Raw genomic sequence first — 115343 nt, forward strand, 5'->3', positions numbered from 1 at the left:
AAGGCGCCGAAGCGGTCGGCGTCGGCGGTCGGAATGTCGATAAAGTAGAACGAGGGCGCGCGCTCCGGCAGCGCGGCCAGGAACTGCCGGCGCAGATTGCCGTCGATCTGGGTAATGGTGACGAGGACCGCGAGCCCAAGCCCGAGCGACATCACGACCGACGGCGTCAGCGCGCCGGGCCGGTAGATATTGGCAATCGCCAGCCGCAGCATGGTGATGCTGGACCGCGGCAGGCGCCGCGCCAGCGCCATCAGGCCGGCGGCGACGCCGCGCAACAGCGCAAACACCGCAATCGAAGCGACGACGAACACGGCGGCGACCCGCTTGTCATAGGCCAGCCCGATCGCAACCGCGACAAGGAGCACGATCACCACGGCCATCAGCGCGAGATAGCTCCAGCGCGGGCGGTGCCATTCGCGGGCGACCTCTTCGCGGAACAATGCCGCGACCGGGACATCATGGACCCGGCCGAGCGGCCCCAGCCCGAAGGCGAGCGCGGTGAGCAGGCCGTAGAGGAACGACAGCGCCAGTTCGTCGGCGTGCAGGGCAGGGATCACCGGCAGTGGCAGAAGCTTGCCGAACAGGCCGACGATGACAAACGGCAAGGCCGCGCCGGCGGCAAGCCCCGATTATCGAGCCGATCCCGGCGAGCACGATCACCTGTGTCAGGTAGATGGTGAAGACGTCGCGCCCGGTGGCGCCAAGCGCCTTGAACGAGGCAATGACGTCGCGTCGGCGATCGATATGGCTCTTGACGGCATTGGCGACGCCGACGCCGCCGACCAGAAGGGCCGCGAGGCCAACCAGCGTCAGGAACTGGGTGAAGCGGTTGATGGTGCGTTCAAGCTGCGGCGAGGCATTGTCGCGGCTGCGGATCCACCAGCCGGCTTCCGGCAAGGCACTCCGGGCGCTGTTGACCAATTGGGCGGCGGCGCGTTCGTCAGCCGCATTGTCCGGCAGCTTTACCCGGTACATCCAGCGCACCAGGCTGCCCGGCTGCAGCAATCCGCTGGCGCGCAGGCTCTGCTCGCTGACCAGTACGCGCGGGCCCAGGCCGACATTGCCGGCGAGCTTGTCCGGCTCGGCGCCAACCACGCTGCGAATCTGGACCGTGGCATTGCCGATGCCGATGCGGTCGCCGAGCTTGAGATCGAGCCGCGCCAGCAGGGTGGAATCGACCGCCGCGCCGAACGCGCCATCGCGTTCAGCCAGCAGATCCGACATCGGCATTTGGGGATCAAGCGTCAACCGTCCGAGCATCGGATAGTTGCCGTCGACCGCTTTGAGCTCGACCAGCGCCAGCTTGCCGTCGCTGGCGCGGGCCATCACCCGCAGCGCGGCCGCAACCGACACCTGGCCCCGCGCGCGCAGGAAGGCGAGTTCCTCCGGCTTGGCTTCGCGCTGGATCAGCGAGAATGCGACATCGCCGCCGAGCAATGTTCGGCCCTCGCGGGTCAGACCTTCGCTAAGGCTTGCCGCCACCGAGCCGACGCCGGCAATTGCCATGACGCCAAGCGCGATGCAGGCGATGAAGACGTAAAAGCCACGCAGGCCGCCGCGCAATTCGCGAAGCGCGTAACGCAGCGCCAGCGAGGATGCGCGGCTCTTGTAGACCGGCTCGGGAAATCGCGGTCATGAGTGCCCGTCGATCCGGCCGGAGCGCAGCCGCACCACGCGGTCGCAGCGCTGCGCCAGCGAACTGTCGTGCGTCACCAGCACCAGCGTCATGCCGCGCTCGGCATGTTTGGTGAAGAGCATGTCGATGATCTGCTTGCCGGTGGTTTCATCGAGATTGCCGGTCGGCTCGTCCGCGACGAGAATGGCGGGATCGGGTGCCAGCGCGCGAGCCAGCGCCACGCGCTGCTGTTCGCCCCCGGACAATTGGGTCGGGTAATGATGCAGGCGCTCGCCGAGGCCGACCGACGCCAGTTCCTTCGCCGCGCGCTCCGCCGCGTCGGGACTGCCGGCAAGCTCCAGCGGCACGGCTACGTTTTCCAGCGCCGTCATGGTCGGGATCAGGTGAAACGACTGGAACACGATGCCGACCTGGCGGCCGCGGAAGCGGGCGAGGGCGTCCTCGTCGAGGGCATTGAACGGCGTGCCGTTGACCACCACCTCTCCGCTGTCAGGACGTTCCAACCCCGCCATCACCATCAGCAAGGTCGATTTGCCCGAACCTGACGGCCCGATCAGGCCAATCGCCTCGCCGGATGCCACACGAAGGCTGATATCTTTCAGGATATGAACGCGGGCGGCGCCTGTGCCGAGCGAGAGGTTGACGTTGGAGATGGAAATGGTGTCCGGCCCGACGCCGGTCAGTGAAGAGGGTTCGATGAGACTGTCCATGGCTCGGTCATATGGCACTTCCACCGCTCGGGTCGAGGGCTTGAAACGGATGTTTGCGCACATACGCGTGTTGATTGTGGCTTTGATGACGGCCGGGCCGGTTTTGGCCCAGACTCAGGCCCCGGCCACTGCACCCGCCAAACCGGTCAAGATGGTCGTCCTCGGTGATTCCTTGAGCGCGGGCCTCGGCCTGTCTGCGCCGGCAGCGTTCCCCGCCCGCCTGCAAAAAGCGTTAAGCGACAAGGGGATAAAGGTCGACATGATCAACGCCGGAGTGTCCGGCGATACCACGTCCGGCGGTCGCGACCGGCTGGACTGGTCGATCCCGGAGGAACCGAGGCGGTGATTCTCGAGCTCGGCGCCAACGATGCGCTGCGCGGGATCGACCCCGCCGTCACCCGCGCGGCGCTGAGCGATATCCTGACCCGGCTGAAGGCGCGCAAGATCGCGGTTCTCTTGTGCGGGATGCTGGCGCCGCCCAATTACGGCAGCGAATATGCGGCACGCTTCAACGCCATCTATCCGGAGCTGTCCAAATCGTTCGGCGTGCCGCTCTACCCATTTTTCCTGGAGGGGGTTGCGAGTGAGGCCAAGCTCAACCAGGCCGACGGAATCCATCCGACCGCCGAGGGTGTCGATATCATCGTGAAGAATATTCTGCCCATGGTGGAGGCATTTATCGGCACGATCTCCGGGCAGCGGAGTTGAAAAAGCAGCAACGAATGAGGTTACCCCAAGGTTTTTCCGTAGCATTGCGGAGTGCTCGCCCCGCGTGCTTCGCAGAGTCACATAAGTCGGATAGAAAATAACTATCGGTGATTCGTCACCGGGCGCTGTTACAGGACATGGTCCTTTTCAAGGTCATGCCCAAGCATCGGGAGTCATGCGATGCCGCGTTTGTTTGCTGGACTGGAAATTCCGGCCGAGATCGGCCAGAGCCTTTCCAATTTGCGTGGCGGCCTTCCCGGCGCACGCTGGATCGATCCCGAAAATTATCACGTCACCTTGCGCTTCATCGGCGATATCGACGGCATGTCGGCGAATGAAATCGCCTCGATGCTGTTTCGGGTCAACCGCAAGCCGTTCGAGGTCAAGGTGCAGGGCCTGCAGAGCTTTGGCGGCAAGAAACCGCGCGCAGTGGTCGCTTCCGTCGAGCCGAGCCGGCCGCTGATCGAGCTGCAGGCCGAGCTCGAACGGCTGATGCAGCGGCTCGGGCTCGATCCCGAAGGGCGCAAATTCATTCCCCATGTGACGCTGGCGCGGCTGCATGACGCCTCCAGCCAGGACGTTGCCGATTATCTCTCGGTGCGCGGCTATTTCCCGAGCCGCACGTTCTGGGCTTCGCGCTTTGTGCTGTTCTCGTCCCGCGCGTCCACCGGCGGCGGGCCTTATGTGGTCGAGGATTCCTATGCGCTGAGCGCGTGAGGGCGGACGCTGGCCGCCTCTCCGCTGTCGTCGGGCGCGCATTCGCGCGACCCGTTGGCCGGGTATGACGATCCGGGAATGGCCGTGTTTGCATACCCCCAGCACCAATTCACGGCTTGCAATTTCCGCTCGCTTGAGGCCGAAAGGGGCCATGCTGTCGACTGACCCCACCTCGTTCCGTGCACACTATCAGGCTCTGGTTTCCTCTGGCGCGATCGAGGCCGATCCCGCGCAGGCGGAAGCTGCCGAGGCGTTCGCCGCACTCGAGGAGCGGCTGTCGAGCTACAAGCCGGCGCGCAAATTGAGCCTGCTCGGCCGATTGTTCGGCGACAAAAGTGAGCCGCCGCCGCGCGGGCTCTACATTCACGGCGAGGTCGGTCGCGGCAAGACCATGCTGATGGACCTGTTCTTTCAGCAGAGCCCGGTCCAGCGCAAGCGCCGCGCCCATTTCCACGAGTTCATGGCGGAGGCGCATGAGAAGATCTACGCCTATCGCCAGAATATCGCGCGCGGTGAAATCGCGGATAGCGACGTGATCGAGCTGACGGCCAACGCGATCTTCGACGAGGCGTGGCTATTGTGCTTCGACGAATTCCACGTCACCGACATCGCCGATGCCATGATCCTGGGCCGGCTGTTCTCAAAGCTGTTCGAGCTCGGCACCGTCGTGGTCGCGACTTCGAACGTCGCGCCCGAAGACCTCTACAAGGGTGGGCTCAACCGCGCGCTTTTCCTGCCGTTCATTTCGCAGATCGAAGACCGCATGGATGTGCTGCGGCTCGATGCCCGCACCGATTTCCGGCTGGAAAAACTGGCCGGCGTGAAGATGTGGCTGGTGCCGCCGGATGATGAAGCCGGCGTCGCGCTCGACCGCGCCTGGCGCAAGATGACCGGCAACGCGCCGTGCAAGCCGCGCGACATTGCGATCAAGGGCCGCGTCCTGCGCGTGCCCTGCTCGGCGCATGGCGTGGCGCGATTTTCCTTTGCCGATATCTGCGAAAAGCCGCTGGCCGCGTCGGACTATCTGCGGCTGGCGCACGACTATCACACCATCCTGATCGATCGCATTCCAGTGATGGATTACGCCGAGCGCAACGCCGCCAAGCGCTTCATCTCGCTGATCGACACGCTCTACGACAACGCGGTGAAGCTCATGGCCTCGGCCGAGGCCGATCCGGTGTCGCTGTATGTCGCTGCCGAGGGCGTTGAAGCCAACGAGTTCAAGCGGACCGCGTCGCGTCTGATCGAAATGAGTTCTGAGTCCTATTTGGCGCTGCCGCACGGAAGGAAGGATTCCGCGGCCAGCGGCTCCACTACGGGGCTGGTCGAGACGTAGCCGTCGTCATTCCGTGTTCGATGCTGCGCATCGCCCCGGAATGACAGTACGCTCTGGCATACCTGACTGAAATCCAGGCGCGGCCTTAGAATCGGGCATGCCCCGGCTTGAACCGGCCATTCGAAAGGGATAACCAGCCATCCGACTGATTATCCACCCTCACTCTTCGTCTCAGAAGGACAAATTTCCCATGGCGCGCGACAAGATTGCTTTGATTGGCTCCGGTCAGATCGGCGGAACGCTGGCTCACCTCGTCGGCCTGAAGGAGCTTGGCGACGTCGTGATGTTCGACATCGCCGAGGGCGTCCCCCAGGGTAAAGCGCTCGACATCGCGCAATCTTCGCCGGTCGACGGTTTCGACGCCCATCTGACAGGCGCCAATTCCTATGAGGCGCTCGATGGCGCCAAGGTCTGCATCGTCACCGCCGGCGTGCCGCGCAAGCCCGGCATGAGCCGCGACGACCTCCTGAGCATCAATCTCAAGGTCATGGAGCAGGTCGGCGCCGGCATCAAGAAGTATGCGCCCGATGCGTTCGTCATCTGCATCACCAACCCGCTGGATGCGATGGTGTGGGCGCTGCAGAAGGCTTCCGGTCTGCCGCACAAGAAGGTAGTCGGCATGGCTGGCGTGCTCGACTCGGCGCGGTTCCGCTATTTTCTGGCCGACGAATTCCACGTCTCGGTCGAGGACGTCACCGCTTTCGTGCTCGGCGGCCATGGCGACACCATGGTGCCGCTGACGCGCTACTCCACGGTCGCCGGCATTCCGCTGCCCGACCTCGTCAAGATGGGCTGGACCTCGCAGACCCGCATCGACGAAATCGTCGACCGCACCCGCAACGGCGGCGCCGAGATCGTCAACCTCCTGAAGACCGGTTCGGCGTTCTACGCGCCGGCCGCTTCGGCGATCGCGATGGCCGAGAGCTATCTGAAGGACAAGAAGCGCGTGCTGCCGTGCGCGGCCTACCTCAACGGCGAGTACAGCGTGAAGGACATGTATGTCGGCGTCCCCGTGGTGATCGGCTCGAAGGGCGTTGAGCGCATCGTCGAGATCGAGCTGGCCGGCAAGGATCGCGAAGCATTCGACAAGTCGGTCGGCGCGGTTCAGGGCCTGGTCGACGCCTGCAAGAAGATCGCGCCCGATCTGCTCGGTCGTTGATTTTACTCAGCTTTCGCCCCTCGCCGGGGCGAAAGCGGTTTTAGGGTTGCAGTTATCTTGGTATATGGTATGCCAACTACCAATGCCGGTGAACTGTAGAACTCGCCGCTAAGGGTTTTGGGGAGCGTCCAAATGAATATCCACGAATACCAGGCCAAGGCTCTGCTGCATGAATTCGGCGTGCCGATTTCGCGTGGCGTGCCTGTCTTGAAGGCCTCGGATTCGGAAGCCGCCGCCAAACAGCTTCCCGGCCCGATCTGGGTGGTGAAGAGCCAGATCCATGCCGGCGGCCGCGGCAAGGGCAAATTCAAGGAAGCTTCCGCCGGCGACAAGGGCGGCGTCCGCATCGCGAAATCAGTCGCTGAGGTCAACGAATTCGCCAAGCAGATGCTGGGGGCGACGTTGGTCACGGTCCAGACCGGCCCGCAGGGTAAGCAGGTCAATCGCCTCTACATCGAGGAAGGCTCCGACATCGACAAGGAGTTTTATCTCTCAATCCTGGTCGATCGTGAAACTTCCCAAGTCGCGTTCGTCGTCTCGACCGAAGGCGGCGTCAATATCGAGGACGTTGCCCACAATACGCCTGGAGAAGATTGTGACCTTCTCCGTCGATCCGGCAACCGGCATCATGGCTCATCACGGCCGCACGGTCGCGAAAGCCCTGAAGCTCACCGGCGATCTCGCCAAGCAGGCGGAGAAGCTGGTGACGCAGCTCTACACGGCGTTCGTTGCCAAGGACATGGCGATGCTGGAGATCAATCCGCTCGTCGTCACCAAGCAGGGCGAACTGCGCGTGCTCGATGCCAAGGTGTCGTTCGATGACAACGCGCTGTTCCGCCATCCCGAAGTGGCGGTGGCGTTGCGCGATCTGACCGAGGAAGATGCCAAGGAGGTCGAGGCGTCAAAGTACGATCTCAACTACGTCACGCTCGACGGCACCATCGGCTGCATGGTCAACGGCGCCGGCCTTGCGATGGCGACCATGGACATCATCAAGCTTTACGGCATGGAGCCCGCCAACTTCCTCGACGTCGGCGGCGGCGCCAGCAAGGAGAAGGTGGCGGCGGCGTTCAAGATCATCACCGCCGACCCGAACGTGAAGGGCATCCTGGTCAACATCTTCGGCGGCATCATGAAGTGCGACATCATCGCCGAAGGCGTGGTCGCCGCAGTGAAGGAAGTTGGCCTGAAAGTGCCGCTGGTGGTGCGGCTCGAAGGCACCAATGTCGACGCCGGCAAGCAGATCATCCGCGAATCCGGCCTCAACGTGGTACCTGCCGACAATCTCGACGATGCCGCACAGAAAATCGTGAAAGCCGTCAAGGGAGGCTAGCGATGGCTGACCATCTCGCCGCACCGACACCGCTGGATGAACACCGCCGGCTCGCGGTTTTTGCGGGCGAGTGGGCGGGCGAGGAAATGGTCTATCCGTCGCGCTGGACTGCGGGCGGTCCAGCGACCTCGCATGTGGTCGCGCGCGTCGATCTCAACGGCTTCTACCTGATTCAGGACACCCGTCAGATGCGCGACGGCAAGGAGGCTTTCGCCACCCACGGCGTGTTCACCTATGACCGCGAAGACCGGACCTACAAATTATTCTGGCACGATTCGCTCGGCTACTATTCGCCGGCACCGGCCTCCGGCGCCTGGGTCGGTAACAAGTTGACCCTGGTGCGCGGCTCGCTGCGCGGCAATGCGCGCCACGTGTACGAAGTCGTCGACGACAACAACTACACCATGAAGATCCAGTTCTCGCCTGATGCCGAAGGATGGGCCGACGTGCTCACCGGCACGTACCGTCGCATTCATTAACCCCTCGTTCACGGTCACCGAAGAAAGCGTTCGCAATCATGTCCGTTCTGATCGACAGCAACACCAAAGTCATCTGCCAGGGTTTTACGGGCAAGAACGGCACGTTCCATTCGGAAGCCGCGATCGCGTATGGCACCAGGATGGTCGGCGGCACCTCGCCGGGCAAAGGCGGCTCGACGCATCTCGGCTTGCCCGTCTTCGACACCGTGCGTGAGGCGCGCGAGAAGACCGGCGCTGACGCCAGCGTGATCTATGTCCCGCCGCCGGGTGCGGCCGACGCGATCTGCGAAGCGATCGATGCGGAGGTTCCGCTGATCGTCTGCATCACCGAGGGCATTCCGGTGCTGGACATGGTGCGCGTGAAGCGTTCGTTGTCGGGATCGAAATCCCGCCTGATCGGGCCGAACTGCCCGGGCGTCATGACGGCGGGCGAATGCAAGATCGGCATCATGCCGGCCAACATCTTCAAGCCGGGCAGCGTCGGGATCGTTTCCCGCTCGGGGACGTTGACCTATGAGGCCGTGTTCCAGACCACCCAGGAGGGCCTCGGTCAGACCACCGCGGTCGGCATCGGCGGCGACCCGGTCAAGGGCACCGAATTCATTGACGTGCTGGAGATGTTCCTCAGGGACGAGAAGACCACTTCGATCATCATGATCGGTGAAATCGGCGGCTCGGCCGAGGAAGACGCCGCCCAGTTCATCAAGGACGAGGCCAAGCGCGGCCGGAAAAAGCCGATGGTTGGCTTCATCGCCGGCGTCACCGCCCCTCCCGGCCGTCGCATGGGGCATGCCGGCGCCATCATTTCCGGCGGCAAGGGTGACGCCGGATCCAAGACGGCGGCCATGGAAGCGGCGGGAATTACGGTGTCTCCGTCGCCGGCACGGCTCGGACATACGCTTGCCGAAAAATTGAAGTCTTAATTCAGTTCTTGGTCCTTTTAGGCGGGAATATCCGTCTTAAATAGGGTAAAGCTTCTTACCGAGCTGGTTCGGGCCTCCCGGACCGGCTACAGCGCCGTTTTCCACGCGCAAAGCGAAACTCACCAGGACGCCATCATGTCTCGCCAGGACGCGAACGCAGCATTTGCCCTTTCCTCATTTTTGCAAGGCACCAACGCCACCTATATCGACGAGCTCTACGCCCGCTACGAGCAGAACCCCGGGTCGGTCGACGGCGACTGGCAGGAATTCTTCAAGAGCCTGAAAGACACCCCGGCCGACGTCCAGAAGAACGCCGAGGGCCCGTCCTGGGGCCGCGACAACTGGCCGCTCACGCCGCAGGACGAACTGACCTCGGCGCTGGACGGTAACTGGGTCACCGTCGAGAAGGCCGTCGGCGCCAAGCTGGCCGCCAAGGCGCAGGCCAAGGGCGCCGAACTATCCGCTGCCGACGTCAACCAGGCGACGCGCGATTCGGTTCGCGCCCTGATGCTGATCCGCGCCTACCGCATGCGCGGTCATTTCCACGCCAAGCTCGATCCGCTCGGCATCGAGGCGCCGCGCGATCGCGAGGAGCTTGATCCGCGGACCTATGGCTTCACCGAGGCCGATTTCGACCGCAAGATCTTCCTCGACCATGTGCTCGGCCTCGAATACGGCACGCTGCGCGAGATCGTCGCGATCTGCGAGCGCACCTACTGCCAGACGCTCGGCGTCGAGTTCATGCATATCTCGAACGCCGCGCAGAAGGCCTGGATCCAGGAGCGCATCGAGGGGCCGGACAAGGAGATCAGTTTTACGCCGGAAGGGCGCCGCGCCATCCTCAACAAGCTGATCGAAGCCGAAGGTTTCGAAAAATTCTGCGATCTCAAATTCACCGGTACCAAGCGTTTCGGCCTCGACGGTGCCGAGTCGTTGATCCCCGCGCTGGAGCAGATCATCAAGCGTGGCGGCAATCTCGGCGTGAAGGAAATCGTGCTCGGCATGCCGCATCGCGGCCGCCTCAACGTGCTGACCCAGGTGATGGGCAAATCGCACCGTGCGCTGTTCCATGAATTCAAGGGCGGCTCCGCCAATCCCGAGGACGTCGAAGGCTCGGGCGACGTGAAGTATCACCTCGGCGCGTCGTCCGACCGCGAGTTCGACGGCAACAAGATCCATCTGTCGCTGACCGCCAACCCGTCGCATCTGGAAATCGTCGACCCCGTCGTGCTCGGCAAGGTGCGCGCCAAGCAGGACCAGCACGGCGATCCGCCCGACATGCGCATCTCGGTGCTGCCGCTGCTGCTGCACGGCGACGCCGCGTTCGCCGGCCAGGGCGTGGTGGCGGAATGCTTCAGCCTCTCCGACCTGAAGGGCTACCGCACCGGCGGCTCGCTGCATTTCATCGTCAACAACCAGATCGGCTTCACCACCTATCCGCGCTATTCGCGCTCCTCGCCCTATCCGTCCGACGTGGCGAAGATGATCGATGCGCCGATCTTCCACGTGAACGGCGACGATCCGGAAGCTGTGGTGTTCGCGGCGAAGGTCGCGATCGAGTTCCGGCAGAAATTCCACAAGCCGGTCGTGATCGACATGTTCTGCTATCGCAGGCACGGCCATAACGAGGGCGATGAGCCGGCGTTTACCCAGCCGGTGATGTACAAGCACATCGCCTCGCATCCGTCGACGCTCGAACTCTACGCAAAGCGCCTGGTCACCGACGGCGTGCTGACCGAAGGCGAGGTCGGGAAGGCGAAGGCCGACTGGCGTGCGCGGCTCGATGCCGAGCTCGAGGCGGGCTCCGGCTACAAGCCCAACAAGGCTGACTGGCTCGACGGCAAATGGGCCGGCTTCAAATCCGCCGACCAGGAAGAAGACGCCCGCCGCGGCGTCACCGGCGTCGATGTCGGTATCCTCAAGGATATTGGCCGCAAGATCACCAAGGTGCCGGACGGTTTCCGGGTTCACCGCACGATCCAGCGTTTCCTGGAAAACCGCGCCAAGGCCATCGACAACGGTGTCGGCATCGACTGGGCGACCGGCGAAGCGCTGGCGTTCTGCACGCTGATGCAGGAAGGCCACCACGTCCGGCTATCCGGCCAGGATTCCGAACGCGGCACCTTCTCGCAGCGCCATTCGGTGCTGATCGACCAGGAAGACGAGAGCCGCTACACGCCGTTCAACCACCTTGGCCACGATCAGGGCCACTACGAGGTCATCAACTCGCTGCTGTCCGAAGAGGCGGTGCTCGGCTTCGAGTATGGTTATTCGCTGGCCGAGCCGAAGGCGCTGGCGATGTGGGAAGCCCAGTTCGGCGACTTCGCCAACGGTGCGCAGGTGCTGTTCGACCAGTTCATCTCATCCGGCGAACGCAAATGGCTGCGCATGTCCGGTCTCGTCTGCTTGCTGCCACATGGCTATGAAGGGCAGGGACCGGAGCACTCCTCGGCGCGGCTCGAGCGTTTCCTGCAGATGTGCGCCGAAGACAACATGCAGGTGGTGTATCCGACCACGCCGGCGAATTACTTCCACGTGCTACGGCGGCAGTTACATCGCGAGATCCGCAAGCCCCTGATCGTGATGACGCCGAAGTCGCTGTTGCGGCACAAGCGCGCGGTCTCGCGACTCGATGAGCTCGGCAAGGACACGACGTTCCACCGCATTCTGTACGATGACGCGCAGATGCTGCCCGACGAGAAGATCAAGCTGGCGCCGGACGACAAGATCCGCCGCGTCCTGCTGTGCTCGGGCAAGGTCTATTACGATCTCTACGAGGAGCGCGAGAAGCGCGGCATCGACGACATTTACATCCTGCGCGTCGAGCAGCTCTATCCGGTGCCGCTGAAGGCGCTGGTGCAGGAGCTCGTCCGCTTCAAGAATGCCGAAGTGGTGTGGTGCCAGGAAGAGCCGCGCAACATGGGCTCATGGCACTTCATCGAGCCCTATCTGGAATGGGTGCTGAACCAGATCCACGCGCCGAACCGGCGCCCACGTTACGCCGGCCGTGCCGCCTCGGCGGCAACTGCCACCGGTTTGATGTCGAAGCATCTGGCACAGCTCAAGGCGATGCTGGATGAGGCGCTGAACTAGCAATTGCCCCAAGTCGTCATGCCCGGGCTTGTCCCGGGCATCCACGTCTTGCTTTGTGAAAATTGTCTTAGGGCGTAGATGGCCGGGACGAGCCCGGCCATAACGCAAAGAGGAAAATACCATGACTGAAATTCGTGTTCCGACGCTCGGCGAGTCCGTGACGGAAGCCACCATCGGCCGCTGGTTCAAGAAGGCCGGCGAAGCGGTAGCGGTGGATGAGCCGTTGGTCGAGCTCGAGACCGACAAGGTCACCATCGAAGTGCCGGCGCCATCCGCCGGCGTGCTTGGCGAGATCGCGGCCAAGGACGGCGAGACCGTCGCCGTCGGCGCGCTGCTCGGGCAGATCAATGAAGGCGCGGCCGGCGCCGCGAAGCCGGCCGCCGCCGCGCCCGCCAAGGCCGCCGCCCCGGCTGCAGCGCCCGCCGCTGCCCCTGCTGCGGCTCCGAAGGCTGCGGCAGCAGATGCGCCGCTGGCACCGTCGGTGCGCAAACTTTCCGCCGAGAGCGGCATCGATGCCGCGACCGTGCCCGGCTCGGGAAAGGATGGCCGCGTCACCAAGGGCGACATGCTGGCCGCGATCGAGAAGGCGGCGTCGGCGCCGACCCCGGTCCATCAGCCGGCCGCTTCCGTGCAGGTCCGCGCGCCGTCGCCGGCCGATGACGCCGCGCGCGAGGAGCGCGTGAAGATGACGCGGCTGCGCCAGACCATCGCGCGGCGGCTGAAGGACGTGCAGAACACGGCCGCGATGCTCACGACCTTCAACGAGGTCGACATGAGCCACATCATGGCGATGCGCGCGCAGTACAAGGACGTGTTCGAGAAGAAGCATGGCTCGAAGCTCGGCTTCATGGGCTTCTTCACCAAGGCGGTGGTGCAGGCGCTGAAGGACATCCCGGCCGTCAATGCCGAGATTGACGGCACCGATTTGATCTACAAGAACTACTACCACATCGGCGTCGCCGTCGGCACCGACAAGGGCCTGGTCGTGCCCGTGGTGCGCGACTGCGACCACAGGTCGATCTCCGACATCGAAAAATCGATCGCCGATTTCGGCCGCCGCGCGCGCGACGGCCAGCTCAAGATCGACGAGATGCAGGGCGGCACCTTCACCATCACCAATGGCGGCATCTACGGTTCGCTGATGTCGACGCCGATCCTCAACGCCCCGCAATCCGGCATCTTGGGCATGCACAAGATCCAGGAGCGGCCGATGGTGGTCGGCGGCAAGATCGAGGTGCGCCCGATGATGTATCTGGCGCTGTCCTATGATCACCGCGTGATCGACGGCAAGGAGGCGGTGACGTTCCTGGTGCGCGTCAAGGAGAGCCTGGAGGATCCGGCTCGCCTGGTGCTGGATCTCTGACACAATACGCTTGCCGGCGTCGGCACTCACGCCAGCGCCGCAAGCCGTGGATCATGCACGTCGATTTGTGGGACCTGATGTGACGGACAAGGTTGTTGTGATCACCGGCGGCAGCCGCGGCATCGGCCGTGCGGCCGCCATCGCCGCCGCCGCGCGCGGTTTTCGCGTCGTGGTCGGCTACGCCAGCAATGAAGCCGCGGCGAACGAAGTCGTTTCGCAGATCGAACGCAAGAACAGCAAGGCGATCGCCGTGAAATGCGATGTCGGCAGCGAGGCGGACATTCTCGCGCTGTTCAAGGCCGCCGACGACTTCGGAACGCTTGGCGCGCTCGTCAACAATGCCGGCATTGTCGGCCCGTCGATACGGGTCGAAGACATGTCGGCCGAGCGCATCCAGCGCATGATGGCAGTCAACGTCACCGGCAGCATTTTATGCGCGCGCGAAGCGGTGAAGCGGATGTCGACCCGCAACGGCGGCGCGGGCGGCGTCATCGTCAATCTTTCCTCGGTCGCGGCGAAACTCGGCTCCCCCAATACGTATGTGGATTATGCGGCGTCCAAGGGCGCGGTTGATTCCTTCACCATCGGCCTTGGCTATGAGGTTGCCGGAGAGGGCATTCGGGTCGCCGCGATCCGGCCTGGACTGATCGATACGGATATTCATGCTTCCGGCGGCGAGCCCGATCGCGCGCATCGGCTCGCGCACATGGTGCCGATGAAGCGCGTCGGCACTGCGGAAGAAATCGCCAATGCCATCGTCTGGTTGATTTCGGACGAGGCTTCCTACGTCACCAGCGCCATCCTTGATGTATCGGGCGGCCGGTAACACCTGACACCTTATCTCAGCTACAGGACTTCATCATGGCTTCCTACGATCTCGTCGTCATCGGCACCGGTCCGGGCGGATATGTCTGCGCGGTGCGCGCGGCGCAACTCGGCATGAAGGTGGCCGTGGTCGAGAAAAACGCGACGCTGGGCGGCACCTGCCTCAATGTCGGCTGCATGCCGTCGAAGGCGCTGCTGCACGCCTCCGAAATGTTCGAGGAGGCCGCGCATTCCTTTGCCAAGATGGGCGTCAGCATTTCCGCGCCAAGGCTCGATCTGCCGGCGATGATGAATTTCAAGCAACAGGGCATCGACGGCAACGTCAAGGGTGTCGAGTTCCTGATGAAGAAGAACAAGATCGATGTCCTCTACGGCGCCGGCAAGATTCTCGGCGCCGGCAAGGTCGAAGTCAGCGGTAACGGCAAGTCGCAGACGGTCGAGACCAAGAACATCGTCATCGCCACCGGCTCCGACATCGCGCGGCTGAAGGGCATCGAGATCGATGAGAAGCGCGTGGTGTCGTCGACGGGCGCGCTGTCGCTTGAGAAGGTGCCGGAGAGGCTTCTCATCATTGGTGCTGGCGTGATTGGGCTGGAGCTCGGCTCGGTCTGGAAACGGCTTGGCGCTGAGGTCATGGTCGTCGAGTTTCTCGATCGCATCCTGCCCGGCATGGATGGGGAAGTCGCCAAGCAGTTCCAGCGCATCCTCGAAAAGCAGGGCTTTGCATTCAAGCTCGGCGCCAAGGTGACGGCGGTCGACGCTTCCGGCAAGACGTTGAAGGCAACGGTGGAGCCGGCGGCGGGCGGCGCAGCGGAAACGATTGAGACCGACGTGGTACTGGTCTGCATCGGCCGCGTGCCCTACACCGAAGGGCTCGGGTGCAAGGAAGCCGGCATCGCACTCGACAATCGCGGCCGCGTGCAGATCGACGGGCATTTTTCGACCAGCGTGAAGGGCGTCTATGCGATCGGCGACGTCGTGGCGGGACCGATGCTCGCGCACAAGGCCGAGGATGAAGGCGTTGCCTGCGCCGAGATCATTGCAGGGCAGGCGGGTCACGTGAACTACGATGTTATCCCGGGCGTCGTGTATACGACGCCGGAAGTGTCGTCGGTCGGCAAGACCGAGGAAGAGCTGAAGCAGGCCGGCGTTGCCTACACCTCAGGCAAATTCCCGTTCACCGCCAACGGCCGCTCCAAGGTCAACCAGACCACTGACGGGTTTGTGAAGGTTCTCGCGGATGCGAAGACCGATCGCGTGCTCGGCGTGCACATTGTCGGCCGCGAGGCCGGCGAAATGATTCAGGAAGCCGCTGTTCTCATGGAGTTTGGCGGTTCTGCCGAGGATCTGGCGCGGACGTGTCATGCGCATCCGACCCGCTCGGAAGCGATCAAGGAAGCCGCGCTTGCGGTCGGCAAACGCGCCATCCATATGTGATCGGAACCCGGTACACGCCGAATTGAAGAAGTGGCTGTCCAAAGACCCATGCTTTGAACAAGGAGATCGAGCGGAGCGACCAATCAAGGATGTCATTCCGCTTTAGAGATCACGATCGATGATGCGCCGCCTGTTTCAGCCGTTCTGGGTCCTGCTTGCGGTCATCTTCCTGATCGAAGCTTGGCTGTGGGATCATCTCGAGCCGATCGTCGAGCGCATCGTTGCGCTGATTCCGCTTCGTGCCTTCAAGCGATGGCTGTCCGATCGGGTCGATGCGCTGTCGCCGGCGATGTCGCTGATCGTATTTGCCGTGCCGGTGATTCTGCTGTTTCCGCTGAAGCTGGTCGGGCTCTGGCTATTGGCGCACCAATACTGGTTCAGCGCGGCGGTTGTGATCGTATCAGGCAAATTGCTCGGGGTCGGCGTCACCGCGTTCATCTTCGACGTGACGCGGCCGAAGCTGCTGCAAATGGCGTGGTTCAAGAACCTCTATGAGTTCATCATGGCGATGCGCGCCAAGGCGGCGGCGCTCGTCTATCCGATCAAGCAGCGCATCCGGGAGATTTTGCGCGGCGACGGCGATAGCTGGTCATCGCGCATGCTGCGCACGATCGCGCGCTTCCGCAAGAGCGTGCACGAGGCGCGGTAGGGCCTTTCACCTCTCCCGCTTGCGGGGAGGTCGTATCGCATCGAAAGATGCGATACGGGTGGGGGAAGCTCTCTCGACACGAACAGTATGATTCGATTCGCGGCGACACCCCCACCCCAGCCCTCCCCGCAAGCGGGAGAGGGAGTTCAGTCCCTTCGCGGGTGATGACAACCTCAATGCAAATGCAGCAGATGCGGCGCGTAGAGGCCGAGCGCGGTGATGCCGATGCCGGCGATCGCCAAGATGCCGGAGACCCAGGCCAGCACGATCATGCCGGTGATGATGGTGGCGGACGCCAGCACGATGCCGATCTGGAAGGCGGCTGAAGCGATTTCGTAGTGGTGATATTTTGCGGTCGCCTCGTCGCGCTCGTGCTCGGCGTGCTTGGCGCGTTTTGCCAACTCTTCCGAACCTTCGCCGGTCTCCGGCTCCGAGCGATAGCGCTGCGCAGTCTTGTTCCAGTCGTCTATCTGCTTCTGCAGCGCCGCCTTTGCGCCATCGTCGCCGACGGTGCCGAGGCTGAGCTTGGCGTGTTCGGCGGTGGCCTGCACCACGGTGCGGCGGATGCTCTTGGCCTGGAAGAATGCCCAGAGATTCGAAGCCTCGACATTCTTGCTGATGGCTTCGGTCTGTGCGCCCTTGCCCAGCGTTTCCGAGAACGCAAGGAACAATGCGATCACCGCGATCAGCAGCGCGATCTTCTTGTTCGACCCCGAAGCGTGCTCGGCGTGCTCCGCATGCTCCATGCTTTCATGTGCGCCCATTTAGTCCCCTCCTGTCGGTTGGCGCGCGCACGATTGCCGAACCGCAACGCGAGCGCAAGAGGTCAGCTAAGGAAGCCACCGATGTGACGGGAGTATGTCGGCGCCGAGCGCTGAGATTCATCCGCGCGGATGCGCGCTCTTGTACACTTCCAAGAGCCGCTCGCTGTCGATCCCGGTATAGATCTGCGTGGTCGAGAGCGAGGCGTGGCCGAGCAGTTCCTGGATCGCGCGCAGATCGCCGCCGCGGCTGAGCAGATGGGTCGCGAAAGAATGCCGCAGCGCGTGCGGGGTGGCGCTGTCGGGTAGCCCCAGCGCACCGCGCAGTCGCTCCATGGTGAGCTGGATGATGCGTGGGGAAAGCGGTCCGCCGCGCGCGCCGACGAAGATCGGGCCGGCCGGCGGCAATGAATGCGGGCACATCGCAACGTAATCGGCGATCAGCGCCATCACGTTTTGCAGCACCGGCACCATGCGGGTCTTGTTGCCCTTGCCGGTGACGATAATGACGTCGCCTTCGCCGGGTCTTGGCACGTCCTGGCGCTTCAGTCCCAGCGCTTCGGAGATACGCAAGCCCGATCCATAAAGCAGCGCCATCACCGCGGCGTCGCGCGCGAGAATCCAGGGATCACGCTCCTCGCCGGCGCGCTCGTCGGCATCGGCAAAGCGCTTGGCGGCGGCGATCTGGATCGGCTTCGGCAGGCTTTTTGCAATTTTCGGCGCGCGGATCGCGGACAGGGCGCCGACCTTGCCTTTGCCCTCCCGTTCGAGGTAGCGGCCGAACGAACGCAACCCCGCCAGCGCCCGCATCAGCGAGCGCCCGGCGATGTCGTCGGCACGGCGCATCGCCATGAAAGCCCTGACGTCGGTGGCTTCCAGCGCCGCAAATCGTTTCAGTGTGACTCTGCCGCCCCAATGTTCAGCGAGGAAGGTGAGGCATTGGCGGAGGTCGCGGGCATAGGCTTCAAGCGTCTTTGGCGACAGCCGCCGTTCGGCGCGCAGATGCGTCAGCCAGCGCGTCATCTCCCGCGCGAGCCCCTCGTCGGCGCATTCGAGCTCGACCGCTTGCAGTGCCGGAACTTCCCTGGCCATCATTCTTGCCTTCGAGAGCTTGTCTTGAGACCTTGTCTTGGAGACAGTGATTCAGCGCATTATATCGCACCTCTTTCGTTTACCGTTCGCTAACCGGCCGGAGCGGCGCTAGCTCCCCTCCGGATACCTCAAGCCTGATTCCCCCTGATGGACCACACCACTCGCCAAACCAGCTCATCGGCCTCGTCGACCCGCGTCGTCGACGTGCTGGTGCCGGTCGCGCTCAATCAAAACTATTCCTACCGCGTGCCGCGCGGCATGGAGCTGAAGGCGGGCGATGTCGTCTGCGTGCCGCTCGGGCCGCGCGAGGTGGTGGCGGTGGTGTGGGCGGAGAACGCCAATCCCGATCCGCGCCTGCACAACCGCCTGAAGGACGTCCGCGAAAAGCTCGACGTGCCGCCGCTGAAGGAGGAATTGCGCAGCCTGGTCGATTGGGTTGCCAATTACACGCTGTCCGCGCGCGGCATGGTGCTGCGTATGGCTTTGCGGATGGGTGAAAACCTTGGGCCCGAGCGGATGCGCCTCGGCGTGCGGCTGGTAGGCCCGGCGCCGCAGCGCCTGACGCCAGCGCGGCGGCGGCTGATCGAGGTGCTGTCGGACGGCCTGCTGCACGGCAAGTCGGATGCGGCGCGGGAGGCGGGCGTCAGCTCAGGCGTGGTCGACGGCCTTGTCGATGAGGGGACCCTCGCCATCGAGGCGATGCCGCCGCCGCTGGCGCCGCCGGCGCCCGATCCGTCTTTGCGCAGCCGGAATTTTCGCACCAGCAGCGCGCGGCGGTCGACATGATGCGCGCGCTTGCCGCCAACGGCACGTTTCACGTCGCGCTGCTCGACGGCGTCACCGGATCGGGCAAAACGGAAGTCTATTTCGAGGCGATTGCGGAAGTCGTCCGGCGCGGCAAGCAGACGCTGATCCTGATGCCGGAGATCGCGCTGACCGGGCAATTCCTCGACCGCTTCGCCCAACGTTTCGGCGTGCGCCCGCTGGAATGGCACTCCGAACTGACGCCGCGCACGCGGCAGCGCAATTGGGCGGCAATATCGGCGGGTGAAGCGCCGGTCGTGGTCGGCGCGCGCTCGGCGCTGTTTCTGCCTTATGCGGACCTCGGTCTCATCATTGTCGATGAGGAGCACGACCAGGCCTACAAGCAGGATGACGGCGCGCATTATCATGCCCGCGACATGGCAGTCGTGCGCGCGCATATCGCCAAGATCCCGATCGTGCTGGCGTCCGCGACGCCGTCAGTCGAGACCGAAGTCAATGCACGCAAGGGGCGCTATCAGCGCGTCGCGCTGCCGTCCCGCTTCGGCGGCCAACACATGCCGCATATCGAAGTGATCGATTTGCGACGCGCCCCGCCGCCGCGCGGCCGCTTTATCTCGCCGCCGCTCGCCGAGCAAATCCGGTTCGCGATCGAGAAACGCGAACAGGCGCTGTTGTTTCTGAACCGCCGCGGCTACGCGCCGCTGACGCTATGCCGCGCCTGCGGCCATCGCTTTGCCTGCACCATCTGCGACGCCTGGCTGGTGGATCATCGGTTTCGTCAGCGGCTGGTCTGTCACCATTGCGGCTTCTCGATGCCGCGCCCGAATATCTGCCCGCATTGCCAGGCTGAGGAATCGCTGGTCGCGGTCGGCCCCGGTGTCGAGCGGCTGCAGGAGGAGGCGGCCGCGCTGTTTCCGGAAGCGCGCACCATGGTGCTGTCGAGCGATCTGATCACCTCGATCGAGACCATGCGCAGCGAGCTGAACGAAATCGCCGAAGGTCGCGTCGACATCATCATCGGCACGCAACTGGTCGCGAAGGGCCATAATTTCCCGCGGCTCAATCTGGTCGGCGTGGTCGATGCGGATCTGGGCCTCGGCAATGGTGATCCGCGCGCTGCCGAGCGCACGTTCCAACTGCTCAATCAGGTGATAGGGCGTGCGGGGCGCGATCAGGGCCGCGGCGTCGGGTACTTGCAGACCCATCAGCCCGAACATCCCGTGATGAAGGCCTTGGTCGCCAACGACCGAGAGGCGTTTTACGCCAGCGAAATCGACTCCCGCGAGCGCACCGGCTATCCGCCGTTCGGCCGGCTCGCCAGCCTGATCATTTCCGCAGGCGACCGGCCGACCGCGGAAGGCTTTGCGCGCCGCCTTGCCGCTGTGGCGCCGATCGACGAGCGCATCCAGGTGCTGGGACCTGCCGAAGCGCCGCTTGCGGTGATCAAGGGCCGCTATCGGTTTCGGATCCTGGTGAAGTCGCTGCGCAACGTCGACCTCTCGGAATATTTGCGCGAGTGGCTCGCCGGCGGTCCGAAGACCAAAGGCAATCTCAAGCTCGAAGTCGACGTCGATCCGCAGAGCTTTTTGTAACACCCTCCCTGGAGGGGGAGGGTCGACGCGCGTGTAACGCGCGGCGGGGTGGGGTGACGGTCTCTCCAACCTAACGGTGCCCGAGTTGAGAGATCACCCCACCCCGTCTCACATTTCGCTTCGCTCATGTGAGCCGACCCTCCCCCTCCAGGGGAGGGTGAGCAGACTGGGCTCCCCAAAAACAAAAAAGCCTGCCGTCATTTACGACGGCAGGCCTTTGTTGCCGCGGAAAGTTCCGCGACGGTTACGCAACGCAACGCAACGCAACGCTTACGCGATCTGATGGACCGGAAGACGGCGCGCGATCGCGCGCTTTAGATGACCTCGGCGGTGACGTGGCCGACGCCGGCGCCTGTCAGGCCGATGGCCCGCGCAGCACCCTTGGACAGGTCGAGCACGCGTCCCCTGATGAAGGGACCACGGTCGTTGATCGTGACGATCACGCTCTGGCCACGATGGGTGACGCGGAGCTTGGTGCCGAACGGCAGCGAGCGGTGGGCTGCGGTCATGGCGTTCTGGTTGAAGCGCTGTCCAGAGGCGGTCTTGCTGCCGGATTCATTGCCGTAAAGGAGGCCTTTCCCGAGAAGCCGCGCCCGGTGCTCTGGGAGCCGATCGAGGCATTGGCGTCCAGCCAGTTGCCGGCAGCCTTGGCCTTGCTGGCGTGATGGTGGTGATGGCGATGATGCCTGGATTTTGCAGAAGCTTCGGTGACGGCGCCACCGACCAGGAGAGTTGCGGCGATCAAGGCGAGCGCCGTACGCGACCGGGTTAGAGTTCCCGGCACAACATTATTGGTATGCAACATTAAACTAGTCCCTCAGATAGTATTTGCCACATACGTGACAAATGGAACCCCCGTCCCAACTTCAGAGGGCCGTTTGATGAGGCAATGAGGCATGATTTGGGCAGTAAATCGGGAATGTATCGCGGTGACATATCTTGTTACCGTCGAGCGATATTCCGTAATCTTGCACGTTAATAGATTTTTAATCAATCCAATACTTATTATTACTTAACAATACAGTTATCACGCATCGAGTGAAGATTTGCGCAAGTAATGATCAAATGGAGGCGAGCCGCCCGATTCGTTCCGAACGCTATCGGTCATAGCGGCCATGCAAATACGGGTGGAACAAATACTGGTGGAACAAATCGGCTGGTCGGGGACCGCTCCAGATCGCCTGCAACCGCCGGGTCAAAAATTCCGGCGCGCTGATCCCATCAAGCCGCATTCGACCGGGCCCGAAAATTGACATGCAACAAGACATCGCCCGCATGCGCCGTCATGTTGCACCTGCGCGCTTGCTATGTTAGCAAAGCCGCGATTTTAACGATCCCGGCACCTCTCGTGCCGGTCGAAAATCGAAGTCCCGCTTGAATTCCAAGGGCTTGGATCGCTAGGCGCCGCTACCCGTGGCGACGGTTTTTCCCTTGCGAGTTTGACATCTGAAAAGAGCGTCTCTGTGGCTGCTGAAGATCCGTCCGTTTCGGGAGTGTCCGGCCGTTATGCTACGGCCTTGTTCGAGTTGGCGCGCGAGGAGAAATCCGTCGACGCGGTAAGAGCCGATCTCGATAAATTCGAGGCCATGCTGAACGAAAGCGCCGATCTCAAGCGCCTCGTCCGCAGCCCGGTCTTCTCGGCAGATGCGCAGGCCAAGGCGCTCACTGCCCTGCTCGACAAGGCTGGAATTACCGGCACTTCCGCCAAATTCCTTAAAGTGTTGACCGCCAACCGCCGGCTGTTTGCAGTGGCCGATGTGATCCGCGCCTTCCGCGCGCTGGTGGCGAAGTTCAAAGGCGAGGCGACCGCTGACGTCACCGTCGCCGAACAGCTCAGTGACAAGAATCTCGACGCGCTGAAGACCGCACTGAAAACGGTGACGGGCAAGGACGTCGCGCTCAACGTGAAAGTCGATCCCTCCATCATTGGCGGCCTTGTGGTCAAGCTCGGCAGCCGCATGGTGGATAGCTCACTTCGCACCAAACTCAATTCGATCAAGCACGCGATGAAAGAGGCAGGCTGATGGACATCCGCGCCGCGGAAATTTCCGCGATCCTCAAGGACCAGATCAAGAATTTCGGCCAGGAGGCTGAGGTTACCGAAGTCGGGCAGGTGCTGTCCGTCGGTGACGGTATCGCCCGCGTCTACGGTCTGGACAATGTCCAGGCCGGTGAAATGGTCGAGTTCGAGAACGGCACCCGTGGCATGGCGCTGAACCTCGAAACCGACAACGTTGGTATCGTGATCTTCGGCGCCGACCGCGAGATCAAGGAAGGCCAGACCGTTAAGCGTACCCGCGCCATCGTCGACACGCCGGTCGGCAAGGGCCTGCTCGGCCGCGTCGTCGACGCGCTTGGCAACCCGATCGACGGCAAGGGCCCGATCCAGGCCGACAAGCGCATGCGCGTCGACGTCAAGGCGCCCGGCATCATTCCGCGCAAGTCGGTGAGCGAGCCGATGGCGACCGGCCTCAAGGCGATCGATGCGCTGATCCCGGTCGGTCGCGGCCAGCGCGAGCTGATCATCGGCGACCGTCAGACCGGCAAGACCGCGATCGCGCTCGACACCATCCTGAACCAGAAGCCGCTCAACGCGCAGCCGGACGAGAACATCAAGCTGTATTGCGTCTACGTCGCGATCGGCCAGAAGCGCTCGACCGTTGCCCAGTTCGTCAAGGTGCTGGAAGAGCAGGGCGCGCTGGAATATTCGATCGTCGTCGCCGCCACCGCGTCCGATCCGGCGCCGATGCAGTACATCGCACCGTTCACCGGCTGCACGATGGGCGAGTACTTCCGCGACAACGGCATGCACGCCGTCATCATCTATGACGACTTGTCCAAGCAGGCCGTCGCCTACCGCCAGATGTCGCTGCTGCTGCGCCGCCCGCCGGGCCGCGAAGCCTATCCGGGCGACGTGTTCTACCTGCACTCCCGTCTGCTCGAGCGCGCGGCGAAGCTCAACAAGGACCAGGGCTCGGGCTCGCTGACGGCGCTGCCGGTCATCGAAACCCAGGCCAACGACGTGTCGGCCTACATTCCGACCAACGTGATTTCGATTACCGACGGTCAGATCTTCCTGGAAACCGACCTGTTCTTCCAGGGCATCCGTCCCGCGGTGAACGTCGGTCTGTCGGTGTCGCGCGTGGGCTCCTCGGCGCAGACCAAGGCGATGAAGAAGGTCGCCGGCAAGATCAAGGGTGAGCTGGCGCAGTACCGCGAAATGGCGGCCTTCGCGCAGTTCGGCTCCGACCTCGACGCTTCGACCCAGCGCCTCCTGAACCGCGGTTCGCGCCTGACCGAACTCCTGAAGCAGCCGCAGTTCTCACCGCTGAAGATGGAAGAGCAGGTCTGCGTGATCTGGGCCGGCACCAACGGCTATCTCGACCCGCTTCCGCTCAACAAGGTGCGCGCCTTCGAGGACGGCCTGTTGTCGCTGCTGCGCGGCAAAAACGTCGACATTCTCAACGGCATCCGCGACAGCCGGGATCTCTCTGACGATCTCGCCGGCAAGCTGAAGACCGTGGTCGAAGGTTACGCCAAGACATTTTCTTGACGATTTTGCCGTTGAGGCCCGGCTCCTAGCCGGGTCCGACGAAAGAGTGGCTTGCGGTCGGATCCTCGAGGACTGATCGCCGGGGTGAACTGAGAATGGCTTCACTTAAAGACATGCGGGTCCGCATCGCCTCGACCAAGGCGACGCAGAAGATCACCAAGGCGATGCAGATGGTCGCGGCGTCGAAGCTGCGGCGCGCGCAGAGCGCCGCCGAAGCGGCCCGGCCCTACGCCGAAAAGATGGATGCGGTGATTTCCAACATCGCCGCTGCTGCCGCCAGCTCGCCCGGCGCTCCGGCGCTGTTGGCCGGCACTGGCAGGGATCAGGTGCATCTGCTGCTCGTCTGCACCGGCGAACGCGGCCTGTGTGGTGCGTTCAATTCGGCGATCGTGCGTCTGGTCCGTGAGCGCGCGCTGTCGCTGATGGGCCAAGGCAAGGACGTCAAGATATTCTGCGTCGGCCGCAAAGGCTACGACCAGCTCCGCCGCACCTTCGATAGGCAGATCGTCGAGCACGTCGATCTGCGTGGGGTTCGCCAGCTCGGCTTCGTCAACGCCGAGGATATCGCCAAGAAGATCCTGACACGGTTCGAAGCCGGTGAGTTTGACGTCTGCACGTTATTCTACTCGCGGTTCAAGTCCGTCATCGCGCAGATCCCGACCGCCCAGCAGGTCATTCCGTTGGTGGTCGAAGCGCCGGCCGCCAATGCCGGTCCGTCGATCGCTTACGAGTACGAGCCGGAAGAGGACGAGATTCTGGCGCGGCTGCTGCCGCGCAATCTTGCAGTGCAGGTCTTCCGCGCGCTCCTGGAAAATAACGCCTCTTTCTACGGCGCGCAGATGAGCGCGATGGACAACGCCACCCGCAACGCCGGCGAAATGATCCGCAAGCAAACCCTGGTCTACAACCGAACCCGTCAAGCCCAGATCACCAAGGAGCTGATCGAGATCATCTCCGGCGCCGAGGCGGCGGTCTAGCGCACGAACCAACCGACGGTCGTTCAAGTATAGAATTTCGAAGGAGAGCAATTCATGGCCACAGCAGCTAACCAGATCGGTCGCGTCACCCAAGTCATGGGCGCCGTTGTCGACGTGCAGTTCGAAGGTCATCTGCCGGCCATTCTCAATTCGCTGGAGACCAAGAACGGCGGCAACCGTCTGGTGCTGGAAGTCGCGCAGCACCTCGGTGAGTCCACCGTGCGCACGATTGCGATGGACGCTACCGAAGGTCTGGTGCGCGGTCAGGAAGTGACCGACACCGGCGAGCCCATCGCAATTCCGGTCGGTGATGGCACACTCGGTCGCATCATGAACGTCATCGGCGAACCGATCGACGAAGCCGGTCCGATCAAGTCCGAAGGCAAGCGCGCCATCCATCAGGAAGCGCCGACCTACACTGACCAGTCCACTGAAGCCGAAATCCTTGTGACCGGCATCAAGGTCGTCGACCTGCTTGCCCCCTACGCCAAGGGCGGCAAGATCGGCCTGTTCGGCGGCGCCGGCGTCGGCAAGACCGTGCTGATTCAGGAATTGATCAACAACGTCGCCAAGGCGCATGGCGGTTACTCGGTGTTCGCCGGCGTCGGCGAGCGTACCCGCGAAGGCAACGACCTCTATCACGAGTTCATCGAGTCCAAGGTCAACGCCGATCCGCGCAATCCCGATCCGAGCGTGAAATCAAAATGCGCGCTGGTGTTCGGTCAGATGAACGAGCCGCCTGGCGCCCGCGCCCGCGTCGGCCTCACGGGTTTGACGGTCGCTGAGCACTTCCGCGACCAGGGCCAGGACGTGCTGTTCTTCGTCGACAACATCTTCCGCTTCACGCAGGCAGGCTCCGAAGTGTCGGCGCTGCTCGGCCGCATCCCCTCGGCGGTGGGCTATCAGCCGACGCTCGCCACCGACATGGGCGCGCTGCAGGAGCGCATCACCACGACGCATAAGGGTTCGATCACCTCGGTGCAGGCGATCTACGTGCCGGCCGACGACTTGACCGACCCGGCGCCCGCAACCTCGTTCGCCCACTTGGACGCGACCACGGTGCTGAGCCGCGCGATTTCGGAGAAGGGCATCTACCCGGCGGTGGACCCGCTCGACTCTACCTCGCGCATGCTCTCCCCGCTCGTCGTCGGAGAGGAGCATTATCAGACGGCGCGCATGGTTCAGCAGGTGCTGCAGAAGTACAAGTCGCTGCAGGACATCATCGCCATTCTCGGCATGGACGAACTGTCGGAAGAGGACAAGATCGCGGTGGCCCGTGCCCGTAAGATCGAGCGCTTTCTGTCGCAGCCGTTCCACGTCGCCGAAGTCTTCACCGGCTCGCCGGGTAAGTTCGTCGATCTCGCCGACACCATCAAGGGCTTCCGCGGCCTCTGCGAAGGCAAGTACGACCATCTGCCGGAAGCGGCGTTCTACATGGTCGGCACCATCGAGGAAGCCGTCGAGAAGGGCAAGAGGCTGGCTGCCGAGGCGGCCTAAGGAGCGAATGGCGAATAGGGAGTAGCGAAAGCGCTGCTCCCGTTCTTCCCCACTCGCTATTCGCTACTCGCTACTCGCAGGTTCTCCATGGCTACCTTTCATTTCGATCTCGTCTCGCCCGAAAAGCTCGCCTTCTCCGGCGAGGTCGATCAGGTTGACGTTCCCGGCGTGGAAGGCGATTTCGGCGTGCTGGCCGGTCACGCGCCGGTCGTGGCCGCGATCCGCCCGGGCATCCTGACCGTCACGTCAGGCGACGCACATCAGAAGATCATCGTGCTCGGTGGGCTCGCCGAGATGTCCGAAAACGGACTGACCGTGCTGGCCGACGTCGCTACTTCGATGGCCGAGGTCGACCGCGCGCAGTTCGCCGAGACCATCGCCGAGATGGAAGCCAAGCTTGCCGAGAAGGAAGGCACCGAGCTCGATCACGCCATCGAGCGGCTGGACCACTTCAAGAGCATCCAGATCGAGCTCAACGCCACCGCTATGCACTAAGCCCCGGGGCACCGCTCCGGGGCGCAATGAAGGCCTGTTTTGCAGCGCTCGTCACCCCGTGACGGGCGCTGAGTTTTTTGTGCGGGGCAAGTGCCTCCGTTCGGGAGCGTCAGATCCGCGCTATCGCCGTTGAGCGGACCCCTCCACGTTACTTGCTGCCGTGGCCGGCATCACCGCAACGGCGACGGTTTGGGGTCCCCCAGAACGATCGACGGTCAACCGGACCTGTTCGCCGATACGCGCCAACCCGATCCGGTTTCGTAGCTGCGCGGCGGAATGAATCGGGCGGTCGTCGACCTTCAGTACGACATCGCCCTTGCGAAGGCCCGCTAACTCGGCGGGCGAACCCGGACTGACCTCCGCAATCCGCGCGCCTTCGCTGCGTCCGCCGTCGGTCGCGGGAGTTAGTTCACGCACGGAAATGCCGATCCGGCCACGCTCGACGCGGCCGTTCTCGACGATCTGTTCCATCACGCGACGCGCCATGTTGACGGGGATCGCAAAGCCGATGCCGACATTGCCGCCGGCCGGCGAAATGATCGCTGAATTGATGCCGACGAGCTCGCCCTTCAGATTGACCAGCGCGCCACCCGAATTGCCGGGATTGATCGCCGCATCCGTCTGGATGAAATCCTCATAGCCCTGTTTGCCGAGCCCGGTGCGGCCAAGCGCGCTGACAAGGCCGGAGTTGACGGTCTGGCCAAGGCCAAAGGGGTTGCCGATGGCGAGGACGAAATCGCCGACTTCGAGCGCGTCACTGTCGCCGAACGCGATCGCCTTCAATGCGGACGGAGATTGAATCCGCAACACCGCAATGTCGGTGCCGGGATCGCGCCCGATCACCTTGGCCGAGAGTTGCCGGCCGTCCTTGGTCTTGATCTGAACCGTGGCGACCTGGTCGACGACATGGTTGTTGGTCAGGACATAGCCTTTCTGCGCATCGACGATGACGCCAGAGCCGGTGGCGTTGATTTCCTTCTCGAGCTGTTTCGGGACGTCGAAAAACTCCCGGAACAGCGGATCGCGATAGAGCGGATTGTCCTGGCGGATCTTGCCGTGCACGGCGATGTTGACTACGGCCGGCGTGACATCGCGCACCAAAGGTGCCAGCGTCGGTACTGTGCCGCCGGTTCGCAGGCTCGGAATTTGTCCCGAGGCCGGAGCTGCAACAGTCGTGGTGCCGACCAGGCTCGTCAGCACAATCGCGAAAAATCGGTTCACGTGGGTTCTCGTCCGCGGATTAAGGAGGGTTCGGATCAGGAGCCGGCTTGCGGTGCCGCGCCGTGCTGCAAGGCAAGCCATGGCGCCGCCCACAAGGCGGCTGCATGGTTGACCCATGCAATGGCCAAAATGGCTGGTGTCAGCATGATGAGGGCTCCTGCAATACGGTTTTCCAACGCGGCCGCCATCGCGTGCTGATTTTGGTACGCGGCCGGATTTCTTCATCGCCGTCAAGCTGGCGCAGAGCGGGGAGGACGTCGGCGAGGCGGATGGTGTGACCCATGCAGGGAATCTCGCGCAGGCTCGGGCAGGATTCTGACCGCGAACATGTCGGACGCCCACGACGACAAAATCACCCGCTTCTCGGCGTCGGAAAGCTGCTGGTCGTCCAATACTTTATTTGGGGAGCCGTAATGCGCGGCGGGATGAAATAACGCAAATTCAGTGGTGCTCAGATCGGCCTTGCTCATCGACAGGGTCTCCCAGCTCTCCTTTCGATCGAGATGTTGGTGGTGGCGACGGCGCACTGCGCCGCCGCCATTCTCGTCACTGATTGACGATGGGAATGCGCTTGATGGCCGAACGAGCTTGTTCGGACTTCGGCAGCGTGATGGTCAAGACACCGTCATGGAATTTGGCTTCGGCCTTATCTTCGACGACGCCATCGAGCGGGATCTGCCGCTCGAACGCTCCGTAGTAGCGTTCGGTGAAGTACCTTCCGCCATTATCGGTTCGTTCGGATTTCTTCTCACCGCGCAGTGTCAGAACGCCATTGGCGATTTCGACCTGAACGTCCTTTTCCGTCAGCCCGGGCAACTCAGCCGATACCTTCAGCTCCTTGTCGGTTTCGTTGAGCTCGATGCTTGGCCATCCGAAGCGACCTTCCATCAGCGGAGTGCCGAAACGCGCAGGCGTTGCGAAGCCGCGGAAAACGTCATCGAACAGCCGATTCATCTCCCGGTGCAAGGTGAAGAAGGGATCGAAGCTGTCGCGCGTATGCGCAAGATCCTGGTTTCTCGACCAGGGGATCAGATCACGAATAGCCATAATGTCCTCCTTACAGAGATTGCTGATGTTGCTTGCATTGGCTCGCGCGCGGCCGGTTATCCGCGCGCCGAGCCGGTATGCCGAAGCGGCTTAAGCCGCCTTCTGCTCGATCTGATGGGAAGCGCCGGCGTTGCCGATCGGGATGCGCCGTGGCTTCATCGCGTCGGGCACTTCGCGAACGAGATCGACGATCAACAGCCCGTCCTTGAACGAGGCCTGCTTGACCTGCACATAGTCGGCGAGATTGAACACCCGCCGGAACGGCCGGGCCGCGATTCCGTGATAGAGGTATTCGCGTTGCTCGGCGTCGGGCTTCTTGCCCTCGATGATCAGTGTGTCGCGTTCTGCGGTTACGGCAATATCGTCCATGCCGAAACCGGCAAGCGCGAGCGAAATCCGGTAGGCGCCTTCGCCGCAGCGTTCGACATTATAGGGCGGGTAATTGTCGTCGGCCGTGTGCTGCAAGCTGCTGTCGAGCAGATCGGCCAGATGATCGAAGCCGATCGTGGAACGCCACAGGGGCGAGAAGTCAAAGGTCCTCATAACCAAGTCCTCCTAAGAGCAAGATGGATACGAAGGAGCGTCGGACACCGTCCGGCGCCCGCTCAACTCGCCGGACCCAGGTTGGCATCCGGCACCGCTGTCCGCGGCAGAAATCGAATTAGAAATCGGGCGAAAAGTTTCAAGACGGGCAGGCAAAATTTTTGCGCGCCGTCACGACGGTGGTCGGATGCTTATTCGGGCGCGAAGCCGTCCGATCCCGGTCCCGCCGATGCCGAGGGCGCCGTTCGCACGACTGGGTGAGGCCGGTCGCGCGCAACCGTTTGCCCGATGCGGCCCCCGCGCAGAGCCTGCATTTCATGCGGCCTTGGGCCGATGGCGAGCAGCATGAACAAGGTTCGGTAACCCTGATAGCGGGCGGCCAGCCGGCTGCGTTCTCGGCCGCCCATGATCGGCCTGCCGTTCTCGTCTGTTACCCGCCATTCCCAACTCCGGCGGCGCTTGGTTACGGTTACGTCCTTCATGTCAGGTAAACATTGGGTCACGCCGGCTATTCCCGGCCTTGGCTGGATCGGTCGAGCGGCGCGCGGCAACGGACATCTCAGGCCGCCGACGAGATCGGCGGCTCCAGTCTGTGAGAATGCTGTTCCGGGGCCTGGAAAGTGAGCGGAAATGTAGAGGCCGCGAGTCTTTCCAGAGCCGACTGTTCTTCGGAGAGCCGCTTTTCGATGTACTGCTGTTCAAGCTCTGTCAGCCTGGTTTTAAGAAGACGGCGATAACGGTCGATATTGTTGCGATGCGTACGCAAACGGGCCAGTTTTTCGTCGATCATCTTCGTCATCCCTTGACGGTCGCTCTATCGTTTCCTCTGAGTGGATTACGGCGGAGAATCCGCTTTGCGCAAAAAATATTCAGCGACAAACCACTGTCAAGCGCCTCGCCTCCACCGTGTGGTTAGACGCAGTCTCGAGCCTTTCGGTTCGATTGAATCTAGCGGGCGAATTCCGCGAACTGCTGCACCACCATCCGGTACACGTCGCGCCGGAACGGCACCACGAGGTCCGCGACACGGTCGAGCCGCTCCCAGCGCCAGGAATCGAATTCGGCCGGCTGGCCGTTGCGCTGCGTCAGCGGGTCGATCTCGTCGTCGCGGCCGGTGAACCGCAATGCGAACCATTTCTGCCGCTGGCCACGAAATTTCGCCAAGCGATGGTCGATCGGCCCATCATACGGCGGAAATTCGTAATTCATCCAATCGGTCTCGCCGAGGTATTCGGCGCTGACCGCCCCGGTCTCCTCCCAGAGTTCGCGCATGACGGCATCGCGCGGGTTCTCGTCGGCGTCGATGCCGCCCTGGGGCATCTGCCATTCCAGACCCGGCAAGATGATTTCCGGCCCGTCGTCACGGAAACGGCGGCCGATCAGCACCTGACCCGAGGTGTTGAACAGCGCGATCCCCACGTTGGGGCGATAGGGTTTGTCGGACATGAGTGCCTGTTCTCGTCACGAAGGATGCGTCACAACGAAAATGGCTAACCGCCCGCAAGGCTGGCGAATTCCTTGACCACGCGCTCATAGACCGGCCGCTTGAACGGAACGATCAGGTTCGGGAGGTTCTTCATCGGCTCCCATCGCCAGCTAACGAATTCGGCCTTGTGCCCGCCGCCGGGGCTGGCGACGTTGATCTCATTATCCCTGCCGGTGAAACGCACCGCGTACCATTTCTGCCGTTGCCCGCGATAACGGCCCTTCCAGGCACGGCCGGCCACCGTGCGTGGAATGTCGTAGATCAGCCAATCCGGGACTTCGCCAAGCTTCTCCACCGAGCGAACGCTGGTTTCCTCGTAAAGCTCGCGCTTGGCGGCCTCCCAAGTATCCTCGCCGGGATCGACCCCGCCCTGCGGCATCTGCCAGACGTGGGATTCGTCGACATGTTCAATGCCGCCAGCGCGCCGGCCAATGAAAACCAGCCCGGCTGCATTGATCAGCATCATGCCGACGCAGGTCCGGTAGGGCAGGTCCTCGTAGCGCGCCATTTCCGTCAGGACTCCTATAGCTGCAGCAAGTCACCCGCAAACCGGCCGGGCGGCGCAATCCGAGGGAGCCCGGATTGCTGCCATCAGGTTGATCTCTAGCCTGATTTTGATTTCAGCATCGCCGTTGTCAATGGCACAAGCATGATGCCGCGGGCCTCGAGGGTCTTGATCCAGGCGGCAATCCGCTCGATCGAAACCGGTAGCGCCGAGGCTACGCCCACAGCCAGTCCGCGCTCCTTGGCGAGCGTTTCCAGTTTCACCAGCGTCCGGTCGATTTCGGCCGAGGTCGGCACGGCATCGATGGTGAAATCGGCCTTGGCGAAGGGCATCGATTGGGCGGCCGTCAGGGACGGCGCGGCGCTCCGCGGCGAGGAGCCGTCATCGAGATAGCCGAGGCCACGCTTGGCTGCCTCCCGGATGATCGGCTGCATCACTGTGTCAGTGGCCGTGAAACGCGCCCCCATGAAATTGGCGATCCCGGCATAGCCCTGGAAGCGGCTGAGGTGCCAGTACAGCCGGTCGATGTTCTGCTCCGACGTCAGCGTTGTGAGCAGGGTCTGCGGGCCGGGATCGTTATCGGGATAATCGAACGGCTCCATTGGAACCTGCAGCAGGATCTCGTGGCGCTGCGCGCGGGCCCGTTCGGCCAACTTGGCGGGATCCGCCCCATAAGGCGTAAACGCCAGGGTCACGGCCGGCGGCAGTTTCATGATGGCATCGGTCGTCTTGGCAGCGCCGACGCCGAGGCCGCCGATGACGATGGCGACCACCGGCATCTTCGCGGCCTTGGTGCGGTCGGCGTCGGCCGCGTAGACAGTGAAGGGTTTCAGACCGTCGGCAACCGCCGGGATCATGCCGTAGCGCGACTTTTCGAGGAGCCGCTGATCGATGCCGGCCATCGCGGTTGCCGGCCCGGAGTCCGAGCCGGACTTGTCCGCTGCATCGCTGCCGATCACGACGTCTTGGCGCTTGCCGCTGGAGCCATCGATGATGGTGACGGTCTTATTATCACCCTTACTGTCGCCGGCCGGGGCCTGCTGCATCGGACTTTTTGCGGTCTGGTCGGCGTGGCCGGAAGCCGCCGGCTGCTTGTCGTCCCCCACAGGCCCGCGCAAAGCGACGTGGGCGACGGGCTCGCCACCCAAGGGATTGTCGTTAAACAGAGCGATCGACAGGAAGGCAACCAGGAACAGGCCGAGCAGCATGGCGAGCGCCTGTACCGCGGTGAACGGCAGCCGAAACCGCCGCTTCGGGCGCTCCGTCTTCTGTCCAAGCGGCGTGCTCAGTTCGTCGGCCGTTTCCGTCATAGCCCTCCCCGAATCAACCTCGCCGACGATACCACGAGGAGTCCGGTTCGAGCGCTGCGCCGCGCGCAAAAGCCGCCTCGCCGGGCCACCGGACGGGTCGGAGCAGCAACAAACCGGCGGCCCGGAGGCCGCCTTTCCCGGAAATTACGGGGCTACGATCAGTTCGCCGCCTTGGCTGGCTTGTCGACTGCCGCCTTGTCGCCGGTCGCCGGTGCGCTTGCCGTCGACTTGATGCCGTGCAGCAGGTCGGCGGCGGTCTTCAGCGCCTTGTCGTCCTTGGCATCCGGCGGCACGTAGGATTGCGAGCCGGTCTTCTCGTCGCCATCGGTCTTCAAATGGCCACGCAGCGAGGCCTCGCCCTTGGTGTCGGTGCGCGCCTTCAATTCGTCCGGCACGTCCTGCAGCACCTCGATATCGGGCACGATGCCCTTGGCCTGGATCGACTTGCCCGACGGCGTGAAGTAGCGCGCGGTGGTGAGGCGCAGCGCGCCGTTGCCGCTGCCGAGCGGGATGATGGTCTGCACCGAGCCCTTGCCGAATGAGCGCGTGCCGACAAGCGTCGCGCGCTTGTGGTCCTGCAGCGCGCCGGCGACGATTTCGGAAGCCGAAGCCGAGCCGCCGTTGACCAGCACGATGATCGGCTTGCCCTTGGTCAGGTCGCCCGAATGCGCGGCGCGGCGCTGGGTCTCCTCGGCATTGCGGCCGCGGGTCGAGACGATCTCGCCGCGTTCCAGGAAGGCGTCGGAAACGGTGACCGCTTCCTCCAGCAAGCCGCCGGGATTATTGCGCAGGTCGATGATGTAGCCCTTCAGCTTGTCGCCGATCTGGTTCGAGAGGTTGCCGATCTCGCGCTTCAGGCCTTCGGTGGTCTGCTCGTTGAAGGTGGTGACGCGGATATAGGCGATGTCGTCCTGTTCGACGCGCGCACGGACGGAGCGGACCCGGATGTTGTCGCGCACCAGCGTCACTTCAATCGGAACGTCCTGACCCTTGCGGATGATCTTGAGACGGATCTTGGTGTTGACCGGTCCGCGCATCTTCTCGACCGCCTGGTTGAGGGTGAGACCCTGCACCGCTTCGTCGTCGAGATTGGTGATGATATCGTTGGCCATGATGCCGGCCTTCGACGCCGGCGTGTCGTCGATCGGCGAGACGACCTTGATCAGCCCATCTTCCATCGTGACCTCGATGCCGAGCCCGCCGAATTCACCGCGGGTCTGCACCTGCATGTCGCGGAAGCTCTTGGCGTCCATGTAGCTGGAATGCGGATCGAGTCCGGTCAGCATGCCCGAGATCGCCGATTCGACCAGCTTGGAGTCGTCGGGCTTCTCGACATAGTCGCTGCGCACACGCTCGAACACGTCGCCGAACAGATTGAGCTGGCGGTAGGTGTCCGACGTCGCAGCACGCGCACTCGATCCCATCAGCACGGAACGAGGCTGCGTGACGAAGAGCGTCAAAGCCGCACCGGTGGCGGCGCTGAGAAGAATTACAGAAGTCTTGCGCATCATCCGCGAACCTTTTCGCCTTCACTTGTGGCCCACCATGGGCCTGAGTCAATTGGAGTGCCGTCTTTGCGGAACTCGACATAGAGCACCGGCTGGCTCGCGGTCGTCGCGAGAATGGATGCGACTTGGGACGTCGTTCCCATGGTCGCGACCGGCTCTCCCGTAAGTACAAACTGGCCGATGTTTACCGAAATGCGCTCCATCCCGGCGATCAGGACATGATACCCGCCCCCGGCATTGAGGATCAAGAGTTGTCCGTAGCTGCGGAAGGGTCCGGCGTAAACAACCCAGCCGTCACACGGTGTTGTGACCTGAGCTCCGGCGCGGGTCGCCAAAGAAATGCCTTTTTCCACGCCACCCGCCCCATCGGAACCGCCAAAATTGCGAATCTTGCGGCCATTGACCGGAAAGGCGAACAGCCCCTTGGCGGAGGCAAAGGCGATCGCCGGGCTTAGCCGGGCGGGATCTTTCAGTGCTCCCAGATTGGGCTTGCCGCCCGGGGCAGCCGGGGTGCCCTGCAGGCTGGCGGTTGCGGCCGCCTTGGCGGCGCTTTTCAAATCTTGTTCCATTTTCGCGATCAGGCCTTGCAGACCATCGACCTGCCTGGACAGGTTGATGGCGCGTGCGCCTTCGGCCTCCATGTCCTTTTCGATCGCGCTCTGCTTGCGCTGTCGTTCCTCCACCAGCGCAGCCAGCCTGACAGAATCGTCCTGGAGCCTGTCGCGGTCCCGGGCCAGCACGTCGCGCTCGGTGGCGATGGTCTTGCGCAAGTTCACCAACTCGCCGAGATCGGTAGCGAGTTTCTCCGCACGTCCGCGCAGTTCGGGGACGACCGATCCGAGCAGCATGGCGGTGCGCAGCGATTGCAGCGCGTCCTCGGGCCTGACCAGCAGTGCGGGCGGGGTGCGCCGTCCGGCACGCTGCAAGGCGGCCAGCACCTCGACGATTTCGGAGCGCCGTGAATCGAGCGAAGCGCGGATCTGCTGCTCGCGGGCATCGAGCGGGCGTAGCCGCCCCTCGGTCTCGCCGATGCGTGTCTCGACGTTGCGAACCTGGGTGGCGATGTCGATCAGTTGCTGGTTGAGCTTGGAGCGGTCCTGTCCGATCGCTGCGATATCGGCCTTCAGCTTTTGTTGCAGCTCGGCCGCCTTGCGCTGCTGCTCGCGCGTGGCCTCCAGTTCCTGCTCGCGCTGCTTGATGGCATCGGGGGAAACGGCGGTCGCTTGCTGCGCTGTCGCCGAGGATTGCGCGACCGCCGGCGAAAGCGGCGCCACGGCAAGGCTTGCGGACAGCAGGATCAAGGGAAGTGAGACGGCTGACATCGACGCGCCGCGCTCAGCGGTGCCAGGGTACGAATGAATGTTCCGCGTTGGGTGCATCCGGCCTATTCAGCGTTCTCTGTATTCACCTCACCGTGCCTTACGCGCGGTGGTAGGGGTGGCCGGCCAGAATGGTGGCGGCCCGATAAATCTGTTCAAGAAGCATGACGCGAACCATTTGATGCGGCCAGGTCGCCGAGCCGAACGCAATGCGTAATTTAGCCTTGCGCTGCAAATCGGGCGAAAGTCCGTCCGCGCCGCCGATGGCGAAAATTGTGTTGGCGATCCCTTCATCCCGCCAATCGCCGAGTTGCCGGGCGAAGGTTGCGCTATCGATGTTCCTGCCGTGCTCGTCCAGCGCCACCAGCACGGATTTCTCCGGTATCGCCGCCGAAATCGCGGCGGCCTCCTCCGATATCCGGGTCGCAGTGTCGCGCGCGCGGCTTTCGGGAATTTCATGGACCGAAAGCCCGCGAAAGCCGAGCTTGCGTCCGATGTCCTCGAAGCGCTCGCGGTAGCGTTCGGCCAGCTCCTGCTCGGGGCCCTGCTTCAGCCGGCCTATTGAAACCACGACGAGGCGCATGAATGCTGTTTCTGGCGTGCACTTTCCGGCACGCGCGTTTTTCGCGCGCGCTGCAAACTACATGCGCCTTAGCCGATTCGCATCGGCCGAGGTTTCAGATCGCTGCCGCCGCCGGGTTTTGCGTCCACAACCTTTCAAGATTGTAGAATTCGCGCACCTCGGGTCTGAACACGTGCACGACCACATCGCCGGAATCGATCAGCACCCAGTCGCAATTGGGCAAGCCCTCGACATGGATGTTCTTGATGCCGGTTTCCTTCAGGGCTTTCGTGACGTTTTCCGCGATCGCGCCGACATGCCGGTTGGCCCGGCCTGACGTGACGATCATGTAGTCGGAAAAGGCGGATTTGCCGCGAAGGTCGATGGTGATCGTTTCTTCCGCCTTCATATCGTCGAGGCGGGAGAGGATCATATTCAGCGTCTTGTCGGCGTCGGGTTGCGCCTTCAAGGCTGCAGCTTGTGTCGATGTTTTACCCGTGTTCTTGGCGGATTTGCCAGAAGTCTTGCTAGTTGCCTTGGGTAAAACAGACTTGGACTTGGACAATACAGATGTGGCCAGGGACCATTCCTTTCACTGTATCGCGAACGCCGAATCCCGACGTCCGCGGACCATATTAGGCATGTGGGGTTAATGGTTTCAATATTCCAGTGTCCCCACCCGCCGGTTCAGACCGAACTGTCACTTCTTTTTTGCCTTCCAGCTCCCGTCGGAGTTCCGCAGGCCCGTCGACGACAGGTTCAGTTTCATGCCGGTAAGGAAAACCCAGGCCGGCGCCTGCTGGTCGGCTAGCCGGGCCGCCTGATTCTCGGGCAACCTATACCGCGCCAGCGCCTGGGCAGCCGGCGCGGCGAGCGCCCGGAAACTCTGCGGCGGACGATCGATCACGGCGAGCGGCACCTCGGCAGCGATGCGCCGCCAATCCTTCCAGCGATGGAACTGCGCGAGATTGTCGGCGCCCATGATCCAGACGAAGCGCACGCCGGAAACGCGGCGGCGCAAATGAATGATCGTGTCGACAGTGTACCTGGTGCCGATGACAGCTTCGAGACAACTGATATCGATGCGCGGATCGTCGGCGACGTCGCGCGCGGCGCGCGCCCGTTCGCCAAGGCCATGCAGCCGGCCGGTATCCTTGAGCGGATTGCCGGGTGTCAGCAGCCACCAAACGCGATCGAGCTTCAAGCGCTTCAGCGCAAACAGGCTGATGGCGCGATGCGCCGCGTGCGGCGGATTGAATGAGCCGCCGAGCAGGCCGACGCGCATGCCATTGGTATGGAAGGGAATGGCTTGCGCGGCGGATTGCAATTTCATCGGAGGGGTCACCGCGTGCGCGGGCTGGCGGTCACGGCCGCGTCTGCCCGGTGCCGCGAACGCGGTATTTGAAGCTGGTCAGTTGCTCGGCTCCGACCGGCCCGCGGGCGTGGAATTTGCCGGTGGCAATCCCGATCTCCGCGCCGAAGCCGAACTCGCCGCCGTCGGCGAACTGCGTCGAAGCATTATGCAGCACGATCGCCGAATCGACCTCCCTGGAGGAATTTCTCGGCCGCTTTGGCATCCTCGGCCACAATCGCATCGGTGTGGCGCGAGCCGTGGTTTCGGATGTGCGTGATTGCCCCGTCAACGCCGTCGACGACACGCGCGGCGATGATGGCATCGAGATACTCGGTATCCCAGTCATCGTCGGATGCCGGCTTCACCCGCGCGTCGACCTTCTGCACGGCGTCGTCGCCGCGCACCTCGCAGCCGGATTCGATCAGCATCTCGATCAGCGGCTTCAGACTGGCGGCGGCGCCTGCGCGATCGACCAGCAGCGTCTCGGCGGCGCCGCAGACGCCGGTCCGGCGCATCTTGGCGTTCAACACGATCGACCTGGCCATATCGAGATTGGCGGTGCGGTCGACATAGACGTGGTTGACGCCTTCGAGATGCGCAAACACCGGCACGCGCGCTTCCGCTTCAACCCGCGCCACCAGGCTCTTGCCGCCGCGCGGCACGATGACGTCGATGCCGCCGTTCAGGCCTGACAGCATCAGCCCGACCGCTGCGCGGTCGCGCGTCGGCACCAGCGTGATCGCGGCTTCCGGCAGGCCTGCCTCACGCAGGCCCTGTACCAGGGCTTCGTGAATCGCCCGGCAGGAGCGGAAGCTGTCGGAGCCGCCGCGCAGGACCACCGCATTACCAGACTTCAGGCACAGCACGCCGGCGTCGGCGGCGACATTGGGGCGGCTCTCGAAGATCACGCCGATCACGCCAAGCGGCACGCGCACGCGCTCGATGGTCATGCCGTTCGGCCGCTGCCAGCTTTCGGTGACGGCGCCCACCGGATCGGGGATGCCGCGCACGGTCGCGACGCCATCGGCTATCGCGTCGATGCGCGCCGGTGTCAGCGTCAGGCGGTCGATGAAGGCGGAGGTCGCGCCAGTAGCGCGGACTTCCCCGACGTCCTCGGCATTGGCCGCGAGGATCTTTGCCGCGTTGGCGTGGATCGCCCGTTCGATCGCTTCCAGCGCCCGGTCCTTCTGCTCCGGCGGCGCCAGCGCCAGCACCCGCGCGGCGTCGCGCGCATGGGAAGCGAGGTCGGTCATCAAAGCGGGCAGATCGGCGTTACCGTCGATAGCCTTGAGTGGCGCGGTCATCGGAGGTCTCGGGGTCAAGAGTAAGGCCATGTGCTAGCACGGAAATCCCGCTTTTGCGAGGTCCGGAGCCGGCATGGCTGGCTGGCGATATCGGAAACAGGCAGCTCGGCCAGTGGCCTACTTGGCCGGAATTGCCCCGGCCGGACCCACCACCAGATCGTCGCGGTGGATCATCTCAGCGCGACCGCTGATGCCCAAAATGGCCATCACGTCCGGCGACGAGCGGCCCTTGATCTTCTCCGCATCCTCGGCGTCGTAGGCGACGAGGCCGCGGCCGATCTCGTGGGTATCAGGGCCGCGCACCACGACCGCATCGCCGCGGGCGAACTGGCCTTCGATCCGGATCACGCCGGCTGGCAGCAGGCTTTTCCCCGCACGGAGCGCTGCGACCGCACCCGCATCGATGGTCAGCGTGCCCTTCGGCTCCAGCGAGCCCGCGATCCATCGCTTGCGCGCGGTGATGGGATTGGCTGACGTCAGGAACCAGGTGCAGCGTCCGCCGTCTGATATTGCCTGCAGCGGATGCTCGATCTTGCCGGAGGCGATCAGCATATGGGTGCCTGATGTCGTCGCGATTTTTGCCGCCTCGATTTTGGTGAACATGCCGCCGCGCGACAGTTCGGATTCGGCGGCGCCCGCCATGCGCTCGATCTCCGAGGTGACGGACTCGACGATCGGAATCAGCTTTGCGTTGGGATTGGCGCCGGGCGGCGCGTCATAGAGCCCGTCGATGTCGGACAACAGAATCAGCAGATCGGCGCTCGTCATGGTGGCGACGCGCGCGGCGAGGCGGTCATTGTCGCCGTAGCGGATCTCGTTGGTGGCGACCGTGTCGTTCTCGTTGATCACGGGTACCGCGCGCCACTCCAGCAGTTTGGCGATGGTCGAGCGTGCGTTCAGATAACGGCGGCGCTCCTCGGTGTCCTGCAGTGTTACCAGGATCTGCCCGGCGCCGATGCCATGAGCGCCGAGCACTTCCGACCAGATCCGCGCCAGCGCGATCTGTCCGACCGCGGCGGCGCCCTGGCTTTCTTCCAGCTTCAGCGGGCCACGCGGCAGTTTCAATCGGCTGCGTCCGAGCGCGATCGAGCCTGACGAGACGACGAGAACATCGCGACCCTCGCCGTGCAGCTTGGCGATATCGGCGGCCAGCGCCGACAGCCATGCCGAACGGACTTCGCCAGCATTGGAGTCGATCAGCAGCGAGGAGCCGACCTTGACGACGATGCGGCGGAAGTTTTTGAGCGCGGGACGTTTCATGATGCGGTCGGGTGATGCGGATGGTCGGAAGCAATACGCGCCAGTCCCCTGATTTGGAAGTGGCGCGGCCGCGGGAAGGCTAACTTTGTATCAGCCCTGCGGCGGCGGGACCGGCGCCCACGGGTCCTGACCGCCCTTGGCCTTCAGGGAAACCGGGGCCTCACCGATGACTTCGACCAGCGCTTTCAGCGCTTCCGGCACGCCTTCGCCGGTGGCGGCGGAGAGCAACAACGGCGTCTTCTTCGCCGCGCGTTTCAGCCGGTCTTTCTGCTTCTTCAATTCGTCCGGCGCGACCGCATCGATTTTGTTGAGCGCGACGATCTCGATCTTCTCGGCGAGATGCCCCTCATAGGCTTCGAGCTCGGTCCGCACCGTCTTGTACGCCTTTCCGGCGTGTTCGCAGGTTGCATCGATCAAATGCAGCAGCACGCGGCAGCGCTCGACATGGCCCAAAAACCGATCGCCGAGGCCGGCGCCTTCATGCGCGCCTTCGATCAGGCCGGGAATGTCGGCGAGCACGAATTCGCGGCCTTGCGCGTTCACGACGCCGAGCTGCGGATGCAGCGTGGTGAAGGGATAGTCGGCGATCTTCGGCTTGGCCGCGCTGACGACGGAAAGAAAGGTCGACTTGCCGGCATTGGGCAGGCCGACGAGGCCGGCGTCCGCGATCAGCTTCAGCCGCAGCCAGATCCAGCGCTCCTCGCCTTCCTGCCCGGGATTGGCATTGCGTGGCGCGCGGTTGGTGGAGGATTTGAAATGCGCGTTGCCAAAGCCGCCATTGCCGCCTTCGGCGAGCACGAATTTTTCGCCGAGTTCGGTGAAGTCGTGGATCAGCGTCTCGCGGTCCTCGTCGAATATCTGCGTGCCGACCGGCACCTTGAGAACGATCGGTTTACCGTTGGCGCCATGGCGGTCCTTGCCCATGCCATTGGTGCCCTTTTGCGCCTTGAAGTGCTGCTGGTAGCGATAATCGATCAGCGTGTTCAGCCCATCGACGACCTCGACGATGACGTCGCCGCCGCGACCGCCATTGCCGCCGGAGGGTCCGCCGAACTCGATGAACTTCTCGCGGCGGAACGCCACGCAGCCGTTGCCGCCGTCGCCGGAGCGGATATAGACCTTTGCCTCGTCAAGGAATTTCATGATTTGTACTATAGCGTTTTCGAGCGAAGTGGACACCGGTTCGCGTCAAGAAAACGCGTCAAAACAAAGATTCTACAGACTGGTTCTGATTTAATCAGAACCAGTCTGTAGTTAGGACAGGGGGGCCCGTGCGGCAACCCTCAAGGCCCGCGACATTGGCGAGAAGCCTTAATTTTGGGGCCTTTTCGGGCTCAGGCCGGCCGCCGGCGAATCAAAAATTTCTGCGTTCCGTCCAGCGCGAGCTCCTTGCGCTGGTTGAACACGGTCGAGCGCAGCGTCACGACGCCGGTGGTACGGCCGGGCGTGAGCTCGGTCACTTCCAGCGCGGGATAGAGCGTGTCGCCGGCATAGACCGGTTTCAGGAACTTGCTCGATTGCTCGAGGAAGCCGACCAGCGATTCCTCGACGAGATAGGGAAACAGGCCTGCACCCGGCGCGGTGTGGACTAGGGTTTGGAAGCCATGCGCGAGCAGGTCTGGCATGCCGCGGGCGCGGCAATATTCGACATCATAATGGATCGGATGGGTATCGCCGCTCGCGGTCTGGAACGCGGCGAACACCGCCGAGGTCTGGGTCCGGCTCGGAATGACGAAGCGTTCGCCGAGCACAAAATCCTCGAACCAGCGCTGTTCGCTCACCATGCGATGCTGGGCGGGGTCGAACTCGGTCATCTCGGATTTCCTGCCGTTTTGGAGCGATACCGGTATCGCAGCGCTGTGGCTGCGGCAATCGATCCATCTCAATTGGTCATACCCGGGCAATAGCGCGAAGCGCGTCTTCGCGCTAAATGTCCCCGGGCATCCGCGTCTCGACAACGTGGCTAGCACAAAAAAGTGGATGGCCGGACGCGCTGGCCATGACGAAGAGCAACAAGCAGGAAACGTCATGAGCCTGTTCGGCAAAATCTCGACCTATGACGAGCGCTCCGCACGCCTGGCCGGCATCGGATTGATGCTGCTGTCAATCTTCATGTTCTCGTTCGGTGATGCGCTTGGGAAATTCATGGTCGCGACCTATTCGGTCGGGCAATTGCTGTGGCTGCGCGCCTGCGCGGCGCTCCTGGTGCTGTTGCCGGTGATCTGGAGACAGCGCGCCGAGTTCTCGCGCCTCGAGCGGCCGTGGCTGCAGCTATTGCGCGTGACGCTCTCGACGCTCGAAGTCGCTGCGTTCTTTCTCGCCACCGTCTATCTGCCGCTCGCCGACGTCATCACCTATTATCTGGCCTCGCCGATTTTCGTCACCGCGCTCTCCGGCATCGTGCTCGGCGAGCGGGTCGGCTGGCGGCGCTGGACCGCGATCCTGGTCGGATTCTGCGGCGTCCTGATTGCGCTGCGCCCGTCCACGCAAACGGTAAGCTGGCCGGCGATGATCGCGCTCGGCGGCAGCCTGTCGTTTGCGTTGCTGATGTTGATCACACGGTCGCTGCGGGACACGCCGGATATCGTGCTGACGACCACGCAGTTCGGCGGCACATTTCTGCTCGGCGCGCTGATGTCGCCGATCGGCTGGGTGACGCCGAGCGCCGGCAGCCTCGGCCTGTTTGCCGCGGCGGGCGTGGTTTCCGTCGTTGCACTCTTGTGCATCAACCGGTCGCTGAAACTTGCGCCGGCCAGCGTCGTGGTGCCGTATCAATATTCGATGATCGTGTGGGCGGTAATCTTCGGCTTCGTCGTGTGGGGTGACGTGCCGTCGATCTCGACCATCATCGGTGCAGCCATCATCATCGGCGCGGGCATTTATATCTTCCTGCGAGAACAGAAGCTCGGGCGTGAAGAAGCGGTGGTCAATCCGCCGGCGTGAGCCTTTGCCACCCTCCCCTGGAGGGCAGGGCTATCGCATGTGAGCAATGAGTTCGAAGAGGAAGGCATCGTTCCAGCCAGCGCGCTTGAGCTTGAGGCGCAAGGAGGTGGTTGTGTCGGGATGGGCTCTGGCAACATTGAGGGCAAGGCGCCTGAGTACGGCAAGGTTGGCCGGGCCGTTGTCCTTGCGATTGCGGGCCAGATCCTCGTCGAGGATGACATCGAGCGGCCAGTGCAGGCCGTTTTCGATGGTCCAATGGGTGCGAACGATGCGCAGAACCTGCGTGCGGCTGTAGTTTTGGCTCATCAGGAAGTAGCGCTCGACGGTTTTGTCCTTGCCGCGCTTGCTGCTGATCCGCGCGACGGCTTTGAGGCCCGGAAAGTTGTGCTTCCGCTCCATATCCTTGACGGGCACGACAAGCACGCTGCGCTTTTCCTTTCGGCCATGATCTGCCTCGGTGGTGGAAACCGGCTTCTTGCCCTTGCGCACCGCTGCGGCAATCGCCGCCCTGGCGTCGGCCAACAGCGCTGGCTGGTTCTCCTTCACCGCCAGCACGTAATCGCCGCCCCGCGCCACGATCTCCTTGGCCATGCCGCGATGGCAGTGCAGCGCATCGGCCGTCACCACGCAGCCTTTGAGCTGCAGAAGTTCGATCAACTGCAACGCGCCAGCAGCTTCGTTGTTGTTCGGCGCCTGCACGTTGGCCAGCGCCATGCGGGTCTGCGCCGCCCAAGCGGTCACCATGACCGGCGGCATGTGGCTCCTGCCGCGCTCGTAGCCGCGCCGCAGCGCTTTGCCGTCGAGCGCGATCACGCCTTTTGGCCGTTCGATCTTCGCGCCTTCGGCAAAGGCTTTCATGAAGCGCTGGAAGGCTTTCTCGAACGCTTTCGGATCGAGCATGCGGAACACGCGGCTGAACGTGTCGTGGCTCGGCAGACCATGCTCGAGCACCAGCACGCCCTCCCAAAGATAGGCCTTCATTCGCGCAAACAGCGCCATGTCGGTGCAACTCGTTGCCCCGCACAGCGTCGCCATCAAGGCGATGAACAAAATCTCCGTCAGATCGTGCAGCGCATTGTCCGCGCGCGGGTCCGGCAGTTCCTCGAAGCACTCCGCAAATCGATTCATCGGCCGCTCCATCCGAATCAGGAGCTACCTTCAGAATCAATTTCTCACCGCTTCGCAATAACTTACGGAATTGAACATGCGATTCCCCTGCCCTGGAGGGGGAGGGTCGACGCTCATGAAATGAGCGGCGGGGTGGGGTGGCGGTCTCACCTCACGATCAGTACCCGAGTGGAGAGATCACCCCACCCCGTCTCACATTCCGCTGCGCTTCATGTGAGCCGACCCTCCCCCTCCAGGGGAGGGTAAAGAGATTTACCGCTCCCTCCTCGTCGACGATCCCCAGTTCTTCAGCGATGCCCACACGCTGCGTGTCAGGCGGAAGCGGTCGACCGGGGTCGAGCATCCCAGCGCTTCGAAGCGGTGCAACTCGACGCCGCTCCACTGGAAGCCGCATTTCTCCAGGATGTTTCGCGACGGCGGGTTGGTGACGCGGGCGCCCGAAATCAGATGTTCGGCATCGAACTCCTCGAAGAAAAAATCGATCACGGCGCGTGCGGCTTCGGTGCCGAAACCCTGGCCCCAATGCGCGACGCCGAGCCAGTAGCCGAGCTCCGGTGCATCCGGGTCAGCGCGGTCGATGCCGACCATGCCGATCGGCGAATAGTTATGTTCGATCAGAAACACCGTCTCGCTGTTATCGGTGGCATTCGCCCGCACGAACTCGACCGCGTGGTCCTGCAGGTAGGGATGCGGCAGGCGGCGGGTGTTTTCCGCAATGCGGCGATCATTGGCGAGACGCGCAATCGCTTTTACGTCCGCGAGCGTCGGCCGGCGCAGTGTCAGCCGTTCGGTCTCGAGGACGCAGCTACTCGTCTGACGCAGCGTTGGGGTCTGGATCGGGATGTCCTGCAACATGTCGGGCTCCTGATTGCGAATATGCGCAAATTAAAAAGGGAGGCCGGTTTCCCGCCTCCCCTGGAGCCCATTTCGACTCCGCCGGTTCAACAGGATCCGGCAGACTCGAATTTGTCTACCGTCTATTCGGCCGCCTCCGTCATCGGAACTACCGATACGAAGGTGCGGCCATTGGCTTTTGCACGGAATTCGACATGACCTTCGACTTTGGCAAAGAGAGTATGGTCGGTGCCCATGCCGACATTAAGGCCGGGATGCCAGGTGGTGCCGCGTTGACGCGCGATAATGTTGCCGGGAATCACGTGTTCGCCGCCATACGCCTTGATGCCAAGGCGCTTGCCCGCTGAATCGCGTCCGTTTCGCGATGAACCGCCTGCTTTTTTGTGAGCCATGGCCCGTCTCCGATCTCTCGAATATTTCTAGATCAATTCCTTGACGGAATCATTTCACTTTTTCTCACGCCTCAACTTTCGTCGAGGCGCATTACTTCCGGTCGCTCTCGCCGTTCGCGGCGGCTTTCTTGGCCACTACTTCTTGGCGGCCTTCGGCGCCTAGTCGTCCTTGGCAGCCGGCGCGGCGACCTTTTCCCTCTTCGGCCGTGGGCCGATCGAAGGCTTGGCGTTGTCGGTCAGGATCTCGGTGACGCGAAGCACCGTGATCTCGTCGCGATAGCCGCGCTTGCGGCGCGAATTCTTGCGGCGACGCTTCTTGAACGCGATCACCTTGGGGCCGCGCTTGTGGTCCAGCACTTCGGCCGCAACGGAAGCGCCTGCCACCGTCGGCGCGCCCAGCACCGGCGTGTCACCGCCGACCACCAGAACTTCACCAAGCTGCACGATCGTGCCGACTTCGCCGGCGATCTTGCCTATCTCGAGCACATCATCCGGAACGACGCGGTACTGCCGGCCGCCGGTTTTGATGACTGCGAACATCGTTTTTTTCCTTCGTGTTCGATCCCGGCCTCGGACGTATTCCCGAAAGGGCTGTCCGGGTCGGCTTTTTGGTCAGTCGTTATGGGTACGATTTTTGCGCAGCCGGGGAGCAAACCCCTAAAGATTTCACGCAAAAACAAGCGGCGCGAGAAATCCCGCGCCGGATGCGGGGACTTATAGCCGCAGAATGCCGTGAGTCAAGGCAAAAGGGTCTGAAAACCGGCCAAAAATGAGGGATTTGGCGCATTCCTCGCCGGACCGGCCTGCCGCCGGGGGCTGACGCGGACCTCCTGTTGAAACCAATGGGTTCCCCGCCCGTTGTCGCCAGCGAAGAACCGGCAGGGGCTTGGCATGGCAGAAGACACCATAACGACCACGGGGATTGCCCGCCACGGGGCCACCCGCCTGCCGTCGGTCGAGGTCGATAGCTTCAACGTCGAACTGAAGGACGATGAGGGCTTTCTCGGCGACCGCGCCAGCAAGGGGGCCTTCCGCAAGATCCTGGACAGCTTGCGCAAGCCGCTCAGGAAGAACGGCGACGATCCCTTGGGCAAGAAGTCCGCCGGCGAGATTCCCAAGGACGATCTCGACGAGGCGCTGGTCGGTGCCGATGTCGGCGCCGCCGCGCTGGTGCATAGCGCGATCGAGGAATTCGCCCAGGAACTGGCCTATGTGACGCGGCGGTTCCTCAAGACCAAGGCGTGGGCCGATACCGAGCGCATCGTGGTGGGCGGTGGCTTCAGGCAGAGCCGGGTCGGCGAGCTCGCGATCGCCCGCACCGACCTCATCCTCAAGGCGGAGGATTTCGAGGTCGATCTGGTGCCGATCCGCTATCGTCCCGATGACGCCGGCCTGATCGGCACGTTGCATCTGGCGCCGTCATGGATTTTCGAGGGCCATGACAGCATCCTCGGCGTCGATATCGGCGGCACCAACATCCGCTGCGGTGTCGTGGAGAGCCGCTGGAAGAAGGCGCCCGATCTTTCCAAGGCAGAGGTGTGGATGTCTCGAGGTGTGGCGGCACGCTGACGACGAGCCGACGCGCGAAGTCGCGGTGAAGCGGCTGGTCAAGATGCTGAAGGACCTGATCACGGCCGCGGAGGCCGACGGCCTCAAGCTTGCGCCCTTTATCGGCATCGCCTGTCCCGGTGTGATCGACGAGGATGGCTCGATCGAAAAGGGTGCGCAGAACCTGCCTGGCAATTGGGAAAGCAGCACGTTCAACCTGCCGGCAAGCCTGGTGGAGGCGATCCCGCAGATCGGCGATCACGACGCTGCCGTGGTGATGCACAATGACGGCGTGGTGCAGGGCCTTTCCGAAGTTCCCTTCATGCAGGATGTCGAGCACTGGGGCGTGTTGACCATCGGCACCGGCCTCGGCAATGCGCGCTTCACCAACCGGCGGAAGGACAACGGCAAGGACGAGAAGAAGGCGAAGAAGGGGCGGGATTAACGCATCCCGCGGGCGGTAAGGTTGACTGGTTAGGTTAAAACCGGGTTCACGTTGCCGTTTCCGCGGCCGTTGCTACCGTCATTTCGTCGCTCCGGCTGACCGGCGAAGCCGCACTTCCCGGCCAGGATTTCAAAGCAGCGGCACGGGACCGTCAGTTTTTTGTCGCGTCTGGCGGTCCCACCTCTTTTCCAACAGCCGCCCGGGGCCGCTATTGGCGAATTTCTCCGCCGCGCGCCTTGTCTGCCCCGGCTTCCTCGCCTAGAACACGGCCCAACCGCAGGGCCGAATCCGGCCCGCCTTGGCGCCTGGAGAGGTGGCAGAGTGGTTGAATGCACCGCACTCGAAATGCGGCATAGGTGCAAGCCTATCGGGGGTTCGAATCCCTCCCTCTCCGCCAATACGCTGGTTCTTTCCAAGCAAATTGTCCGAGCCGAATGCACGGAGCGGCAATGAAAATTGGACCGCAGCCGGACAAATGGCTCCGAAAGAAAGCCAAGCAAGGCATGCGCGGCTATCCCGTCGGCACGATCGCCTTCTACGGTCCTGACAACCAGCGCGCTTCGAAAGTTGCCGTATCTGTCATTCCGCAGGAAGGAGCCGAGCCCAAACTGCACCGGTGGTTTTCGGAAGCCGGCGACGTGCGGACGGACAAAACTATTCTTGTCGAGATCGCCGCGTATCTGCGCCAGCATTCGGTGCGGTCGGTAGCGATGGCAGACGGGATCCTCGGCTGTCCCCACGAAGAAGGGATCGATTACCCGATGGGCGAGTCTTGTCCCCGATGTCCGTATTGGAAGGGACGAGACCGCTTCACCGGGGAATTGGATCAGGGGTGATGGAGCTCCTCGGAGACCCCAGAATCCCTCCCTCTCCGTCCTGCTCTGATTAACCTGCCACCGCACAAACCAGTTCGCCGCCACCCCGCCCGGTAATCTCCGCGACCTTGCCGTCGACGATGTGGATGCGGCGGTCGGCGCGGGCGGCGAGCGCTGGATCGTGGGTTACCACAACCACGGTCTGGCCCTGGTCGGCGATGTCGCGGAGGATCGAAAACACCTGTTCCGTCGATGCCGTGTCGAGGGCGCCTGTCGGCTCGTCGGCGACGATGATCTCGGGGCGGTTGGCAAGCGCGCGGGCGATCGCGACGCGCTGGCGCTGGCCGCCGGAGAGCTGGTTGGGACGCTTGTTGGCGTGCTCGCCAAGCCCAAGCGAGCCCAGCAGCGCAAGGCCGCGCTCGCGCATCTCGCCTTCGGTCATCCTGCCGGCTGCGCGCATCGGCAGCAGCACATTGTCGAGCGAGGTGAACTCCGGCAGCAGGAAATGAAACTGGAACACAAAACCGCATTTGGTCAGGCGAACGTCGGCTCGCTCCGTCTCCGATAGTTTCGAGGTCGGCTGGCCGCAGACCATGATTTCGCCTTCGCTGGGAGCATCGAGCAGGCCCAGGAGATAGAGCAGCGACGATTTGCCCGATCCCGACGGCCCGGTAATGGCAACGAACTCGCCTTTGTTCACCGCAAGATCAATGCCGTTGACGAGGGTGTGCGAAACCACGCCTTCGATGCGGCGAACCAGCTCGACTGCCTGCAAAGCGACTTCGGTCATGATGCCCCCCGGATGATGTCGACTGGATGCACGCGCGTTGCCTTGCGTGCCGGGAAATAGGCCGCGCCTGCGCAGCAGAGCAGCGATATGCCGCCGGCAACCACATAGTGCATCGCAGAGTAATAGATCTGCAGCGGAACGGTCGTGCCGGTCAGCGGATTGAAGATCGTGATCTTCGACCAGCCGTAGCAGAGCAGGTAACCGAGGATCCACCCGAACAGGATGCCGACCACGCCGATAATGATGGATTCGATGATGAAGATCCGCCGCACCGCATACTCGCGCATGCCCAGCGATTTCATGATCGCGATGTCCTGACGCTTCTCGTGCGTGATCGTCGAGATGATGTTGTAGGTGGCAAAGGACGATGTCAGCAGCATCGCGCCCATCACCGTGAGCACGATGAAATCGCGCACGGTAAAGGTCGACAGCAGGTCGGCGTTGGCTTCCTGCCAGGACACCGACTTGTAACCGGTCTGCGCTTCGACCTGGGCGGCAACCTTTTGCGCCGACATCGGATCGTTCAAGCGCAGCCGCAACTGGTTGACGACCCCGCTTTGCCCCATCATGAGCTGCGCCGTCCCGGCCAGCGAATAGATCTGGCTCTCATCGACGCGCTTCAGGCCGGAGCGAAACAGCCCGGCCACCGTCGAATTCAGCCGAGTGCCCTGGCCGCCGACCAGGAGGACGGTGTTGCCGGTTTTCACGCCGAGTTTTTCGGCGAGCGCCTCGCCGACGATGATGCCGTTCGGCGCGCGGGCAAGGTCGTCGAGCTTTCCCTCGCGCATTTGCGCTGCGAGTTTCGAGACCTGGACCTCACGGCGAGGGTCGATGCCGGTCAAGGTGATGCCGATGCGGGCGCCGCCATGATCGATGATCGCACTGGTCCCCACCGAGGGCGCCACGTCGCCGGGTATCCAGGAGCGCAGCGAGCTCATCACCGATTCCGGATATTTGATGCCGGGACGCTTACCGACATTGGCGATGTCGGCCATTTGGACCGCTGCATATTCCTGCTCTGCGGGTTGCGTCGGCACCGAGCGCCGTTCATCATCGACCGTGATGTGCGGCATGGTGTCGACGAGCTGCCGCAGGAAATCGATCTGCGAGCCCTGCATCAGGCCGGCCATCATGATGGTGAAGCCGACGCCCATGGCGACGCCGGCCATGCCCACCAGAGTCTGGCGTACCCGGGCGCTGACATGGGTCCATGCGATGTTGAACAGAAGTTTCACGGCGCTTACCGGCTGTTGCTGATGAGGTTGCGACGGGCGTCGTTGACGACGGAATCGATGTGGGCGGTCATGGCCGCCGAAATCACGGCATCATCGGGATCCGAAGGAGCTGTGGTGGCCGAGGCTACCGCGACAGATTCGGGTGTCCCGGCTGGCTGATCGGTCGGTTCACTCGTGGGCGCCGGCTCCACAACTTTGGCCGAGTTGCTGTCGATGCGGATCCTGGCGCCGTCGGCGAGATCGGTGCGGGCGGGCGAAAGCACGGGCGTGCCCTTGGATACGTCGCCGAGGATCTCGATGTTGCGGTTGCCGCGGATGCCGACCGTCACCGGCACACGTTTGATCCGGCCGTCATCGACCATCTGAACCGAACCGGCTGCGACCGCCTCCGCCGGCACGACAATGGCCGCCTGCTTCTCGCGGAAGATGATATTGACCTCGGCCGACATGCCAATTCGCAGCGGCGTGTCCTGCGGCAGCCGCAGATAGACGCGGAAGGTTTTGCGGGTCGGGTCGCCCTTCGGCGTGATCTGGGAGACCGTGGCTCGCAGGGCCCTTCCAGGGAAAGCTTCGCTTCGCAGAAAAGCCTTCTGGCCGGTCGCGATGCGGTTGATTTCCTCCTCATTGATTTCGGCAACGACCTGCATCGGCGCAGGCGGTCCAACCCAGAACAAGACATCGGTGGGGCCGGCGATCTCGCCGACCTCGCCGTCGCGCCGCAGCACCATGCCGTCGAGCGGAGCTCTCAGCAGCAGCGAGTCGAGCCGTACCTTCTGCGCGGCAATCCGCGATTTTGTTTCCTCGAGCTTGGTCCAGCGCTGCTCGTAGTCGGTGCGCGCGGCGTCGCTCTTGTCGCGATCCTTCTCGGCGCGCGCCAGATCGCGTTCGAGCTGGCCGCGATTGATTTCCATCTGATCCAGCGCGCTGCGCTCCTCGGCGTCGTCCTGGCGGCCGAGGACCTGGCCGGCCTTCACCACCTGTCCCTCGCATCTGCAAAGCTCGACCAGCCGGCGGCGCTGCAGCGGCACGACTTTGGCCCAGCGCTCGGGCTCGACGGTGCCGGTTCCGTAAACCGCTTCGGAAACCGGTGCGAGGCCCGCAATGCTGGTGGTCACCAACGGTGCACGAAGCAAATGGGGATAGGCGAAATAGCCAGCCCCTGCCGTGACGACGGCCAGAATTCCGGTTGCGATCAGATGCTGCAGTTTCATGGCGCGTCCCCTGACTCAGAAGCCAAACCGCTTGCGCAGGCCCGATGGAACCTGGTCGAGCAGATCACGAACATCTTCTTTCCTTGCATTCTTCATTGGAGCTGCCGACGTGGCCTTGGGGGACGCCTGCAATACCGTGGTGTTGGATGGCGCCGGCTGCGGGATAGCAGGCGGCGGCGTGGCGGCGGGCGCTGGCTGCACGACGGCGGGTGCAGGTGGGGTCGGCACGGGTTGGTCTGGGCTGTCTAGTGCTCTTTCGATCTTCGACGCCTTGTCGGAAGCCTTGACGGAGTCCTTTGGCGCGCCGGCAACCCGAACGGCGCGCCATTCTCTTGCGGCCACCACGGCACGGCCGATCTCGTCGCTCGTCATCTTCCTCATGAGAAGGGACATCAGTTGCCGCGCACCGTTGCGGTCCTCGTCGAGCTTGCTCGCGGAAGCGACGATGTGGGCCCAGGAATAGGCCTTCACATTATCCTTCGCTACGCCGCGCCCGCTCGCGTAGAGGCCGGCAACGATCAGCATGGCGTGGGCATGCCCCTGATCGGCCGCGCGCAAGAACCAGCGAAATGCCTCCTGGTCGCTGCGCGGACGACCGACGCCGGACGAATAGAGCGCCCCGAGATAGAACTGGGCCTCATCATCGCCCGCTTGCGCCGCCTGCTCGTAGCGAGTGGCCATGTCCCGATCGGACGCGGCGTCGGCAAGAGCGGCGTGGGGGTTCGTCAGCACAGCGAGGCAGCAAGCCATAACGACGACGGCTCGCTTCATGGGCCCCGAAATCGCGTCACGAACGCCCGGCCGACATGAGCGGGTTGAGACTGGATTGATCGATGGGAAATTCAGAATGCGCCACATTGCGTACACGCTTTCAGCTTGTGTCTTGCGCCGCAGAAGCGTCCAAGCCGCGCCTGGCACAGCACCTCTCGTGAACAAAAGCCTAACCCATTCGCGCGCTGACAAATGTGCGACCCATCACATATCCAGCGCGCTGCTACTGGAACTGGCGTGGCGTCTGTCGTGAATGCATTTGGTGCAACTGCGGCCAAGATGGTCGACTTCAGGACGCAGTATTGGCAGGATTGCTCCTGGAGCTGCCAGCATGCCCATCGGCGAACTCTTCATTCTCGGCTTCTTCGGCAAGATCGTTCCCAATTGGCTGAAGGAATTTGCCGCCCGCTACGGTCTCGGCGGGGTGATCCTGTTCGATTATTCCTGCCGGACGCGAGAATACGACAACAACATTGAATCGCCTGAACAGGTGCAACGCCTTTGCGCGGAGATTTCCGCGCTGCCGTCGGGGCCGATGGTGTTCATCGACCAGGAAGGTGGATTGGTGCGGCGGCTGAAGGAAAGCCGCGGGTTTGCGCCGCTTCCCAGTGCGAGGGAATTCAATCGCCTCACACCGGATCAAAAGCGCGCGATCCTCACCGCGAGCTTTGCCGAGATGCGGCGGCTCGGCATCCGCTACGATTTCGCGCCGGTCATCGACGTCGACTACAATCCCGACAACCCCAATATCGGTAGGATCGAGCGTTCCTACTCCGCCGACATCGCCGAGGTGGAAGCCAATGCGTTGCTGGCAAACGAGGTGGCGCGGGCGCAGCGCATCGGCTTGTGCCTGAAACATTTTCCTGGCATCGGCGGCGCGGTGGTGGATTCGCATCAGGATTTCATGGATATCTCCAAAACCCTTCGCGGTGAGCAGGAAGAGCTATTCTATTCGCTTGCGCCAGCAATGTTCGGCGATGCGGTGCTGGTCAGCCACGCCATCGTCAGACAATGGGACGACCATTGCCCGATGACGCTGTCCGCGGCGGGGCTTGGCCGCTTGCGCAAGCGCCTTCCGGATACGCTGCTGATCACCGACGACATGCAGATGCAGGGATTGCAGAAGGCGTTGGGCACGCGGGAAGCCAGCCTGCAATCGCTCAATGCCGGCATGGACATGCTCTGCATCGGCAACAATTTGTTCGATCAGGAACAGCAGATGGCCCGGATTGCCGAATACATCGCAGACAGCCTGCGCGAGGGAACCTTGTCCGGTTCGGCGATCGAGAGATCGATCGCGCGTGTCGGCAAGCGAAAGGCGCTCCTGACGGCCTGACGGCCTGACGGCCTGACGCATGCCCCCAAAATTCGAAGCACACCAGGCGGACAATGTGTTGTTGCGTTGCCAGGCCGCTGAGACTACAAGCGCTTTTTCAGCGGAAAGACCGACGATGGCCCATAATTTCGCGATCAACGACGACGTCCATCACCAGCAGCAGGGGCCGCAGGGCCGCGCCGTGGCGAAGGAACGAAGCGTCTACACCATCGTTTCCTGCCTGCCGATCGAAGCCGACGGCCGCCCGCGCTATCGCATCAGGAGCAAATCCGAGAATGTCGAGCGCGTCGTGACCGAGGAGCAGATCTCCAGGCTCGGCTGACCTCAAGCCTACTGTGCCTTCTCGTGCGCTGCGGTGCCGATCGCCTTGCAATCGCAGGTCGATAGAACTGGGCGCGGTAGTCTTGGCCTCACTTTCCGGCCGAACGATCTCTCAGCCGAACGTCATCGAGAACCGGTTGAGATCTATTAACAAAGCAAATGCTCTCACCGTTAAAATACGGGATCGGTGCGCTACGGCATTTGTGCGCGGATCATGGGTTTTGGCTGGAATCATCTGATTTCGGATAATTTTAGCCCGATTTAGTCCAGCGGCGAGACGCCCTGGCGGATTTCTCCGTATTCTTACCGGTTAAGAAATTAACCATGAAAGAGGGTGGAACCGATAAGTTAGCTATATGTCGGGACAAGATCATCGCGCCGCTGATCTCGCACTTCACGAAGTGGATGGAAAACGTCGCACCTCTCGAAGAGAATCCTGAGATCGTCCAGCTATCCGCTGCGCGCTCGCGTGCCGCGGAAGAGGCGGGAGCGGCGATCGCCCGGCAGTTGAACGGACCGCTGACAGCGCTGCTGCTCTACATGAATGAGATCAAGCAGCACAGCCACCAGCTTTCGCAAGGATCCGGCAACCGGCTCTACCTGCAACAGGTGGTGGAGAACGCGCTTCAGCAAACCGAACGCGTCTGCGCGCTGGTGAAGCAGATGTCGGACAATCATCCGGTGTCCGACGCCGTTCGCAAGCAGGCGGGCGAGGGCCAGGCCGGCCGCTCCGTGGATGGCGCCCGCAGGCCGGGCCTGATGTTGGCCCCGGGGTCAGGCCAGAAGCCTCTGACCAGGCGCGAGCGCGAGGTGCTGAGCCTGATCAGCGAAGGTTGCTCGAACAAGCAAGGCGCCTTGCGGATGAATATCAGCCCAAGGACATTCGAGAGCCATCGCGCCGAGGCCATGCGCAAGCTTGGCGCCCGCAACACCGCGGATCTGGTTCGCAAGGCGCTGCTGCAGCCCGCCTGATCCATCCCGAAGCGATGCTTGCGATGCGCGGCTGAGCGGCGCGGTTTTGCGCTGCCGGAATCGGGGGCTTGCGATTCTGCGCGATCGGGCCGTTCTGCCGTTCAGCAAACGTCCTCCATCAAGGAGCGACTGCGCGCCGCGGGCCGCGACGAGCGCGTCGGCTTGGGCTCTTCCGGGATGATCGTGATGGTCCACGCCGCCGGAACGCTCGACTTGTTTTGCACGATCGATCGAACGTGGCCAGTGACCGCCGATCCGGCCGAGCGCACGGTTGCAGTCCTGCCATTGAACTGGGCGATACGGAAACGCCGCACTTCTTTCTGATCGCTCGTTTCAAACGTGAACATGAGGGCACTCCCTTGGTCCACGCAACTATCCTCAGTCAACGTTATCCGGAGGTGAAAATCTCAAACCGTAGAAGTACGGCCAACTGCGCGTCTCGCGGTGCGCAGCGCGCTTTCCAGGATGATGTCAGCCGGCTGCGTCGGGAAACACCGCTTCCATCTTGGTCTTCAGCGTTGCGGCGTTGAACGGCTTGACGATGTAATTGTTGACGCCGGCCTTCTTCGCGGCGATCACGTTTTCGGTCTTGGATTCAGCAGTGATCATGATGAAGGGCGTCTTGGAGAACTCCGGGCTGGCGCGGACTTCCCTGAGCAGGTCGTAGCCGGTCATCGGCTCCATGTTCCAGTCGGAGATCACGAGGCCGTATCGCTTGGTCTGCATCTTGGCGAGCGCCGCCGATCCATCGCTGGCCTCGTCGACATTCTCGAATCCGAGCTGCTTGAGAAGGTTGCGGATGATGCGGATCATGGTGCTGTAGTCATCGACCACCAGGATCGGCATCGACAGATCAAAAGCCATGTTCGTACTCCGCGCAAACAATATGCCGCCAAACACAGGTGAATGCGCGTTGCACGCGAAAGAGTCTCGAACCCGCACCCGTCAGCACCGTGACAACTATCAGGGCTCGTTGAACAGCGCGTTAATCCCGTGCGCGGGCTGAAACGCTGCAGAAGCCGCGATTGGCCGTAGTAATACGGTGAGGCAGGGGGGCGTCGCAATCTTCGCGCGCAACGGCAATGCGATGCGTATCGCAGATCGGCTGCGGCCGTGGTCGACCGCAGGAAGCGACTACGCGGCCGCGCTGTGGATGCGCGGATGCAGCAGCCTCGTGTACTGCGCCTTGACCGTCGTGTAGCATTCGCAGGACGTCTTGATCAGGCCGTCCACGTTGGTGATTTCGATATGCCCCCGGCTGTAGTGGATGAAGTCCGCCTGCTGCAGCGTATGGGCCACCAGGGAAACGCTGTTGCGCCGTGCGCCGATCATCTGGGCCATCGCTTCCTGGGTCAGGACCAGCTTGTCGCTGCCGGAGAGGTCGCGTGTATGCAACAGGCATCGCGCCAGCCGGGATTCCACCGTATGCGAGGCATTGCAGCCGGCGGTCTGCTGGATTTGCGCATAGACGGCGAGGCCGTGCCGCGTCAGTGCGGTACGCAATGTCGCGCTCTGGTCGGCGGCAGCACGAAGCTGGTCGAGATCGATCGTCGAGGCCGCGCCCGGCACCAGCACCACGGCGGTGTTCAACGCCACGGCGTCGCCGAGGGCTGCAAATGCACCGAAGATGCTGTCGCGGCCGATCATCGCGATCTGGACGTGCTCGCCGCGGGCGAGCTTCACGACCAGCGAGATGACGCCCTTGTGCGGAAGATACGCACGCTTGAGCGTTTCGTCGACTTCGACCAGCACCATTTCCTGGCTGAGATCGGCGGCGCGCAGATGCGGGCGGATCAATTCGAAATCGTCCGCGGTCAGCGAGGACAAAAATCCATTCGGAGAGCGAGGGGCTGAATCCAAAGCAGTCTCCTGCCTTACGGCCAAGCCGGTCTCTGGCGTCTGCTGCGTACAGTCCGAACTGCAGGATGATCCTTGCACATTATATTGGCAAGAAAAACTGGCGAACGAGGTTGATGGCACCGGCGCATCGGCTCGGCCAGGTGGGCCTTGACCGCTCCGACGCTTCGCGATGCAAGCACGGCGATGCGAACTCGCCGCCGGTAACCTTGCGAACATCTTCGAAGCAGCGACCGCGCGACTTGCCCCTGGCGGGCGAGCTACAATTCCCAATCCGGATCAGCCCAGGTTGTGGAACCAATCTTATACACTGTAGAGGGCAGACAGGGCGGCCTGTTTTCGGCGGAAAATGCGATAGCGCACTGATTCGCCAGACAAAACGGCTGCACGATCAGCCGAGGGGTTCCTTTTGTGGAACTTCATGGCCGTGTTGACGGAGCGCGTCCGACGCTGCGAGGAGGTGGGTCATACGTGGTCCCCACTGCGATTGCGACTGAGGAATGGTTGGATTGAACGTTCGCTATCCGCTTCGGGGGACTGACATGACACGCGTTCTCATCGTCGATGACGATCCCATGGTCTGCACGGCCATCGAGATCTATCTCGAACGTCACGGCTTTGAGGTGACCATAGCCGATGGCGGCGAAGCCGGGCTCCGTGCGCTGGAAGATTCCGGCTTCGACCTGATGCTCGTCGATATCTTCATGCCGCACATGCGCGGCTTCGAATCGATCAGGATTTTTCACGAGCGCGCGCCGACGATCCCGCTCGTTGCGATGTCCGGATACGCCTTTGCCAATCTCGATTCGCCGGCGCCGGACTTCCTGCGCATGGCGCTCGAGCTCGGTGCCACGCGCTGCCTGCGCAAGCCGTTCACGCCTGGCGCGCTCCTGGCAGTCGTCAACGAATGTCTTGCCGAAGCCCGCTCCCGCTTCAGCGGCATCGTCCAGTCGAACTAGCGGCCGGCGAATTTCTCAGCCCAGCAATCGCCAGAATTTTTGCAAGCCGCGGTCACGGCCACTTAACCGTGCTTTTACGGTTTGCTGCTTAGCTCAGCTTTAACCATTGGCAGTTCAGTGTCCGATTGCAGCAAATCAGAGCCGTCAAGTTGAGGCATTGTTAAATCTCGCTCTGTATTGCTGGCAGGGCCAAAGAAATGGCTTCGAAACCAGAAGGAAATAGACATGTCAGGCATTGTCCTCTCCGCGTCGGTTCGCCAGAACCTCCTCTCCCTCCAGTCGACCGCTGAACTGCTCTCAACGACGCAGAACCGTCTCGCCACCGGCAAGAAGGTCAACACGGCCCTCGACAATCCGACCAACTTTTTCACTGCCGCCTCGCTCGACAACCGCGCCAGCGACATCAACAACCTGCTCGATGGCGTCAGCAATGGCGTTCAGGTTTTGCAGGCCGCCAACACCGGCATCTCTTCGTTGCAGAAGCTGGTCGACAGTGCGAAGTCTGTTGCCAATCAGGCGTTGCAGGCCGCGGTGGGTTACTCTGCAAAGTCCAGCGTCACGACTACCGCGATCACGGGCGCAACCGCATCGGATCTTCGCGGTACCGTTTCGGCCTTCACCAACACCACCGCGACCGCCGGCGCGCAGCTGTATTCGGCTGCTGCGACCAACGCGACCGGCGCGACGCTGCTGTCGGCGCTGACCGACAACGGCGGTGCTGCCCAGGCGATCGCCGCCGGTGACACGGTCACCATCAACGGCGCGACCATCACCTTCGCCGCCGGTGCTGGCGGATTGGCCGGTGCAGGTGCCGCCTGGACGCTGGGCGTCGATACCAGCCTGACCAACTTCGTTGCCGCGCTCGACCAGTTGCAGGGCAACACCACCAACGCCTCGACGGTGACCGGCGGTGTGATCCAGCTCAACACCGGCCTTGCCAACAACCTTGCCGTGACCGGCTCGGCGGGCGTCCTGACCGCCCTCGGCCTCGGCGCGGCTGCCGCCAACACCGCGACCCGCGGCGGCGGCACCAGCGCGCTTAACGGCTTGACCCTGACCATCGGCGCGACCGGCAACGGGACTGCCACCAACATTACCTTCGGTGACGGCACCGGCGGCACGGTGAAATCGCTGAACGATCTGAACTCCAAGCTCAGCGCCAACAACCTCCAGGCGTCGATCGACACGACTGGAAGGATCACCATCACGACGACCAATGAAGCGGCTTCCTCGACAATCGGAACCATCGGCGGTACGGCGGCTGGCGGTGGCGCGCCGTTTAACGGCCTGGCGGGCGCTGCTCCAGTCCTGGATCCCGAGGCGCAGCTCATTCGCGCTAACCTGGTGTCGCAGTACAACAACATCCTGGACCAGATCACCTCTACGGCTCAGGATGCTTCGTATAATGGCATCAACTTGCTCAATGGCGATCAGCTCAAGCTGACCTTCAACGAAACCGGCAAGTCGACCTTGACGATCCAGGGAGTGTCGTTCGGCTATACCGGGCTCGGCCTGTCCAAGCTGACCGCTGGCACGGACTTTCTGGATAACGCCTCGGCGAACTCGGCGATCACGAGCCTCGGCAAGGCTTCGTCCGCTCTCCGTACGCAGGCTTCGGCTCTCGGTTCGAACCTGTCGATCGTGCAGATCCGTCAGGACTTCTCGAAGAACCTGATCAACGTGCTGCAGACCGGCTCGTCGAACCTGACGCTGGCCGACACCAACGAGGAAGCGGCGAACAGCCAGGCGCTGTCGACCCGCCAGTCGATCGCGGTGTCCGCGCTGGCGCTGGCCAACCAGAGCCAGCAGAGCGTGCTGCAGTTGCTCCGCTAATAAGCGCCAAATACAAGATCAAAACGGCGGGGATCTCCCCGCCGTTTTTTTATGAGCGTTCAATATTTGTCATCCCGCACGAGATGCGCGTCGTCGATCGTCTCTCGATCCCGCAGTCGCGTCACCGCTCACGAAATTATTCACCATATCCGTATTAGCACGGACGGTGAAATTAACGCAGCCGTGAAAACCCAAGGGTTATTTCTAGAGAAGGCCAGTATCTGATTTAGAGGGCGTGCTCTTATGGATGATCTGTTGCGGGAGTTCCTGACGGAGACCAGCGAGAGCCTGGATACGGTCGACAATCAGTTGGTGCGGTTCGAACAGGACCCGAGCGACGCGAAGATCCTGGATAACATCTTCCGCCTGGTCCACACCATCAAGGGCACCTGCGGCTTTCTCGGCCTGCCGCGGCTGGAAGCACTGGCCCATGCCGGCGAAACCCTGATGGGCAAATTCCGCGACGGCATGCCGGTCAAGGCCGAAGCCGTGACGCTGATCCTGTCGAGCATTGACCGCATCAAGGAAATCCTCGCCGGCCTGGAAGCCACCGAGACCGAGCCCGAGGGCACCGACGAAGACCTGATCGAGAAGCTGCATGCGATGGCCGAAGGCGGCAGCCATGCGGCGGAAGCGCCGCCTGAGCCTGCGCCCGCGCCCGTCGTGGCGGCGCCGCCGGTCGCGCCCGCGATGACCAAGGGCACGCTGGTCGAGCAGGTGCTGGAACGCCCGTTGCGTCCGGGCGAAGTCTCGCTCGACGACCTCGAGCGCGCCTTCCGCGAGACCGCGACCGAAGCCGCGCCGGCACCCGTCGCCAAGGCTGCGCCGGCGCCTGAGGCTAAGGAAGCCAAGGAAACGGCCAAGGCAAAGCCGGCCCGCAAGCCGGTTGCCATGGATGCCGACGGCGAGGTCGCCGACAAGATCGCCAACCAGTCGATCCGCGTCAACGTCGACACGTTAGAACATCTGATGACCATGGTCTCCGAGCTGGTGCTGACCCGCAACCAGCTCCTGGAAATCTCCCGCCGCAACGAGGACACCGAGTTCAAGGTGCCGCTGCAGCGGCTCTCCAACGTCACCGCCGAGCTGCAGGAAGGCGTCATGAAGACGCGGATGCAGCCGATCGGCAATGCCTGGCAGAAGCTGCCGCGCATCGTGCGCGACCTCTCGGGCGAACTCGGCAAGCAGATCGAACTGGAGATGCACGGCGCCGACACCGAGCTCGACCGCCAGGTGCTCGATCTGATCAAGGATCCGTTGACGCACATGGTGCGCAACTCCGCCGACCACGGCCTGGAGACCCCGGCCGAGCGGCTCGCGGCCGGCAAGGGCGAGCAGGGCACCATTCGGCTGTCCGCCTATCACGAGGGCGGCCACATCATCATCTGCATTGCGGACAACGGCCGCGGGCTGAACACCGAGCGGATCAAGGCCAAAGCGCTGCAGAACGGCCTCGTCACCGAGGCTGAACTGGAGAAGATGACCGAAGCCCAGATCCACAAGTTCATCTTTGCGCCGGGCTTCTCCACCGCCGCGCAGGTCACCTCGGTCTCCGGCCGCGGCGTCGGCATGGACGTGGTGCGCACCAATATCGACCAGATCGGCGGCACCATCGACATCAAGAGCGTGGCCGGCGAAGGTTCTTCCGTCACCATCAAGATCCCGCTGACCTTGGCGATCGTCTCGGCCCTGATCGTGGAAGCCGCCGGCGACCGCTTTGCGATCCCGCAATTATCGGTGGTCGAGCTGGTGCGCGCCCGCGCCAACTCCGAACACCGCATCGAGCGCATCAAGGACACCGCGGTCTTGCGGCTGCGCAACAAGCTGTTGCCGCTGATGCACCTGAAGAAGCTGCTGAAGATCGACGACGGTTCCTCCAGCGACCCCGAGAACGGCTTCATCGTGGTCACCCAGGTCGGCAGCCAGACCTTTGGCATCGTGGTCGACGGCGTGTTCCACACCGAAGAAATCGTGGTCAAGCCGATGTCGACCAAGCTGCGGCACATCGACATGTTCTCCGGCAACACCATTTTGGGCGATGGCGCCGTGATCATGATCATCGACCCCAACGGCATTGCGAAAGCGCTCGGCGCCTCCGGCTCCTCGGCCCATGAGATGGCCGACGAAGCCGCCGCGGCGCATGGCTTCGGCAGCGAGCAGCTCACCTCGCTGCTCGTGTTCCGCGCCGGCTCCGCGCAGCCCAAGGCGGTGCCGCTCGGCCTCGTCACCCGGCTGGAAGAGATCGCCACCGACAAGATCGAGCTCTCCAACGGCCGCTACATGGTGCAGTACCGCGACCAGCTCATGCCGCTGGTGCAGATGGCCGGCGTCACGGTCCAGACATCCGGCGCGCAGCCGATCCTGGTGTTCGCCGACGACGGCCGCTCGATGGGGCTCGTGGTCGACGAGATCATCGACATCGTCGAGGAGCGGCTGCACATCGAGGTCGCCGGCCAGCAGGACGGCATTCTGGGTTCCGCCGTGATCAAGGGCCAGGCCACCGAGGTGATCGACGTCGGCCACTTCCTGCCGATGGCGTTTGCCGACTGGTTCTCGCGCAAGGAGATGCGGGCCTCCTCGACCGCGCAATCGGTGCTCTTGGTCGATGACAGCGCCTTCTTCCGCAACATGCTGGCGCCGGTCCTGAAAGCCGCCGGCTACAAGGTGCGGGTCGCCGTCAACGCGCAGGAGGGGCTCTCGGCGCTGCGCTCGGGCCAGAGCTTCGACGTGGTGCTAACCGACATCGAGATGCCCGACATGAACGGCTTCGAATTCGCCGAGACGATCCGGGCCGACAACAATCTGGGCACGCTGCCGATCATCGCGCTGTCCTCGCTGGTGTCGCCGGCGGCGATCGAGCGCGGCCGGCAGGCCGGCTTCCACGACTACGTCGCCAAGTTCGACCGCCCCGGCCTGATCGCGGCGCTGAAGGAACAGACCGCCGAGACCCGGCGCGCGGCATGAACAAGTTCAGCCCGGCCTAAGCAAGCTTGGCCGGGGCATAAGGAAGTTAGACCATGACAACCAAGACCGAGACCATCGAGGGCACCGTGGCCGAATACGTCACCGCCGTGATCGGCGGGCAATTGTTCGGCCTGCCGATCTCGCGGGTGCAGGACGTGTTCATGCCGGAACGGCTGACGCGGGTGCCGCTGTCCTCCGCTGAGATCGCCGGCGTGCTCAACCTGCGCGGCCGCATCGTCACCGTGGTCGACATGCGCGCCCGGCTCGGCTTGCCGAAGAACGATGACGGCAAGCCGCCGATGGCGGTCGGCGTCGACCTCAGAGGCGAGTCCTACGGCCTCCTGATCGACCAGATCGGCGAGGTGCTGCGGCTGCCCGACAATGGCCGCGAGGAAAACCCCGTCAACCTCGACCCCCGCTTCGCCAAGCTCGCCGGCGGCGTGCACCGCCTCGACGGCCAGCTCATGGTCGTCCTCGACGTCGATCGCGTTCTCGAAATCATACCGAAAGCAACCCTCGCAGCGTAGGCCGCTCGTCAACCAAGGAGGCCGAGATGAAAACCTGTCTTGTCGTCGATGACTCCAGCGTCGTGCGAAAGATCGCGCGCCGCATCCTGGAAGAGCTGGACTTCCAAATTACTGAAGCCGAGGACGGCGAGCAGGCGCTTGAGGCCTGCAAGAGTGCCATGCCCACGGCAGTTCTGCTCGACTGGAACATGCCGGTCATGGACGGCTACGAATTCCTCGGCCATCTGCGTCGCCTGCCCGGCGGCGACTCGCCCAAGGTGGTGTTCTGCACCACCGAGAACGGCATGGATCATATTTCTCGCGCGCTGCATGCCGGCGCCAATGAATACATCATGAAGCCGTTCGACAAGGACATCGTCGCGGCAAAATTCCAGGAAGTCGGCCTGGTCGCGCTCCCGGAATAGAGCCCGATCTGAATCCTATCGCTTGTCCTTGAGAGGCTCCCGTGACCCCGACAGATTATGAGTATCTGCGTAAGCTCCTGAAGGATCATTCCGGTCTCGACCTGTCCGCAGACAAGCAATACCTGATCGAAAGCCGCCTGCTTCCGCTGTCGCGCAAATGCGGCGTGTCGGGCATCGGCGAACTCGTGCAGAAAATGAAGGGCGGATCGTCATCGATCATCGCCCAGGTGGTCGAGGCCATGACCACCAACGAGACCTTCTTCTTCCGCGACAAGGTGCCGTTCGAGCACTTCCGCGATACGATCATGCCGGAGATGCTGAAGGCGCGCGCCGGCCGCAAGAGCATCAGGATATGGTGTGCCGCCGGCTCGACCGGCCAGGAGCCGTATTCGCTTGCCATGTCGCTGAAGGAAATGGGCGCGGCGCTAGCCGGCTGGCGGATCGAGATCATCGCGACCGACCTGTCGCAGGAAGTGCTCGAAAAATCGAAGTCGGGCGTCTACAGCCAGTTCGAGGTCCAGCGCGGCCTTCCGATTCAGCTTCTCGTCAAATATTTCAAGCAGAACGGCGAACTGTGGCAGATCAGTCCGGAGCTGCGCGGCATGGTGCAGCATCGCCAGCTCAATCTGCTGCACGATTTCTCGCAGCTCGGCACCTTCGACGTCATCTTTTGCCGCAACGTACTGATCTATTTCGATCAGGAGACCAAGATCAATATCTTTGGCCGTCTCGCCAAGGCAATGGAAGGCGATGGCTTCCTGGTGCTGGGAGCGGCGGAAACGGTCGTCGGCCTGACTGATGTCTTCAAGCCGTTCCCGGACAAGCGCGGCCTCTATCGGCCGAACGGTGCGCGTGCCGCATCTCCGCAGGGCGCAGCGGCAATGCCAAGAATCGCGGCAATGGCGGGACGGTGAGCGATGACAGAGGACGGCAAAGGCACGGAGCGGGTTACATTCAGCCGCGGCTATGATGTCTGTATCATGGCGATCGACGGGACTTGGCGCAGGGACTGCCAGCTCAACGCGATCTCGGACACCGACGCCGAACTGACTGTGGAAGGCTCCATTCAAGGCCTCAATCTCAAGGAGTTCTTCCTGCTGCTGTCGTCGACCGGCCTCGCCTATCGCCGGTGCGAGCTCGTTCGTGTCAACGGCACGGAAATGGACATCCGCTTCCTGAGAGGCAAGCACAGCAAGAAAAAGTCAGGCGCGTCGTCAAAATCCGAAGAGGCGATGAGCTGAAGCGGATGGCGCTGCCACGTCGTCAAGCGCGATGACGTTGATGGAACTCTCGGGAGCGCCGGGCGAAACTTCCCTGGCAATCATTTGTTCAATCAGTCGCAGGCTGTTCCGGACGTGTTCGACCAAGTTGATGAGGTCTGAAACCACGTGGGGCGCGCCTATGCGACGCTGTCGCCTGCTGCGTTTTGCATACGAGCGCTCCTTAGTTATTTTATTTGGTGTGCGTTGCTACTTGTGCGTTAAGCCGTGGTCCCGTACAAATACGGTCCGGTATGAAGTGAATACCGTTATCCGAGTGTGCGTCACATTCAACCACGCATGGACGATGGAACATGGCTGAAAAAGCCCCCTCCCGCGGGGAGATTTTCGTAGTCGATGACGACCCTGCCGTTCGCGACACGCTTTCGATGGTGCTGTCGGCAGCAGGCTATCAGGTTATTTGTTTCGCCGACGGCGCCGCGCTGCTGGCGATTGCACGAACACGGACGCCAGCCTGCATCCTGCTCGACGTGCATATCCCCGGTAAGTCCGGCCTCGATATTCTGAAAGAGCTTCATGGTGAGGATTACCCTGCACCGATCTTCATGGTCTCGGGGCAGGGCGATATCGCCATGGCGGTCAGCGCCATCAAGAACGGCGCGCTGGACTTCATCGAAAAGCCGTTTCGCGGCAGCGAAATCGTGGCAAGGCTCGATGAGGCGATCGAGGCCTATGCTCGCCGGCAGGCGCAAAGTACGTCGTCGCGCATCGCGGCCCTGCATTTTCCGGGACGGGAACCGCTCACGCGACGCGAACGCGAGGTGCTGGAGCAGTTCACCGCCGGCGCTTCCAACAAGGAAGCGGGGCGGCATCTCGGGATCAGTCCGCGCACGATTGAGGATCACCGCGCCAATATCATGAAGAAACTCGGCGCGCGGAATGCCGCCGACCTGGTTCGCATCGTGATGACCACCCAGCGACAGGGCCAGATCTGATCCATGGTCTGATCAAGGCATATCGCATCGCAGGCAGGCCAGATCCCCTTGCGCTGGATGCAGGTGCCGCCGTTGCGATCAATCGGCGAGCGCTTTGCGGATCATGATCGCCATATCCGATTTCCGATAGGGCTTGGCGAGCAGCAATACGCCTTCGTCGAGTCGCCCGTGATGAATGATGGCATTCTCGGTATAGCCCGAGGTGAACAGTACCCTTAGTCCGGGCCTGGCCTTCGCTATCTCGTCGGCGAGCTGGCGGCCGTTCATGCCGGGCATGATCACGTCGGTGAACAGCAGATCAAACGGACGGCCGGTATGGACCAACGCGAGGGCTTCAGTGGCGTTCGCCGCATCCAGCGTGACGTAACCGAGTGAATGCAGTTGCGCCAGCACATAGTTGCGCACCAGCTTGTCGTCCTCCACCACCAGAATTGTTTCATGGCCGCCCTCGACAGCCGGCGCCAGCGTAGCCTCGGCCGCCGGCAATGCGCCCGTGGCCGGCGGCAGATACATCTTGATCGTCGTGCCGTGACCTTCTTCGCTGTAGATCATGATGTGGCCGGCCGATTGTTTGATGAAGCCGTATACCATGCTCAGCCCGAGGCCGGTGCCTTTGCCGGGTCCCTTCGAGGTGAAGAACGGATTGAATACCTTGTCGAGCATCGCAGCCGGAATGCCGGTTCCGGTATCGCTCACCCCAATCATGGCGTAGCGACCGGGCCGGACGTCGCTGTGCATCCTCGCATAATTGTCGTCGAGCATGACGAAGCCGGTTTCGATGATGAGTTTGCCGCCATCGGGCATCGCGTCGCGGGCGTTTAGGGCCAGGTTGAGGATCGCGGTGGCGAGTTGATTGGGATCGACGATCGCAGCGCATGTTTCGTCTTCGAACACTGATTCGATCTCGACATGCTCGCCGAGCGTCCGCTGCAGCAGTTTCGCGGTGTCGATGATCAGCGTGTTGACGTCGGTTACCTTCGGCTCCAGCGGCTGCTTGCGCGCGAAGGCGAGCAGGTGCTGCGTGAGGTCGGCGCCGCGTGAGACCGCCTCATCGATGGCGGCAAGCTGTGGTTCGCCCTTGACGGCGTCGGCCAGAATTTCGATCGTTCCCGTGATCACCGTCAGGATATTGTTGAAATCGTGCGCGATGCCGCCGGTGAGCTGTCCCATCGCCTCCATCTTCTCGGCCTGCCGGATCCTGTCCTCGGCCGCGATCCTGTCGGTGAGGTCGCGCATGAAGCCGTTGAACACGAATCCGTTGCGCCGCCGAAGCGCGGTAATGCTGAGCTCGACCTTGATTTCCATTCCATCTTGCCGCATCGCCTCGATTTCGAAGCGGCGGTCGAGGATGGCGGCCTCGCCGGTGCGCAGAAACCGCTCCAGGCCGGCCTTGTGCGCGGCGCGATGGGCGTCGGGAATGATCAGCTCGCTCAGCTTGGTGCCGATCGCCTCCGCGCGCGACCAGCCGAATATCTTCTCCGCCTGCGAGTTCCAGTCGGTGACGATGCCCTGATCGTCCATCTGCACGAAGGCATCGAGCGCGGTGTCGATGATGCCGCGCGCGAGCTGCTCGCTTTCGCGCAACGTCTCTTGCGCCAACCGGCCCTCGGTCATGTCACGGCCGACGAAGAAGAAGCGCTTGACCGGCTCGGACCATGTCCCGAGCCATGACAACCACACCTCTCGTCCATCCCTGTGAATGCAGCGGGTGTCGGACATCTTCGGGCGCAGCCCGCGCCGTGCTGCACGCATTTCCTGACGCGAGGTCTCGAGGTGGTCGGGGTGGATAAAATCCTCGCCGCTGCGCCCGATCATTTCTTCCGGCCGATAACCCAATATGGCCTCGCAGCTCGGGCTGATCTGAACCAGGAATCCCCGGGAATCCATCACCATGATCAGATCCTGCGAGGTCTCGAAGATGCGGCGAAGCTCTTCGGTCTGTTGCCGCAGCACCTGCCTGGTCTTGTTTGTTTCGGTGATGTCGCGTGCCACCTTCGAAATGCCGATGGTCGCGCCCGAGGGAGCCTTGATCGGGGAGACGCTGAGCGAGACTTCGATCCGGCTGCCATCTTTTTTCAGGCGGACGGTTTCATGTTGCTCGATGCGTTCGCCCGAGCGGATCCGGCGTAACGTGTCATGCACCTCGGGCAGCCGGTCCATCGGAACGACAAGGGTAATGCTCTTGCCCACAGTTTCCGCAGCCGTGTACCCGTACAGCCGCTCCGCGGCCGAATTCCAGCCGGTGATCGTGCCATTGAGCGACGTCGTGACGATGGCGTCACTGGAGGATTCGACCGCTGCGCTGAACAGCCGTTCCCGTTCCGCGTGATGATCGCGCGCAGCTACGGTGCGGCGATGCTCCTCGACCTCCTGTTGGAGCGCCGCGGTTTTTGCATTGATCTCCTCGATCGCGTACGCAAACGCCCGCGCGAGCACGCCGGTCTCGCCGCGCGCATCGACCGGGATGGCTGCCTTCCCTTTGGCCACGCCCTGAACGGCTTCTGTGAGGCGGACAATCGGCCGGGCCAGCGACCTCGCGATCAGCAGCGCCAGCACTGCTGCGCACAACACCGCGATCGCCCCGACCAGAAGCGAGGTATTTCGGATGCTCGCAGCCGGCGCCATGATCACGGCGTTCGGGGTAGTCTCGATGATCCCAACCCATTCGGAACCGGCCAGGACGGCGGGAGCAAACGCGATCCCGTTGGACCGCCCAGCCTGGTCCGCAATGATTTCGGCGCTGCCTTGCTTTGCCCCGGCCTGCGACGCCAGATGCGGGAAGTCAGCTTTCCAGTCGTTGGGTTTGCCGAGCAACAAGCCGAATTCGCGCGACCGGTCGGGGTGAATGAGATAGTCGCCCTGCCGGTTGACGACGTAGATCGTCTCGCCCGGCCACGCCGATGCTCTGATACGGTCGAACGCGCGCCGCATGTCGACATTGATCATGAAAATGCCGAACGGCTTGCCGTCGGTCGTGAAGATCGGCGTCGCGACGCGGACCGTCGGCCGGTGCACCTCTTCGATCAGGCCGTTGAAGCGGCCGAGATCGAGCGGCGAGACGTAGAGCTGTTTGGGACCCAGCCGGATCGTTTCCTGGAAATAGCCGCGATCGCCTCGCTTCTGCAGGCTCGCTTCAGGGACGATCCGAACCGTGCCGTTTGGTCCATTGCGGTCGACGCGGACCAGCTCGCGGCCGTCGTCGTCGAGGCCGATAATCCGAAACATCGCGTATGTCGGCTTGGCTTCAAGTTCCGCAGCGAAACGTGACGCTATCCGGTCGCGCCAGATCTTTTCGGAGACGCCATCGACCGGATCGATGCCGCCCGCCTGGCGGGCACGGACCAGCCCGTGCAGCGCCACCGCCGAGCGAAAGCCCGCAACATCTCCGGTCGCGCTCGCCGCATAATACTCCAGATCGGTCGCAAGCTGCCGCGAATGCGTCTCGATGCGATCGCGGGCGCGCTGCAGGAGCGCCTGTTCCAGGTTGTGATAGCTCAGCCATCCGACCGCGGTAACCGCGAGCGCGACCAACGCAATCATCGCGATGGCTAGCCTGGTTGTGAGCGTCATGTCGGTGTTCGCTTGCCCTCCCGCTCCAATCCAGCAATCCACCGGACGAATCGGATGCTATGGCGCATTACGGGGAGGACGCAACACCGCGGGCCGTGGCGGCGAGCCACGTTCGACGGCTTCCAGGCAGCCCGTGACGGCAGCCAGAAGGTCGGCCGGCCGGAACGGCTTCTGCAGACTGGAAATCGCTCCGAGCTTGGTCGCCATGGTCAGGAAGTCGGGCGCGTCCGCTTCGGGCGAGATCGGCCGGCCGGAGATGACAATGATCGGCATGTGCGGCCGCTGCTGGCGAACCATCCGCATGGTTTCAAATCCGTCCATTCCAGGCATAAAAATGTCGAGGAACAGCACATCGAAATCGCCGCTCTGGCACAATGCGAGACCGTGCCGCCCGTCACCGGCGGTGACCACGCTATGCCCGGCGCGCTCCAGCAGCAGACGGACGGTCATCTGGACCGCCACATCGTCATCCACGACGAGAATCTTTGCCAAATTAAAAGGTTCTCCGGGCCCCGCTGGAATCAAGTCACGGCAGGTTGCGAGTTTTGCCGAATCCTCGTAGTGCCGCAACTGCTCCCCGGCAGGAACGTTCCGGTTGGGCGGTCAAAAAGCCGGTACAAAATGCCGGCATGGCAGGCAGATCCGGAACCCCGCGCCTGCGAGCGTGATTCCTGATGTCGAGGCAGTCAGTTGCTGAGATATTCCGGATAGCGCGAGCGAATTTGGTCGAGTTCGCTCAGTGTTCCCGACAAATGGGTACGCAGGTGCTTCTGCGCCTCTGTGGGTTGGCCGGCCTCGATCGCTTTCGCAATCAGCTTGTGATGCCGCAGGATATCCTGCGCTTTGCCCGGGGAGGGCAGATGCAGCCGGCGCAGCCGGTCGATATGTCCGCTGCGGCTGCGCACCAGCGACCAGATGTCCTGCTTGTCGGTGGCGGCGTAGAGCTGGGCATGGAACTCGTTGTCGGCGGCCATGAATTTTTCGAAGTCGCCGGCTTTCGCGAATTGCTGTTGGCGGATGATGGTCGCATGGAGCTCGGCCGCGAAGGCTTCGTCATGACGCATTGCCAGCATGCGGACAATTTCGAGCTCGACCGCCTGCCGCAGGAAATGCGCCTGCTGCGCTAGCCGCACGTCGACCCGGCTGACCACCGTGGCATATTGCGGGAACACGTCGACCAGCCCTTCCTCCTCGAGGCGCATCAGCGCATCGCGGATCGGTGTCGAACTCACCCCGAACTGTCCGGCCAGCGCAGCGCGCGATAGCGGCGATCCTGGCGGCAACTCCAGCGAAATGATCATGCCGCGCAGGCGCTCGAACACTTGCGGCGCGGCCTGACGATCGCGATCGAGCCGATCGGCGGAGCGCGGCACGGTCCGGCGGGAAACGATCTGGGATGCAGCCATCGAACGAATCGGCCTCAGAAGGCGCTTGCTTCAAATGCACTAATACATTAGTGCATTTCCATCGAAGCGTCAATGAAACGCCGGAGGAGATGCACAATGAAAAACAGAACGTGGAGCGCCTGCGCGGGCGCCGTCGCGGCACTTGCCATGGTGCTGCCGGGCTCTCAGGCCGCAGCCCAGCAGAAGACGGAGATTTCGCTGTCGCGGCAGCCGGGTATCTTCTACATGCCCTCGCACATCATGGAAAAACACAAGCTGATCGAGAAGCACGCAGCTTCCCTCGACGTGCCCAGCGTCACCACCAAGTGGATCAACTTAAGCGGCGGCGGCGCGCAGACCGACGCGCTGTTGGCGGGCAGCGTCGATATCCTCAACACCGGGACCGGCAATCTCTTGTTGCTGTGGGATCGCACCCGCGGCGGCGTCAAGGGCATCGTCGCTACCTCGGCGCAGCCGATGACGCTGATCAGCCGCGATCCGAATATCAAGTCGATCAAGGATTTCGGCCCGAACGACAAGATCGCCGTGCCGACGGTGAAGGTCTCGACGCAGGCGATCGTGCTGCAGATCGCGGCAAGCGAGATCTTCGGCGCTGACCAGTGGTCGAAGCTCGATGCCAGCACGGTCCAGCTCGGCCATCCCGACGCCTATGTGGCGATGACCAATGCCCAGCACGAGGTCCGCAACCATTTTGCGATCCCGCCGTTCACCTTCCTCGAACTGAAGAACATCCCCGGCGCACATGTGGTGCTGTCGTCGCCGGACGTGATGGGCGGGCCGCTCAGCCAGGCGCAGTTCTTCACCACGACCAAATTCGCCGACGCTAATCCGAAGATCGTGCAGGCCGTGCGCGACGCCACCAAGGAAGCGCAGGATTTGATCCGCGGCGACACCAGGGCCGCGGTTGAGATCTACAAGGAAGTCACCGGCGACAAAACCAGCGTCGAGGACCTGCTGGCCTGGCTGAAGGAGCCCGGCATGATGGAATGGAACCTGCAGCCGCAGGGTACCATGAAGTTCGCCACCCATCTGCACAAGGTCGGTACGCTGAAGACCATGCCCAAGGCATGGACCGATTATTACCTGCCGGTCGCGCATGACCTGAAGGGCAATTGATCGACATGGCCGCGCTTCTCGACGTCAGTGACGTAACGCTGCGCTACAAGACTTCGAGCGCGGTCGTGACCGCGACCGAGCGGGTCAGCTTCGCGGTCGATCGTTCCGATCGCTTCGTGCTGCTCGGCCCCTCCGGTTGCGGCAAGTCGACCCTATTGAAGGCGGTCGGCGGCTATATGAAACCGAGCGAAGGCAAGATGCGGATCTCGGGCCGGGAAATATCCGAGCCCGGAGCCGACCGCATGATGATCTTCCAGGAGTTCGACCAGCTTCTGCCGTGGAAAACGGTGCTGGAGAACGTGATGTTTCCGCTGCTGATGACGCGGAAACTGCCGCGCAAGGAAGCAGAGATGCGGGCGCGGGCCTATATCGAAAAAGTCAGCCTCACCCGCGTCGTCGACGCCTATCCGCACACGCTGTCCGGCGGCATGAAGCAACGCGTCGCGATCGCGCGCGGCATGGCCATGGAGCCGGATATTCTTTTGATGGACGAGCCGTTCGCTGCCCTCGATGCGCTGACGCGGCGCACCTGTCAGGACGAATTGCTGCAGCTTTGGGCGGAGACCAAATTCACCGTCCTGTTCGTCACCCATTCGATCGCGGAGGCGATCAAGATCGGCAACCGTATCCTGCTGCTGTCGCCGCATCCCGGCCGGGTCAAGGCCGAGGTGATCGACGTCGACAAGGTTTCCGGCGAGGACGGCAGCGCGGCACGGCTGGAAAAGCAGATCCACGATCTCCTGTTCGCCGACGCTGTCACGGCACACTAAAGGAGCGCGCGATGGGTGAGGCCAGAATTCTGTTGCGCGATGCCGCCGAACTGACGGCGGCGGTGCCGGCCGAGGTCGAGCGCAAGCTGACGGTGCTGGAGCTGCTGTGGAACGACGGCTTTGTGCGCAAGGCCGTGATCATCATCTTCCTCGCCGCGGCCTGGGAGACCTACGGCACCATCCTGAACAATCCGCTGCTGTTCCCGACCTTCCACGACACTATCGTCACCATGTTCGACAAGGTGCGCGACGGCACCATTCCCTTGCGCGCCTGGGCGTCGCTGAAGGTGCTGTTCATGGGCTATGCCGCCGGCATTGCTCTTGCCGCCATCTTCACGATTCTCGCGATCTCGACCCGGATCGGCACGGATTTCCTCGAAACCATCACGGCGATGTTCAATCCCTTGCCGGCTATCGCGCTGCTGCCGCTGGCGCTGATCTGGTTTGGTCTCGGCAATGGCAGCCTCGTGTTCGTGCTGATCCATTCGGTGCTGTGGCCGGTCGCGCTCAACACCCATTCCGGCTTCAAGAGCGTCTCGAACACGCTGCGCATGGTCGGCCGCAATTACGGCCTGCGCGGATTGCCCTACGTGTTCCGCATCCTGATCCCCGCGGCATTCGCCTCGATCCTGACGGGCCTGAAGATCGGCTGGGCGTTTGCCTGGCGCACGCTGATCGCCGCCGAACTGGTGTTCGGCGTGTCGTCGGGGCAGGGCGGCCTCGGCTGGTTCATCTTCGAGAACCGTAACTTGCTGGATATCCCCGCCGTGTTCGCTGGCCTGTTGACCGTGATCGTCATTGGCCTGATCGTGGAGAACCTGATCTTCCGCACGATCGAGCGCAACACCGTCCAGAAATGGGGGACGCAGTCATGAGCATCAAGAAGAACCCCGCTGATCTCCGCAGCGCGCGCTGGTTCGCGCCTGATGATCTCCGCGCCTTCGGCCACCGCTCGCGCGCCATGCAGATGGGCTACGCGCCGGAGGAATGGAAGGGCCGGCCTGTCATCGCGATTCTCAACACCTGGTCGGATGCGCAGCCCTGTCACATGCATTTCAAGAGCCGCGTCGACGACGTCAAGCGCGGCATCCTGATGGCGGGCGGCTTTCCGATGGAACTGCCGGCGCTGTCGCTGTCGGAATCGTTCCTGAAGCCGACCACCATGCTCTACCGCAACATGCTAGCGATGGATGCCGAGGAATTGCTGCGCGGCCATCCCGTCGACGGCGTGGTGCTGATGGGCGGCTGCGACAAGACCACGCCCGGCCTCCTGCTCGGTGCCACCAGCATGAACCTGCCGACAGTCTATCTGCCGGCCGGGCCGATGCTGCGCGGCAACTGGAAGGGCAAGACGCTGGGTTCGGGCTCGGATGCCTGGAAATACTGGGACGAGCGCCGTGCCGGAAAAATCTCCGACAAGGACTGGGTCGACGTCGAGGCCGGCATCGCCCGCAGCTACGGCACCTGCATGACCATGGGCACGGCATCGACCATGACGGCGATTGCGGAATCGATCGGAATGACACTGCCGGGCGCGTCCTCGATTCCGCCGCCGATGCCGGCCACATCCGCATGGCCTCCGAATGCGGCCGCCGCATCGTCGAGATGGTGTGGGAGGACCTGACGCCGGACAACATTCAGACCCGAAAAGCCTTCGAGAACGCGATTACGGTCGCGATGGCGATGGGCTGCTCGACCAATGCGATCATCCATCTGATCGCGCAGGCGCGCCGTGCCGGCCAGGACATCGGGCTCGACGATTTCGAGAAGGCCAGCCGCAAGGTGCCTGTGATCGCCAATGTGCGTCCGAGCGGCGACAAATATCTGATGGAGGATTTCTTCTACGCCGGCGGCCTGCCGGGCCTGATGAGCCGCATCAAGGATCATCTGCATCTCGACGCCATGACGGTCACCGGCCAGACGCTCGGCGACAACATCGCCCGCGCCGAGGTCTATAATGACGACGTTATCCGAACAGTCGAGAATCCCATCTACAAGGAAGGTGCGCTTGCGGTGCTCAAGGGCAATCTCGCGCCTGATGGCTGCGTGATCAAGCCGAGCGCCTGTGAGCCGCGCTTCCTCAAGCACACCGGGCCCGCTTTGGTATTCGACGATTATCCTTCGCTGAAGAAGGCGATCGACGATCCCAATCTCGACGTCACGGCGGATCACGTGCTGATCCTGCGCAATGCCGGGCCGCAAGGAGGGCCGGGCATGCCGGAATGGGGCATGCTGCCGATCCCGACCAAGCTGGTGAAGCAGGGCGTGCGCGACATGGTGCGGCTGTCGGATGCGCGCATGAGCGGCACCAGCTATGGCGCCTGCATCCTGCACGTCTCGCCGGAATCCTACATCGGCGGGCCGCTGGCGCTGGTGCGAACCGGCGACAAGATCACGCTCGACGTCAACGCGCGAACGATCAATCTCGACGTGCCGGAGGCGGAGCTCGCAATGCGCCGCGCCGAGTGGAAGGCGCCGGAGCCGCGTTACGAGCGCGGCTATGGCTGGATGTTCACCCGCCACATCAAGCAGGCCAATGAGGGCTGCGACTTCGATTTTCTGGAGACCGGATTTGGGGCGCCGGTCGAGGAGCCGCCGATCTACTGACTGTCGTTCCGGGGCGCGCGCAGCGTGAACTACGATGCGCAATTGCGCATCTGAGAACCTCGAGATTCCGGGTTCGATGCTTCGCATCGCCCCGGAATGACAACGAGAGAGCCGGCGAGAAACGCCGATCAAACAAAGCATCACAGGGGAGGAAGACCAATGAACATCATCCGACGCAACCTGCTCGCAGGCGCCGGCGCCGCCGCCGCCACGACGCTGCTCGCGCGCACCGCCCTCGCGCAATCGTTCCCGTTCACGCCGAACCAGCGCTATCCCGATCCCGCCGTGCAGATCCTCGATCCGAGTTTTGCAAAGTACCGGATCTATTCCTCGACCATTGAACAGGTCGCGACCGGCATGCGCTGGGCCGAAGGGCCGGCGTATTTTCCGGAAGGAGGCTATCTCCTGTTCTCCGACATTCCCAACAACCGCATCATGAAGTTCGACGAGAAGACCAACCAGACCTCGGTCTTCCGCGCCAATGCCAATTACGCCAACGGCAACGCGCGCGATCGTCAGGGCCGCCTCGTCACCTGCGAGCATTCGGTCACCCGCCGGGTCACCCGCACCGAGAAGGACGGCAAGATCACCGTCCTGGCCGACAAGTTCGAGGGCAAGCGGCTGAACGCGCCGAACGACATCGTGGTGAAATCCGACGACACCATCTGGTTCACCGATCCCTTGTTCGGCATCAACGGCGAGTGGGAAGGCAAGAAGGAAAAGCCCGAGCAGGCGACTACCAACGTCTATCGCCTGACCAAGGACGGCAAGCTCACCGCCGTGATCACCGACATCGTCAATCCCAATGGCCTGGCGTTCTCGCCGGATGAGAAAAAGCTCTATGTCGTGGAATGGAAGGGCACGCCGAACCGCAGCATCTGGAGCTTTGACGTCAACGAGGACGGCACGGTGGCCAACAAGACCAAGCTGATCGACGCCGCGGATCAAGGCGCGCTCGACGGCTTCCGCGTCGACCGCGACGGCAATCTGTGGTGCGGCTGGGGCTCCAACGGCGCGCTGCAGCCCGAGCCGACGGAGGTTGGCGGCCGCCGGGTGTATCAGCTCAAGGGCAAGCCAGAGGATCTCGACGGAGTGATGGTGTTCAGTCCGGCCGGCAAGCCGCTGGCCCACATCCGCCTGCCGGAGCGGTGCGCCAATCTCACCTTCGGCGGCCCGAAGAACAACCGCCTCTACATGACGAGCTGCCACTCGGTCTATGCGTTGTATGTGGAAGCGCACGGGGCGGTGTGATTGATGTTGTCATTCCGGGATGGTCCGAAGGACCAGACCCGGAATCTCGAGATTCTCAGATGCGCAATTGCGCATCATAGTTCGATGCTTCGCATCGCCCCGGAATGACGACCAACTGGGATAGAACACAATGACAAGACTGAGCGACGCCACCCGCAATAAACTCAAAACCGTTTCCACGGCCACCGTCGCCACCGCGCTGTTCAAGCGCGGCTTCCGCATCCAGATGATCCAGGATGTGCACCCCTTGGGCCCCGATCAACCGGTGCTGGTCGGCGAGGCTTTTACCTTGCGCTACATGCCGGCGCGCGAGGACCTCAACAAGATCGACGTGTTCCGCGACCGCTCCCATCCGCAGCGCAAGGCGATCGAGGATTGCCCGCCGGGCGCGGTGCTGGTGATGGACAGCCGCAAGGACGCCCGCGCCGCGTCCGCCGGCGCTATTCTGGTGACGCGGCTGATGCAGCGCGGCTGCGCCGGCGTCATCACCGATGGCGGCTTTCGGGATTCCGCGGAGATCGCAAAGCTTGGCTTCCCTGCCTATCACCACCGCCCAAGCGCGCCGACCAATCTCACGCTGCATCAGGCGATCGAGATCAACGTGCCGATCGGTTGCGGCGACGCGCCGGTGTTTCCCGGCGACGTCATTCTCGGCGATGCCGACGGCGTGATCGTGATCCCCGCGCATCTGGCTGACGAAATCGCCGACGAGGCGGTCGAGATGACGGCGTTCGAGGATTTCGTCACCGAGCAGGTTCAGAACGGCCGCGGCATTTTCGGGCTCTATCCGGCGACCGATCCGCAGACGCTGACCGATTTCGCCGAGTGGCGAAAGAGGAACGGGCGATAACTGCGTGCCCCGGACGCAGCGCAGCGCAAAGCGGTGCGCTGCAGAGCCGGGGCCCATGCGTCGGTGGGTCCCGGCTCTGCGACGCAGCGTTGCACGCTGCATCGCGTCCGGGACAAGAGGGTCTTACACCTCACCCTTCTCCGCCATTCCCACCGCCCATAGCGCAAACGCATAAGCAATCGCGACTTCATCGAGCCGGTTGAAGCGGCCCGACGCGCCGCCGTGGCCGGCGCCCATGTTGGTGCGCAGCAGCACCGGCCCGCCACCCGACATGGTCGCGCGCAGCCGTGCGATCCATTTCGCCGGCTCCCAATAGGTGACGCGTGGATCGGTCAGGCCGCCCATCGCGAGCACAGCGGGATATTCCTTCGCCGCGATATTGTCGTAGGGCGAGTACGACAAAATGGTGCGAAAATCCTTTTCGCTCTCGATCGGGTTGCCCCATTCCGGCCATTCCGGCGGCGTCAGGGGCAGCGTGTCGTCGAGCATCGTATTCAAGACGTCGACGAACGGCACTTCGGCAACGATGCCGGCGAACAATTCGCCGGCGCGGTTAGCGCTAGCTCCCATCAGCATGCCGCCGGCGCTGCCGCCATGGCCGACGATGCGCTTGGCGCTGGTGTATTTTGCCTCGATCAGGGCGCGGCCCGCGGCAGCGAAATCGTCGAATGAATTGGTCTTCTTCTCGCGCTTGCCATCGAGATACCAACCCCAGCCTTTGTCCGCGCCGCCGCGGATATGCGCGATCGCATAGACAAAGCCGCGACCGACCAGCGACAGCCGGTTGGTTGAGAACGACGCCGGCATTGCCATGCCGTAGGAGCCGTAGCCGTAGAGCAACAGCGGCGCCTTGCCATCGCGCACGAGGTCCTTGCGGTGCAGGATCGAGACCGGCACTAATGCGCCGTCATGCGACGTCGCCATGATCCGCGTGGTGACATAGTCGGCCGGGTCATGGCCTGACGGAATCTCCTGCCGCTTGCGCAAGACGCGCGTTCGCTTCGCCATGTCGTAGTCATAGACTTCCGACGGCGTCGTCATTGACGAATAGGAAAACCGCAGATTGGTGGTCTCGAATTCGTAGCTGCCCATGGTGTCCAGCGAGTACGCCGCCTCGTCAAAGGCGATGGCATGTTCCTCGCCGTTATCGAGATCGCGGATAATGATCGCGGGCAGCGCATTGGCGCGCTCCAGCCGCACCATGTGGCCGGCATAGAGTTCGACATCGAGCACATAGATGCCGGCGCGATGCGGAATCAAATCGCGCCAGTTGGTGCGCTCGGGCGAGGCGAGCGGCGCGGTGACGACCTTGAAGTCGATCGCGTCATCCGCATTGGTGAGAATGAACACTTCATCGCCGCGGTCGGCGATCGAGTACTGCACGCCTTCTTCGCGTGCCGCCACCAGCCGCGGCGGCGCTTCGGGATTGGCGAGATCGATCAGCCGCTGTTCCGAGGTCTCATGATCGCCGCCGGCGATCACGCAGAAGCGGCCGGAAGAGCTCTCGTGCAGATGGGTGAACCAGCCGGAATCTTTTTCTTCATAGACCAGCGTATCGTCGGCTTGCTTGGTGCCCATCCGGTGCCGCCACACCTGCATCGGGCGATGGTTGTCGTCGAGTTTGACATAGAAGAAGCTTTGGCAGTCCTTGCTCCAGACGATGCCGCCGTCGGTCTCCTCGACAAGATCGTCGCGGTCGATCCCCGTCCCCCAGTCGCGCACGCGGATCGAGAAATATTCCGAGCCCTTGGTATCGGCGCTCCAGGCGTGCAGTGTGTGGTCGGGCGAATGCCGCGCGCCGCCGAACTTGAAATACTCATGGTCCTTGGCCAGCGCGTCGCCGTCGAGCACGATCTGCACCGCGCCGCCATCGCGCTGCGTGCGGCCGAACATTTCATGCTGCCCGCCCTCGCGGAATTTTCGTAAATAGGCAAACGGGCCGTCCGGCGACGGCACGCTGGAATCGTCTTCCTTGATCCGTCCGCGCATTTCCGCGACCAGCTTCTTCTGCAGGACGGCGGTGTGGCCGAGCAGGCTCTCGGTGTAATCGTTCTCGGCTTCGAGATATTTGCGGATGTCCGGGTCGAGGATCGAGGGGTCGCGCAGCACTTCCTGCCATTTCGGGTCCTTCAGCCAGGCATAGTCGTCCTGCACGGTGATGCCGTGCGTGGTGAAGGTGTACGGCCGGCGCGGTGCGGTCGGCGGCGAGAGGGCGGGCTTTTTGGCGGCGGCTTGGGTCACGCGGTCCTCGTCGGTCCTGAAAGGTACCGCCTTATATCGGGATGGATGGCAAGATTGCCAGATGGATGTTAGTCAATGCACCCATCGCTGTCGTCCCGGCCAAGCGTAGCGCGAGCCGGGACCCATACGCCGCGGCCAGTGGAATTGGCACAACAGGAGACGGCTTCGCTTACAACAACGGTCTGGGGCTATGGGTCCCTGCTTTCGCAGGGACGACGAATGGATGGGATGTGCATCAGCTAACTATTCCGCAACCTCGCCCCGGCGCCGCCGCCGAACATCGGGATCCGGTTCACCGCGAGCACCACCGCAAAGGTGATCACCAGCATCGCGATGCCGAGCACCGAGATCGCGGCGAGGTCGCCGCTTTCGTTGAGGTCGTAGATCAAGACCGACAGCACCTTGGTCTGCGAGGTGAACAGCACGATCGCCGCAGATAACTCCCGCATCACGCCGATGAAGATGAAGCACCAGGTCGCGATCACGCCGGTGCGCAACAAGGGCGCGGTGATCTGGCGCAGCGATTGCAGCCGGCTCGCGCCGAGAATGCGGCTGGCGTCCTCCAGTTCGGGATGAATGGTCGCGAACGCCGCCTGCAATTGCTGATAGGCCGAAGGGAGGTTGATGGTGAGAAACGCCAGCAGCAGGATCCACAGCGTGCCATAGAGCACGAAGGGCGGCCGCGTGTAGCTCAAGAACAATCCGACACCGAGCACGATGCCGGGCACGGCCACCGGGGCGGTGGCGAGAAAGCCGAGCATGCGATGGCTCGCGATCACACGGCGGGTCGTGACATAAGCGACCACGAGCGCGAGGATCGTGCCCACGGTGGCGGTCGATGCGCCAAGGATCACCGTGTTCTTCAGCGCAAGCTGGGTCGACGACAGTTCGGTGAAGACGAACACGATGTTGTGCAGCGTCGCCGTCGACGGCGTCACCAGCGTGGTCGCGTTCGGCGAGAACGCCGCGTTGACCAGCGCGAAATAGGGCAGGAACACCGGGTTAAGCAGCACGAGGAGGCAGAATGCCAGCGCCGCCCAGCGCCATCCTCCCATTTCGATCGGCCGCGGCGGGCCATATTTGCCGCCGAGCACGGAGTAGCCGCGGCGGCCGAGCAGAAATTTCTGGCCCTGCAGCAGCAGGATCGTCAGCACCAATAGCGGCACGGCGGCGGCAGCCGCCAGTTCGAGCTTCGGCGGATACTGGAACAGGCTCCAGATCTTCGTCGTCATGGTGTGGAAACCCGCCGGCAGCGCCAGGATCGCAGGCGACCCGAACAGCGTCATCGCCTGCAGAAACGCGATCAGCGCGCCGGCGACCAGCGCCGGCAGCGCCAGGGGAATCGTGACGCGCCGCGCCGTGGTCCAGGCCTTGCCGCCGAGAATGGCGGAAGCATCTTCCAGTTCGCCCGGCATGTTGTCGAGCGCATTGGCGACCAGCACGAAGACAAACGGAAACGTGTAGCAGGAGATCACAAAGATCAGCCCGGTCAGCGAATAGATGTCGAACAAAGGATCTTCGGCACCGGTGAGGTAACGATAGAGCTGATTCAGCATGCCGCTGTTGGGCGCCGCCAGCAGTTCCCAGGCAACCGCGCCCAGAAACGGCGGCGTCACGAAGGAAGCCGTCACCAGCGCGCGGATGATCTGCCGCCCCGGCATGTCCGTGCGCGACACCAGCCAGCCGATCGGGGCGGCGACAAGGCAGCAGGCCACCGCGGAAGTGGTGGCGATGATCGCCGTCGTCAGCAATGGATCGAGGAAAGCGGGGTCGGTGAACAGCGTGACGAAGTTCTGCAGCGTCGGATGCCGCGCCTTGTCGGTGAATGCAAAAACCGCCAGCCACGACAGCGGCAGCACGATCAGCACGATCATGAAGGCGGCGAACAGCCACAGGATAGGGCGGGTGAGGTCGAGGCGAGATTTTGGGGCGTCGGTGGTGGTTATGGTGGTCATGCTGATTGCCTTTCCGTCATTCCGGGGCGCGAAGCGAACCCGGAATCTGGAGATTCCGGGTCCGGTCCTTCGGTCCATCCCGGAATGACGGCGGTGGATGGGGCGGGCAGCATCCTCAAACCCTGAACAGCCGCGCATAGCGCGTCTTGATTTCTTCCGTCATCTTCTCCACGCCCTCGGCATCCTCCTTCATCAGCTTGATGTCGGAAATCTTCCGCCGTCCCGGCTTCGATTGCACCTGCGCGTGCACCGAATATTGCGCGCTGTAATCGATGAAGAATTGTTGCGTCTCGCGCGTATGCAGCCATGCCTGAAACAACTTCGCGGCATTGGGATGCTGCGCGCTCTTGAAGATGCCGGTCGGCCCCGAAATCGTCGGCGTGCCTTCGGTCGGGTACACCGGCTCGACCGGCTGGCCGGCTTCCTTCAACAGCACGATGCCGTATTCGTTGCCGTCGGCCATCACGGCGCGCTCGCCGAGCGACAGCTTCTTCGGCGGATCGGTCGACGACTGCACCTGCATCACGCGCTGCTTCGCCAGTTTTTCCATGTACTCCCAGCCGAGTTCGCGAACGAGCTGAAACGTCGCGGTCATGATGGTGCCGCTGTAGGCCGGGTGGGCCTTGACCATCTTGCCCGCCCATTTGGCATCGAGCAGGTCGGCAAAACTCTTCGGCGCGTCTTCCGCCTTGATGAGATTGGTGTTGTAGGCGATCGACGACAGCCACACCCGCGAGGTCGCAAACATGCCGTCGGGATCGCGATAGCTTTCCGGAAAATGTTTTGCGACGTCCTCCGGCACGAACGGCATCAGCCAGCCGTTCTTCTTCCAACTGATGAAGTGCGAGGCGTCGGAGGAGTTGACGATGTCGGCGGCGCGAATGTTGCTCGCAAATTCCTGGTCGATACGCTGAAACAGTCGCTCCGAACCGGAGCGCTCGATCTGGATGGTTACACCCGGAAAGGCCGCCTCGAATGCCTTGCCGAGCTTTTCGCCGACCGGCAGGTCCATCGACGAATAAAAGATCAGCCTGCCTTCCTTCTTCGCCGCCTCCACCAGCGCTGATGTGATCGCGACCGGCTCCGGCGCCTGGGCACGGACAGGAGAGGCGAAGACGCTGCCAACCGCGAGCGCCGCCGAGCTTTGCAGGATGTCGCGTCTTGAAAACTTTCGTCCCCTCATCGCGTCCTCCCGTCTCGTTTCGTGGCTATCGGCTCAGTGCCCGGCAGCGCTCGGGCGGCAGCGTCAGCCAGACCTCGCTGCCCTTTTTGCACGCTGGTTTCGGTCGGCGTGGTGGCGCGCAAACTGGTGCCGTCGGCCACCTCGACCATGTAGTCCCGCACCGCGCCGAGATAGACCTGCCGCGTGACGACCGCCTTGACCGCATTCTCTGCTGACGTCGGCGCCTGCGTCGAAAGCCCGATATCGTGCTGGCGGATCGCTACAACGGCGTGCTGGCCTTCCGTCAGCGGCGCGCCGACCACCTTCAATGTCGCGCCCGCGAAGGCAACATGGTTGGCATCGCGCGCGGTGCCCTTGATGACATTGCTGGCGCCGATGAAGCGGGCGACGAATTCGGACTCCGGCCGTGCGTAGATGTCTTCGGGCGTGCCGAGTTGGTCGATCTGGCCGCCGTTCATCACCGCGATCAGGTCGGCCGTGGTCATGGCCTCGGACTGGTCGTGGGTGACGTAGACGGTGGTGTAGCGATATTCGTCGTGCAGGCGGCGGATTTCGAACCGCATTTCCTCGCGCAAATTCGCATCGAGGTTCGAAAGCGGCTCGTCGAGCAGCAACGTCTCGGGCTCGACGATCAGCGCGCGCGCCAGCGCCACGCGCTGCTGCTGCCCGCCCGAGAGCTCGCCGGGATAGCGCTGCGCCAGCGCCTCCAGCTTGGTGGTGGCAAGGATCGCCGAGAGCTTTTTCGCGATGGTGTCGCGGTCGAGCTTGCGCAGGCGCAGGCCGTAGACGATGTTTTCCGTCACCGTCATATGCGGCCACAGCGCGTAGCTCTGAAAAATCATCGACATGTTGCGCTGCTCGGGCGGTAGCGTGCGCGTGCGTGACGACACCAGCCGCTCGCCGACATGGATCTCGCCGTCGGAAGGCTCCAGAAAGCCCGCGATCAGCCGTAGCGTGGTGGTCTTGCCGCAGCCCGACGGTCCCAGCAGGCAGACCAGTTGTCCGTGATCGATTTTCAGGGAGACGTTATCGACCACCGCAAGCGAGCCAAATCGCTTGGTCAGGCCGCGCAAATCAACGGACGCCAATCGCCTCACTCCCACTCTTGTTCTTGCACGGATCAGCGCCCGGCTTGGTATGCCAGTATACGCACTAATGCGGGGCGGGAAAGAGAGTCGGCGCGCCGAGGGACAGGATTGGCGACTTTATCGTCCCTGCGTTCGCAGGGGCGACAACTTTTACGCTTCGACGTTCTCCCCGAGATACTCGATCGCGGCTTCGGTTCCGCCCTTGCCGTGGGGGATGCCGAGCGCGTTGAGGCCGACCTCGACGACGCCGAGCGTGCCCAGGATCATCGGCGCATTGACATGGCCCATATGGGCGATGCGGAAAGCCTGGCCGGACAGATCGCCGATGCCGGTGCCGAGCACCACGCCGCATTTCTCCTTGCAATAGCGCTGCAGTGCGGCCGGATCGTAGCCATTCATGGTCACCGTCGTCACCGTGTTCGAGCGCTCATTGGCCTCCGCGATGTTGAAGCCAATCACCTGACCCTCGCTCCAGACCGCGACCGCGCGGCGCACCGCCTCGGCGAGCAAACGGTGGCGCTGAAACGCGTTCTCCAGCCCTTCCGTCTGCAGCATGTCGATCGCCTTGCGCAGCGCGAACAATAGATGCACCGGGGCAGTGCCGGCATATTTGCGGTAATGCTCGCTGCCCTCGCGCTCGGTCCAGTCCCAATAGGGCGTGCGCAGATTGGCCTTTTTATGCACCTCGCGGGCGCGGTCGTTGGCGGCGACAAAGCCTAAGCCCGGCGGCGTCATCAGGCCCTTCTGCGAGCCGGACATCGCGACGTCGATACCCCAAGCATCCATCTCGAACGGCATGCAGCCGAGCGACGCCACGGTATCGACCATGAACAGCGCCGGATGCCCCGTCGATTTGATCGCCTTGCCGATCGCCTCGATGTCGTTATAGGCGCCGGAAGCCGTATCGACCTGCACGGCGACGATGGCCTTGATGGTGTGGTCCTTATCCTGCCGCAGCCGCGCCTCGACCTCGCTCGCGCGGATCGCGCGGCGCCAGTCGCCCCTGAGCACCTCGACCTCGGCGCCCATCGCAGCCGCCGCCTGGCCCCAGCCGATCGCAAAGCGTCCGCTTTCCAGGACCAACACCTTGTCGCCACGCGACAACACGTTGGAAAGCGTCGCTTCCCACGCGCCATGGCCGTTGGCGATGTAGATGTAGGATTTGCCTTTGGTGGCGAACAGCTTTGAGAGATCGGCGAGCAGGCTTTCGGTCAATTCCACCATCTGGTCGGAGTAGATGTCGAGCGCCGGGCGATGCATCGCCTGCAGCACTTCGTCGGGCATGGTGGTAGGTCCCGGGATGGCCAGAAATTCCCGGCCCGCACGAACGGTCATTTGTTGGTTTTCCTTAATTGTAGAACGTCAGGGGAGCGGCAATCGGTCGAAGGTCGGCATAATATTGGATCGGGATCGTCATTGCGAGCGCAGCGAAGCAATCCAGAGCCGCAAAAAGAGTTGATTGCTCTCATTGCTCCGCTCCCCACAATCATCGCAGGTCATTTCCCCACCGCATTCGCGATCGCGCGCCAGATCTGATCCTTGAGCTCGGTCGCCGGCGGGCTCGGGATCGTCACCGCAGGTCCCTCGCGCTTCTTGCAGGCTTCGACCAGCCGCAGCACCCAGATTTCGCCGTCGGTGTAATAGGCGTCGCCGCCGCCGTTCCGCCCTGCGATCGTGGGGCCGATGCCGGTGACCTGGTATTTCGCATCCACCATGCCGGCATTTTCCAGGTCAGTCGCAAGCAGCGCGCGCTCGGCGTCGAGATCGGGCGAGATGTGGTGCGTGACGGCGGCGGTGTATCGGCTGACGCCGACGCCGCGGTCCTCCGTCGCAGCTCCGAGCCAGACCGGGCGCTTTTCCTCGCCGCTCTCCAGCACCTTCCAGTAGCGCACATGGTTGCGGCGGTCGGCGCTGGTGCCGATCGGCTTTTCATAGGCGAGATCCTCGCGGCGGCCGAGGTAGTAAAGGTTGCTCACCGGCGCCTCCTTGTAGGGGCGATCGAGCAGCACGCTGCCGATGATCTCGATCGAGGATTTCAGCGTAATCCGGTCGGCCGGATACCAGCCCGCAGCATGCATGGCGCAGACCACGTCGCGCTGGTCTCCGATCAGCCCGACATTCATGGGATCGCCGGGAATGCCCTGCGCGGTGCGCGTCACCATCGGCATGCTGGTCAGCCCGCGCTGATGCTCGTAATGCGTCCAGAAGCCCGGCAGCACCAGATAGGCGAGCAGGCCGTAACCGCCGAGGATGACGAGCGCGAGCAACATTGCCCGCCGTAAGCCGCGTCGTCGCCGCATTCGTTTTTCGATGCGTTGATCGGACATCGCCGCTCCCTCTCGCCGCAGCGGGCGAGGTTAACTACAACCGCTACCGCCGCGTCTCGCGACAACCGGCGGCTTCGGCCTCTTCGACCGAGCAGAACCAGCGCGTGCCCTTTGAGATCTTCATTTCGATCTTCGCATACCAGCGGCTTGTCGGCTGGTGATAGATGCACTCGCCGGAGCGATTGACGTTGCCCTTGATGGTGCAGTCGGGCGAGGGCGCCACAGGTCCGGATGCCGAGGCCAAGAGAACGGCCCGCGCATTCTCCGGCGGCTGGACGGCGCCGAGAACGGCGGTTTTCTTGTTGCGGATGCGCCAGTCCCACGGCGCGATGAACGCGCCCTGCCACATGCCGGCCTTGGCCTCGCGCGCGGCCTTCTCGTCTGCCTCGTAGTCGCGCGAGAGGCGCGTCTGCGCCAGCGCCCAGCCATTCGATACCAGCCATTTCTGGATGTCCTCACCGTCGGCCTCGCAGCGCGCCACCGTGCGGCCGCGGCGATCGGCCACCGCCCGTGTACGACAGGTCCAGCTCTTGGCCCCGAAACGCTTGATCAACTCGTCGCGCGCGGCGGCGCCGCAGGTCCAGCGCTCAGCCCTCGTGTTGAGGCAAAGCTGATCGACGGCAGGCGCGTCGATGCCGCCGAGCCGAATGCGATGGTTGCCGATCTGGAGCTGATCGCCCTCGCGAATTTTTGGAACGCCGGTGATGTCGGCCGCGTGTGAGGTAGCGGGCAGTGACAGCAGCAGGAACGCGGAAAGCAATGTCCGTAATTTCATCGGCAATCCCGGTGGCAAAATGATGCGGATTGTGCGGACAATGGAGCTGTCTTGCCAGAGCGGGGTTGTCGCACCGCTTTCAACTTCCCGCGAGATATTTCACCCTCCCCTGGAGGGGGAGGGTCGGCTCGCGTTGAGCGTAGCGAAATGCGAGGCGGGGTGGGGTGATCTCTCAACTCGGGCAGCGTTCGATAGGAAAGACTGTCACCCCGCCCCGCCGAGCATCTCGCGATGCTCGGCGACCCTCCCCCTCCAGGGGAGGGTAAGCACCGCGCGTCACGCATTGTCCTTCGTCATCGCCCGCCGCGCCAACGCCAGGCCCATCAGCACGAACGCCGACGTCACTTCCGGGCCGCCTACCAGAATTCGCGTCGGCGTCTTCATCTTGTTCCACTCGTACGCCCGGTACGGCCCGTGCCTGCCGCCCTCGCCGAGACTTGCGACGACGACATGCAGCGCCGGCGCAAATGTCGAAACGTCGGCGCCGAGATGTGCCAGCGCCATCAGCGCCAGCGCGGCGTCGAACGGGTTCATCTCGCGCACGATCAATTCACCCTCGACATAGGCCAGCACCTTCTCGCGGATCAGCGCGAAGGCGCCGTCCGGATCGATCGCCTGCCGCGCTGCTTCCGGCAATGCCATGAACGCGGCATGGCAGCGACCGAAATAGGCGGAGTAGAGTTCCGGCAGGTAATAGATGTGCGAGCGCGGATTCTTGAACGCGCCGCTTTCGGCGAGCCGCCGCTGGAAGCCCAGGATGCGATGCACCGTCTCCAGCCGCTGCGGCGTCTCCAAAATCTTCCAGCGCGCCAGATTGCGGAAAGAAACCTCGAGGATATCGAGGTTGAGCGTCGGATCGAGGTCGTTGCCATAGGGCCGGTCGCCGGCGAGATTGTCGATCCAGGTGACGACGCCGCCCTCGTAATCGATGTTGTCGTTCAAGGGCACGGTGACGCGCGGCTCGTTGGTGCCCTCGCGCACCTGGTAGCCGCGGTAGAAGTCGAGCAGCGGCTGATCGAGGATCGGATCGGTGCAGCCGACTTGTGTGGCGGCCGAGAACGAGCACGCCGTGGTGTCGCAGTCCGGCACGTAGATGCCAAAACCTAAATCCTGCTTGATCTGCGAGAAGAATTTTGAGAACCGCGGATGCGGCAGCGGCGCCAGGGCGGTGATCACGTTCACGGTGGTGCCGTCATGCGCGGGGACTTCCTCGGCTGAGGTCTTGAGACAGAAATCGACCATCTCCGAAATCGCGCGCCTTGAGGCCGCGGCCTCGTCCGAAGACGCCAGCCCGGTCTCGACGTAACTGAGCAGCGCCTCGGTGAAGAAGGCGTCGTAATAGGCCGAGCGGTGGCGGATCTGCATCGGCTGCCACATCGGCTCGGCAATCCCTCGCCAAGGCGGGTTGATCAGCGCGCGCGCCGGCGAATGCGCGATGAAGATCCGCGCCAAGCTGAATAACAGCGTCGAGTTCTTGTAGCCGCGCGAGTTCAGCCCGGTCAGCGCCATCAGCATCTCGCGCCCGCCCATGTCGGCATCGCCGATCAGGTTGAAGGCGGCATAGGTCGGGATGAAGCCGTTTTTGGCGAATGAGCCGAGCAGATGCGCGCCACAGCGGCGGATCACCCGGTCGATTTCGCGTCGCCCGGGCGGGCGGTCCGGTGCCGCCACCGGCCCGGGGGCGGGGTGGCGGACATTAATATCGGCCATCAGCTCGGCGATCGGCTGCCCCACCGCGGCCCAGTCCGGCTCGGCATCGTCGCGCGCCCGTCGCAGCGCCTCCTGCAAGGCGCCGAGCCGCTTCTGGTCGCACAAGGCCGGGTGCCCGGTTCGCCGCAACAGCGGCCGCAGCGCCGGGTTGCCCAGCGCCGTGCGATAGAATTTTCCCAGATGGGGGTCGCCGCCGCGGTATTTCAGCAGCACGGGGTCGCAGACGTCGTAGAGCGACGGGCCGTCTTTCCGCGCGGTCAGCGCCCGAAATGCGGCGCCGGCGATGGTAGAAAAGCCCATGCAGTTTCTTTCCGCCGGAACGGTGAAGGGAGGGCCACGTTGAGCACGATCCGTAAAACCCCGGTAGTCCCGGGGTTTGGAACGGGCTCGATGGGGAGTCCACGCAGCCACCGCCGGCCGGATGGGCCTGCAAGCCCTTGAGAACTAACCAAATCCGGCGAGGAACACAATGTGATATGGGTCACTTACCTGGCGTTAAACCCTCCCCCATAGTCGGCTGCAATTGGTTCCATGCGTCGAATGAGGTTGTCCGGAAGGGCCCGACAGGCTAAAAGACCGTTGTTGCGGTGCCGCAAATTGAGCGCAATTAGACGGCACACACCCGGCAACCCCATCAAACCTGAACGGTCCGCACGCGACTAACTGGCGCGGTCTTGCTTGGCGCTATGGACAAACTTGGGAATGGAAACGCGATGAACCTTGGTCAGCTCTGCATTTCCCGCCGCACCGTCACCATTGCCGTCGCTTTTATCGGCCTGGTGTCGCTGGCGATCGGCGCCCATGCCGCGCTGAACAAGCGTTCGCTCGACGCCGCCAAGGCGATCGGCACCGAACAGACCGGCACGATCGGCACCTCCGCCCGCGTCGCCCTGGTGATCGGCAACGGCCATTATCCGGATGCGGCAGCGCCGCTGTCCCAGCCGATCAACGATGCCCGTGGCCTCACGGCTGCGTTGCGTGCCAAGGGTTTTGACGTCGACGTGGTCGAGGACGCCACCAAGGACGACATGGCCCGCGCCGTCGCCCGCCTGAAAGACAAGATCAAGCCGGACACCGTCGCGATGCTGTTCTTCGGCGGCTACGGCGTCCAGGTCGGTCGCGAGAGCTTTATGATCCCGGTCGACGCCGCGATCTGGAAGGAAGCCGATGTGCGCCGCGACGGCGTCAGCATTGAGCAGGTGCTTGATACGATGACCGAGAAGGGCGCCAGCGCCAAGCTCGTCGTCGTCGACGCCTCCCGCCGCAACCCCTATGAGCGCCGCTTCCGCTCCTATTCCCATGGGCTGGCCCCGATCTCCACGCCGGAGAACGCGCTGATCCTGACCTCGGCCACGCCGGGCAAGGTGGCCGATGACGGCAAGGGCCAGTACAGCGTGCTGGTCACCGAGCTGCTCAACAATCTGAATTCACAGCCCGGCGTCGCCAGCGCCTTCAACAAGACCCGCATCTCCATCTCCCGCGCCTCCGACGGCGAGCAGGTGCCGCAGGTCTCGTCGTCCCTGCTGGAAGACGTCCGCCTCGGCGGGTAAGGCGGGCCCAACCGTTATCTCTCAACACGTCGTCCCTGCGAACGCAGCAAAGCGCCGCCGCAACGGCGCTGCTCCCCTCTCCCGCTTGCGGGGAGGGTCGGGGTTGGGGTGCCTCCGCATCGGTGCTGACAGCTATTTTGCTGTAACCGACATAAATTGTAGGCGTGTTGTCGCCGCTTGCTCCGTTCACCTCGCCCCGCTTACGGGAGAGGTCGGATCGCATCGGAAGACGCGATCCGGGTGAGGGTACCGGTCTCACCGTTTGGCTTTAGTGCTCGTGGAGGCACCCCCACCCCAACCCTCCCCGCAAGCGGGAGAGGGAGTGCACCGCCGCCACGGCGCCATAAAATTCTAAGTAGCGCCCCCTACTTCCCGTCCGCGCTCGCCGTCACCGCGCGAACCGGATCGCCCTCGCGCAAGAGCGCGCCGGCGCGCGCCACCACGATGTCGCCTTCCTGCAGGCCCGAGGTGATCTCGACCTGGCCGGCCGACATCAGCCCGGTCTCGACCCGCCGCGTTTCGACGCGGGCGCGCCGCACCACCTGCACCACGGTGCCGGCGGTGCCATAGAGGATCGCGGTCAGCGGCACCGCGACGCCGCAGCTCTGCCCGGTCCTGATCTGCGCGCGGCCGCTTGAATTGACGAGCAGCCGCCGGTTGGTGGTGACGCCGACGAACACCTGCGCGAGCTGGCTGTTCGGCTCCACCGTGGTCGACAGCCGCCGCACCCGACCGTCGACCTCGCCGGCGCCGATCACCTTGATCCGCGCGGTCTGGTTGACCTGGAGTTTCGCGATATCGCGCGTCGGCACCATGCCGACCAGGTCGAACTCGCCGCGCGCGATGATCGAGAACAGCGCTTCGCCCTTGGCCGACGCCATCGCGCCGACGGCAGCCGTCGTGGCCGAGATCACCCCGCCCACCGGCGCCTGCACCGAAATCTGCCCGCCTTCCGGCAAAGCTAGCCGCGCCAGCACCTGCCCCGCGGTGACGCTGTCGCCCGCATCCACCATCACCTCGGCCACCTTCAGCCCCATCCGCTCGGGCCGCACCTGCGTCTCCTCGCGCGCAATGATGTTGCCGGACACCTCGACGATATTGGCAAAACAGGATTTCGCCGCTTTGAGCACGGTGACCGCGGCGCCCTTGGGCGCAGCGGGATCGGCATCGTCGGCGGCGAGGAGGGGGAGGGGACGGAGAGCAGACCCGCCACGAGCAGCGTGGCCAGAACAGGTGAAAGGTCGCGCGCACGGAGGGAAGGCATCGAAGTTTTGTTCCTAGTTATCAAAATCATGAATACCAGAAGGGTGGTTGGCGCGCCAAGCGCGAAGAAGCCGTGTGTGACGTATGTTAAGGATGAGGGAGGCGGACTCAGCCACAGTGTTAGTCACAGATTCCCATCAGACGGTTCAGGGTCGTGCGGCATCCGATTAAACTTTTCGCGCGGCTTTTTTCGCGAAGCCCTGATGGGGCTGTTTGACATCAAGTGCGGTAAGGTGGGCACGCTTGCGCTTTGCCCAACCTACGGCGCCGGCTACTGCATCTTCTTCCGTCGCGCTGCGGCTGCATCGACGACGTTGTCCACCGACTCGCGCCAGGCGGTGATCTCCGCCGCCAAAATCGGATGGTTGAATCCCTTCAAATTCAGATCATCGATCGGCCGTCCCTCGACCCACGGCTCGACCATGCCGTAGACGCGCCGGCTCACCACGATCTGGTTGGCCTTGGCCTCGTCGCAGAGTCTCGACGCAAGATTGGTCACGCTGCCGATCGCGGCGTATTCCAGGCGCTGCTCGAAACCGATCTGGCCGAGCGTGGCGTAGCCGAGCGCGATGCCGATGCCGAAGCCGAGATTGTGGCCGCGGTTGCGCCACTTATCGGTCAGGCCGCCGATGGTGTCGCGCATCTCCACCGCCATCCGCACCGCGCGCGCGGTGTGGTCCTCGAACTGGATCGGCGCGTTGAACAGGATCATCACGCCGTCGCCGGCATAGCGGTCGAGCGTGCCCTCATACTTGAAGATCAGCTCGCCGAGCGCTGCGTGATATTCGCGCAGCACGTTCATCGCCTCTTCCGGCTCGGTGGTCTCGGTGAACGCGGTAAAGCCGCGCAGATCGCAGAACACCACCGTCACCTCGCGGCGGTGGCTGTCGAGCAGGCCCTCGTGGCCGTCGGAGGAGGCGATAAGCTGCGCCACCTGCGGCGCCAGGAAACGCTCCAGCCGGCGGATACGCTCGATCTCGCCGAGCTGCGTCTCCACCCGCTCCTCCAGCGAGCGGTTCCAGTCGCGGAGCTGGTCGGTCTGCTCCTGCAGCTTGCTCGCCTGCTCGCGCACGATGTCGTTGGCGGCGAGCAGCTCGCGGCTCTTGTGGTCCACTTCGGTAAACAGCCGCGCATTGCGCATCGCCAGCACCGCCTGGTGCGCAAACGTCTTCATCAGGCCGATCAGATTGGCGGAGAATTCGCCCTCGTTCCGCCGCAGCACCACCAGCGATCCCAAAATGCCGGTCTGGTCGACCAGCGGTACCACCAGCACCGACTGGAAGCCGGCTTCCATCGCGACATCGCGCAGCGGATGTTCGGGCGTTGCGCCAAGCTGGGGGATCGCGATCGGCTCGCCGCTGCTCGCGGCCTCGCCGAGCGGCGAATGGTCGGCGTCGATGGCGCGATGGCGGCCTTCGGCAGCCTTGTCGATGCCGATCGCTTCGGTCAGGCTGAACTGGTGATTGCCGGCGTCATAGCCGTAGATCAGCACGGCATCGGCATGCGTGATCTCGAGGCGCGCGCGGCGACCGTCGGCAGCACCGCGTTGAGGTCGAGCGAGGAGGCGACCGCGCGGCCGACCTCCTCGAGCACCTTGAGTTCGTTGATCGATTGCGCCAGGTCCCGCGTGCGCTCGTTCACCTTGGTTTCGAGGCTCGAATAGGTCTCGGCGAGCTGCCCGGCCATGCCGTTGAACTGGTTGGCAAGCTCCTCCAATTCGTCCGACGTCTTCACCTCGATGCGGTGGCCGAAATCGCCGGCGCCGAGCCGCCGCGCGCCGGCCTGCAGCGCCGTGATCGGTACCAGCAGGCGCCGCGCCATGATGGTGCCGGCGATGATCGCGACTACGAGGCCAAGCGCGATCAGAAGCGCGATCCGCACGAGCTGATCGCGGATCGGCGTCAGCGCCTGCGCCGTCGGCTGTTCGAAGAACACGCGCCAGCCGAGTTTCGGCACCAGGCTCGAGGTCGTCAGCACGGCGTCGCCATTGGCATCCAGGCCCGACGCCGGCGCAACGCCGCCGGGCTTGCTGACGGCAGCGACCTGCGGCAGCGCCGACAGATTCTTGCCGACCTCGGGCCCATTCGAGGACCTGGCCAGCACCTCGCCCTTGGCGTCAGTGACATAGGCATACGCCACCTTGCCGACCTGGGCGTCGATCAAAAATTCGGAGAGGAAATCGAGATCGATCTCGGTGACCGTAATGCTGCCGTCGGCATGCGACAGCGCGATCGACATGAATGGCTGCTGGTCGCGCAGATAGGCCGGCGCAAAGCTGGTGCCGCGCGAGACGGTTTCGGTGAAGCGGACATCGCGGGAGAAATCGGCGTTGCTGCCGAGCGTGACGGTCTGCCGCGTCAGGCGGAGCTGCTCGCGGCCGTTGCTGCCAAGCAGCGAGAGCTGGCTGACCTGCGGCACCTGCCGCAGCAATTGGGTGTAGTCGGCGCGGCGCAGGTCGAGCGTGTTGGAGGAGGCGCGCGTCACCCAGGAGATCTGCCGCTCCAGCTCGGAGATCGACTGCGCGATCCGCTTCGCGGTTGCCTCCGCCTTGTCAGACATGCCGTCGCGGAGCGAACTCTTGATGCCGCGATAGGTGATCCAGATTTCCATCGCGCCGTTGATGGCCAGCACGAACACGACGAGCCCGACCAGCGCGACGACGTATTTGGCAAACAGCCCCTCGCGCCGAAACCTTGCTCTATCGTTGCCCTCGCTCATCCGGACCCTCGTGCGCCACGCCCTTAAGCATGCGCATCCGTTCGTCGCTTGCCACGGGGCGCTATTGGGGGGCCCCGGATGAGGCCTGTTTAGCACGAATTGAGGGGGCAGGCGGGCCCTCCGCCAGCATGGTTAGCCCGGATTTCAGGCAGGAATCCGCAGATTCGTCGTCATGCGTAGGCCCCGCTTAACCTCGCCCCGCCCCTTCGCGGGGAGAGGACGGCGCGAAGCGCCGGGCGAGCCGAGGGAGCATCAACCTCACCGATTGAACAACTGCCGCAACACCTCGTTCATCGGCTGGCTGTCCTGCTGCGTGGTTGTATCGCTCGGCGCTGCTGGAGGCGCCGGCTCGGCCGGCGCGGCTTGCGTCGGCGGCTCGGCGGGCGAGGTCGGCGTCAGGCTCCGCTGACCGCCCGGGCGCGCGCCGGGCTGATTCTGGCCCAATCCACCCAAGCCCTGAATGAGGTTGCCGATGGTCTCACCAAGCTGGCCGCCGAGCGGATCATTCGGCTTGCCGCCCGTCTGGCCGGTGCCGGGCGCAGCGCCCTGTCCGCCGGCCGCACCCTGTTGTCCGCCGCCGAGCAGGTTGCCGATCGCAGCGCCAAGCCCGGCGCCGTTCGGTCCGAACAGGCCCTTGCCCATTTCCCTCAGCTTGGCATAGGCCCCCTCCGGATTGTCGAGAATGCCCTGCATCTCCGGATAAATCCGTGGGCTCCCCCCACGGGCCCTCGATCATCACGGGAATGCCGAGCCCGACCGGATCGCTGACGCGGCCCTGGCCTTCGGTGGTCATCACCAGTTTCGGCTCGACACGGAAGCCGATCTGCTTGGTGCCAAGATCGATGGTGCCGACGCCGGTCATCTTCACCAGCGGGCCGACGAGATTGAGATCGGTAGTCTGCGCCTGCCCCTTGTCGATTTTGAACGACGCCGACAATTGCGAAAGATCCGTCGCCTTCTCATCGCTCGCCTGCCAACCGGACAAGGTGCTCGCAGTAAGCGAGCGGATCATCTGCGCGACATTGAGCCCCTTGATCGCGCCGTCCTGGAACACGACGAAGGCGGTGCCCGCCATGTTCGACATGATCGCGCGCTGACTGGTGCCGGAGGAGTGCACGCTGATCTTCGCCTGCATCCTGCCATCGATCCTGTCGAAATCGGCAAGGCCGTGCAGCAGCGGCAGCGCGCGCACGCCGGTGAGGTCGGCCCGCATCGCATAAGTGGGATTGGCAGTGGAAACATCGACGGTCAAGTCGCCATTGGCGTTGCCGTCATAGGCGCCAAGGTTGGAAACCTGCGCCTTCAGGATGCCGCTTGCGAGCATGGCGTCGATCGCGGCAGGGGTGAAGCGCGCGTCGCCGATCTTGAGTTCGGCCGCGGAAATCCGCGCCTGCAGGTCGACGTAGTTGAGCCCGTTGATGTCGATCGTTGCGTTGCTCCAGGGCTGGCCTGAGGAAGAATCGGTGCTGCGCGACATCGCGACCGTGAGCTTCTGGAAATCGAGGTCGAGCTTCACGAGCGGCTTGCTCGACAGATCGACCGAGGCCCAGCCGCTGAACGCGCCGTCGCCGAGGGCGCCGGTGACGCCGTTGATCATCACGACCGAGCCGTTGAGCCGGGCTTCGGCCTTGGCCATGAGCTGCGCGTGCAACAGGCCCGGCGCGTCGATCTTGATCTCGGCCGGAATATTCTGCCGTTCGACTGGGGCCGCAGGCAGCGCCGCCTTGGCCTCGAATTTCAGCGGATGGCCGCCGCTGCGCGCGCTGCCGGTCAGCGTGACCTTGCGGTCGGCATCAATCGTGATGTCGGCGTTGACGGTCTCGATCCTGTTCTCGACGCGGTCGCGCAGATTGGAGAACACGATGGTGCCACCGGTGACGCTGACATGTTCGATCGAAAAGGCGTCCGCCGCCTTGCCGCCGGCGGGCTTCAAGGGAGGATTGGCCTCCCTCACACGCTCGCGCTTCAGGGGCAAATTCACCACCGGGCGAATGATGACGAGTTCGGTGATCTGCGGCCGCCCGGCCCACAGGCTCGCCAGCGTCACGTCCGCCTCGATGCTCGAAGCCGTGAAACGATGGTTGATGTCGCGATCCCTGGGATCCTGCAGCGTGACATCGTTCAGCCGGATGTTGAGCTGTGGCCACAGGCCGATCTTGGCGCCGCCATTGATGGCGAGCTTGTAGCCGGTCTCGCGCTCGATCCTCTCCTGGATCTCGGCCTTCAGGTAGCCCGAGGGGACGCCGATCACCAGCAGCAGCGCGATGACGACGATCACGGCGGCAATGACGGCGCCGGCAATTTTCAGTGCTCTCATATCGACATTCCAGACCGCGCAAACGGCTCTTATTTCGGGGGCTCGACACGCCGTCGCAACCGGTCGGGCGAGCTTATCCCGGAAAGGGATAGCGCCCAATGCAGCCAAAAATAATCCGGGGGTACTGCAAAGTTATGTGACTTATGACACACTCGTGGGCAGGGGAATCCTGCTAACGGCGTTCGGGGGCGGTGGAGCCGATCTGGAAGGCGATACAATGACTAAACAGGCCGAATTTGCGGTCATTTTGAAAATGAACCCGATGTTTGCGGATTTGGGCGCCGACGAATTGCAGCGCATCTCCGGCCTTTGCCACACCCAGCAGCTCGGCGTCGGCGAAATGTTGTTCCAGAAGGGCGATCCCGGCGACGCCCTGTACGGCGTCCGCCGCGGCCAGATCCGGATCGAAACCGGCGCCTCCGACGGCAGCCGCCTGACGTTGAATTTCATGGGCTCCGGCGATCTCTTCGGCGAAGTCGCCGTGCTCGACGGCCAGAGCCGCACCGCGGACGCTACTGCCGGCGAGCCATCGGAACTGTTCGTGCTGCGCCGCGAGGATTTCCTCGCCTTCCTGGAGCGCGAACCCAAGGTCGCGATCAAGATCATCACGCTCTTGTGCCAGCGCATCCGCTGGCAGAGCGAACGGATGGAAGAATCCGTGCTGCAGCCACTGCCGGTTCGGCTGGCGCGGAGGCTCTGTGCGCTCGCTTCCGATTTCGGTTCCGAAGTGCACATCTCGCAGGAGCAGCTCGGCGTCTTCGTCGGCGCCGCCCGCGAAAGCGTCAACCGGCAACTGCAGCTCTGGCGCAAGGACGGCATTCTGGACCTGCAGCGCGGGCGGATTTTGCTGCAGAACATGACCAAGCTGACGGCGGTGGCGAGGAACGAGTAGGGTTCCTCGCATCGTCAGACGCTGCGCGCCGTGGTATAATGATCGCATGAACAGAATACTCAAAGAAGTCATCGAGCATGCTGAGACCTGGCCCCTGGAGGATCAGGAGGAGCTTGCCGAATACGCCCGTGAAATCGAGGCACGCAGGACCGGCATCTATACGATGTCCGACGACGAGCGCTCCGCGGTCGGGAAGGGATTGGCTGAAGCCGACCGTGGGGAGTTCGTGTCGGATGAGCTGATTTCAGAAACCGATAAGCGCCACAGCGGATGAAAGTCCGCTACACGCCTGCCGCGTTCTCTGACCGAGAACGAATCTTCGAGTATTTGAGAGAGCGATCCGTGAACGGCGCGAGGAATGTCGCCGCCAGCATTCGTGGCGCGGTAGAACAGCTAAAAGAGCATCCGCACAGCGGTTATCGGACCGACGATCCCGATGTCCGGGTGATATTTGTCGCTCGTTATCCCTACAAGATATTCTATCGTGTGCGAGACGCGGTAGAAATTTTGCACATCCGGCACACATCTCGAAGAGCTTGGAAGAACGATAGATAGTCCGTTGCACTTGAAGCGTGAGTTCCTCTCTCACTCCGCCGCAGGCGACATCGCCGGCGGGCCCTTAGCCGGCGGCTCTTTGTGGTCCGGTCCGTGGCCGGCATCTTCCGTCTCCGCGCTGGAGACGATCAGCTTCTTGCCGAGGCGCCAGCACAGGGCGCCGAAATCGTCCATCACCATGAACATCGCGGGTACGAACACCAGCGACAGGATGGTGGAGAAGATCAGGCCGCCGATCACCGCGAGCGCCATAGGCGAGCGGAATTCGCCGCCGGCGCCGAACGCCAGCGCTGACGGCATCATGCCCGCCGCCATCGCAATCGTCGTCATCACGATCGGGCGCGCGCGCTTCATGCCGGCGTCGATCATGGCGTCTTCGCGCTTCCTGCCCTCGCGGACCGCCGCACTCGCGAATTCGACCAGCATGATGGCATTCTTGGTGACGATGCCCATCAGCATCAGGATGCCGATCCATACCGGCGTGGTGAGCTGCTTGCCGGTCAAGAGCAGGGCGGCGATCGCGCCGCCGATCGAAAGCGGTAGCGAGAACAGGATGGTGATCGGTTGCAGGAAAGTGCCGAACAACAGCACCAGCACCGCATAGACCATCATCAGGCCGGCGGTGATCGCAGTCGCAAAGCCCTCCGACAATTCGTTGAGGCTCTCGGCGTCGCCCGATGGGCTGACCTTCACGCCCTTCGGCAGGCTCTTCATGACCGGAAGATCGTAGATCAACTTGGTGGCGTCGCCGAGGGCTGCAGTGCCGACGAGGTCGGCGGCGACGGTTGCCTGCCGTTCGCGGTCGTAACGGTTGATGCTGGTCGGGCCCTGGTCGAGCTGGATGTCGGCGACGACCGATAGCGGAACGCCGCCGCGTTCGCCGCGCTGACCGAGCGGCACCCGCAGTTGCTGCAGCATCTGCAGGTCGCTGCGTGCACTATCCTCGAGCTGGACGCGGATCGGCACCTGACGGTCGCCGGCGTCGAATTTTGCAAGCGCCGGGCCGACGTCACCGATGGTGGCCACGCGGATTGTCTGCGAGAGGCTTTCGGTGGAGACGCCAAGACGTGCCGCGAGTTCGGCGCGCGGCCGGATGCGAAGCTCGGGGCGGTCGAGCGCGGTTTCCGAGATCACGTTGGCGATGATCGGGATCCGCTTCATCTGCGTCGCCAGCTCGCTGGCGACGTTGTTGACGATGTTGCTATCGGTGCCGGTCACAACAAGCGAAATCGCGCGCAGGCCGTTTTCGTCGAGGAACCAGAAGCGGATATCAGGAACGTTTTCCAGTTCCTGGCCGATCTCGAGTTCGAGCTGACGCTGGGTGATGTTGCGATCGGCCTTCGGCGTGTAGTTGATGATCAGCGCGGCGCGCCGGACTTCCTGCGTCCCCGGCGGTACGCGACCGCCATCGACGAAGATGCTCTTCACCTCGGGACGCTTGCGCAGACGGGCGACGATTTCTTCCGTCACCTTCTCGGTATATGCAAGCTGCGAGCCCGGCGGCAGCTCCATCGCCAGCAGTGAGCGCGCGGTGTCCTGCGCGGGCAGGAAGCCCTGCGGCAGCAGCGTGATGCTCCAGATCGAAGCGGCGAAGACGCCGAAGCCGATCAACACCGTGATGAAGTAGTGCTTCACCGACCAGGTCACGAGTTTGGAGTAGGTCTGCAGGATGCGCCCGGGGGGCGGGTCCTCATGCGGGTGATCCTTGAGGAAGTAGGCCGCGAGCACCGGCGTCACGAAGCGCGCCGCCAGGAGCGAGAAGAACACCTGCACCGACACGGTGATGCCGAACTGCTTGAAGAACTGTCCCGCGATACCGGACATGAAGCTGGCGGGAGCAAAAATCGCAATGATAGTCAGCGAAATCGCGATCACCGCGAGACCGATTTCGTCGGCGGCTTCGAGCGCCGCGCGATAGGGCGACTTGCCCATGCGCATGTGGCGTACGATGTTCTCGATTTCGACGATAGCGTCGTCGACCAGAATGCCCGTCGACAGCGTAATGGCGAGGAAGGAGACGAGGTTCAGCGAGAAGCCAAGCAGGTCCATCGCCCAGAACGCCGGGAAGATCGACAGCGGCAGTGAGATCGCGGCGATAATGGTGGCTCTGATATCGCGCAGGAACAGCAGCACGACGATGACAGCGAGGATCGCGCCTTCGAACAAGGTCGAGATCGCCGCATCGTAATTGCCCTTGGTAAAGTTGACCGAGGTGTCGATCAGCTTCAGGTCGACGTCGGGATAGGCGACCTTCAGCGCGTCGATGCGCTTCTGCACGGCCTCGGCCACCACCACGTCGCTGGCGCCCTTGGAGCGCTTGATGCCGAGCGCCACCACCGGTTCGCCGTTGAAGCGGGCAAAGGTCCGGCGATCGGCAATGGTGTCGGTGACGGTGCCGAGGTCGTCGAGCCGGACTTCGCCGCCGCCGAACAGCGGGATCATCGTGCCGGCGAGATCGTTTAGCGTCTTGGCGCCTGCCAGCGTGCGGATCGCTTGGTCGTTCTTGCCGATTTCGGCTCGGCCGCCGGCGAGGTCGACATTGGTGCCGCGAAGGATCTGGCTGACATTAACGGCGGTGAGCCCCGCCGCCTGCAGCCGGTCGGGATCGAGCGAAACGAGAATTTCGCGCTCGACACCGCCGATGCGCTCGACCTGCGCAACGCCGCGGACGCCCTGCAGCGCGCGCTTGACGACGTCGTCGACGAAATAGGAAAGCTGCTCCGGCGTCTTGCCGGGCGAGATCGCGGCATAGGTGACGATCGGCAGGCCGATCACGTCGACGCGCTGGATCAGCGGCTCGTTGACGTTCTGCGGCAGGTTGGCGCGTACACGGGTGACGGCATCCTTGACGTCGTTCAGCGCGCGATCGGTGTTGGTTTCGAGCGCGAACTGGATCGTCGTCACCGACAGGCCGTCGGTAATCGAGGACGAAATATGCCGCACGCCTTCCACGCCGGATACGCCGTCCTCGATGGTCTTGGTGACCTGCGCTTCCAGTTCGGCGGGAGCAGCGCCGAATTGCGCGACAGCGACCGAAATCACGGGGATGTCGGCGCTCGGCAGCCGCGTCACCGCGAGCTTGGTGAAGCTGACCCAGCCGAGCACCAGGAGAATGATTGAAAAGACGATCGAAGGAAGCGGGTTCCGGATCGACCAAGCCGAGATGTTCAAAGCCATTAGCGTGCCCGCGTGCGCTCGAGTTCGTCGGCGAACATGGTCTTGACCTGGTCGCCGTCATGCAGCGAGGTGCCAGCATCGGCCACGACGGTTTCGCCGACGTCGAGGCCTTCAAGAATTTCGGTTGAGGTTTCGGAGGTCAGGCCGACCCGCACCTTTCGCGTCTCGATGGTGTTGCCCTTCACGACCTGCAGGGTCAGGCGGTCGATGGCGGTGCGCGGGACGGCTACGCCGCAGGAGCGCTTGGCATCGATATTGGCGCGGGCAAACATGCCGACCTTGAGCGAGGGATTGTTGTTCAGCGAAATCCGGACCTTGCCGAGTTGGGTGGTGCGGTCGATCTGCGGCGAGATCTGCCGGACCTTGCCGACGACATCGGGCGCATCGTCACGGCTGATGCGTACCGTCGCACCCGGATTGAGCTTGAGCAGATGAACGCTCGGCACTTCGGCTTCGAGCTCGATTTCATTGTTCACGGAGACACGGAACATCGGGCCGGCCTGCGGCGAAGCCGGCGCGCCGACTGCAGTCCTGACTTCGGTGACGAGACCGGCAGCGGGGGCGCGAAGCGAAATCGGTCCAGACCGGCCTCCCGGGGCTCCCGGCTGTTGTGGCGGCGGGGTGAGGCGCGCCATCTCCTGATTTTCGGTAACCGTATCGCCTTCCTTGACGAACAGATCAGTGACCCTGGAGCCCTCCTGATCGACGCCGATCTGGGCCTCGCGCCGCGGCACGATAAAACCGGTGACGCGCACCATGTCGGAGAAACAGGCATTGGTGGATTTGGTCACGATCACCAACGCCTGGCCCGGCGTTTCCTTTTCTTCCGCGCGCGGACGGTGCTCGAACCAGTAATAGCCGGCGGCGAGAGCGGCAACGAAGGCCACTCCGAGCGCAGGTTTAAGGTATTCGGAGAATTTCATCGCCGGATCAATCCAGACTCAAAGTCAAATCAAGGCAGAGCTCATTTGGTCGGCCGAAGGCCTGCCATGGAGCCCAAAACGAATACGTCCCGCACGGGTGCTGCGGGACGTATTGTAGCCGCAAACTATTGCTCGGCGCCACGCCCTTACTTGCAGGTCCTTATTTGGCTGCGTTCGCCGCCGTGGCCTTGTTTTCCATGTTGACGACCTGAACGCGGCGGTTCACTTCCGCCATCGGCTGGCTCGGATCCTTGAGCTTGCTCTTGCCGTATCCGACGGTGACGAGGTCGGTGCCGTTGATGCCGTATTTGTCGACGAGATAGCGCTTGATCGCGTCGGCGCGGCGCTCGGACAGATCCTGGTTGTAGGCTTCGCCGCCGGCCGCGTCGGTGTGGCCCGCGACCACGAAGGTCGAGCCCCTCAGATCATTGTTGGTGAGCGCGCGGCCGAGCGCCCTGAACCGACGGCAGCGACTTCGCGCTGATGTCGGCCGAGTTGTAGTCGAAATTGATCTCCAGATCGATCTTCGGCTTGTCCTTGACGATGGCGGCGATTTCCTCGCGCTCGGCGGTCGAGAGCGACCGCGTGGAGCGGCCGCGGATCTTCTGGACGAATTTGCTTTCGGCAGAGGCCGCGGTCGGATCGACGGCTTGGTGCGGGCCGACCGAAAGGCCGCGGGTGAGCGGCTTCTTCTCCGGCGCCAGCGCGCGGACGATCTGATCTTCGGTGACGTTCCTCTCCTGCGCGAGGGCAGTTCCCGCACTTAAGCCGATTGCGGCGCCGAGCGCCGCCACCGAGACGATTGCGGTAAGCGTCTTCGTTGCTGAGAAATTTGCCATTGCCAGTCCCCTCCTGCGGGCTTCCCACGCGGTTCTAAGGTCATCCAAATGAGCTGCCGCACCTTGGTTTGCGGCCGGCTGCTTTACTTTAGTCTGGGCGCCCGCCGCAGGGTTCGAGGCGCCGCCAGCCTTCATACCTAAAAAATCGTCACTGCACCCCGTAATCGGCGAATTCCTTGACGATATTGGGGTCCATCGCCTTCGCATTGTTAATATCGAGATCGCCTTCCGAAATCGAGCCGTTGCGCTTCTTGGCAAGACCGCGGCCGTACAGCGACGACGTCAATCTCGGGTTGATCTTGAGCGCGGCGTCGAAATCAGCAATTGCATTCTTGTTCTGGCCGCTTTTCAGGTTAACGAGGCCGCGGCTGTCGAGCGCGTCGACGAAATTCGGCCGTAGCCGCAACGCCTCGTTGCAATCCTTCAGTGCTGCCTGCAGGTCCCCGATCACCGTGCGGGCCCAGCAGCGGTTGTTGTAAGCTTCCACATCCTTCGGATTCAGCCGTAGCGAATTGTTGAAGTCCTTGATGGCGAGCTCATAGGCGCCCTTGCTCGCATAGACCTGTCCGCGCCGGTACAGCGCGGCGGCATCGTCCGGATTGTCGTTGAGCCTGGTGGTCAGGTTCTTGATGGTCGGGTCGTCGGCCAGCGCAACCGCCGTCGGGCTGGGGCTCTCGGTTGGCTTGGCGGGTGGCGGAGGCGGAGGAATCGCGGCTTCAGCCGGCTTCGGCGGCGCCGGAGGAGGCGGTGGCGGTGTAGGCGCGGCCACCTGGGGCGCGGCAGGTGCGGGAGCAGGGGGAGGAGCGGGTGCAGGCGTGGGAGTCGTTGGCGCTGCGGCCACCGGAGCTGGCGGCGGGCTCGCCGGCCGCGGACCGCCGCTGGGAATAAAGGAGAAATCCTCGGCCAACGACGACGAGATCCACGGCACCTGCTCCTGGCGCGAGGCGCGGGTGACGCCGACGCGGGTGCGGTTCAGCGTTTCCTCCGCCATCAAATCGGGGGTGCGGATTTCCTTCAGCAGCTCTTTCACAAACAGGCTGCGGTCGCTGCCGTTGTCGGAAACGACCGACGAGAGCGCGGCCGAATACATCACCAGCGTGCCGTTCGGCGCGATAACCGGCGCAAGGCCAGCGGAAAAGCTGCGGAACCGGCGCTCGAACGGATTGCGCCTGCTGGCGTCGATCAGCGCGATCTTGACGCCCGCGCCGCGGCTGTTGATCTCCCCCCAGCACGGTTTCGAGGCTGAAGCCGTCGCGGCGAACATCGGCCTCGGTCCAGATCTGCGCATCGACGGGGATCATGTAGCTCTGGCGGCTCGACTGCACGCCAAAGCCCGAAAAGAATAGCAGCGCGACTGAGCCGGGCTTGATTTTGCCGTACAGCCGCTCGAAGGCGCGGCGCATCTGCTCGCCGGTCAGGTTCTCGCCGATATCGACATTGAAGCCGTCGCGCTTGAGCTCTTCGGCGATGTCGCGCGCATCATTGATCGGTTCCTTCAGGGGCGCCTCGGCGTCCGGATATTTCGCATTGCCGATCACCAGCGCATACCGTTCGCCGGCTGCGAGCGACGGGGCTACCGACGCGACCGCAAAAATCAGGGAAAGGAGCAATACAAGGGGGTTTTCATATTGACGGCAATCCAGCCAAAATGGCGCCGTTACCAGCTTGCGCCGCGGCGACCTTACTCTACGCACTCCGCATTATCAAACCGCGCGCACAGCCCGTCAACCGCTTGCGATCTCGTCACTAATTGCGACAATAAACAGTGTTGACGGGCGGCAACACCTTAGGCGTGACTTGGTCTGTGCAACCGGTTCCCGATCTGCTCGACCATCCCTTCGTCCGTGCCCGGCTGCGTCCGAATGCGACGGTCATACCCTGCCACCGGGTCTCGCCTTTGGCGAATCCCGCCGCCTATCGAGTCCATCGCTGCTGCTCTGGAGCGGGTCACCTGCGGGTGACGACCACCATGGAAATGTGACCCCTCTCACATAATGCTCTGCAATGCCACGCGGTCGTCATTCGCGCACCGCGTTTGACCTTTGTAGGTGACAATGGCTTGCTGCCGGCACAGGCCAAATTCAGCACAAAAGAAAAGCAACGCCGATGGGAAACGCCTACGAGATCTACGCCCTGCGCTATGCGACGATGTCACCGCGCACCCCCCATTTGAATTTTCTGATCCCCGATCCGCACGAAACCACGGCGCAGGATCTGGACTACTTCGTCTGGCTGATTAGAGGGGGCGGCCGCGACATCCTGGTCGACACCGGCTTCAACGCCGAGGAGGCGAAGGCGCGTTCGCGCAAGCTCACGCTCAATCCGGTCGACGCACTGGCCGATTTCGGCGTTGCCGCCGATACGATTCGCGACGTGATCGTCACCCATCTGCACTACGATCACGCCGGCAATCTCGATCGCTTCCCGAACGCGCGGTTTCATCTGCAGGACCGCGAGATGAGCTACGCGACCGGGCGCTGCATGTGCAACGGCATGTTGCGGCATCCGTTTTCGGTCGAGCACGTCACCACGATGGTGCGCCACGTCTATGGCGAGCGCGTCACTTTCCATTCCGGCGACGGCGAGATCGCCCCCGGCGTGACGGTGCATCGCGTCGGCGGCCATTCCGATGGCCTGCAGGTCGTGCGCGTCGAAACTGCGCGGGGGCCGGTGGTGCTGGCGTCGGACGCTTCGCACTACTACGCCAATTTGCGCAAGCGCAGCCCGTTTCCGATCGTCTACAATGTCGGCGACATGGCGCAGGGCTGGGAAATCGTCGAGCGCCTGGCCGGCCATCCCGACCGTTTCATTCCCGGCCACGATCCGATCGTGAGCGAGATCTACCCGCGCGCCAGCGACAAGGTCGACGCGTTCGCGCTGCACCTGGCGCCGTCGCGCTCTTTCGCGAAATAGCGGACGGTCACGATGCCAGCGTACAACACGATCGGCTTCATCGGCCTCGGCGTGATGGGCGAGCCGATCTGCCGCAATCTCGTGAAGAAGAGCGGTAAGCGCGTGATCGCGTTCGATCTTGCGGCCGATCGGTTGGCGCGGCTGCAGGCCGAAGGCGGGGAGGCCGCAGGCTCCGTCGCCGACATCGTCAGGCAAAGCGATTTGCTGTTCCTCTGCCTGCCCAGCGCCAAGCATGTGCGTGCGGTGTTCGAGGGCGACGGCATCCTGAAGAACATCCGCAGCGGCCAAATCGTCGTCGATCTCGGTACGTCGTCGGTTAGCCAGACCCGTGAGTTTGCCAAGCTGCTGCAGGCCAAGGATGCGTCCTGGGCCGACGCACCGATCGCGCGCACGCGCCAGGCGGCGCAGGACGGCACGCTGAGCGTGATGGTTGGCGCGACGCCCGCGCTTTATGCCGATATCGAGCCACTGATTCGTTGCTTTGCCACTGACGTCACCCATTGCGGCGACGTCGGCTCGGGGCAGGTGACGAAGATCCTCAACAACATGGTACTGTTCGAAACCGTCAACGCGCTCGCCGAGGCGGTCGCTGTCGCGAAGCAGAATGGCGTCGACCCGAAGCTGCTGCTCGATACGCTTTCCAAGGGCTCGGCCGACAGTTTTGCGCTACGCAATCACGGCATGAAGGCGATCGTGCCGGGCAATTTTCCGGAGCGCGCGTTCTCGACCGAATATGCCCTGAAGGATCTTTCCTATGCGCTGGAGCTCGCGGCCGATGCGGGATTGAAAATCCGTGGTGCGGAGCTGGTCGGTACGGTGTTGCAGGAGGCGATCGATGCCGGATCGGGCGATAATTATTTCCCGGTCATCGCGAAACATATTGGCCGCTAATCGGAGATAATCATGATTCAACGCTTTGCCGGGCTTACACCAACCCGCAGCCGCGCCGTCGCGCACGACGATCTGGTGTTCACGGTGGCTGTCGCGCCCGACCCCGTTACCCCGTCGATGTACGAGCAGAGCGTAAAGGCGCTCGCCCGGATCGACGAAAGCCTCGCGCTGTGCGGCACGGACAAGAGCAAGATTCTCTCGGCTATCGTCTACATCACCGATATCAAGCGGAAGGGCGAGATGAATCGCGCCTGGGACGAATGGGTCGATACCAAAAATCCGCCAATGCGCGCCTGCATCGGCGTCGATCTTGAGCCGCCTCATATCGTGGAAATCGTAGTGACGGCCGTGAAGTGAGCGGCAGATATCTCCCCGTCATTGCGAGGAGCGCAGCGACGAAGCAATCCATTTCTCCACTTGCGGCATGATGGATTGCTTCGCTTCGCTCGCAATGACGTGGAGAGGGCGGTTTCAATACGCTTCCTTCGCGTCAGCCTCTTCGCTGGTCTGTACCAGGTCGAGGCTCGCCTCGATCTTCCCCAGCAGCCGCGCGAAATCCTTGCGCTCCTGCGCGGAAAGACAGGAGAGAATCTCCTGTTCCCTGCGCAGCAGCCGTGGGATCAATTCCTCGTAAAGCGCTTCGCCCTTGTGCGTCAGACGCAGGCGGAATTCGCGGCGGTCGTCCTCGTTCTCGACGCGCTCGACGATCTGCCGCTTCATCAGCGAGGTGACCGCGCGGCTGATGGTGGATTTGTGGGTGCGGGTGCAGTGGGCGATGTATTGCGCGCTGCAGGCATCGTGGCGGAAGCCGAGCGTCGCCAGCACGCGCCATTCCGGAATATCGAGCCCATAGCGCGCCGCATACTCGGCCGACAGTGCGGAACTGACTTCCGCCGCCAGCCGGTTGAGCCGGAACGGCACAAACTTGAAGAGGTCCAGTCGCGCGGCCCTTTTCGGCGCGCTCTCTTCCCGCGGACCGGCCGCCATTTCGCCTGACATCGCTTTTGGCAAGAATCGCCTCGATTTGAGTTGACGCCGGACCCGGCCGGGGGTTTAAGATAGTTGCATGTGAGACTAATTAGCAGGGTTGCAGGCCGCTAGCCAGCGTTTTCGAGCGAAGTGGATACCGGTTCGCGTCAAGAAAACGCGTCAAAACAAGATCTCTAGTCACGGGTTGACCCGCATGGCGCTGACTAAGACCCAATTCGGCTACCGTCGCCACTCCGACCAGGATCGGGCGGGTGCGAACGTGGCCGAGCACCCGATCGTCGTTGTGGGCGCAGGTCCAGTGGGGCTGTCGCTGGCGATCGATCTGGCGCAGCGCGGGCAAGCGGTCGTGCTGCTCGACGACGCTGACCGGATCGGCGAGGGCTCGCGGGCGATCTGCTTCTCCAAACGCTCGCTCGAATTCTGGGACCGGCTCGGCATCGGCCAGCGCATGGTCGACAAGGGCGTGGTGTGGAGCGTCGGCAGGATCTTTCACGGCGACTCCCAGCTCTATCAATTCAATTTGCTGCCCGAGGAGGGTCACAAGCGGCCGGCCTTCATCAACCTGCAGCAATTCTACGCGGAAGCCTATCTGGTCGATCGTGTTGAGGAACTCCCCGAGATCGACCTGCGCTGGCGCAACAAGGTGACAGGGCTCGAGCCGCACAACGACCATGTGGTGCTGACGATCCAGACGCCGGACGGCCCCTATCGGCTGGCGGCGCAATACGTGGTCGCCTGCGACGGTGCCCGATCCTCGCTGCGGCAAATGGTGGGGGCGGAGTTCGCGGGCCAGGTGTTCGAAGACCAGTTCCTGATCGCCGACGTCAAGATGACCGCGGCATTTCCAACCGAGCGCTGGTTCTGGTTCGATCCGCCGTTCCACGCTGGGCGCTCCGCGCTCCTGCACAAGCAGCCCGATGATATCTGGCGGATCGACCTGCAGCTCAGCCGGGATGCCGATCCGGCCGTTGAAAAGCTGCCGGAGAACGTGCGGCCACGCATCGCCCGCATGCTCGGTCACGACAAATTCGATTTCGAATGGATCTCGCTGTACAAATTCCAGTGCCGGCGCATGAACAAGTTCATCCATGGCCGTGTGATCTTTGCCGGCGATGCGGCCCATCAGGTCTCGCCGTTCGGCGCCCGCGGCGCCAATTCCGGGCTCGAGGACGCCGAGAATCTGGCATGGAAACTCGATCGCGTGCTGCGGGATATCTCGCCCGAGGCGCTGCTCGATAGCTACCACATCGAGCGCAGCGCCGCGGCCGACGAGAACATCCGCGAATCCACTCGCTCGACCGATTTCATGGCGCCCAACTCGCACCAGGAGGCGCGGCTGCGCAAGGCGGTGCTATCGCTCGCCAGGGAAACCGAGTTCGGCAAGCGTATGGTGAATGCGGGGCGTCTCTCGACACCCTCGACCTACGAAACGCCGCTTTCGACCGCCGATAGCGATTCCTGGCGCGGCGGCCCGCGTCCCGGCGCCTCGATGCCGGATGCGCCCGTTGCAGGCCGGAGCGGCGAACCGATGTATCTCACCGATGCTTTCATCGGGGCGGGAACGGGGTTCACGCTGCTGGAGTTTAGCAATGGTGCTGCGCCGGAGTTGCCGGAACGATTGGGCACTATCCGGGTCGGCGGCAAGGGTGGCCTTGCCGATTCTGGAGGTCTTGCCGCCAGTCGCTACAACGCCGAGCCCGGCACGGCCTATCTGCTGCGTCCCGATGGCTACGTCGCGGCGCGCTTTCGGCATCCGACCCGGGCGGCACTCGACGCCGCGCTCGCGCGTGCCGCCGGCCACAACTGAGGTTTCGTCATGGCGCTATCGACCAGTTCGAACTTTGCCAAGCCTGATGACGCATTTCGCGCCATCGTCGAGGCACATCGTGGACTGAACGACGAGCAAAGCGCCGATCTCGATGCGGCGCTGGTTCTCATCCTCGCCAATCACATCGGCGATCTCGATGTGCTGAAGGAGGCGATTGCGCTCGCCGCTCGGCGGATGCTCGATGCGAGCCACCAGCAACAGCAACAGCAACAATAATTCACGTCTTAAACGAAGTCAGGAATCGAATTGATGGCTAAAGGTTTCGCGTCCACCACCGATCTCGCGGAAAAGAAGATCACCTTCTCCGAAATCGGCACTGATCTCTACGCGTTCACCGCCGAGGGCGATCCGAACTCCGCGATCATCGTTGGCGACGATGGCTGCCTGGTGTTCGACGCGCAGGCGACACCGGCGATGGCGAACAAGGTGATCGAGCGCGTGCGCACCGTCACCGACAAGCCGATCAAATATGTCGTGCTGTCGCATTACCACGCCGTGCGCGTGCTCGGCGCGTCCGCCTACAAGGCGCAGGGCATCGTGTCGTCGGCCGAAACCTACCGGTTGATCGAGGAGCGCGGCCAGCAGGATTGGGATTCCGAATATGGCCGTTTCCCGCGCCTGTTCCAGGATGCAGAGAGTATTCCCGGCCTGACCTGGCCGACGCTGACGTTTGAAGGTGAGATGTCGATCTATCTCGGCAAGCGCGAGGTGCGGCTGATGCAACTCGGCGCCGGCCATACGTCCGGCGACATCGTGGCCTGGGTGCCGGATGCCGAAGTGATGTTCTCCGGCGATCTCATCGAATATCACTCGGCCTGCTATTGCGGCGATGCGCATTTGCGCGAATGGCCGATGACGCTGAATGAAATCCGCGCCTTCAATCCGAAGGCGATCGCGCCGGGCCGCGGCAACGCACTGAAGGGACTTTCGACCGGGCGCGACGCGATCGCGATGACGCGCGACTTCGTCACGACGCTCTATGGCGCCGCGGAAAGCTCGGTTGCCAAGGGCCGCACGCTGAAAGAGACATTTGCCGCGACGCGCGAGGTGATGGATCCAAAATTTTCCAACTTCGCCATTTACGAGCACTGCCTGCCGTTCAACGTCTCGCGCGCGTTCGACGAGGCTTCGGGAATAGACGATCCCGTGATCTGGACCGACAAGCGCGACCAGGAAATGTGGGCCGCCCTGCAAGGAGGAGGATAGACCATGAATATCAATGCCTCGCCTGATCAGATCGCTCGCAGCAGCGCACAACTGACGCCGGGCTATATGTCCGGTTTCGGCAACAGTTTTGAAACGGAAGCCTTGCCCGGCGCGCTGCCGATGGGCCGCAATTCGCCGCAGCGCTGCGCCTATGGGCTCTACGCCGAACAGCTCTCAGGCTCGCCGTTCACCGCGCCACGCGGCAGCAATGAGCGCTCCTGGCTCTATCGCATCCGCCCGTCGGTGAAGCATTCGGGCCGCTTTGCGAAAGTTGATGCCGGGCTGTGGCGCACCGCGCCGTGCCACGAATATGACTTGCCGATCTCGCAACTGCGCTGGGATCCGGCGCCGATCCCAAAGGAAGACAAGACGTTCCTGCAGGGCGTTCAGACCATGACGACGGCGGGCGACGCCAATACGCAAGGAGGCATGGCCGCGCACGTCTATCTCATCACGAAGTCAATGGTCGATCAGCACTTCTACAATGCCGATGGCGAGATGATGTTCGTCGCCCAGCAGGGCAACCTGCGCCTCGTTACTGAATTCGGCCGCATCGATATCGAGCCGGGCGAGATTGCGGTGATCCCGCGCGGCGTGAAATTCCGGGTGGAGATTCCGAATGGACCCGCGCGCGGCTATATCTGCGAGAATTACGGCGGCGCCTTCACGCTGCCGGAGCGCGGGCCGATCGGCGCCAACTGCCTCGCCAACTCGCGCGACTTCCTGACGCCGGTGGCCAGCTATGAGGACAAGGACACGCCGACGGAACTGTACGTGAAATGGGGCGGCTCGCTGTTCAAGACGACGCTGCCGCATTCGCCGACCGACGTTGTGGCGTGGCACGGCAATTACGCGCCCTACAAATACGATCTGCGCACCTTCTCGCCGGTCGGCGCCATCGGCTTCGACCATCCCGATCCCTCGATCTTCACGGTGCTGACCTCGCCGTCCGAAACGGCGGGTACCGCGAATATCGACTTCGTGATTTTCCCGGAGCGCTGGGCGGTCGCCGAAAACACTTTCCGGCCGCCCTGGTATCACATGAACATCATGAGTGAGTTCATGGGGCTGATCTACGGCGTCTACGACGCCAAGCCGCAGGGTTTTGTTCCGGGCGGCATCTCGCTGCACAATATGATGCTGCCGCACGGCCCGGACCGCGAGGCCTTCGATCACGCCAGCAACAGCGAGTTGAAGCCGGTGAAGCTGACCGGCACCATGGCCTTCATGTTCGAGACGCGCTTTCCGCAGCGGGTGACCCAGCACGCGGCGACGTCGGCGACGCTGCAGGACGACTACGCCGATTGCTGGAAGGGACTTGAGAAGCGGTTCGATCCGAACAAGCCGTGATCTTACCCTCCCCTGGAGGGGGAGGGTCGCTACGCATGCAGCGAAGCGGAGTGCGTAGCGGGGTGGGGTGATCTCTCCACTCGGGCACCGTCGGATATGGAGAGACCGTCACCCCACCCCGCCGCTCATTTCATGAGCGTCGACCCTCCCCCTCCAGGGAGGGTGAAAGAACCAGCCTTAGCGATATTCGGGAAAGCCATGCCCCACCCCAACGATCCCAAACTCCGCTCCTTCATCGACGTCGCGCCCACTTCCCATTTCCCGATTCAGAATCTCCCCTATGGCGTGTTCTCCGCCAAGGACGGGCTCGCCCCGCGCGTCGGCGTCGCGATCGGCGATTACGTGCTCGATCTCTGGCAGCTCGCGCAGGACTGCCGCTTTGATCTGGTCGAGCCGGCGGTATTCGCCGCGCCGCAGCTTAATGCGTTCATGGCGCTGGGGCCGAAGGTCTGGTCGAGCACGCGGGCGCGGATCAGTGAGCTTTTGCGGCACGATCATCCCGAACTCCGCGACAACGAAGCCTTGCGCAACGCGCGCTGGTGCCGATGGCGGACGTGAAGCTGCATCTGCCGTTCGCGGTCTCCGGCTACACCGATTTCTATTCGTCAAGGAGCACGCCACCAATGTCGGCGTGATGTTCCGCGGCAAGGACAATGCGCTGCAGCCGAACTGGCTGCACATGCCGATCGGCTATAACGGCCGCGCCTCCACGGTTGTCGTCAGCGGCACGCCGGTACGCCGGCCGCGCGGCCAATTGAAGCCGCCGACGGCCGACATGCCGAGTTTCGGCCCCTGCAAGCGGCTCGATTTCGAGTTGGAAATGGGCGTGGTGGTCGGCCAGCCATCGGTGATGGGCGAAATGCTCACCGAGAAGCAGGCCGAAGAGATGATCTTCGGCTTCGTCATCCTCAACGACTGGAGCGCTCGCGACATCCAGCAGTGGGAATACGTGCCGCTCGGGCCGTTCCAGGCCAAGGTGTTCGCGACCTCGATCAGCCCGTGGGTGGTGACGCGCGAGGCGCTGGAGCCATTTCGATTGCACGGTCCTGTGCAGGATCCGAAGCCGCTGCCGTACTTGCAGCAGACGCAGCCGAACAATTACGACATGGCGCTGGAGGTGGACTTGCGCGCCGCGCCGATGAACGCGCCGAAAAATATCAGCCGCACCAATTTCAAATACATGTACTGGTCGTCGGTGCAGCAGCTCGTGCACCATGCGTCTTCAGGCTGTGCCATGAATGTCGGCGATCTCTTAGGCTCCGGCACCATCTCCGGTCCCGAGAAGGACCAGCGCGGCAGCCTGTTGGAGATAAGCTGGAACGGCACCGAGCCGGTCGAGCTGGCCGACGGCGTGAAGCGATCGTTCCTGGAAGATGGCGACTCGCTCGTGATGCGCGGCTGGTGCCAGGGCAACGGCTATCGCGTCGGTTTTGGCGAAGTCGAGGGGACGATCCTACCGGCGGAATAGATTTCCGGCCACTCAATAGGCAGTCCCTTCTCTGCGACTATAAATCCAGGCCAGCTTTATCCAGCTCATCTCTCATTCGAGCTGAAAAATCGACAATCTGCTGCTTGTCGAAACCGCAATACGTCGGGAGAGATTTCTCGGGGACATTCTGCGATAGCGCTGCGCCGCACCGAACGATGTACCTAAGCTCTTCCGGCGTTACTTCAATTTGCATCTCTAGCCTCAATTGGTCATTCCGGGGCGATGCGAAGCATCGAACCCGGAATCTCGAGATTCCGGGTCAGGTCCTTCGGACCATCCCGGAATGACGGCATTGATGGTTCAGCGCTCCTCGGGCCGGATATCCTTCAGCCGCGCTGAATGCGCCGCGACATCTTCCACGCTGTACTTCAAATGCACTCGCTTGTCCGACGGCGGGTGCTTGACCACGCACACGCCCGGCCGTCGCTCGGTCGCGGGCCGGATCGGCCGCCGCTCAAAACCGCCGCCGCAGTTCGGGCAGACGTTGTGCAGCTTGGTCTCGACGCAATCCGCGCAGAACGTGCATTCGTAGGAACAGATCCGCGCGTCCGTCGCATTCGGCGGCAGGTCCTTGTCGCAATATTCGCAGTTCGGGCGGAGTTGCAGTGCCATGGCGGTCTCGTGAGGTGATTCATGGTGAATGATCGCAAATCCGCTGGAAAACGCGAATGACGAATTTCCCTCGAATTGCGCCATCTAGGCTTTCAACGGCAGCCTCGCGCTCTCCTTCAGCCGGTCCAGCACGACCGACGAGCGGACATGCGCGACACTCTGGTGCGGCATCAGCACGTTGTTGACGAGATCCGAGAGGTCCTTGAGGTCGCGCAGCACCACTTTCAGCACATAGTCGGCGTCGCCCGTGAGCGAATAGGCCTCCTGGATGTCGTCGACGCGGTTGACCAGTTCGCGGAATTTCTTGGCGTTGTCGGGCGAATGCGTCGCCAGCGTAATGTGAATGAAGGCGATGAGGTTGAAGCCGAGCGCCTCGCCGGCGAGGTCGGCGTGGTAGCCGGCGATGACCTTTTCCTCCTCGAGCCGCATCCGCCGCCGCGAGCATTGCGAGGCGGACAGGCCGACGAGGTCGGCCAGTTGCTGGTTGGTCAGCCGGCCGTCGTCCTGCAGCGCGGCCAGCATTTTGAGGTCGAAGGCATCCACGGGGATCATGCGTCAATTGCCGGTTTCGTGCACGAATTGTGCGAGATGATAGCCTAACGCCCCTCGGTTTGCATGCACTTTGCGCCCGCTTCGCCCGATATTGATCTAGATCAATTTACGGGAGTTTAGCCATGGGTCCGTTTCCGCACGACGCGCCGGCCGCCACCATCAGCGCCGACAATCCGATGGGCACCGACGGTTTCGAGTTCGTCGAATATGCGCATCCGAACCCGGAAGAGCTGCACGCGCTGTTCAAGCTGATGGGCTATGCGCCTGTCGCCCGCCACAAGACCAAGAAGATCACGGTCTATCGTCAGGGTGACATCAATTATCTCGTCAACGAGGAGCCGGGCAGCCATGGCCACGGCTTCGTCGCGGCGCATGGGCCTTGCGCGCCG

96 protein-coding genes, 1 tRNA gene and 13 pseudogenes (2 of these 110 cut by a window edge) are annotated in these 115343 nt (G+C 63.2%); 52 read left to right on the plus strand and 58 right to left on the minus strand.

The features are described 5' to 3' along the window. Both ACFXS9_RS35225 and ACFXS9_RS35230 read right to left on the minus strand, forming a co-directional pair. Positions 1 to 1590, minus strand: a pseudogene (locus ACFXS9_RS35225) (ABC transporter permease) (it extends 937 nt beyond the left edge of the window). A 42-nt stretch (positions 1591 to 1632) separates the two neighbouring features. Further along, positions 1633 to 2346 (minus strand): ABC transporter ATP-binding protein, encoded by a 714-nt coding sequence (locus tag ACFXS9_RS35230; protein WP_392697336.1) that lies wholly within the window; start codon positions 2344 to 2346, stop codon positions 1633 to 1635. On the opposite strand from ACFXS9_RS35230, the pseudogene ACFXS9_RS35235 reads away from it, so the two are divergent. The 12 genes and pseudogenes from ACFXS9_RS35235 (at position 2345) to ACFXS9_RS35290 (ending at position 16368) form a co-directional block, all read left to right on the plus strand. Continuing rightward, positions 2345 to 3054, plus strand: a pseudogene (locus ACFXS9_RS35235) (arylesterase). The gene ACFXS9_RS35230 and the pseudogene ACFXS9_RS35235 overlap by 2 nt on opposite strands. A 180-nt stretch (positions 3055 to 3234) precedes the next feature. Further along, the gene (gene thpR / locus ACFXS9_RS35240) at positions 3235 to 3771 is read left to right on the plus strand and encodes an RNA 2',3'-cyclic phosphodiesterase (RefSeq protein WP_028348494.1); all 537 of its coding nucleotides are present in this window, start codon (positions 3235 to 3237) and stop codon (positions 3769 to 3771) included. A 151-nt stretch (positions 3772 to 3922) separates the two neighbouring features. Continuing rightward, positions 3923 to 5107 carry a cell division protein ZapE gene (zapE, locus tag ACFXS9_RS35245; RefSeq protein WP_392697340.1) on the plus strand — a complete coding sequence of 395 codons (1185 nt, stop codon included), beginning with the start codon at positions 3923 to 3925 and terminating at the stop codon, positions 5105 to 5107. Positions 5108 to 5297: 190 nt separating this feature from the next. Continuing rightward, the gene (gene mdh / locus ACFXS9_RS35250; RefSeq protein ID WP_065744744.1) at positions 5298 to 6266 is read left to right on the plus strand and encodes a malate dehydrogenase; all 969 of its coding nucleotides are present in this window, start codon (positions 5298 to 5300) and stop codon (positions 6264 to 6266) included. Positions 6267 to 6398: 132 nt separating this feature from the next. Beyond that, positions 6399 to 7599: pseudogene (gene sucC, locus ACFXS9_RS35255) on the plus strand (ADP-forming succinate--CoA ligase subunit beta). A 2-nt stretch (positions 7600 to 7601) separates the two neighbouring features. After that, positions 7602 to 8078, plus strand: a complete 477-nt coding sequence (locus tag ACFXS9_RS35260) for a DUF1579 family protein (RefSeq protein ID WP_392697343.1) — start codon at positions 7602 to 7604, stop codon at positions 8076 to 8078. A 38-nt stretch (positions 8079 to 8116) separates the two neighbouring features. Further along, positions 8117 to 9001, plus strand: coding sequence for a succinate--CoA ligase subunit alpha (sucD, locus tag ACFXS9_RS35265; protein ID WP_392697345.1), 885 nt, complete (start codon positions 8117 to 8119; stop codon positions 8999 to 9001). 135 nt (positions 9002 to 9136) lie between these two features. After that, the gene (locus ACFXS9_RS35270; protein WP_392697348.1) at positions 9137 to 12094 is read left to right on the plus strand and encodes a 2-oxoglutarate dehydrogenase E1 component; all 2958 of its coding nucleotides are present in this window, start codon (positions 9137 to 9139) and stop codon (positions 12092 to 12094) included. Between the two features lie 121 nt (positions 12095 to 12215). Continuing rightward, the gene (gene odhB, locus ACFXS9_RS35275) at positions 12216 to 13457 is read left to right on the plus strand and encodes a 2-oxoglutarate dehydrogenase complex dihydrolipoyllysine-residue succinyltransferase (RefSeq protein WP_392697351.1); all 1242 of its coding nucleotides are present in this window, start codon (positions 12216 to 12218) and stop codon (positions 13455 to 13457) included. Between the two features lie 79 nt (positions 13458 to 13536). Next, positions 13537 to 14283, plus strand: a complete 747-nt coding sequence (locus ACFXS9_RS35280) for an SDR family oxidoreductase (RefSeq protein WP_392697354.1) — start codon at positions 13537 to 13539, stop codon at positions 14281 to 14283. A gap of 35 nt (positions 14284 to 14318) precedes the next feature. Further along, on the plus strand, positions 14319 to 15719 hold the full coding sequence (lpdA, locus tag ACFXS9_RS35285; protein ID WP_392697357.1) for a dihydrolipoyl dehydrogenase: 1401 nt from the start codon (positions 14319 to 14321) through the stop codon (positions 15717 to 15719). 118 nt (positions 15720 to 15837) lie between these two features. Further along, positions 15838 to 16368 (plus strand): hypothetical protein, encoded by a 531-nt coding sequence (locus ACFXS9_RS35290; protein ID WP_392697360.1) that lies wholly within the window; start codon positions 15838 to 15840, stop codon positions 16366 to 16368. Positions 16369 to 16541: 173 nt separating this feature from the next. Here ACFXS9_RS35290 and ACFXS9_RS35295 read toward each other — a convergent pair whose 3' ends face one another. Both ACFXS9_RS35295 and ACFXS9_RS35300 read right to left on the minus strand, forming a co-directional pair. Continuing rightward, entirely contained in the window at positions 16542 to 17132 is a 591-nt protein-coding gene (locus ACFXS9_RS35295; protein WP_392697362.1) for a DUF4337 domain-containing protein, read from the minus strand. Positions 17133 to 17249: 117 nt separating this feature from the next. Further along, complete coding sequence (locus tag ACFXS9_RS35300; RefSeq protein ID WP_392700179.1) at positions 17250 to 18221, minus strand: tyrosine recombinase XerC; 972 nt, start codon at positions 18219 to 18221, stop codon at positions 17250 to 17252. 147 nt (positions 18222 to 18368) lie between these two features. Between ACFXS9_RS35300 and ACFXS9_RS35305 the strand changes: the two are divergent. Then, positions 18369 to 20578: pseudogene (locus ACFXS9_RS35305) on the plus strand (primosomal protein N'). Positions 20579 to 20892: 314 nt separating this feature from the next. Here ACFXS9_RS35305 and ACFXS9_RS35310 read toward each other — a convergent pair. Beyond that, positions 20893 to 21383: pseudogene (locus ACFXS9_RS35310) on the minus strand (septal ring lytic transglycosylase RlpA family protein). Between the two features lie 658 nt (positions 21384 to 22041). Between ACFXS9_RS35310 and ACFXS9_RS35315 the strand changes: the two are divergent. The 5 genes from ACFXS9_RS35315 to ACFXS9_RS35335 all read left to right on the plus strand — a co-directional run bounded on the left by ACFXS9_RS35315 (position 22042) and on the right by ACFXS9_RS35335 (position 27100). Further along, a complete protein-coding gene (locus tag ACFXS9_RS35315) occupies positions 22042 to 22602 on the plus strand; it encodes a F0F1 ATP synthase subunit delta (protein ID WP_392697364.1) in 561 nt (186 codons plus the stop codon). Then, positions 22602 to 24131, plus strand: a complete 1530-nt coding sequence (gene atpA / locus ACFXS9_RS35320; RefSeq protein ID WP_392697367.1) for a F0F1 ATP synthase subunit alpha — start codon at positions 22602 to 22604, stop codon at positions 24129 to 24131. Before ACFXS9_RS35315 ends, atpA begins: the two co-directional genes overlap by 1 nt. 95 nt (positions 24132 to 24226) lie before the next feature. Next, entirely contained in the window at positions 24227 to 25108 is an 882-nt protein-coding gene (locus tag ACFXS9_RS35325) for a F0F1 ATP synthase subunit gamma (protein ID WP_392697370.1), read from the plus strand. Between the two features lie 54 nt (positions 25109 to 25162). Further along, positions 25163 to 26605: a F0F1 ATP synthase subunit beta gene (gene atpD / locus ACFXS9_RS35330; RefSeq protein WP_057842602.1), complete on the plus strand. Its 1443-nt coding sequence runs from the start codon at positions 25163 to 25165 to the stop codon at positions 26603 to 26605. 87 nt (positions 26606 to 26692) lie between these two features. Then, positions 26693 to 27100 carry a F0F1 ATP synthase subunit epsilon gene (locus ACFXS9_RS35335; protein ID WP_213289908.1) on the plus strand — a complete coding sequence of 136 codons (408 nt, stop codon included), beginning with the start codon at positions 26693 to 26695 and terminating at the stop codon, positions 27098 to 27100. A 120-nt stretch (positions 27101 to 27220) separates the two neighbouring features. Here the strand turns inward: ACFXS9_RS35335 and ACFXS9_RS35340 are convergent, their stop codons facing one another. The 19 genes and pseudogenes from ACFXS9_RS35340 to ACFXS9_RS35430 all read right to left on the minus strand — a co-directional run bounded on the left by ACFXS9_RS35340 (position 27221) and on the right by ACFXS9_RS35430 (position 42333). Next, the gene (locus tag ACFXS9_RS35340) at positions 27221 to 28321 is read right to left on the minus strand and encodes a trypsin-like peptidase domain-containing protein (protein ID WP_392697374.1); all 1101 of its coding nucleotides are present in this window, start codon (positions 28319 to 28321) and stop codon (positions 27221 to 27223) included. 35 nt (positions 28322 to 28356) lie between these two features. Continuing rightward, complete coding sequence (locus tag ACFXS9_RS35345; protein WP_392697377.1) at positions 28357 to 28509, minus strand: hypothetical protein; 153 nt, start codon at positions 28507 to 28509, stop codon at positions 28357 to 28359. Positions 28510 to 28551: 42 nt separating this feature from the next. Next, complete coding sequence (locus ACFXS9_RS35350) at positions 28552 to 28791, minus strand: hypothetical protein (RefSeq protein WP_392697380.1); 240 nt, start codon at positions 28789 to 28791, stop codon at positions 28552 to 28554. Positions 28792 to 28867: 76 nt separating this feature from the next. Next, positions 28868 to 29368: an Hsp20/alpha crystallin family protein gene (locus tag ACFXS9_RS35355; protein WP_392697383.1), complete on the minus strand. Its 501-nt coding sequence runs from the start codon at positions 29366 to 29368 to the stop codon at positions 28868 to 28870. 90 nt (positions 29369 to 29458) lie between these two features. Beyond that, a complete protein-coding gene (locus tag ACFXS9_RS35360; RefSeq protein WP_392697386.1) occupies positions 29459 to 29911 on the minus strand; it encodes an Hsp20 family protein in 453 nt (150 codons plus the stop codon). 191 nt (positions 29912 to 30102) lie between these two features. Then, positions 30103 to 30393 (minus strand): hypothetical protein, encoded by a 291-nt coding sequence (locus ACFXS9_RS35365; protein WP_392697389.1) that lies wholly within the window; start codon positions 30391 to 30393, stop codon positions 30103 to 30105. A 77-nt stretch (positions 30394 to 30470) separates the two neighbouring features. After that, positions 30471 to 30701, minus strand: a complete 231-nt coding sequence (locus ACFXS9_RS35370) for a hypothetical protein (protein WP_392697391.1) — start codon at positions 30699 to 30701, stop codon at positions 30471 to 30473. Between the two features lie 158 nt (positions 30702 to 30859). Continuing rightward, positions 30860 to 31357, minus strand: a complete 498-nt coding sequence (locus ACFXS9_RS35375) for an RNA pyrophosphohydrolase (RefSeq protein ID WP_392697394.1) — start codon at positions 31355 to 31357, stop codon at positions 30860 to 30862. 44 nt (positions 31358 to 31401) lie between these two features. Further along, positions 31402 to 31905, minus strand: coding sequence for an RNA pyrophosphohydrolase (locus ACFXS9_RS35380; protein ID WP_392697397.1), 504 nt, complete (start codon positions 31903 to 31905; stop codon positions 31402 to 31404). A 95-nt stretch (positions 31906 to 32000) separates the two neighbouring features. Then, positions 32001 to 33212, minus strand: a complete 1212-nt coding sequence (locus tag ACFXS9_RS35385) for a divergent polysaccharide deacetylase family protein (protein WP_392697400.1) — start codon at positions 33210 to 33212, stop codon at positions 32001 to 32003. Positions 33213 to 33370: 158 nt separating this feature from the next. After that, entirely contained in the window at positions 33371 to 34723 is a 1353-nt protein-coding gene (locus ACFXS9_RS35390) for a S41 family peptidase (RefSeq protein ID WP_392697402.1), read from the minus strand. Next, positions 34720 to 36042, minus strand: coding sequence for a murein hydrolase activator EnvC family protein (locus ACFXS9_RS35395; protein ID WP_392697405.1), 1323 nt, complete (start codon positions 36040 to 36042; stop codon positions 34720 to 34722). The genes ACFXS9_RS35390 and ACFXS9_RS35395 overlap by 4 nt, the downstream gene beginning before the upstream one ends. Positions 36043 to 36139: 97 nt before the next feature. Beyond that, positions 36140 to 36622: a 23S rRNA (pseudouridine(1915)-N(3))-methyltransferase RlmH gene (gene rlmH, locus ACFXS9_RS35400; RefSeq protein ID WP_392697408.1), complete on the minus strand. Its 483-nt coding sequence runs from the start codon at positions 36620 to 36622 to the stop codon at positions 36140 to 36142. A gap of 94 nt (positions 36623 to 36716) precedes the next feature. Continuing rightward, on the minus strand, positions 36717 to 37070 hold the full coding sequence (gene rsfS / locus ACFXS9_RS35405; RefSeq protein WP_057842615.1) for a ribosome silencing factor: 354 nt from the start codon (positions 37068 to 37070) through the stop codon (positions 36717 to 36719). 231 nt (positions 37071 to 37301) lie between these two features. After that, entirely contained in the window at positions 37302 to 37934 is a 633-nt protein-coding gene (locus ACFXS9_RS35410) for a nicotinate-nucleotide adenylyltransferase (RefSeq protein WP_334371999.1), read from the minus strand. A gap of 31 nt (positions 37935 to 37965) precedes the next feature. Further along, a pseudogene (locus ACFXS9_RS35415) lies at positions 37966 to 39259 on the minus strand (glutamate-5-semialdehyde dehydrogenase). Positions 39260 to 39376: 117 nt separating this feature from the next. Next, the gene (proB, locus tag ACFXS9_RS35420) at positions 39377 to 40519 is read right to left on the minus strand and encodes a glutamate 5-kinase (RefSeq protein ID WP_392697412.1); all 1143 of its coding nucleotides are present in this window, start codon (positions 40517 to 40519) and stop codon (positions 39377 to 39379) included. Between the two features lie 90 nt (positions 40520 to 40609). Continuing rightward, complete coding sequence (gene obgE / locus ACFXS9_RS35425; RefSeq protein WP_065744722.1) at positions 40610 to 41662, minus strand: GTPase ObgE; 1053 nt, start codon at positions 41660 to 41662, stop codon at positions 40610 to 40612. Positions 41663 to 41853: 191 nt separating this feature from the next. Continuing rightward, positions 41854 to 42333: a MaoC family dehydratase gene (locus ACFXS9_RS35430; protein WP_392697416.1), complete on the minus strand. Its 480-nt coding sequence runs from the start codon at positions 42331 to 42333 to the stop codon at positions 41854 to 41856. A 214-nt stretch (positions 42334 to 42547) separates the two neighbouring features. Here ACFXS9_RS35430 and ACFXS9_RS35435 point away from each other — a divergent pair, with 214 nt between their 5' ends. Further along, a complete protein-coding gene (locus tag ACFXS9_RS35435; RefSeq protein WP_392697419.1) occupies positions 42548 to 43462 on the plus strand; it encodes a DMT family transporter in 915 nt (304 codons plus the stop codon). A gap of 30 nt (positions 43463 to 43492) precedes the next feature. On the opposite strand, the gene ACFXS9_RS35440 is transcribed toward ACFXS9_RS35435, so the two are convergent. The 4 genes from ACFXS9_RS35440 to rplU form a co-directional block, all read right to left on the minus strand. Beyond that, positions 43493 to 44590: an ISAs1 family transposase gene (locus tag ACFXS9_RS35440; protein ID WP_392692877.1), complete on the minus strand. Its 1098-nt coding sequence runs from the start codon at positions 44588 to 44590 to the stop codon at positions 43493 to 43495. 252 nt (positions 44591 to 44842) lie between these two features. Continuing rightward, positions 44843 to 45445, minus strand: a complete 603-nt coding sequence (locus ACFXS9_RS35445) for a GNAT family N-acetyltransferase (protein WP_392697422.1) — start codon at positions 45443 to 45445, stop codon at positions 44843 to 44845. 122 nt (positions 45446 to 45567) lie between these two features. Beyond that, the gene (gene rpmA / locus ACFXS9_RS35450; RefSeq protein ID WP_028348532.1) at positions 45568 to 45837 is read right to left on the minus strand and encodes a 50S ribosomal protein L27; all 270 of its coding nucleotides are present in this window, start codon (positions 45835 to 45837) and stop codon (positions 45568 to 45570) included. Between the two features lie 159 nt (positions 45838 to 45996). After that, positions 45997 to 46377, minus strand: a complete 381-nt coding sequence (rplU, locus tag ACFXS9_RS35455) for a 50S ribosomal protein L21 (protein WP_028348533.1) — start codon at positions 46375 to 46377, stop codon at positions 45997 to 45999. Between the two features lie 351 nt (positions 46378 to 46728). Between rplU and ACFXS9_RS35460 the strand changes: the two are divergent. The 3 genes and pseudogenes from ACFXS9_RS35460 (at position 46729) to ACFXS9_RS35470 (ending at position 48666) form a co-directional block, all read left to right on the plus strand. After that, a pseudogene (locus ACFXS9_RS35460) lies at positions 46729 to 47830 on the plus strand (ROK family protein). Between the two features lie 307 nt (positions 47831 to 48137). Further along, positions 48138 to 48227, plus strand: a tRNA-Ser gene (locus tag ACFXS9_RS35465). Between the two features lie 106 nt (positions 48228 to 48333). After that, positions 48334 to 48666 carry a hypothetical protein gene (locus ACFXS9_RS35470; RefSeq protein ID WP_392697427.1) on the plus strand — a complete coding sequence of 111 codons (333 nt, stop codon included), beginning with the start codon at positions 48334 to 48336 and terminating at the stop codon, positions 48664 to 48666. A 49-nt stretch (positions 48667 to 48715) separates the two neighbouring features. On the opposite strand, the gene ACFXS9_RS35475 is transcribed toward ACFXS9_RS35470, so the two are convergent. The 4 genes from ACFXS9_RS35475 to ACFXS9_RS35490 are packed head-to-tail and all read right to left on the minus strand — an operon-like array spanning position 48716 to position 52562. After that, positions 48716 to 49435: an ABC transporter ATP-binding protein gene (locus ACFXS9_RS35475; RefSeq protein WP_392697430.1), complete on the minus strand. Its 720-nt coding sequence runs from the start codon at positions 49433 to 49435 to the stop codon at positions 48716 to 48718. Next, positions 49432 to 50670 carry an ABC transporter permease gene (locus ACFXS9_RS35480; protein ID WP_392697433.1) on the minus strand — a complete coding sequence of 413 codons (1239 nt, stop codon included), beginning with the start codon at positions 50668 to 50670 and terminating at the stop codon, positions 49432 to 49434. Before ACFXS9_RS35480 ends, ACFXS9_RS35475 begins: the two co-directional genes overlap by 4 nt. Before the next feature lie 5 nt (positions 50671 to 50675). Continuing rightward, the gene (locus tag ACFXS9_RS35485) at positions 50676 to 51881 is read right to left on the minus strand and encodes an efflux RND transporter periplasmic adaptor subunit (protein WP_392697436.1); all 1206 of its coding nucleotides are present in this window, start codon (positions 51879 to 51881) and stop codon (positions 50676 to 50678) included. Between the two features lie 15 nt (positions 51882 to 51896). Continuing rightward, on the minus strand, positions 51897 to 52562 hold the full coding sequence (locus ACFXS9_RS35490; protein ID WP_392697439.1) for a tetratricopeptide repeat protein: 666 nt from the start codon (positions 52560 to 52562) through the stop codon (positions 51897 to 51899). A gap of 421 nt (positions 52563 to 52983) precedes the next feature. On the opposite strand from ACFXS9_RS35490, the gene ACFXS9_RS35495 reads away from it, so the two are divergent. The 3 genes from ACFXS9_RS35495 (at position 52984) to ACFXS9_RS35505 (ending at position 55281) form a co-directional block, all read left to right on the plus strand. Beyond that, the gene (locus tag ACFXS9_RS35495) at positions 52984 to 53988 is read left to right on the plus strand and encodes a glycoside hydrolase family 3 N-terminal domain-containing protein (RefSeq protein WP_392697442.1); all 1005 of its coding nucleotides are present in this window, start codon (positions 52984 to 52986) and stop codon (positions 53986 to 53988) included. 115 nt (positions 53989 to 54103) lie between these two features. Next, positions 54104 to 54310 carry a hypothetical protein gene (locus tag ACFXS9_RS35500; protein ID WP_028348539.1) on the plus strand — a complete coding sequence of 69 codons (207 nt, stop codon included), beginning with the start codon at positions 54104 to 54106 and terminating at the stop codon, positions 54308 to 54310. A 404-nt stretch (positions 54311 to 54714) separates the two neighbouring features. Then, positions 54715 to 55281, plus strand: a complete 567-nt coding sequence (locus ACFXS9_RS35505; RefSeq protein WP_392700180.1) for a response regulator transcription factor — start codon at positions 54715 to 54717, stop codon at positions 55279 to 55281. A gap of 101 nt (positions 55282 to 55382) precedes the next feature. On the opposite strand, the gene ACFXS9_RS35510 is transcribed toward ACFXS9_RS35505, so the two are convergent. From ACFXS9_RS35510 to ACFXS9_RS35520, 3 genes are all read right to left on the minus strand, one after another. After that, the gene (locus ACFXS9_RS35510; RefSeq protein WP_392697445.1) at positions 55383 to 55628 is read right to left on the minus strand and encodes a hypothetical protein; all 246 of its coding nucleotides are present in this window, start codon (positions 55626 to 55628) and stop codon (positions 55383 to 55385) included. Between the two features lie 124 nt (positions 55629 to 55752). Further along, positions 55753 to 56145, minus strand: coding sequence for a response regulator (locus tag ACFXS9_RS35515; RefSeq protein ID WP_028348548.1), 393 nt, complete (start codon positions 56143 to 56145; stop codon positions 55753 to 55755). Positions 56146 to 56415: 270 nt separating this feature from the next. Then, positions 56416 to 57141, minus strand: a complete 726-nt coding sequence (locus ACFXS9_RS35520; protein WP_392697448.1) for a Crp/Fnr family transcriptional regulator — start codon at positions 57139 to 57141, stop codon at positions 56416 to 56418. 539 nt (positions 57142 to 57680) lie between these two features. Here ACFXS9_RS35520 and ACFXS9_RS35525 point away from each other — a divergent pair. The 8 genes from ACFXS9_RS35525 to ACFXS9_RS35560 all read left to right on the plus strand — a co-directional run bounded on the left by ACFXS9_RS35525 (position 57681) and on the right by ACFXS9_RS35560 (position 66040). Further along, positions 57681 to 58097 (plus strand): response regulator, encoded by a 417-nt coding sequence (locus ACFXS9_RS35525; RefSeq protein ID WP_392697451.1) that lies wholly within the window; start codon positions 57681 to 57683, stop codon positions 58095 to 58097. Between the two features lie 225 nt (positions 58098 to 58322). Then, positions 58323 to 59930 carry a flagellin gene (locus ACFXS9_RS35530; RefSeq protein WP_392697454.1) on the plus strand — a complete coding sequence of 536 codons (1608 nt, stop codon included), beginning with the start codon at positions 58323 to 58325 and terminating at the stop codon, positions 59928 to 59930. 243 nt (positions 59931 to 60173) lie between these two features. Next, entirely contained in the window at positions 60174 to 62894 is a 2721-nt protein-coding gene (locus ACFXS9_RS35535; RefSeq protein WP_392697457.1) for a chemotaxis protein CheW, read from the plus strand. Positions 62895 to 62947: 53 nt separating this feature from the next. Then, positions 62948 to 63421, plus strand: a complete 474-nt coding sequence (locus ACFXS9_RS35540; RefSeq protein WP_392697459.1) for a chemotaxis protein CheW — start codon at positions 62948 to 62950, stop codon at positions 63419 to 63421. A gap of 26 nt (positions 63422 to 63447) precedes the next feature. Continuing rightward, entirely contained in the window at positions 63448 to 63825 is a 378-nt protein-coding gene (locus tag ACFXS9_RS35545; protein WP_392697462.1) for a PleD family two-component system response regulator, read from the plus strand. Positions 63826 to 63866: 41 nt separating this feature from the next. Then, positions 63867 to 64739 (plus strand): CheR family methyltransferase, encoded by an 873-nt coding sequence (locus ACFXS9_RS35550; protein ID WP_392697465.1) that lies wholly within the window; start codon positions 63867 to 63869, stop codon positions 64737 to 64739. A 3-nt stretch (positions 64740 to 64742) separates the two neighbouring features. Beyond that, on the plus strand, positions 64743 to 65066 hold the full coding sequence (locus ACFXS9_RS35555) for a PilZ domain-containing protein (RefSeq protein WP_334365545.1): 324 nt from the start codon (positions 64743 to 64745) through the stop codon (positions 65064 to 65066). A gap of 332 nt (positions 65067 to 65398) precedes the next feature. Then, positions 65399 to 66040 carry a response regulator transcription factor gene (locus ACFXS9_RS35560; RefSeq protein WP_057841383.1) on the plus strand — a complete coding sequence of 214 codons (642 nt, stop codon included), beginning with the start codon at positions 65399 to 65401 and terminating at the stop codon, positions 66038 to 66040. A 78-nt stretch (positions 66041 to 66118) separates the two neighbouring features. Here ACFXS9_RS35560 and ACFXS9_RS35565 read toward each other — a convergent pair whose 3' ends face one another. The 3 genes from ACFXS9_RS35565 to ACFXS9_RS35575 form a co-directional block, all read right to left on the minus strand. After that, entirely contained in the window at positions 66119 to 69610 is a 3492-nt protein-coding gene (locus ACFXS9_RS35565) for a PAS domain S-box protein (protein WP_392697470.1), read from the minus strand. A 57-nt stretch (positions 69611 to 69667) separates the two neighbouring features. After that, on the minus strand, positions 69668 to 70102 hold the full coding sequence (locus ACFXS9_RS35570; protein ID WP_392700181.1) for a response regulator: 435 nt from the start codon (positions 70100 to 70102) through the stop codon (positions 69668 to 69670). A gap of 194 nt (positions 70103 to 70296) precedes the next feature. Further along, positions 70297 to 71016 carry a GntR family transcriptional regulator gene (locus tag ACFXS9_RS35575; protein ID WP_392697473.1) on the minus strand — a complete coding sequence of 240 codons (720 nt, stop codon included), beginning with the start codon at positions 71014 to 71016 and terminating at the stop codon, positions 70297 to 70299. A gap of 147 nt (positions 71017 to 71163) precedes the next feature. Here ACFXS9_RS35575 and ACFXS9_RS35580 point away from each other — a divergent pair, with 147 nt between their 5' ends. The 6 genes and pseudogenes from ACFXS9_RS35580 (at position 71164) to ACFXS9_RS35605 (ending at position 77610) form a co-directional block, all read left to right on the plus strand. Continuing rightward, positions 71164 to 72132: an ABC transporter substrate-binding protein gene (locus tag ACFXS9_RS35580; RefSeq protein ID WP_392700183.1), complete on the plus strand. Its 969-nt coding sequence runs from the start codon at positions 71164 to 71166 to the stop codon at positions 72130 to 72132. Positions 72133 to 72137: 5 nt separating this feature from the next. Further along, positions 72138 to 72902: an ABC transporter ATP-binding protein gene (locus tag ACFXS9_RS35585; RefSeq protein ID WP_392697476.1), complete on the plus strand. Its 765-nt coding sequence runs from the start codon at positions 72138 to 72140 to the stop codon at positions 72900 to 72902. 11 nt (positions 72903 to 72913) lie between these two features. Beyond that, entirely contained in the window at positions 72914 to 73777 is an 864-nt protein-coding gene (locus tag ACFXS9_RS35590; RefSeq protein WP_028351561.1) for an ABC transporter permease, read from the plus strand. After that, positions 73774 to 75509 (plus strand): annotated as a pseudogene (gene araD, locus ACFXS9_RS35595) (L-arabinonate dehydratase). The gene ACFXS9_RS35590 and the pseudogene araD overlap by 4 nt, the downstream one beginning before the upstream one ends. A gap of 159 nt (positions 75510 to 75668) precedes the next feature. Continuing rightward, positions 75669 to 76760, plus strand: a complete 1092-nt coding sequence (locus tag ACFXS9_RS35600; RefSeq protein ID WP_392697480.1) for an SMP-30/gluconolactonase/LRE family protein — start codon at positions 75669 to 75671, stop codon at positions 76758 to 76760. Positions 76761 to 76890: 130 nt separating this feature from the next. Beyond that, on the plus strand, positions 76891 to 77610 hold the full coding sequence (locus ACFXS9_RS35605) for a ribonuclease activity regulator RraA (RefSeq protein WP_392697483.1): 720 nt from the start codon (positions 76891 to 76893) through the stop codon (positions 77608 to 77610). A 123-nt stretch (positions 77611 to 77733) separates the two neighbouring features. Here the strand turns inward: ACFXS9_RS35605 and ACFXS9_RS35610 are convergent, their stop codons facing one another. The 8 genes from ACFXS9_RS35610 to ACFXS9_RS35645 form a co-directional block, all read right to left on the minus strand. Further along, positions 77734 to 79851 carry a S9 family peptidase gene (locus ACFXS9_RS35610; protein ID WP_392697486.1) on the minus strand — a complete coding sequence of 706 codons (2118 nt, stop codon included), beginning with the start codon at positions 79849 to 79851 and terminating at the stop codon, positions 77734 to 77736. Positions 79852 to 80090: 239 nt separating this feature from the next. Beyond that, a complete protein-coding gene (locus ACFXS9_RS35615) occupies positions 80091 to 81806 on the minus strand; it encodes an ABC transporter permease (RefSeq protein ID WP_392697489.1) in 1716 nt (571 codons plus the stop codon). A 115-nt stretch (positions 81807 to 81921) separates the two neighbouring features. After that, positions 81922 to 82989, minus strand: coding sequence for an ABC transporter substrate-binding protein (locus ACFXS9_RS35620; protein WP_392697492.1), 1068 nt, complete (start codon positions 82987 to 82989; stop codon positions 81922 to 81924). Further along, complete coding sequence (locus ACFXS9_RS35625) at positions 82986 to 84077, minus strand: ABC transporter ATP-binding protein (protein ID WP_392697495.1); 1092 nt, start codon at positions 84075 to 84077, stop codon at positions 82986 to 82988. Before ACFXS9_RS35625 ends, ACFXS9_RS35620 begins: the two co-directional genes overlap by 4 nt. 150 nt (positions 84078 to 84227) lie before the next feature. Then, on the minus strand, positions 84228 to 85412 hold the full coding sequence (locus ACFXS9_RS35630; protein WP_392697498.1) for a pyridoxal-phosphate-dependent aminotransferase family protein: 1185 nt from the start codon (positions 85410 to 85412) through the stop codon (positions 84228 to 84230). A 161-nt stretch (positions 85413 to 85573) separates the two neighbouring features. Beyond that, on the minus strand, positions 85574 to 86404 hold the full coding sequence (locus ACFXS9_RS35635; protein WP_392697501.1) for an LssY C-terminal domain-containing protein: 831 nt from the start codon (positions 86402 to 86404) through the stop codon (positions 85574 to 85576). A 43-nt stretch (positions 86405 to 86447) separates the two neighbouring features. Then, positions 86448 to 87179 carry a thermonuclease family protein gene (locus ACFXS9_RS35640; protein ID WP_392697504.1) on the minus strand — a complete coding sequence of 244 codons (732 nt, stop codon included), beginning with the start codon at positions 87177 to 87179 and terminating at the stop codon, positions 86448 to 86450. Positions 87180 to 87455: 276 nt separating this feature from the next. After that, the gene (locus ACFXS9_RS35645) at positions 87456 to 89189 is read right to left on the minus strand and encodes a hypothetical protein (protein ID WP_392697506.1); all 1734 of its coding nucleotides are present in this window, start codon (positions 89187 to 89189) and stop codon (positions 87456 to 87458) included. 413 nt (positions 89190 to 89602) lie between these two features. Between ACFXS9_RS35645 and ACFXS9_RS35650 the strand changes: the two genes are divergently transcribed. Beyond that, the gene (locus tag ACFXS9_RS35650; RefSeq protein ID WP_392697509.1) at positions 89603 to 90439 is read left to right on the plus strand and encodes a caspase domain-containing protein; all 837 of its coding nucleotides are present in this window, start codon (positions 89603 to 89605) and stop codon (positions 90437 to 90439) included. Between the two features lie 365 nt (positions 90440 to 90804). Here ACFXS9_RS35650 and ACFXS9_RS35655 read toward each other — a convergent pair whose 3' ends face one another. From ACFXS9_RS35655 to ACFXS9_RS35670, 4 genes and pseudogenes are all read right to left on the minus strand, one after another. Further along, positions 90805 to 91569: an efflux RND transporter periplasmic adaptor subunit gene (locus ACFXS9_RS35655; RefSeq protein ID WP_392697512.1), complete on the minus strand. Its 765-nt coding sequence runs from the start codon at positions 91567 to 91569 to the stop codon at positions 90805 to 90807. Positions 91570 to 91973: 404 nt separating this feature from the next. Further along, positions 91974 to 94420, minus strand: a pseudogene (locus tag ACFXS9_RS35660) (adenylate/guanylate cyclase domain-containing protein). A gap of 258 nt (positions 94421 to 94678) precedes the next feature. Beyond that, on the minus strand, positions 94679 to 94864 hold the full coding sequence (locus ACFXS9_RS35665) for a hypothetical protein (protein WP_392697515.1): 186 nt from the start codon (positions 94862 to 94864) through the stop codon (positions 94679 to 94681). A gap of 58 nt (positions 94865 to 94922) precedes the next feature. Further along, the gene (locus tag ACFXS9_RS35670) at positions 94923 to 96737 is read right to left on the minus strand and encodes an AsmA family protein (RefSeq protein WP_392697518.1); all 1815 of its coding nucleotides are present in this window, start codon (positions 96735 to 96737) and stop codon (positions 94923 to 94925) included. A 217-nt stretch (positions 96738 to 96954) separates the two neighbouring features. Here ACFXS9_RS35670 and ACFXS9_RS35675 point away from each other — a divergent pair, with 217 nt between their 5' ends. From ACFXS9_RS35675 to ACFXS9_RS35685, 3 genes are read left to right on the plus strand one after another with little or no spacing between them, the layout of a single operon-like run. Continuing rightward, a complete protein-coding gene (locus ACFXS9_RS35675) occupies positions 96955 to 97629 on the plus strand; it encodes a Crp/Fnr family transcriptional regulator (RefSeq protein ID WP_057841362.1) in 675 nt (224 codons plus the stop codon). Between the two features lie 46 nt (positions 97630 to 97675). Further along, positions 97676 to 97903, plus strand: a complete 228-nt coding sequence (locus tag ACFXS9_RS35680) for a hypothetical protein (RefSeq protein WP_392697521.1) — start codon at positions 97676 to 97678, stop codon at positions 97901 to 97903. Further along, entirely contained in the window at positions 97900 to 98184 is a 285-nt protein-coding gene (locus ACFXS9_RS35685) for a type II toxin-antitoxin system RelE/ParE family toxin (protein ID WP_392697523.1), read from the plus strand. The genes ACFXS9_RS35680 and ACFXS9_RS35685 overlap by 4 nt, the downstream gene beginning before the upstream one ends. A gap of 30 nt (positions 98185 to 98214) precedes the next feature. Here ACFXS9_RS35685 and ACFXS9_RS35690 read toward each other — a convergent pair whose 3' ends face one another. From ACFXS9_RS35690 to ACFXS9_RS35705, 4 genes and pseudogenes are all read right to left on the minus strand, one after another. Further along, positions 98215 to 101361: an efflux RND transporter permease subunit gene (locus ACFXS9_RS35690; protein WP_392697526.1), complete on the minus strand. Its 3147-nt coding sequence runs from the start codon at positions 101359 to 101361 to the stop codon at positions 98215 to 98217. Further along, positions 101361 to 102284, minus strand: coding sequence for an efflux RND transporter periplasmic adaptor subunit (locus tag ACFXS9_RS35695; protein ID WP_392697529.1), 924 nt, complete (start codon positions 102282 to 102284; stop codon positions 101361 to 101363). Before ACFXS9_RS35695 ends, ACFXS9_RS35690 begins: the two co-directional genes overlap by 1 nt. Before the next feature lie 160 nt (positions 102285 to 102444). Continuing rightward, a pseudogene (locus ACFXS9_RS35700) lies at positions 102445 to 103123 on the minus strand (OmpA family protein). A gap of 148 nt (positions 103124 to 103271) precedes the next feature. Further along, positions 103272 to 104733: pseudogene (locus ACFXS9_RS35705) on the minus strand (caspase family protein). A gap of 496 nt (positions 104734 to 105229) precedes the next feature. Here ACFXS9_RS35705 and ACFXS9_RS35710 point away from each other — a divergent pair. The 3 genes from ACFXS9_RS35710 to ACFXS9_RS35720 are packed head-to-tail and all read left to right on the plus strand — an operon-like array spanning position 105230 to position 107284. Beyond that, a complete protein-coding gene (locus tag ACFXS9_RS35710; RefSeq protein WP_392697532.1) occupies positions 105230 to 106036 on the plus strand; it encodes an N-acyl homoserine lactonase family protein in 807 nt (268 codons plus the stop codon). Between the two features lie 12 nt (positions 106037 to 106048). Next, entirely contained in the window at positions 106049 to 106927 is an 879-nt protein-coding gene (locus ACFXS9_RS35715) for an NAD(P)-dependent oxidoreductase (protein ID WP_392697535.1), read from the plus strand. Between the two features lie 12 nt (positions 106928 to 106939). Then, the gene (locus ACFXS9_RS35720) at positions 106940 to 107284 is read left to right on the plus strand and encodes a RidA family protein (protein WP_213290108.1); all 345 of its coding nucleotides are present in this window, start codon (positions 106940 to 106942) and stop codon (positions 107282 to 107284) included. A 114-nt stretch (positions 107285 to 107398) separates the two neighbouring features. Here the strand turns inward: ACFXS9_RS35720 and ACFXS9_RS35725 are convergent, their stop codons facing one another. Next, positions 107399 to 107914, minus strand: coding sequence for a MarR family winged helix-turn-helix transcriptional regulator (locus ACFXS9_RS35725; protein WP_392697538.1), 516 nt, complete (start codon positions 107912 to 107914; stop codon positions 107399 to 107401). Between the two features lie 196 nt (positions 107915 to 108110). Between ACFXS9_RS35725 and ACFXS9_RS35730 the strand changes: the two genes are divergently transcribed. From ACFXS9_RS35730 to fahA, 5 genes and pseudogenes are all read left to right on the plus strand, one after another. Next, a complete protein-coding gene (locus tag ACFXS9_RS35730) occupies positions 108111 to 109724 on the plus strand; it encodes an FAD-dependent oxidoreductase (protein WP_392697541.1) in 1614 nt (537 codons plus the stop codon). Between the two features lie 9 nt (positions 109725 to 109733). Continuing rightward, positions 109734 to 109961 carry a DUF2783 domain-containing protein gene (locus ACFXS9_RS35735; RefSeq protein ID WP_392697543.1) on the plus strand — a complete coding sequence of 76 codons (228 nt, stop codon included), beginning with the start codon at positions 109734 to 109736 and terminating at the stop codon, positions 109959 to 109961. A gap of 33 nt (positions 109962 to 109994) precedes the next feature. Continuing rightward, positions 109995 to 110951: an MBL fold metallo-hydrolase gene (locus ACFXS9_RS35740; RefSeq protein ID WP_392697546.1), complete on the plus strand. Its 957-nt coding sequence runs from the start codon at positions 109995 to 109997 to the stop codon at positions 110949 to 110951. A 3-nt stretch (positions 110952 to 110954) separates the two neighbouring features. After that, positions 110955 to 112301: a homogentisate 1,2-dioxygenase gene (gene hmgA, locus ACFXS9_RS35745; protein WP_392697549.1), complete on the plus strand. Its 1347-nt coding sequence runs from the start codon at positions 110955 to 110957 to the stop codon at positions 112299 to 112301. A 198-nt stretch (positions 112302 to 112499) separates the two neighbouring features. Next, positions 112500 to 113769: pseudogene (gene fahA, locus ACFXS9_RS35750) on the plus strand (fumarylacetoacetase). 37 nt (positions 113770 to 113806) lie between these two features. On the opposite strand, the gene ACFXS9_RS35755 reads toward fahA, so the two are convergent. From ACFXS9_RS35755 to ACFXS9_RS35765, 3 genes are all read right to left on the minus strand, one after another. Next, positions 113807 to 113983 carry a hypothetical protein gene (locus ACFXS9_RS35755; protein WP_392697552.1) on the minus strand — a complete coding sequence of 59 codons (177 nt, stop codon included), beginning with the start codon at positions 113981 to 113983 and terminating at the stop codon, positions 113807 to 113809. Between the two features lie 107 nt (positions 113984 to 114090). After that, the gene (locus ACFXS9_RS35760; RefSeq protein WP_392697555.1) at positions 114091 to 114402 is read right to left on the minus strand and encodes a DUF1272 domain-containing protein; all 312 of its coding nucleotides are present in this window, start codon (positions 114400 to 114402) and stop codon (positions 114091 to 114093) included. Between the two features lie 84 nt (positions 114403 to 114486). Then, on the minus strand, positions 114487 to 114954 hold the full coding sequence (locus tag ACFXS9_RS35765; protein ID WP_392697558.1) for an Lrp/AsnC family transcriptional regulator: 468 nt from the start codon (positions 114952 to 114954) through the stop codon (positions 114487 to 114489). A 122-nt stretch (positions 114955 to 115076) separates the two neighbouring features. On the opposite strand from ACFXS9_RS35765, the pseudogene hppD reads away from it, so the two are divergent. Further along, positions 115077 to 115343: pseudogene (gene hppD, locus ACFXS9_RS35770) on the plus strand (4-hydroxyphenylpyruvate dioxygenase); it runs 850 nt beyond the window's last position.

It is taken from the genome of Bradyrhizobium sp. RDI18, from assembly GCF_043203335.1.
In the GTDB taxonomy this organism is placed as follows: Bacteria; Pseudomonadota; Alphaproteobacteria; order Rhizobiales; family Xanthobacteraceae; genus Bradyrhizobium; species Bradyrhizobium retamae.

Bases quoted from the DNA above. Each gene is read 5' to 3' on its own strand.
- ACFXS9_RS35565 (WP_392697470.1), bottom strand. From the start codon at position 69,610: ATGACGCTCACAACCAGGCTAGCCATCGCGATGATTGCGTTGGTCGCG.
- ACFXS9_RS35470 (WP_392697427.1), top strand. From the start codon at position 48,334: ATGCGCGGCTATCCCGTCGGCACGATCGCCTTCTACGGTCCTGACAAC.
- ACFXS9_RS35765 (WP_392697558.1), bottom strand. From the start codon at position 114,954: ATGATCCCCGTGGATGCCTTCGACCTCAAAATGCTGGCCGCGCTGCAG.
- ACFXS9_RS35395 (WP_392697405.1), bottom strand. From the start codon at position 36,042: ATGTCAGCCGTCTCACTTCCCTTGATCCTGCTGTCCGCAAGCCTTGCC.
- ACFXS9_RS35540 (WP_392697459.1), top strand. From the start codon at position 62,948: ATGACAACCAAGACCGAGACCATCGAGGGCACCGTGGCCGAATACGTC.
- ACFXS9_RS35575 (WP_392697473.1), bottom strand. From the start codon at position 71,016: ATGGCTGCATCCCAGATCGTTTCCCGCCGGACCGTGCCGCGCTCCGCC.
- ACFXS9_RS35580 (WP_392700183.1), top strand. From the start codon at position 71,164: ATGGTGCTGCCGGGCTCTCAGGCCGCAGCCCAGCAGAAGACGGAGATT.
- ACFXS9_RS35615 (WP_392697489.1), bottom strand. From the start codon at position 81,806: ATGACCACCATAACCACCACCGACGCCCCAAAATCTCGCCTCGACCTC.
- ACFXS9_RS35650 (WP_392697509.1), top strand. From the start codon at position 89,603: ATGAACCTTGGTCAGCTCTGCATTTCCCGCCGCACCGTCACCATTGCC.
- ACFXS9_RS35710 (WP_392697532.1), top strand. From the start codon at position 105,230: ATGGGAAACGCCTACGAGATCTACGCCCTGCGCTATGCGACGATGTCA.
- ACFXS9_RS35385 (WP_392697400.1), bottom strand. From the start codon at position 33,212: ATGACGGAAACGGCCGACGAACTGAGCACGCCGCTTGGACAGAAGACG.
- ACFXS9_RS35350 (WP_392697380.1), bottom strand. From the start codon at position 28,791: ATGAGCAAGGCCGATCTGAGCACCACTGAATTTGCGTTATTTCATCCC.
- proB (WP_392697412.1), bottom strand. From the start codon at position 40,519: ATGAAACGTCCCGCGCTCAAAAACTTCCGCCGCATCGTCGTCAAGGTC.
- ACFXS9_RS35585 (WP_392697476.1), top strand. From the start codon at position 72,138: ATGGCCGCGCTTCTCGACGTCAGTGACGTAACGCTGCGCTACAAGACT.
- ACFXS9_RS35535 (WP_392697457.1), top strand. From the start codon at position 60,174: ATGGATGATCTGTTGCGGGAGTTCCTGACGGAGACCAGCGAGAGCCTG.
- ACFXS9_RS35410 (WP_334371999.1), bottom strand. From the start codon at position 37,934: ATGAAATTGCAATCCGCCGCGCAAGCCATTCCCTTCCATACCAATGGC.
- ACFXS9_RS35435 (WP_392697419.1), top strand. From the start codon at position 42,548: ATGAGCCTGTTCGGCAAAATCTCGACCTATGACGAGCGCTCCGCACGC.
- ACFXS9_RS35485 (WP_392697436.1), bottom strand. From the start codon at position 51,881: ATGAAACTGCAGCATCTGATCGCAACCGGAATTCTGGCCGTCGTCACG.
- ACFXS9_RS35640 (WP_392697504.1), bottom strand. From the start codon at position 87,179: ATGAAATTACGGACATTGCTTTCCGCGTTCCTGCTGCTGTCACTGCCC.
- ACFXS9_RS35360 (WP_392697386.1), bottom strand. From the start codon at position 29,911: ATGAGGACCTTTGACTTCTCGCCCCTGTGGCGTTCCACGATCGGCTTC.
- ACFXS9_RS35365 (WP_392697389.1), bottom strand. From the start codon at position 30,393: ATGAAGGACGTAACCGTAACCAAGCGCCGCCGGAGTTGGGAATGGCGG.
- ACFXS9_RS35335 (WP_213289908.1), top strand. From the start codon at position 26,693: ATGGCTACCTTTCATTTCGATCTCGTCTCGCCCGAAAAGCTCGCCTTC.
- obgE (WP_065744722.1), bottom strand. From the start codon at position 41,662: ATGAAATTCCTTGACGAGGCAAAGGTCTATATCCGCTCCGGCGACGGC.
- ACFXS9_RS35505 (WP_392700180.1), top strand. From the start codon at position 54,715: ATGGAAAACGTCGCACCTCTCGAAGAGAATCCTGAGATCGTCCAGCTA.
- ACFXS9_RS35620 (WP_392697492.1), bottom strand. From the start codon at position 82,989: ATGAGGGGACGAAAGTTTTCAAGACGCGACATCCTGCAAAGCTCGGCG.
- ACFXS9_RS35715 (WP_392697535.1), top strand. From the start codon at position 106,049: ATGCCAGCGTACAACACGATCGGCTTCATCGGCCTCGGCGTGATGGGC.
- ACFXS9_RS35635 (WP_392697501.1), bottom strand. From the start codon at position 86,404: ATGTCCGATCAACGCATCGAAAAACGAATGCGGCGACGACGCGGCTTA.
- ACFXS9_RS35755 (WP_392697552.1), bottom strand. From the start codon at position 113,983: ATGCAAATTGAAGTAACGCCGGAAGAGCTTAGGTACATCGTTCGGTGC.
- zapE (WP_392697340.1), top strand. From the start codon at position 3,923: ATGCTGTCGACTGACCCCACCTCGTTCCGTGCACACTATCAGGCTCTG.
- ACFXS9_RS35630 (WP_392697498.1), bottom strand. From the start codon at position 85,412: ATGACCGTTCGTGCGGGCCGGGAATTTCTGGCCATCCCGGGACCTACC.
- ACFXS9_RS35720 (WP_213290108.1), top strand. From the start codon at position 106,940: ATGATTCAACGCTTTGCCGGGCTTACACCAACCCGCAGCCGCGCCGTC.
- ACFXS9_RS35345 (WP_392697377.1), bottom strand. From the start codon at position 28,509: ATGGCGGCCGCGTTGGAAAACCGTATTGCAGGAGCCCTCATCATGCTG.
- ACFXS9_RS35325 (WP_392697370.1), top strand. From the start codon at position 24,227: ATGGCTTCACTTAAAGACATGCGGGTCCGCATCGCCTCGACCAAGGCG.
- ACFXS9_RS35380 (WP_392697397.1), bottom strand. From the start codon at position 31,905: ATGGCGCGCTACGAGGACCTGCCCTACCGGACCTGCGTCGGCATGATG.
- ACFXS9_RS35530 (WP_392697454.1), top strand. From the start codon at position 58,323: ATGTCAGGCATTGTCCTCTCCGCGTCGGTTCGCCAGAACCTCCTCTCC.
- ACFXS9_RS35760 (WP_392697555.1), bottom strand. From the start codon at position 114,402: ATGGCACTGCAACTCCGCCCGAACTGCGAATATTGCGACAAGGACCTG.
- ACFXS9_RS35300 (WP_392700179.1), bottom strand. From the start codon at position 18,221: ATGGCCAGGGAAGTTCCGGCACTGCAAGCGGTCGAGCTCGAATGCGCC.
- ACFXS9_RS35560 (WP_057841383.1), top strand. From the start codon at position 65,399: ATGGCTGAAAAAGCCCCCTCCCGCGGGGAGATTTTCGTAGTCGATGAC.
- atpD (WP_057842602.1), top strand. From the start codon at position 25,163: ATGGCCACAGCAGCTAACCAGATCGGTCGCGTCACCCAAGTCATGGGC.
- ACFXS9_RS35680 (WP_392697521.1), top strand. From the start codon at position 97,676: ATGAACAGAATACTCAAAGAAGTCATCGAGCATGCTGAGACCTGGCCC.
- ACFXS9_RS35515 (WP_028348548.1), bottom strand. From the start codon at position 56,145: ATGGCTTTTGATCTGTCGATGCCGATCCTGGTGGTCGATGACTACAGC.
- ACFXS9_RS35525 (WP_392697451.1), top strand. From the start codon at position 57,681: ATGACACGCGTTCTCATCGTCGATGACGATCCCATGGTCTGCACGGCC.
- mdh (WP_065744744.1), top strand. From the start codon at position 5,298: ATGGCGCGCGACAAGATTGCTTTGATTGGCTCCGGTCAGATCGGCGGA.
- ACFXS9_RS35670 (WP_392697518.1), bottom strand. From the start codon at position 96,737: ATGAGAGCACTGAAAATTGCCGGCGCCGTCATTGCCGCCGTGATCGTC.
- atpA (WP_392697367.1), top strand. From the start codon at position 22,602: ATGGACATCCGCGCCGCGGAAATTTCCGCGATCCTCAAGGACCAGATC.
- ACFXS9_RS35290 (WP_392697360.1), top strand. From the start codon at position 15,838: ATGATGCGCCGCCTGTTTCAGCCGTTCTGGGTCCTGCTTGCGGTCATC.
- ACFXS9_RS35295 (WP_392697362.1), bottom strand. From the start codon at position 17,132: ATGGGCGCACATGAAAGCATGGAGCATGCGGAGCACGCCGAGCACGCT.
- lpdA (WP_392697357.1), top strand. From the start codon at position 14,319: ATGGCTTCCTACGATCTCGTCGTCATCGGCACCGGTCCGGGCGGATAT.
- thpR (WP_028348494.1), top strand. From the start codon at position 3,235: ATGCCGCGTTTGTTTGCTGGACTGGAAATTCCGGCCGAGATCGGCCAG.
- ACFXS9_RS35690 (WP_392697526.1), bottom strand. From the start codon at position 101,361: ATGGCTTTGAACATCTCGGCTTGGTCGATCCGGAACCCGCTTCCTTCG.
- ACFXS9_RS35475 (WP_392697430.1), bottom strand. From the start codon at position 49,435: ATGACCGAAGTCGCTTTGCAGGCAGTCGAGCTGGTTCGCCGCATCGAA.
- ACFXS9_RS35685 (WP_392697523.1), top strand. From the start codon at position 97,900: ATGAAAGTCCGCTACACGCCTGCCGCGTTCTCTGACCGAGAACGAATC.
- ACFXS9_RS35490 (WP_392697439.1), bottom strand. From the start codon at position 52,562: ATGGCCACTCGCTACGAGCAGGCGGCGCAAGCGGGCGATGATGAGGCC.
- odhB (WP_392697351.1), top strand. From the start codon at position 12,216: ATGACTGAAATTCGTGTTCCGACGCTCGGCGAGTCCGTGACGGAAGCC.
- ACFXS9_RS35500 (WP_028348539.1), top strand. From the start codon at position 54,104: ATGGCCCATAATTTCGCGATCAACGACGACGTCCATCACCAGCAGCAG.
- ACFXS9_RS35695 (WP_392697529.1), bottom strand. From the start codon at position 102,284: ATGAAATTCTCCGAATACCTTAAACCTGCGCTCGGAGTGGCCTTCGTT.
- ACFXS9_RS35230 (WP_392697336.1), bottom strand. From the start codon at position 2,346: ATGGACAGTCTCATCGAACCCTCTTCACTGACCGGCGTCGGGCCGGAC.
- ACFXS9_RS35355 (WP_392697383.1), bottom strand. From the start codon at position 29,368: ATGGCTATTCGTGATCTGATCCCCTGGTCGAGAAACCAGGATCTTGCG.
- ACFXS9_RS35495 (WP_392697442.1), top strand. From the start codon at position 52,984: ATGCCCATCGGCGAACTCTTCATTCTCGGCTTCTTCGGCAAGATCGTT.
- ACFXS9_RS35590 (WP_028351561.1), top strand. From the start codon at position 72,914: ATGGGTGAGGCCAGAATTCTGTTGCGCGATGCCGCCGAACTGACGGCG.
- ACFXS9_RS35390 (WP_392697402.1), bottom strand. From the start codon at position 34,723: ATGATGCGCAAGACTTCTGTAATTCTTCTCAGCGCCGCCACCGGTGCG.
- rpmA (WP_028348532.1), bottom strand. From the start codon at position 45,837: ATGGCTCACAAAAAAGCAGGCGGTTCATCGCGAAACGGACGCGATTCA.
- ACFXS9_RS35735 (WP_392697543.1), top strand. From the start codon at position 109,734: ATGGCGCTATCGACCAGTTCGAACTTTGCCAAGCCTGATGACGCATTT.
- ACFXS9_RS35605 (WP_392697483.1), top strand. From the start codon at position 76,891: ATGACAAGACTGAGCGACGCCACCCGCAATAAACTCAAAACCGTTTCC.
- ACFXS9_RS35740 (WP_392697546.1), top strand. From the start codon at position 109,995: ATGGCTAAAGGTTTCGCGTCCACCACCGATCTCGCGGAAAAGAAGATC.
- rlmH (WP_392697408.1), bottom strand. From the start codon at position 36,622: ATGCGCCTCGTCGTGGTTTCAATAGGCCGGCTGAAGCAGGGCCCCGAG.
- ACFXS9_RS35445 (WP_392697422.1), bottom strand. From the start codon at position 45,445: ATGTTGCAGGACATCCCGATCCAGACCCCAACGCTGCGTCAGACGAGT.
- ACFXS9_RS35370 (WP_392697391.1), bottom strand. From the start codon at position 30,701: ATGATCGACGAAAAACTGGCCCGTTTGCGTACGCATCGCAACAATATC.
- ACFXS9_RS35510 (WP_392697445.1), bottom strand. From the start codon at position 55,628: ATGTTCACGTTTGAAACGAGCGATCAGAAAGAAGTGCGGCGTTTCCGT.
- rplU (WP_028348533.1), bottom strand. From the start codon at position 46,377: ATGTTCGCAGTCATCAAAACCGGCGGCCGGCAGTACCGCGTCGTTCCG.
- sucD (WP_392697345.1), top strand. From the start codon at position 8,117: ATGTCCGTTCTGATCGACAGCAACACCAAAGTCATCTGCCAGGGTTTT.
- ACFXS9_RS35260 (WP_392697343.1), top strand. From the start codon at position 7,602: ATGGCTGACCATCTCGCCGCACCGACACCGCTGGATGAACACCGCCGG.
- ACFXS9_RS35645 (WP_392697506.1), bottom strand. From the start codon at position 89,189: ATGGGCTTTTCTACCATCGCCGGCGCCGCATTTCGGGCGCTGACCGCG.
- ACFXS9_RS35440 (WP_392692877.1), bottom strand. From the start codon at position 44,590: ATGAATCGATTTGCGGAGTGCTTCGAGGAACTGCCGGACCCGCGCGCG.
- ACFXS9_RS35270 (WP_392697348.1), top strand. From the start codon at position 9,137: ATGTCTCGCCAGGACGCGAACGCAGCATTTGCCCTTTCCTCATTTTTG.
- ACFXS9_RS35430 (WP_392697416.1), bottom strand. From the start codon at position 42,333: ATGACCGAGTTCGACCCCGCCCAGCATCGCATGGTGAGCGAACAGCGC.
- ACFXS9_RS35555 (WP_334365545.1), top strand. From the start codon at position 64,743: ATGACAGAGGACGGCAAAGGCACGGAGCGGGTTACATTCAGCCGCGGC.
- ACFXS9_RS35675 (WP_057841362.1), top strand. From the start codon at position 96,955: ATGACTAAACAGGCCGAATTTGCGGTCATTTTGAAAATGAACCCGATG.
- ACFXS9_RS35545 (WP_392697462.1), top strand. From the start codon at position 63,448: ATGAAAACCTGTCTTGTCGTCGATGACTCCAGCGTCGTGCGAAAGATC.
- ACFXS9_RS35600 (WP_392697480.1), top strand. From the start codon at position 75,669: ATGAACATCATCCGACGCAACCTGCTCGCAGGCGCCGGCGCCGCCGCC.
- ACFXS9_RS35725 (WP_392697538.1), bottom strand. From the start codon at position 107,914: ATGGCGGCCGGTCCGCGGGAAGAGAGCGCGCCGAAAAGGGCCGCGCGA.
- ACFXS9_RS35730 (WP_392697541.1), top strand. From the start codon at position 108,111: ATGGCGCTGACTAAGACCCAATTCGGCTACCGTCGCCACTCCGACCAG.
- hmgA (WP_392697549.1), top strand. From the start codon at position 110,955: ATGAATATCAATGCCTCGCCTGATCAGATCGCTCGCAGCAGCGCACAA.
- ACFXS9_RS35375 (WP_392697394.1), bottom strand. From the start codon at position 31,357: ATGTCCGACAAACCCTATCGCCCCAACGTGGGGATCGCGCTGTTCAAC.